We start from the raw sequence: 113,713 nt of genomic DNA, 5'->3' as shown, positions 1-113,713 counted from the left end.
GTGCGCTGCCTGAGCGACGGGACGGGCGAGGCGGACCTCGGTCCGCTGGCCGAGATCGCCGCCGCTGCCGCGCTGCGCGCCGGCCGGAGCACCGAGGTGGCCGTGCCGGTGCGCGGGGGAGCGGTGCAACTGCCCACGCTGGGGCGGCTGCTGGTCGGTGGCAGCGGCACCGCGGTGCTGCGCGGGGGCGCCGCCGCGTTCACCGTGCGGGCGCCCGGCGGCGCCGAGTTCCGGGTGGCGCACGACCAGCCGGCCGGCGAGCGCTGGCTGCCGGTGCGCCGGGTGGAGCTGCCGGCGGGCTGGACGGTGGCGCTGGAGGACCTGGACCCGTACCGGGACAGCCACCAGTGGCCGGCCGAGCAGCGGCTCACCGCGGCGGCGCTCGCCGACTGGACCGGATCACTGCGCGAGGCCTGGGAGTTGACCCAGCGCGACCTGCCGCAGTACGCGGCCGGGATCGCGGCCGGGCTGAACACCATCACCCCGCTGCGCCCGGGCCCGAGCGGCCGGGACGTCAGTGCGGCCGCCCGGCAGGCCTTCGGGGCGGTCGGCATCGCCCGCCCGGCCACCGCGCCGATCCTGGCGCTGCTGCTCGCCCATGAGTTCCAGCACGTCAAGCTGGGCGCGGTGCTGGACTTCCACGACCTGTTCGACCGCGCCGACCAGCGGCTCTTCGACGCGCCCTGGCGGGCGGACAAGCGGCCGCTGGAGGGGCTCTTCCAGGGCACCTACGCCCATCTGGCGGTCACCGAGTTCTGGGCCACCCGGGTGCGGGCCTACGACGGGCTGCGCGGGGAGGCCGCCGACCACGCCCGCGAGCAGCTGGCGTGCTGGCGCGGGCACACCGACCGGGCGATCGACACCCTGCTGGGCTGCGGCGCGCTGACCCCGCTGGGCGAGCGGTTCGGGCGCGGCATGCGGGCCTCGCTGGACCGCTGGGGCTCCGTGCGGGCCGAGGCCGCGCCGCTGCCGGCACCGGCCGCCAAGCCCGCCGAGCTGCCCGCCTGATGTCCCCGGTGATCCGGCTGACCGCCGAGCTGCGCGCGCTCGGCGTCGGCCCCGACACCGGCGTGCTGCTGGTGCACGCCGCGCTGCGCTCGCTGGACGCCCCGGCGCGGGACTCGGCCGCGGTGCTGGCCGCGCTGCGGGCCGCCCTCGGGCCGGCCGGCACCGTGGTCGGCTACACCGCGACCCCGGAGAACTCGCTCACCTCCCGGCTGCACACCCGTGCCACCGCCGCCCTCACCCCCGCCGAGCTGGTCGCCTACCGCGCCGCGATGCCCGCCTTCGACCCGCTGACCACCCCCAGCTCACCGACGGTCGGCCGGCTCTCCGAGGAGTTGCGCCGCACCCCGGGCGCGCTGCGCAGCGGCCACCCGCAGACCTCGTTCGCCGCGCTGGGCCCCCGAGCCGCCGAACTGACGTGCGACCACCAGCTCTCCAGCCACCTGGGCGACCGCTCCCCGGTGGGCGCGCTCTACCGGGCCGAGGCGCGGGTACTGATGCTGGGCGCCCCCCTCACCACCTGCACCGTGCTGCACCTGGCCGAGTACCGGCTGCCGGATCCGCCGCGCAAGCGCTACAGCGCCCGGGTGGCCGGGCGGGGCTGGGTGCACTTCGACGGCGTCGACGTCGACGACCTGCACTTCGCCCGGATGCTGTCCGTGATCTGGCCCGCGCTGGGGGCACGCACCGGCCGGGTCGGCGGCGCCCCCGCGGTGCTGCTGCCGGTCCGCGCGGCGGTGGACGCCGCCACCGGGTGGCTGCGCGCCGAGCCGACACGCCGTGCGGTGCCCCAGGCGAGGGGTGAGATCCGGGCAAACTCCTGACAGTTGACCATGCTCTGACGCATGATCAGTGGCAGTAGGGCAGGCTCGGCGCTATTCCCTCCAGGAAGCCGTCCTTCCTACACTGAAGGTCCCCCTGCGGGGGAGGAGCGGTCGGCGCCCGGGGGAGGCTGAGTGAACGACGCTGAAGGCGTGCGGCAGGCCTCGGCGAAGCCGCACTTCTTCCTCTCCTACGCACACATGCCGACAGTCGGCTCCCGCAATCCCAATCTGCGGGTCAGCCAGTTCTACGAGGACCTCTGTGAGGCGGTGCTGCAGTTGACCCCCCTGCCCACCGCCGACCCGGTCGGGTTCATGGACGAGACCATGCACCAGGGCGACAACTGGGCGGCCAAGATCTCCGAGGCACTGGCCACCTGCCGGGTCTTCGTGCCGCTCTACCACCCGCGGCTGTTCCGCTCCACGCCGTGCGGGCAGGAGTGGTACACCTTCGCCCAGCGGGCCGCCAAAGCCCCGGGCGGACCGGCCCACAACACCGCGGTCGTGCCGGTGCTGTGGGTCGGCATGCGCGAGGGCGCACTGCCCCGGGTGGCGTCCGAGGTGCAGTACAACCACTCCAGCATGCCGCTCGCCTACACCGAGGACGGGCTCTACGCACTGATGGCCCAGCGGCACCACCAGGGGCTCTACGAGCAGGTGGTCTACAAGATCGCCCGCCGGATCGTCGACGTGGCGCTGGAGACCGTGGTCCCGGTGGTCGAGCCGGTCGACTTCACCACCAACCCCTCGGCCTTCCCCAGCCACTCGCCGGCCGACGAACTCACCATCGCCGTCCTGTCGTTCAAGGACAGCGAGGTGCCCGAGCACCGCGACGCCGGCTGGTACGGCGCGCTGCGCACCGACTGGCAGCCGTACGTCCGCGGCGGTGACACCACGCTCGCCGACAAGGCCGCCCAGCTGGCCCGGCAGTGCGACCTCAACCCGACCGTGCACGAATTCGACGCCCGCGTCGACCACTTGATGGAGCTGGAGCAGCCCACCGGCCCCGGCGTGCTGCTGCTGGACCGCTGGGTGCTGCAGGATCCGGCCCGAGCCGCCCTGGTGGCCGAGTTCGCCCGGCGCAACCCGGCCTGGGTGACCGTGGTCGAGCCGTGGAACCGGGACGATCCGCAGTGCGCCGCCGAGACCGCCAACCTGGCCGCGCTCAGCGACCGGGTGCTGCGCCGCCGCACCGGCAGCGCCCGCCCGTCGTTCCGCCCGGTGGCCGGCGACCACCTCGACCCGGAGGGGGTGCCCACCGCCCGGGACTTCGGGCTGGCCTTCCAGCACGCGGCGATCAGGGCGCAGAAGGCGTTCAAGGAGCGCGCGCTGCCCCGGCCGCCCGGTGGCGGCGAGCCCCGGCCCCGGCTGCTCGGCGCGTTCGGCGATCTACCGCCCGCGGGTCCGCGGGGCGGCCGGCCCGGCACAGCACGACCGTTCGACAACGAGGATGACGAGAGCGACCGAGGGGGAGACAACGATGCCTGACACGTCCGACAAGGACCGGACGCGCAACCTGCGACTGGGCAGGCGCGCCTCCGCCCCGGAGCAGGTCCAGCCGCCGGAGGAGGAGCGGCAGGGCCGGATCATCACCTTCTACTCCTACAAGGGCGGCACCGGGCGCACCATGGCGCTGGCCAACACCGCCTGGATCCTGGCGGCCAACGGCCACCGGGTGCTGACCGTGGACTGGGACTTGGAGGCGCCCGGCCTGGCCAAGTTCTTCCACCCGTTCCTGGACGCGGCCGAACTCGCCGAGGCGCCGGGCGTGATGACGCTGATCAACGACTACCGCGAGGAGGCGCTGCGGGAGACCGAACTGCACGCCGACGCGCTCCTGGAGCCCGAGCGCTACCAGGAGGAGCTGCGCGGGATCGGCCACCACCGCGGCTGGCACCTGGACTTCGCCAAGGTGGCCGGGCACACCGTCTCGCTCTCCTGGAGCGGCTTCCCGCCCGGCGGCGGCATCGACTTCCTGGCCGCGGGCCGGCAGGACCGCGACTACTCCGGCACCCTGGGCAGCCTGGACTGGGACCTGTTCTACGAGCGGTTCGACGGCGGGCAGTTCTTCGACGCGCTCCGCGCCGACATGCGCAAGCGGTACGACTACGTGCTGATCGACAGCCGCACCGGCCTGTCCGACACCGCCGAGATCTGCACCGTGCAGATGCCGGACGACCTGGTGGTCTGCTTCACCCTCAGCGACCAGAGCATCGACGGCGCCTCCCGGATCGCCCAGCACATCGCCGACCGCTACCGCGAGCGGCAGATCCGGATCCTGCCGGTGCCGATGCGGATCGACGACTTCGAGAAGGAGAAGGCCGACGCCGGCCGGGCGCTGGCCCGGATCCGCTTCGACGGGCTGCCGTCCGGCCTGTCCGGCGAGGAACTGGTGCACTACTGGGGCTCGGTGGAGATCCCGTACCGGCCGTTCTACGCCTACGAGGAGATCCTCGCCACCTTCGGCGACCAGCCCGGCACCCCGACCAGCATGCTCTCCGCCTGCGAGCGCCTCGCCGACGCGATCACCGGCGGCGAGGTCAGCTCGCTGCCGCCGATGGACGAGGAACTGCGGCTGCGCTACGTGGAGGCGTTCACCCGCCGCCGCCCCACCGTGCCCGCCGACATCTACCTCAGCTACGTGCCCGAGGACCGGATGTGGGCCGACTGGATCGAGTACGTGCTCGGCCTGGCCGGCTTCCGGGTGCTGCCCCGGGACATCAGCGCCGGCGCCGACCCCCGGGTGGAGACCGAGCGCTCGGTGGACGCCGCCTTCCGCACCGTCGCCGTGCTCTCGCCCGCCTACCTGCGCTCCCCGCAGGCCCGGGCGCTGTGGGAGTCGGTGGCCGGCTCCGACCCGTCCGGCACCCGGCGCCAGCTGATCCCGGTCCGGGTCGGCTCCACCCCGCTGGTCGCGCCGTTCAGCACCCGCAATCCGGTCGACCTGGTCAACCTCAAGGAGCCGCAGGCACTGGCCGCGCTGATCAAGGCGCTGGGCAAGGAGGAGGTGCCGACGGTCGACGGCGCCGCCGGCCCGCGGTTCCCCGGCACCCAGCCGGAGATCTGGAACGTGCCGCCGCGCAACACCTACTTCACCGGCCGCGCCGAGGTGCTGGAGCGGCTGCGCAACCAGCTCGGCGGCGGCACCACCGCGGTGCTGCCGGTGCCGCAGACCCTCTACGGCCTCGGTGGCGTCGGCAAGACCCAGGTGGCGCTGGAGTACGCCCACCGGTTCATGGCCGACTACGACCTGGTGTGGTGGATCTCGGCCGAGCAGGAGGAGGAGATCCAGGGCCAACTGGCCGAGCTGGCCCGCCGGATGGGCCGCTCCACCAACGAGCCGGTGGCGCACGCGGCGGAGATCGCGCTGGAGGCGCTGCGCCGCGGCGAGCGGGCCAAGCGCTGGCTGCTGATCTTCGACAACGCCGACGAGCCGACCGAGGTGCGCCAGTTCTTCCCCGGCGGCCCGGGCCACGTGCTGGTCACCTCGCGCAACCAGGCCTGGTCCACCGCGGCCGAGGCGCTCACCATGGACGTCTTCACCCGCCCGGAGAGCATCGACCACCTGACCAGGCGCACCGGCGGCGCGCTCGCCCAGCAGGACGCCAACGCGGTGGCCGAGGCGGTCGGCGACCTGCCGCTGGCCGTCGAGGTCGCCGGCGCCTGGCTGAAGGCGACCGGCACCCCGGTCACCGAGTACATCTCGGCCCTGCGCACCGAGGCCGCCCGGGTGCTGGAGCTGGGCCGCCCGGTCGACTACCCGATGACGGTCGGCGCCACCTGGCGGGTCTCCATCGCCCGGCTGCGCCGGCAGTCCCCGGCCGCCGCCCGGATGCTCCAGCTGTGCGCCTACTTCGCGCCCGAGCCGATCTCGATGAACCTCTTCTACAGCGACCAGATGATCCGGGCGCTGGTGCCGTTCGACCCCGGGCTGAGCGACAAGTTCCTGCTCGGCCGGGTGATCCAGGCGATCGGCCGGTACGCGCTGGCCAAGGTGGACCCCGCGGCCAACAGCATCCAGGTGCACCGGCTGGTCCAGGAGGTGATCCGCTCCGAGATGACGCCGGAGGAGCAGAACGACACCATCCACGAGGTGCACCGGATCCTGATCGGCGCCCGCCCGGTGGTCGGCGACACCGACGACCCGGCCAACTGGCCGTCGTTCGAGGAGATCTGGCCGCATCTGTCGCCGTCCCGGGCGCACGACTGCGACGAGTCGGACACCCGCCAGCTGATGATCGACCGGGTCCGCTACCTGTGGAAGCGCGGCGAGTTCGGCCAGGCCCGCCGCACCGGCCACCTGCTGGACGAGGCCTGGACCGCCAAGCTCGGCGAGGACGACCGGCAGACCCTGCTGCTGCGCTTCCAGCTCGCCAATGTGATGCGCTCCCAGGGCCAGTACGCCGCCGCCATGGAGCTGGACGAGGACACCCTGGAGCGGCAGCGCCGGGTGCTCGGCGAGCACCATCCGTACACCCTGATGACGGCCGGCTCGCTGAGCGCCGACCGCCGGGCGCTGGGCGAGTTCGCCAAGGCGCTGGAGCTGGACAAGGAGATCCTGGAGCGGTTCCGCGAGCAGTTCGGCGAGGACAACCCGCGCACCCTGTCGATCGCCAACAACCTGGCCATCGACCACCGCCTGGTCGGGGACAGCGCCGCCGCCCTGGAGCTGGACCAGGACACCCTGGACCGGCGCGCCCTGGTGCTCGGCCCCAAGCACCCCTACACCCTCTCCAGCAAGTCCAACCTCGCCCGCGACCTGCGCGAACAGGGCGACTACGAGGCCTCGGTGGCGGTCCACCAGGAGGTCGACGAGGCCTACGCCGAAACCCTCGACATCGACGTGCCGGAGATCCTGCGCAACGCCAAGGCGCTGGCCGTGGCGCTGCGCAAGTCCGGCCGGCAGGCGGAGGCCCGCCGGCTCACCAAGGAGACCTACGAGCGCTACCTGGAGCGCTACGGCGAGAACGCCCCCGACACCCTGGCCTGCGCGCTCAACCTGGCCGCCGACTACAGCGCCGGCGGCGACAAGGACGCGGCCCGCGACCTGGCCCGCCAGGTCTATGTCGGCCACCAGCAACTCTTCGGCCAGGAGCACCCGTTCACCCTGGCCTGCGCCAACAACCTGGTGATCTACCTGCGCGGCAGCGGCGGCCTCGGCGAGGCGGCGGAGCTCGGCGAGGCCACCGTGGCGACGCTGTCCCGGGTGCTCGGCCCCCAGCACCCGTTCACCCTGAATGGCATGATCAACCTGGCCAACGCCTACGGCGACCTCGGCCGGCTCAGCGAGGCCGAGGAGTTGGAGCGGACCGCCTACCGGGGCCTGTGCGACCGCTACAGCGCCACCCACCCGGACGCGGTCTCCTGCCAGGCCAACATGGCGGTCACGCTGCGCTCGCAGGGCCGGATAAACCAGGCGTCCGAGCTGCGCTCCCGCGCGGTTGCCGAGTTCATCCGGCAACTCGGCGAGGAGCACCCCAACACCGTGTCGGCGCGCGGCTGGAAGCGGATCAACCGGGACCTGGAGCCGCAGCCGGTCTGATCGTCACCGCGGCGCTCCCGCGGCCCACTTCACGGCCGCGGTGAGCACCCGGAAGGACGCGAAGTGCGCCACCCCCGGTTCCAGGAAGAGCGTGGCGTCGGGGATGTGGGAGGCCAGCCAGCGGGAGTGGTCGACCGGCGAGAACATGTCCTCGGCGCCGTGCCAGAGCCAGGTCTTGGCGGTGATGTCCTCGACCTGGAAGCCCCAGCCGGTGGTGAAGGCCAGCACGTCGTCGATCCAGCCGTCGGCGTTCTGCCGGAAGGCCTCGCGGTAGTTGCGCGCCAGCATCCGGCGGATCCCGGCGTCCGAGACCACCGCCGCGTCATTGCCGGACAGCTCCTGGCGCAGCCCGGCCAAAACGGTCGCCGGGTCGTCCCGGATCCGCCGGGCCCGCTGCGCCATGGTGGCCGCGATCCGCTTGTGGCCGCGCTCGGCGGCCCGGTAGTCGCGGATGTTGGACGCGGTCATCCCGGAGTACCAGTCCAGCCCCTCGGCGTCCCGGGGCGCCAGCGGGACCAGCGCCGCCACCCGGTGCACCCGGCCCGGCAGCAGGGCCCCGCAGGCCAGCGCGTGCGGGGCGCCGCCGGAGCGGCCGACCACCGCGAACGTCGCCAGGCCCAGCTCGTCGGCGATGGTCTGCACATCGGCGGCGGCCGAGGCGACCCGCCGGCCGCGCTGCCGGTCCGAGCCGCCGTAGCCGGGCCGGTCGAAGGAGATCAGGTGCACGCCCAGGTTGTAGAGCACGGTGGAACGCGGGGTCGGCCCGACCCGGCTGCCCGGGGTGCCGTGCAGCAGGAAGACCGGCCGCCCGGCCGGATTGCCGAAACTCTGCACGGCCAGGGTCCGGTCGTCGCCGGTCTTGACCAGTCGTGGCTGCACGAAAGCGCCTCCAGAACGTGACTCTGCCAGTTGGAAAAGCGTGGGACACGGGGTCAGTGCCCCGGGCGGACCTCGCGGCGGGCCTGCCAGGTGGTGTGCTCGCGGGAGACGGCGTCCTCGGCGTCCCTGGCGAGCCGGGCCCAGAGCTCCTCGGCGTCGCCGGCCGTCAGGTCGAGCCGGCTCAGCTGGTCGCGCACCTGCTCCAGCTCGTCGGCGGCCAGCCGGTAGGCGGCGGCCAGCGGCCGGTACTGGCGCAGCTGGGCCCAGGCGGCCACCGACAGCGCCACCGCCGACACCGCGCCCAGCAGGTCCAGCGGCAGCACGCCGAGCGCCCCGGGGACGGCCAGCGCCAGCCCGAGCAGCGGCAGCGCGATGCCCAGCAGCTCGGTGAGCCGGCCGGCCCGGTCGCAGTAGGCGCCCTTGGCCCGGTACCAGTCGTGCTGGGCCCGCACCCGCTCCCGCAGGTAGACCTCGCGCCGCACGGCCAGCGGCTCGTCGCGCAGCGCGCGCATCGCCGCGGTGACCGAGGCGCGCTGCTCCGCGTCGGCGGGCAGCGCCGGGCTGTGCCGGAACCCGTGCAGCAGGCCGCGCAGTTGCAGCCGGTAGAGCCCTTCGGCGTCCGGCAGGGTGGCGGGCGGTGGCTGATACGCGTCGGCCCGCACCGCGAACTTCCAGGCCAGCGTCTTCACCGACTCGGCGGCCGCCCGCCCCTCGTACCAGAGGCCGTGGGGCTGCTGCCGGGTCAGCCGCAGGGCCACCCCGGCCGCGGCCAGGTAGGCGGCCGCGGCCAGCCAGCAGAGCGGGCCGCCGCCCGTGCTGCCGGCCGCGGCTGCCGCGGTGAGCAGCAGCAGCTGCCAGCGGGCCAGCGTGATGGAGCGCCGCTGGCCGAGCAGCGAAGCGGAGTCGGCGACCCGGAACAGCTCCGGGAGCAGCTCGTCCTCGCGGACCGGGTCCGTGGGTCGTCCGCCGGCAGCCATCCCGTGTGCCCCCCGAGTGCGTGTCGGTGTCCGCTGCTCGAAGTATGGGCGGTCGGCCGGTCCGGGGACAGGGCGCGTACGCGCCTTTTACGGGGAGACGAGATGTCCTCGTTCAGAAGGAGTAGTAGATCCGGTCCGCGTGTTCGGCCATCAGCTTGGCGTTCCAGTCCGTTCCGCCGTCCACGTTGCCCGAGCGGAACAACGGGGGCGTGCTGCCTCGCTCGGCCAGCTTGCCCACCGCGCTCACCACCACCGCCTGCATCAGTGCGCTGGTGACGATGGTGGACACCGAGCCGAAGCCGGTCTCCACCTCCGGGTGGTCGAGCTCGGCGTCGCCGACCGCGATCTTGCTGTCCAGCACCACGTCGCAGTGGTCCTTGAGGTAGGTGCCGGACGGGTGCCGCGAGCCGACCCGCCCCGGGTAAGCGAGCGAGGTGACCGCGACCACGTGCATCCCCCGGGTGCGGGCGTGCGCGGCCAGCTCCACCGGCATCACCTGGCGGCCGGAGAGCGAGATGACGAAGAGCAGGTCACCGGCGGTGGCGGGGGTCAGGTCCAGGGTGGCGGTGGCCAGCCCGGAGACCCGCTCCAGCGCGCTGCCCAGCGGCGCCGGCATCACGTTCACCCCGGTCATCCCGGGCACGTTCAGCAGGTTGACCACCGCCAGGCCGCCGGCCCGGTAGACCACGTCCTGGGCGGCCAGCGAGGAGTGCCCGGCCCCGAAGGTGAAGATCCGCCGGCCGTCGGCCACCGCGTCGGCCAGCAGCACCGCGGCCCGGTCGATCGACTCGGCCTCCTCGGTGCGGACCCGCTGCAGGTGGGCCGCCGCGGCGTCGAAGTACTGCCCGACCAGATCGCTCATTCGATCGTCTCCTAGGTCGCCCTGAGCCGGTGGAGAAAGGTACGGCGAGCACGCTGCTGCCTGCGCGCCCCCGCTGTCAACAGGGCCCGACCCGGACGGGAAGGCCGAGCGGGCGGGGCCGGTTATCAGTGCGGTAGGTCAGAATTGGCGGTAGACCTCGAGGGAACGGAGCCTGCGGCGATGTCTGGGCTGATCGATACGACTGAGATGTACCTTCGCACCATCCTTGAGCTGGAGGAGGAGGGCATCGTCCCGATGCGCGCCCGGATCGCCGAGCGGCTGGAGCAGAGCGGTCCCACGGTCAGCCAGACTGTCGGCCGGATGGAGCGGGACGGCCTGCTCCAGGTCGCCGGCGACCGCCACCTGGAGCTGACCGATGACGGGCGTCGGCTCGCGGTGCGGGTGATGCGCAAGCACCGGATCGCCGAGTGCCTGCTGGTCGACGTGATCGGCCTGGAGTGGGAGCAGGTGCACGAGGAGGCCTGCCGCTGGGAGCACGTGATGAGCGAGCAGGTCGAGCGCAAGGTGTTGAAGATGCTCGGCCACCCGACCCAGTCGCCGTACGGCAACCCGATCCCGGGCCTGGACGAGCTGGGCGACATGAGAGCCGAGGGGGAGGGGTTCGACGCCGCGCTGGTCACCCTGGACGCGCTGCGGCCCGGTGACGGCGGCGCCCGCGTGGTGGTGCGGCGGATCGGCGAGCCGATCCAGACCGACGAGGAGCTGATGCGCAGGCTGCGCCGGGCCGGGATCCGCCCGGGCGCCACGGTGCAGGTCGCATCCGCGGTGGGCGGCGTGCTGGTGGGCTCGGGTGCGGACGCCGCCGAGCTCGGCAAGGACATCGCGGCGCACGTCTTCGTGGCGCGGGCGTAGTCGGTCCGCCCGAGGGCGTGCGTTCGGGCCCGGCACGTCCCCGCGTGCCAGGCCCGAACCCCCCGGTCCCTCCCGATCCCTCCCTGGTCCCCCACCGCCGCCGACCGGCTTCCCCGTCCGGTCGTCCCCTCGGCGCTCCCCCAGTCCTTGGGCTTCCCCGATCCTCGCTGCTGCCTAGCTGCCACCTCCGGGTCGATTTGGTGCGAAAGCGTTACGCAACCAATCATGCCCGCCCCAAGGCAGGCCAATCCTGACAACTCGTCACTCGTTCGAGCGGCTTGTCGAACAGTCGGTTCGGGTACACCGGTCCCTTATGGCATCGATGATCTGATGAAGCGTCAGCAGGTCAGGGGCTGGGTCGGGCCGGGTCAGGGGCCGGGCCACGGGGCCGCCCGGCGGCAGGCGTAGGCCAGCGAGCCGACCAGCTCCGCCGCGTCCGGCAGCCAGCGGTTGGCGAAGGACGGCGGCCGGGCCCACTGGGCGAAGCCGTACGGGCCGAGCCGGGACGGCGGCGCCACGATCCAGTCGCCCTCACCGCGCCCGGTCAGGTCCAGCCGGTCCGGCGCCCAGCCGAACCGCCGCAGCAGCTCGGGGAGTTTGGCCAGGGTGCCGGGCGGCGCCAGGAAGAGCATCCGACGGTCACGCCGCCCCGGCTCGGCCGGCGCCGACAGCACCGGACCGAACTGCGTCTCCATCCGCTCCATCCGGGTCAGTGCCAGGCAGCCGGCGGTCATCGACACGTCCAGCACGTCGAACGAGCGGCCGGCCGGCAGCAGGATCGCGGCCTGCGGATCCTCGGTCCACCACAGGCCCACCCGGGTGGGGCCGGCGCTGGCCAGGCGCTGCCAGTCGTGGTGCGCGGGGTGCGCGCCCGGCCGCGAGCAGTGGGCGGCCCGGCAGGAGCAGTGCGGCCCGCCCTCGCTGTCGACCAGGTGGGTGCCCGGCACCACCTCCCAGAACCAGTCCTCCGCATACCTGACCGCCTCGGTCAGCAGCGGGGAGGCCGCCGGCGGGGAGGTCGCCGCGCCGCCGCGGCCGTGCTCCGGGATTCCTGGGTGCTCGTCCACGCGCTACTCAACTGGTGGCGGTGGGGCGGGTTACGGGCCGACTCCTGGCGCGTGCGCCGCGCCCGGGTTTGTCACTCGAAACGGTGATCGCGGCGCCCGGGTAGCGTGCCGGTGCCCGGGTCGGCGCGGTGGCGCGCCCTGGCGCGGAACATGGCGCTCCGCAGGCGTTGGTCCGGTGTTCGTCCGGTGTCGGCCCCCGGTTCGCGGGGCGGGCGCAGCGGGGGCGCACAGGAGCATTTTCCCGGGCGCGTATGGGGAACGGGTCGTCCGCATGGGTATCCCGATGGTGTCGTAGATCGCTAACCTGGCCTCAAGTTCCTTCACTGGCCGGGTAGTCGGCACGCCGTTCGGCACTGCGCGATGCGGTACCGCGAGCGGTCGGCCGGCACCAGAGCAGCAGAGTCGACGCCCCCCGGCGCAGCCGGGGGCGCTGGGGAGGCGAAGCCCATGGCCGCGAGACCACTCGTCGCACGACAGCCCAACGAGCGTCTGCAGCAGCTGATCCAGGAGGCGAGCTGCTCCAATGCGGGTCTGGCCCGCCGGGTCAACCTCTGCGGCGCCGAACACGGGCTCGACCTGCGGTACGACAAGACCTCGGTCGCCCGCTGGCTGCGCGGCCAGCAACCGCGCGGCCAGGCACCGGCGGTGATCGCCGAGGCGCTGGGGCGCAAGCTCGGCCGCGGCGTCACGGTCGAGGAGATCGGCATGGCCGACGGCAAGAACCTGACCTCGGGCGTCGGACTGCAGTTCGCCGCCACGCTGGCCGGGGCCGTGGAGCAGGTCTGCGAGTTGTGGCGCAGCGACGTCAGCCGGCGGGACTTCCTGGGCGGCGCCTCGGTGGCCGCCTCGGCGCTGGTCGAGCCCAGCCGGGACTGGCTGATCACCCCGCCCGACCCGGTGGTGGCGCGCACCGGCGGGCCGCGGGTCGGGCCGTCGGACGTGTCGGCGATCCGGGCGACCACCGAGATGCTGGTCGACCTGGACCACCGGTTCGGCAGCGGCCACGTCCGTCCGGTGGTGGTGCACTACCTGAACAGCGTGGTCTCCGGGCTGCTCACCGGCGGCTACCGGGAGGAGACCGGCCGTCAGCTGTTCGCCGCGGTGGCCAGGTTGACCGAGCTGGCCGGCTACATGGCGGTGGACACCGGGCAGCCCGGGCTCGCCCAGCGGTACTACATCCAGGCGCTGCGGCTGGCTCAGGCCGCCGACGACCGCGGCTACGGCGGCTATGTGCTCGCCGCCTCGATGAGCCACCTGGCGGCCACCCTGGGCAATCCGCGGGAGATCGCCCAACTGGCCAGAGCCGCCCAGGAGGGCGCCCGTTCGGTGGCCACCCCCACCGCGATGGCGATGTTCTACGCCGCCGAGGCCCGCGGCCACGCACTGATGGGCGACGCCCGCTCCTGCGAGTCGGTCGCCGCCAAGGCGGTGGCGGCCATGGAGAAGCGCGACCCCGAGCAGGACCCGGACTGGATCGTGCACTTCGACGAGGCCTACCTGGCCGACGAGTTGGCGCACTGCTACCGCGATCTGGAGCACGGCAAGCAGGCCGAGAAGCAGGCCCGGATCGCCCTCGACCTGCATCCGGTCAGCCGAGTGCGGCGCCGCGCCGTCGACTTGGTGCTGCTGGCCACCGCGCAGTTGCAGCAGCGCGACATCGAACGCGCCTGTGAGACCGGGGTGCAGGCGGTGCGGCTGCTCGGCGGGCTGCGCTCCAACCGGGGAGTGGAGTACCTGGACGACTTCCGCCGCCGCCTGGAGCCCTACCGGGACCACCGGGTGGTGCGGGACTTCCACCAGCGGATGGAGGTGGAGGCGGCGTGACGGACTGTCGGCGGGCCTGTGCCCGAGGTTCTCGGTACCCCGCCCGCGTGGTCACCCGAAGCGGTGAACCGGTAGCGTGGGCCGGAGGTTTTGAGGAACTCCAGCAGCAGTGGTCCGCCGTCAGTGAAAACGCGCGGAAGAACCGAGGAAGGCCCGGGTGCTCTCACCGGACAGACAGCGCGGGCGGTCCGCACCATCGACCGCCCCTTCGCCGCTGACCGCGCCGGTGTGCCCATGGTCGTGCACAGGTGAGGATTCGCGTTGAGCCAGCGCCGCTCGTACCCCAACTCCGGTGACTTCAATCTGGACGACCTGTTCCGTCCGGAGCCGGCCGCGCCCGCCGCACCCCCGGGGGCGCCGGCCATCCCGGGGCAGGCCGGCCCGGAGCAGGGCGGTCCGGAGTACCTGGCGCCCGGGCAGACGTGGAGCGAGCAGCCGACCCAGCTGGGCGGCCAGCCGGTGGCGGAGACCCAGGCCCTGCCGCCCTACCCGACCGGCGACCCGGGAGCCGGCTTCACCGGCGGCCAGCCGATGGGGGGTCAGCAGAGCTTCGGCGGGCAGCAGTCCTTCGGGGGTCAGCAGTCGTTCGGCGGCAACCAGTCGTTCGGTGGGCAGCAGTCCTTCGGGGGCAACCAATCCTTCGGTGGGCAGCAGTCGTTCGGGGGCAACCAGACCTTCGGCGGCAACCAGTCCCTGGGTGGTCAGCAGTCCTTCGCCGGCCAGCCCGGCGGCTACCCGGCGGTGTCGGACCAGACCACCCGGTTGGGCCGGGCCGACGCGCGGTCGGCCGGCGGCGGCGGGATGTCCCGCAAGGCGGTGATCGGCGGTCTGATCGCGGTCTGCGCGGTCGGCGGGATCCTGGTCGCGGTGCTGTCCGGCGGCGGTGGCAACCCCAAGCAGCCGCGCCAGGCGCCGGTGGCCGAGGCCTCGGCGGCCGGGTCCGCGTCGGCGTCAACGGGCAGCAGCGCCGGCGGCAGCCCGTCCGCACTCGGCCCCGACGCGCAAGCCCAGGCCCAGGCGCTCGCCAACCTGCTGGGCCAGGCCAGCGCCAGCCGGCAGGCGGTGGTCGGCGCGGTCGCCTCGATCGGCAAGTGCGACAACCCCGCCGCCGCCCAGCAGGCCCTCACCCAGGCTTCCGGGCAGCGCCAGCAACTGCTGACCTCGCTGACCGCGCTCAAGGTGGACAAGCTGCCGACCGGCCCGCAGCTGGTCCAGCAGCTCACCCAGGCCTGGCAGGCCTCGGCCAGCGCCGACGACGCCTACGCGGCCTGGGCGGGCGATGCGGCGGGCGGCTGCGACCCCGCCAAGGTGAGCGGCGACGCGCACAAGCAGGCCGGCGACCAGGCCAGCGGCACCGCCAGCGGTGCCAAGAAGCAGGCCGCCGCCACCTGGAACGCGATCGCCGGCCAGGCCGGCCTGTCCACCCTCAACGACTACCAGCTCTGAGTGGACGTCAGCCCGGCCTGGTAGTGCGTCAGAACGGGCTGACGGTCAGCTGGTCGGCGGCCTGCCGCCGGTCAGCACCCAGCGGACGTCGATGAAGCCGGGCTGCTGCTCGACCAGCCGGCCGCCGCGCACCTGCTGGAAGGTGACCGAGGTGTTCACCAGCCGCGGCGAGTCGGGGCTGGCCAGCATGTTGGTCAGCCCCCAGTTCAGCGGCGGGGTGGCGCCGCCGGTGTCGATCGGGGTGCCGCCGTCCAGCACGTCGCGCAGCGAGTGGCCGGTCACCGGCCGGCCGTGCCCGATCCGCTGCACGGCCTGCAGGAAGACCTGGTAGGCCACCCAGGTGGTCTGCACCCCGGGGTCGGCGGTGTCGATGGTGGCGTCGGCCGCGGCCCGGGTGCGCACGATGGCCCGCAGCGGATCCCAGACCTGGGAGGCCTCGGGCGGGAACCAGCCGACCGCGTAGGCGTTGCCGAGCGGGCCCGCGTCGCCGCCGGTGGAGTCCACCACCGACTGCTGGAAGCTGCCGATCACCGAGAACAGCCGGGTGTTGCGGTGGGGCTGCCGGCGCAGCGAGTCGAGCAGGTTGAGGGTCGGCAGCGGGCCGAGCGCCGCGGTGACGCAGTTGCCCGGCGCGTCGGAGCCGATCGCGGCCTTCGCGGCCTCGGTGAAGTCCGTCGACTTCTCCTGGGCGCGGATGTCGGTGAGTTTCACTCCGGCCGGGGCGAGCGCGCCGCCCAGGGCGCCCGGCAGGGTGTCGCCGGCCGGGGTGTCCGGGCGGATCAGCGAGACGGTCTGGCAGCCGGCCGTGACCAGCTGCCGCCCGCTGCCGGCGATCAGCGCCGGGGTGCCGCCGGAGACGGGGTAGGAGAGCGGGCTGCTGAACTCCGGGTTGGACAGGCCGTAGCCGCCGATGAACGGGATCCGGGCGTTCTCCAGCAGCGGCATGAAGGCGTCGCCGTACTGGCTGTAGGAGCCGACCACGGCGATCGCGCCGGCGTCCACGGCCTGCTTGGCGCAGGCGGCGGCGCCGTCCGAGGTGTTGTGCTCGTTGCAGGTGAGCACCCGCAGCCGGTGCCCGGCCACCCCGCCCTGGGCGTTGGCCTCGGCGCCGATCGCGGTGGCCAGCTGGGCCATGCCGGGCCGGTCGGTGGAGCCGGTGCCCCAGGGGGCGAAGGTGAGCACGGTGAGCTCGGTCCGGGGGTCCGCGGCGTCGGCCTTGGCGGCGCAGCCGGAGCTGGCGAGCACGGCCGGCAGTAACGCCGCCGCGGCCGCCAGGGCCAGCGGACGCCCGGTGCGGCGGCCGCGGCGCGGTGCCCTCGGTGCAGCGGTCATCTCGGCTGTTCCCCCAAATGCGGACGTGGCAGGGGCCCCTAGCCTTCCGGGGGGTTCACTCCACAAGTGGGCAGCATGTTCAACGGGCGGTTAACCGGCGATGAACTCAAGGATTGGACGCGTGTAGATCCCGTTCGCAAGGGAACGTACGATCGTCTGCCATGGCGGTCAGCACAGAAAACTCCAACGGCTCTTTCCCAAACCCTTCTCGTCCGGGGCGCCGCTCCACCACCATGGGCGGCATGCCGCTCAACGATCTGCCCTGGTGGCGCTGGCGCGCCCGCCTGCGTTCCGCCCTGCACATGCTCGCCGACCCGGCCTTCCAGCAGGAGTACTGGGCCATCGGCCGGGACGGCTACGGGGACGTCACCGATGCCGTCTACCGCCTGGTCGAGGACAGTTGGCTGGACCGCTGGTCGGCCGAGAAGTACGTCGGCGCGGTCCTGCGGGACGCCGACGAGGCGGCCCTGGTGGACGCCGCCGTGCTGGGGGTGCTGCGGATATTCCACGAGGTGGGCGCGGACGCCCCGTCCGCCGCCTACCTGGGCCACCCGGACTGGCCGGCCACGGTGGCCGCCGCCCGGGCCGCCCACGAGCTGCTCAGCACCAACGACGGCGAGGACCCGGACACCGCGCCGCGTTCGCTCGAAGTGCTGAGGATCCTGACACGGATCGGCTGACCCGGGCCCGGCTGTGCCAGGCTGGGCCCTCAGCAGAGACAGCGGACGAACCGACAGCATTCATCCAGGAGCGAGGACCGAGAGCGTGGCGCAGCAGACCGCGGCCGAGCCGACCCAGTACGTACTGACCCTCTCCTGCCCGGACAAGCAGGGGATCGTGCACGCGGTCTCCAGCTACCTCTTCATGACCGGATGCAACATCATCGACAGCCAGCAGTTCGGTGACCGGCGTGGGGGCACCTCCCGGCCGGTGGGGGCACCTCCCGGCCGGGAAGTCGGGGGCGCCGGGGGACCGCTGTTCTTCATGCGGGTGCACTTCTCGGCCGAGCGCCCGGTCACCGTGGAGAGCCTGCGGGCCAGCTTCGCCGCGATCGGCGCCTCCTTCGGGATGGAGTGGGCGATCCACCCGGCCGAGGCGAAGATGCGGGTGGTCCTGATGGTCAGCAAGTTCGGGCACTGCCTCAACGACCTGCTGTTCCGCACCTCGATCGGCGCGCTGCCGGTGGAGATCGCCGCGGTGGTCTCCAACCACACCGACTTCGAGGAGCTGACCGCCTCCTACGGTGTGCCTTTCGTGCACATCCCGGTGACGGCCGAGACCAAGCCGGCGGCGGAGCGCCGGCTGCTGGAGCTGGTCGACGAGCAGGACGTCGACCTGGTGGTACTGGCCCGCTACATGCAGGTGCTCTCGGACGACCTGTGCAAGGCGCTCTCCGGCCGCGTGATCAACATCCACCACTCCTTCCTGCCGAGCTTCAAGGGCGCCAAGCCGTACCACCAGGCGCACGCCCGGGGCGTGAAGCTGATCGGTGCAACCGCCCACTATGTGACGGCCGACCTGGACGAGGGCCCGATCATCGAGCAGGAGGTGGCCCGGGTGCAGCACGACGTGACGCCGGATCAGCTGGTCGCGCTCGGCCGGGACGTCGAGAGCCAGACGCTGGCCCGCGCCGTGAAGTGGCACAGCGAGCACCGGGTGCTCATCAACGGCAGCCGGACCGTGGTCTTCGCCTGACCGCCCAGCTCGCCTAGGGTCGCAGGAGCGGCCCTAGGGCCTCGACAGCAGCGGCACCGCCGCCAGCACCTCGCGGATCGCCGCCCGGTCGCCGTACTCGCCGACCGGCAGGTGCTCCGGATCCCGGTGCGCGGCGGCAAGCGCGCAGAACTCCACGCCGTCCATCACCAGTTCGGCCACCGGTTCGACCGGCGGCTGCTCCGGGGCGGTCGGCCGGCCGTCCAGCGGGATCAGCCACTGCCCGGCCGCCGGGCCCTCGATCACCAGCCGCACCGTCCGCCCGGAGCCGGCGGCTTCGGGTCCCGGGCCCGCATAGGCGGCCTGCCGGCGGCCGACCAGCGCGCCGGGCAGCTGGCGGGCGGCCAGGTCGACCATCTGCCGCAGGTGACCGGGGGCCGGCTGGGCATACGGGTAGGCGACCGCGCGGGCCACGTCCTCGCCGTGGATCCAGGTCTCGAACGCCCGGTCGATGAAGGCGTCGCGCACCGGCAGGGCGGTGAAGCCGTAGTCCACCGGCAGGTCGCCGACCTCCGGCACCGCCTCGCGCAGCAGCGCCTGCGACTGGGCCCGCCAGAACTGCCGCACCTCCTGCGGGGAGTGCTCGGCGTGCTCGGCGGCCAGCCGCTCGCCGCGCTCCAGCAGCCCGCCCCACGGCACCGGCCCGGTCGCCTGGGCCGGCACCCGGGGTCGTGCCGAGCCCACCGGGTCCGGCAGGCCGAGGGCAGCGCCGACCAACCCGTCCAGGGCCGCCAGATGGCACAGCACCTCGGCCGGCCGCAGCCGCAGCGACCCGCCGCGCCAGGGCAGTTCGGCCACCTCCTGCCACTCCGCCCGGCCCAGGTCGCGCAGCAGCGCGTCCAACTTGGCGGTCTCGGCCGCGAACGGCGCCGCCCAGCCGGCCAGCGGGTGGTGGGCCGCCCGCCGGTTCAGGCAGAAGTCCAGCACCTGCTGGCGCAGCCCGTCCGGCTGGTCCAGCGGATCGTCCAGGCTCAGCCGGCCGGCCGCCCGGCGCAGCCGCTCGCCCTCCTCCGCGCACTCGGCGCAGCCGGGCAGGTGCCGCTCCACCTCGGCCGCCTCATCGGGGAGGCAGGCCCGCAGCGCCCAGGCACCGAGCAGACCGCGCAGCGCCTCGTGCTCCTGCTCAGTCATCCCGTACGTCCCCCGTCACGAGCCGAACTCAAGTTCATTGGCGAGCAGTTGCAGGCCGAGGCGGAGCCGCTGACGGGCCGCCTGCTCGCTGATGCCCAACTGCCGGGCGGTCTCCTGGTAGGTCCGGCCGTCGTACCAGGTGGTCTCCAGGGTCTCGCGCAGCGCCGGCGGCAGCGCGGCCACCACGTACTGCGCCTGGGCGGTGGCGGCCCGCTGGTCGATCTCCTCCGGCTCGTGGTCCTCCCGGCGCAACCGCTCCACCGCCCGACGGTGGGTCAACTCGCCGACCCAGGAGCGCAGCGAGCGCTCACCGGGGTCGAACTCCTCCGGGTGCTCCCAGAGATGGCCGAAGACCTCGCGGGTGAGCTGCGCGGCCGCCTGCTCGTCGCCCAGGATCCGACCGGCCAGCCCGTGCACCAGTGGTGACAGCTGGTCGTAGAGCTCGCCGAGCGCGCTCTCCTCGCCGCGGGCCAACCGCGACCGCATCTGCTGGTCCCAGTCCGGAGCGGTCATGCCCTCCACCGTATAGCGGTCACCGGTGTCGGGGTGGGGGATTGTAGGAAGAACACTTCTCTCAGGGGTCGTCTCGCCGCCGCGTGGCCGCCACCGGTGGGCGGGTGTCGGGCGGTAGTTTTCACCACACCGGTGCGAAGGTCGTTGCGATGCTCGGCCGGGCGAACGGGTCAGTATGCGCCGTGTTGTCCCCCGATCGCTGGAATATGCCCGAAGCGGTTGTCCGGCCCGGAGTCCGCGAATCATCCTGGGGCCTGAACGCGGCGACGACATGGGCAGTCCAACCGGTAGCTCGTCATGCAGGTGGTGGAGCGGTGCAGGTGGTTCAGGAACAGCTCGCGGTGGCCGCCGACCCCGCGGAGGTCGGCCGGGCCCGGCGGTGGGTCCGGGTCAGGCTGCTCGACCTCGGGGCCGATCCGACGGCCGGCTACGCCGAGACGCTGGTGCTGCTGGTCTCCGAGCTGGTGACCAACGCGGTGGTGCACGCGGGCAGTCCCGCGGTGCTGCGGCTGGTCTGGCCCAGGGACGAAGGGCCGGTGCGGGTGGAGGTGGCGGACGCCTGCGGCGCGGCGCCGCAGCCCCGGCACGCCTGCCCGGGGGCGACCAGCGGGCGCGGGCTCGAACTGGTCGACCTGCTCGCGGCCCGCTGGGGCTGGTGCCCGCAGGGCGGCGGGAAGCTGGTCTGGTGCGAGGTGGAGCGGACCGGCCCGGCCGACGGCGCGGCACTGCGGACCGGCCCGGCCGACGGCGCGGCGCCGCGCGAAACCGGCGCCCTGACCGCTTGACCGTGCTGTGTTTGACCGTGTACTGACGGCCGATTCTCGATCATTCCACGGCTGAAACAGGTCGCAACCATTCCGAATTTCGGATGAACCATTGACGTGACGTATCGGGCTGATCACTCTTGGGGCAGCTCTCCGTTGCGAGGGGACGTCAAGAGACGGCCGTTGCAGCAGATATGACGGTCAGTCACCACTTGGCGAGTGCGGGGTGCCCGGCAGTGCGGGTCAGGGCCCGTACCGGTGGCAGCTCGGGACGGGAGGCCCGGGCTGCCACTGCGGCTCCTGCCGTCGGCCGGACGGGCCGGTTGGCCCGATCTTTGTGGAAGATGGCAGTCAGGCCGCTCGTGGCGCGACGGCCGGGCGGCAAGACTCGATCAGGTGACCGACACCAGACCCGCATCCGCCACGGCTGAAGAAGCCGCGCCCCGCGACCGCCGCCCGCGCCTGCACTACGCCTGGGTGGTCGCCGCCGTCTCGCTGCTGGTCCTGGTCGGCTCGGCCGGCTTCCGCTCCACCCCCGGCCTGATGATGACCGTCTGGAACAGCGAGTTCGGCTGGTCGCACGGCATCATCGGACTGGCCGTCTCGGTCAACCTGGTGCTCTACGGCCTCACCGCGCCGTTCGCCGCCGCGCTGATGGACCGGTTCGGGGTGCGGCTGGTGACGGTCTGCGCGCTGCTCACCATCGCGGTCGGCTCCGGGCTCACCGTGCTGATGACCCAGGCCTGGCAGCTGATCCTCTGCTGGGGCTTCCTGGTCGGCCTGGGCAGCGGCAGCATGGCGGGGGCGTTCGCCACCACCATCACGGGGCGCTGGTTCCAGGCCCGCCAGGGCTTGGTCACCGGGGTGCTCACGGCGGCCGGCGCGGCGGGCAACCTGGTCTTCCTGCCGGTGCTCTCCTGGCTCGTGCAGGCCGCCGGCTGGCGGGCCGCCGTGATGGTGGTCTCGCTCTGCGCCACCGCGGTGGCGGTCCCCGTGCTGCTGCTGATGAAGGAGCGCCCGGCCGACCTCGGCCTACTGCCGTACGGCGCCGAGCCCGGCGACCCCCTCCCGCCCGCGAGGTCGGGGTCCCCCCGGCCGGAGGCTGGGGGAGGACGGGCGGTCTCCCGCACCCTGCGGGTGCTGCGCGATGCGATGCGCAGCAGGGTTTTCTGGCTGCTGGCCGGCTCCTTCGCGATCTGCGGGGCCACCACCGTCGGCCTGGTCGGCACCCACTTCATCCCCGCCGCCCACGACCACGGCATGCCGGAGACCACGGCCGCCGGACTGCTCGCCATGATCGGCGCCTTCGACGTGGTCGGCACGGTGGCCAGCGGCTGGTTCACCGACCGGGTCGATTCCGGGCGGCTGCTGATGGTCTACTACGGGCTGCGCGGCGTCTCGCTCTTCCTGCTGCCGGAGCTCTTCGCCGGGACGATCAAGCCGCCGTTCCTGGCCTTCGTGATCTTCTACGGCCTGGACTGGGTCGCCACCGTGCCGCCCACGATCGCGCTCTGCCGCCGCCACTTCGGGGCCGACGCGCCGATCGTCTTCGGCTGGGTGCTGGCCTGCCACCAGATCGGCGCCTCGATCGTCGCCACCGCCGCCGGGGTGATGCGCGACAAGTTCGGCGACTACGACCTGGCCTGGTACGGCGCGGGCGGGCTCTGCCTGCTCGCGGTGCTCTGCTGCCTGGCGGTCAACCGGAGCCCGGCGCCCGGGCTGCCGGCGCCGGCAGCGTGACCGGCTGACCGGCGGATCGCCTGACCGGCGGATCGGCTGACCGGCTGGAACGTCGCTGCTGCTCGATAGGCTCGAACCCATGTCGCTGCGCTTCACGCTGGACCCCGAGCTCACCCCCGAACTGCGTGCCGAGATCGTCACCCTGTGGACGGAGGCGAGCAACGCCGGCGGCGCGGTGGGGTTGATCCCGCCGGTCACCGAGGACGACGTCCGGCCGACCGCCGACAAGCAGTTCGCCGGCGTCGGCGCGCCCGGCGACCCGGACGCGGACCGGCTGCTGATCGCCCGGGAGGACGGGGCGCGCGGGCGGCTGGTCGCGGTGCTCTTCTTCGAGAGCATGCGGTTCGACCTGATGGACCACTGGCGGCTGCTGAAGCGCGTGATGGTCGACCCCAAGCAGCAGGGCCGCGGCTACGGCCGGGAACTGCTCGCCGAGGCCGACAAGATCGCCCGCGACTGGGGCCTGGCCGGGCTGCGGCTCACGGCCCGCGGCGGCGTGGGCCTGGAGCGGTTCTACACCTCCTGCGGCTACACCGAGGTCGGCCGGGTGCCCGGGGCGATCCGGGTGGCCCCGGGTGACGACCGCGACGACATCACCTTCTGGCGCGCGCTGGACTGACGGCACCTTCTCGCGCGCTGGACCGACGGCACCTTCTCGCGCGTTCGACCGACGGCACCGTCGCCCGCGCGTTCGAGCGGCGGTGCATTCGCTCGCGCGTTCGACCGGCGACCGGTGGCTCGCCCGCCCGGGAGCCGGGCAGGCCGCTCATGATCGGCCCGGCGGGCATGCTCTACTGGGAGACCTGCCGTACCCGCGAGATCCACGAAGGAAGCCACCCGTGAGCAGCAAGAAGCACGCCACGCTCCGTTACACCTCGCTGCGGGCCAGCATCTTCCTCGCCTGCCTGCTGGTCTTCGCCTTGCTCGGGCACTTCGGCGTGATCCCGGTGGCGGGGGCCACCGGCTCCATCTTCCTGCTGCTGCTGGCCGTGATCGCGTCGGCGCCGATCAGCTACGTCGTGCTGAGCAAGCAGCGGGACGACATGTCCGAGCAGATCGTCTCCGGCGTCAGCAGCATCAAGAACCGCACCAAGCAGCGGATCGCCGACCAGAACGCCGAGGAGGACGCGGCCGACGACGCCGCCCGCGCTGCCGCCGCCGCTGCCGGCCAGCAGTAGGCGCCATGCCCGGCACTCCGGCCCGCCGCCCCACCGGCCGCGACGTCGCGCAGCTGGCCGGCGTCTCCCAGGCCACCGTCTCGCTGGTCTTCTCCGGCGGTGCGGCCGGCCACCGGGTCTCCGACGCCACCCGCCAGCGGGTCCTGGACGCCGCCCGCAGCCTGGGCTACCGGCCGCAGGCGGCCGGGCGCCAACTGCGCCTCGGCCGCAGCGGGATGGCGCTGCTGGCGGTGCCCAATCTGCAGGGACCGTTCTTCGGCCGGGTGCTCACCGGGGTGGAGGAGGAGGCGGCCCGGCACGGGCTGGCCGTGGTGGTCAGCTCCGGCTGGAACGCGGCCACCCTGGCCGAGGCCGCGACCACCAGCCGGTTCGACGGTCTGCTGATCTGCTCGCCGGATGACAGCCAGCTCGGCGAGCTGCCGTCGAGCACCCCGGCGGTCTTCCTGGACGCCGACCCGGCGGCGGCCGGCGGCGCCCCGACCGTCGAACTCGACCTGGCCGCCGGCATGGCCGCAGCCGTGGCCCACCTCACCGCGCTGGGCCACCGCCGGATCGGCCGGCTGCGCTCCTCGCTCAGCGCCCACACCTTCCGGGTCCGCCAGGCCGCCTTCGAACGGGCGGCCGCCGGCCTTGAGGTGCTGGAGCACCAGGTCGAGCTCAACCTGGGGGAGTCCGCCGCCCGGATCGTCGCCACCGAGCTGCTGTCGCGGCCCGACCGGCCGCACGCCGTGCTCTGCGACGACGACGTGGTCGCCTCCGGCCTCTACCAGGCCGCCGCCGACCTGGGGCTGCGGATCCCGGCGGACGTCTCGGTGATCGGCATCGACAACGTCTCCATCGCCGCCCTGCTCACCCCGCCCCTCACCACCGTGGACCTCCCCGGCGAGCAACTCGGCCGCACCGGCATCACCGCCCTGGCCGCCCTGCTGTCGGGCGAGCAGCCGAAGCCCGTCGCCCCGCTGCCCACCACCCTGCTGGTCCGCGCGTCGACGACCGGGGCGTAGTGGCGGGCGTGGCGGGTGCTCCGCATGGTGGCCGGGCGCCTGTCCCGGGATGGTGTCAGCAGTCGCCGATGGCCCTGCTGTCCACCACTCTGCTGGTCCGCGCGTCGACGAGCGGGGCGTAGCGGCGGGTGTGGCGGGTGCTCCGCATGGTGGCCGGGCGCCTGTCCCGGGATGGTGTCAGCAGTCGCCGATGGCCCCGCTGTCCACCACTCTGCTGGTCCGCGCGTCGACGACCGGGGCGTAGGGCCTCAGCTGGCCAGGGCCTCTCCTGTGGATCAGGGCGGCCATGACACCCGCGGCTGACGCCGCGGGGCGCGCGGCTCCCGCTGGCTTCGGCCGGGAGGGGCCCCATCCGTGAGTGCTCCGGCGCCGCGCGCCGGGCGCTGTTTCCATCAGTGCGGCCCTGGCCCCGCGCCGGGAGCTGACCCAGCAGCGCGGCCTGGGGTACGCGCCTGGCACTGACCCAGCAGCGCAGCGGCCCCGGTGGGTCAGATGGCCACCAGCGGCGCCGCCATCCGCGCCGGCGCGGGCGGGTGCAGCCGGCGGCGGGTGGCGAACAGCAGCCCGCCGCCCAGCGTCACCCCGCCGACCGCGCACCAGGCGACGGCGGTCAGGGAGTCGGCCACCAGCCAGCCGGAGACCGCGTAGCCGAGCGCGTTGCCGGTGGCGAACAGGGTGACCAGCCAGGCGAACGCCTCGGTCACCGTGCCGGTCGGGGCTAGTTCGGCGACCAGTACGAAGGCAGCAGCGAGCAGCGGGGCCAGGCCGATGCCGGAGACGAAGGCCAGCGCGACCATCGGCCAGGGGCCGGGCAGCCAGAGCAGCGGCAGGTAGCAGGCGGCCATCCCCAGGGCGAGCGCCCAGGTGCGGGTGGCGGTGGAGCTGCGCCAGCGCATCGCGCCGTAGCCGAGCGCGCCGAGCAGCCCGGCGAAGGCGGCTGCCGCGAGCAGCAGGCCGGCGCCGCCGGGCAGGCTGCCGTGGTGCCGCTCGGCGTAGGCGATGAAGAGCACGTTCTGCGTGCCGACCGTCCAGCCGGCCCCGGCCAGCCCGATCAGCAGCAGCACCAGGCCGGGGGAGCGCAGCGGGCCCAGCAGCCCCGCGCCGTGCTCGCGCGGCGGGGCCTGCCAGCGGCGGGCCGGTGCCGCGGTGGCCACCACCAGGGCGCCCAGCAGGCCGAGTACGGCGGCGGTCCACAGGGCGGCGGCCGGACCGGCGGTGCCGGCGATCGCGGCTACCGCCAACGGCCCGGCCACGTACAGGATCTGCTGCGAGGCGGAGTCGAAGGCGTAGGCGGTGTCGAGCTGTTCCTCGGCGACCACGTCCGGCCAGAGCGCCCGCAGGCAGGGCTCCAGCGGCGGCATCGCCAGCCCGGCTATGGCCGCGCCGCCGATCGCGGCCGGTGCGCTGCCGGGGGCCAGCGCCAGCAGGGCGTAGCCGCAGCCGGCCACCGCGGCGGAGCAGAGCAGTACCCGGGGCTGGCCGGTGCGGTCGACGATCCGTCCGAGCACCGGGCCGCCGATGGCGGCCGCGAGCGCGTAGGCGGCGGTGGCCAGGCCGATCCTGCTGTACGGGGCGCCGGCCTGACGCAGCGCCAGGGCGATCACCAGGCCGGTCATCCCGGCGGGCAGCCGTCCGAGCAGGGTGCCGGCCAGCAGGCGGGTGACGTGCGGGGCACGGAGCAGGGCGAGGTAGCCCACGGGGGGTCTCCCGGGGTCGTGGCGGCGGGGAAGCCTCAGCAAGTTATACGTATAACCAGCATAGGTCAACCGAGCTCGCCCCGGCCCGCCAGGGCCGTTCGTGTCCACTCGTTGTCCACATATCAAACTTCTACTTTGAACAACTCAAACCTTCACTGCTAACGTGTCGGCCATGACCACCCCCGACGCACTCCGGCAGCAAGGCATGAGCGGTCCGCTCATGCCGGGTGCCGGCCCGCGTCCGGGCGAGGTCGCCGTGTTGGCGTGCCGCGCCGGCTCGTGTCGCGTTCCGAGCTGTAGCTAGGCGGCGTACCGCCCGCTCCCGGCCGCCCCGTTGGGCCGGAGCCTCCTCCCTCCGCGTGCGCCGCCCTGCCCCCGACGCCTCCAATCCCCGCCAACCCCCCCGGAGTAGCACCCCCATGTCCACACCCGCGCCCACGGCCCTCGGCCGCCTGCGCCGCACCCCGTTCTGGGTGCAGATCGTCGCCGGCCTGGTGCTCGGCGTCGTGCTCGGCTTCATCGCCCGGCAGAACGACGTCTCCTGGCTCACCACCACCCTGGACACCATCGGCAAGACCTTCATCCAGCTGCTCAAGCTGGCCGTGCCGCCCCTGGTCTTCACCGCGATCGTGGTCTCCGTCGCCAACCTGAGGCACGTCGCCAACGCCGCCCGGCTGGCCGTGCGCACCCTGCTCTGGTTCGGGATCACCTCGCTGATCGCGGTCGGCATCGGCCTGGCCATCGGGCTGCTCACCGACCCCGGCACCGGCACCCACCTGTCCACCAGTGGCCTGAAGGCCCCTCAGGACTCCGGCTCCTGGGTCGACTTCCTGACCGGGATCATCCCGACCAACATCGCCGACGCCTTCCTCAAGGTGAACGTGCTGCAGATCGTCTTCCTCGGCGTGGTGGCCGGCGCCGCCATCCTCAAGGTCGGCGCCAAGGCCGAACCGATCCTGAAGCTCAGCGAGTCGCTCCTCGAACTGGTCCAGACCGCGCTCTGGTGGGTGATCCGGCTGGCTCCGCTCGGCACCCTGGGCCTGATCGGCAAGTCGGTCGCCCTGTACGGCTGGAACCTGCTGCGCCCGATGGCCACCTTCACCGCCGACATCTACGTCGGCTGCGCACTGGTGCTCTTCGTCGTCTACTCGCTGCTGCTGCGCTTCGTCGGCGGCCTCAACCCGGTGCGCTTCTACCAGGGCGCCTGGCCGGCGATCCAGCTGGCCTTCGTCTCCCGCTCCTCGGTCGGCACCCTGCCGGTGACCCGCCGGGTCACCGAGCGCCTGGGCGTGCCCGGTGAGTACGCCAGCTTCGCGGTGCCGTTCGGCGCCACCACCAAGATGGACGGCTGCGCGGCGATCTACCCGGCGATCGCGTCGATCTTCGTCGCCCAGGTCTACGGCATCCACCTGGGCATCGGCGACTACCTGCTGATCGCCTTCGTCTCGGTGATCGGCTCCGCCGCCACGGCCGGCCTCACCGGCGCCATCGTGATGCTGACCCTGACCCTCTCCACCCTGGGCCTCCCGCTGGAGGGCGTCGGCCTGCTGCTGGCCATCGACCCGATCCTCGACATGATGCGCACCGCCACCAACGTGGCCGGCCAGGTCGTCGTCCCGCTGCTGGTCTCGGCCCGCGAGAAGACGCTCGACCTCGCCGCCTACAACACCCCCAAGGAGCTCTACGACGAGGCTCCGGCCGCGACCCCGGTTGCCGCCTGACGCCCGCCGGCACCCGTGCCGAGCCCCCGGTCGCCCCAACGGCGGTCGGGGGCTCGGCCGTTGGAGGTGACGGAGGCAGAGGAGGGTGCTGATTCCCTTGCCGTGGAAGCACGCTGATGGGCCGCCAGAAAAACGGCAGGGGGCCCGGTACGGGCCCCCTTGGTATTGCTATTCGTGCTCGTGGAGCCCTGACGGGCCGCCAGCGGACCCGCGGTTGAGGTCCGGAGCGATCAGGTGATCAGCAAATGATCAGACTGCGGTGACGTTCTCCGCCTGCGGGCCCTTCGGACCCTGGGTCACGTCGAAGGTGACCGCCTGGTTCTCCTCCAGCGAGCGGAAGCCGCTGGCGTTGATCGCGGAGTAGTGGACGAAGACGTCCGGGCCGCCGCCTTCCTGGGCGATGAAGCCGAAGCCCTTCTCAGCGTTGAACCACTTGACGGTTCCCGTGGCCATGCCGTTCTCCTTGCGAGGGACGTGTTGGACACCACACGTGTTGTGACATCCGGTCCGCTGCGCTGATCGCCCCGCCTCCGGACCCGGGTCCGGAGTTTTTCGCACAGTGTTGCAATGCTGAAAAACTACAAAAAGCCCGCGGTTACATGCTCCGCAGGCTTCAAGTACTGCAAGGGGAATCAAACTGCAACTGAGTGAAACCGTAGCACGGAGGCGCGGCCCCGACCAGGGGTGTCCGAAGGTGCGGAAAGGGCGTGTCGGGGTGTGTCGGAAGGGGGTCGTGACGGGTGGCGGAGGGCCCGGGCATACCCTGCGAAGACGGCACCGACAGGCAAGAGGGAGCACGCAGTGGCCGATCTGGTGGAACGCAGCGACGAAGGCCTCACCCCGGCGCGCGAAGGCGTGAGAACGGCCCGCCCGAGGGTCGGTCACATCGAGTTCTTGAACTGTGTCCCCCTTTACTGGGGACTCGGCCGCACCGGCGCCCTGCTCGACCTCGACCTGACCCGGGACACCCCGGAGAAGCTCAGCGACCAGTTGGTCAACGGCCGGCTCGACCTCGGCCCGATCACCTGCGTGGAGTACCTGCGGCACGCCGACGAGCTGGTGGTGCTGCCGGACATCGCGGTGGGCAGCAACGGGCCCGTGATGTCCTGCGTGATCGTCAGCACCGTGCCGCTGGACCAGCTGGACGGCCGCCCGGTGGCGCTCGGCTCCACCAGCCGCACCTCGGTGCGGCTGGCCCGGCTGCTGCTGGAGGAGCGCGAGGGGGTGCGCCCCGAGTACTTCAGCTGCCCGCCGGACCTGGACGCGATGCTGGCCCGGGCCGACGCCGCCGTGCTGATCGGTGACGAGGGCCTGCGGGCCACCCTGGAGGCGGACCGGCACCCCGAGTACACGGTGCACGACCTGGGGCAGATGTGGCAGGAGTGGACCGGCCTGCCGTTCGTCTTCGCGGTCTGGGCGGCCCGCCGGGAGTTCGTGGAGCGGCAGCCGGCCCTGGTGGCGGCCGTGCACCGGGCGTTCCTGGAGTCGCGGGACATCTCGCTGCTGGAGGCCGACCAGGTGGCCGCGCACGCCGCCCGCTGGGAGGGCTTCGACGCCCCGGTGCTGGAGCACTACTTCCGCGAGGCGCTGGACTTCTCGCTCAGTGACCCGCAGCTGGCCGGGATCGCCGAGTTCGCCCGCCGGGTCGGCCATGACAGCGGCTTCGCACCGGATGTGACGGTCCGCCTGCTGGCGGACAGCCGAGCGCTCTGAGGGACCGGCGAGCGGCCCGGATCCGGAGGTGGAGTGCACCGGGGGCGGCCGAACCCGCTGGCGTAGGCTGGTTCGGTCGTTCCACCCCTGGATGTACCCGGAAGAAAGAAGGCCGCCAGGTGACCGAGCTCGCCGCGCCCCACGCCGCGCCCAGCAGCGACCTGCAGGCCGTTCTCGACCGGGCCGCCGCCGGGGGCAGGATCACGCCGGACGAGGCGCTGGAGCTCTACCGCTCGGCGCCGCTGCACGCCCTGGGCGCGGCGGCCGACGCGGTGCGCCGCCGCCGGTACGCGGGCGTCGAGCACATCGCCACGTACATCATCGAACGCAACATCAACTACACCAACGTCTGCGTCACCGCCTGCAAGTTCTGCGCCTTCTACGTGCCGCCGAAGAGCGACAAGGGCTGGTCGCGGGAGCTGGACGAGATCCTGCGCCGCTGTGCGGAGACGGTGGAGCTGGGCGGCACCCAGATCATGTTCCAGGGCGGCCACCACCCGGACTACGGCGTGGAGTACTACGAGCGGGCGTTCTCCGCGATCAAGGCCGAGTTCCCGCAGCTGGTGATCCACTCCCTCGGCGCCTCCGAGGTCGAGCACATGTCGCGGATCTCCGGCGTCTCCGTCGAGGAGGCGATCACCCGGATCCACAAGGCGGGCCTGGACTCCTTCGCCGGGGCCGGCGCCGAACTGCTGCCGGAGCGTCCGCGCAAGGCGATCGCCCCGCTCAAGGAGTCGGGCGAGCGCTGGCTGGAGATCATGGAGGCCGCGCACGGCCTGGGCGTCGAGTCGACCTCCACCATGCTGATGGGCACCGGCGAGACCAACGCCGAGCGGATCGAGCACCTGCGGATGATCCGCGACGTGCAGGACCGCACCGGCGGCTTCCGGGCGTTCATCCCGTACACCTACCAGCCGCAGAACAACCACCTCAAGGGCTCCACCCAGGCCACCGTCTTCGAGTACCTGCGGATGATCGCGATCGCCCGGCTCTTCCTCGACAACGTGGCGCACATCCAGGGCTCCTGGCTGACCACCGGCAAGGAGGCCGGCCAGCTGTCGCTGCACTACGGCGCGGACGACCTGGGCTCCGTGATGCTGGAGGAGAACGTGGTCTCGGCGGCCGGGGCCAAGCACCGCTCCAACTTGACCGAGCTGATCCACCTGATCCGCACGGCCGGCCGCACCCCCGCCCAGCGCTCCACCACCTACGAGCACCTGCGGGTGCTGGACGACCCGGCCAACGACCCGGTGGACCCGCGGGTCGCCTCGCACATCGCCTCCACGGCGATCGAGGGCGGCACCGCGCACCCCGAGTTGAAGATCCTCGCGACCGACTGACGACTGACGACTGGCGACAGGCGACTGACGGATGCTCACTCTGCACCGGGGCGCGGTCGACGCCGTGCTGGTCCAGGACGACCGGATCGCCGCGCTCGGCCCCGCCGCCGAGCTGGCCGCCGCCCACCCCGGCGCCCGGGTGCGGGACTGGCCCGGCGGCCGGATCACCGGCGGGCTGGTCGAGCCCGCCGCCGTGGAGCTGCTGGAGCGCCGCTACCACCCGGATCCGCGCGAGGGGATCGGCACCGCACCGCGCGAGCTGCCGGCCGGCCTGTCCGATCCGGCGCTGGGCGGCAGCGCCCGGCGCGGGCTGCAGGCGCTGCTGGCCCGCGGGGTGACGGCGGTGGTCGGGCCGTTCACGCTGCCCGTGGTGCGGACCGCGGTGGCCCGCTCGGGGCTCGCGGTGCTGGCGGCGGACGCGCCGTTCGACCGTGAACCCAGGGGCACCTCCCAGCCTCCCCCAGCCTTCGGCCGGGGGGACCCCCATGGCTGGGGGATGATCGGCGGGCGGGCGGATTTTGCCGTCTTCGGACCGATCGGTGCGGCGGACGAGCGCTGCCTGGCCACCGTACTGGCCGGTAGGATCGTGTTCCGGGGCCGGAGTTGAGCGTTCCGGGCAGCTGCCGGACGGGTGGTCAGCTTGCGAACTCCGTGCCGTGGGCAGTCGCCTGACGCCGGCTCGCAGTGGCCCAACCGGCTGACAGCGGTTACGATCCCGGTCGGCCCGTCAACCACTCTCCCCGGTCGGTGCGGCCTCCACACGTCCCCGTGGAAAGCCAGGTCAGTTGCGATATCCGTCCGCGTCCGCCGCTCCCAGGATCGGCCGTGGCTGGTACCTCGCCGCGGTGCTCAGCGCGGTGGTGGCCCTCGGCATGTGCCTGCTGGGCTGGCGGCAGAGTGAGCTGGCCGACAAGATCGGCGCGCATCCGGTCCAGGTCCAGGGCACCGTCACCCGCCTTCCGGGCGGCAGCGGCACCTACAGCGGCGTCAGCTACGCCGTGAACGGCCAGCAGCGCACCGCGGAGGACCTCCAGCTCCCGGCCGGCGCCAAGGTCGGCGACCCGGTCTGCCTGGAGCACGCGGCCGGCGACGCGGGTGCGGTGCGGGTCTGCGACCAGACCTATCCGCAGGCGGCCGGGGTGCGGATGGCCCAGATCAGCGTGCCGGTGGCGGTGCTCTTCTGCCTGCTGTGCGTGCTGCGGATCCGCCGCCACCACCGGCGCACCGCGCGCTGGGCGGAGCGCCGCAACCAGGTGTTCGCCACCGTCGCGCTGGCCACCGAGGCGCTGGCCGAGGGCATGCCGGCGATCACCGACGGCAAGCGCTCCCGCCGCCGCCACAAGGCGGCCCGCCGCCCGGCGCGCTGAGCCCGCTGCGGCCCCCCTCGGCGGGCCCGGCGGTGCCAGGGTGAACAATGGGTACGTGACCCGAGCCAACCTGGACAAGCAGCCCCACGAAGTCGCCGCCATGTTCGACGACGTCGCGGCCAAGTACGACCTGACCAACGAGGTGCTCTCGCTGGGCCAGGCCCGGTTCTGGCGGCGCGCCGTGGCGGAGGCGGTCGCGGCCGAGCCGGGGCAGCTGGTGCTCGACCTGGGGGCCGGCACCGGCACCTCCTCGCTGCCCTTCCAGGAGGCGGGTGCCCAGGTGGTGCCGTGCGACTTCTCGATCGGCATGCTGGCCGAGGGCAAGCGCCGCCACCCGGAGCTGGCGCTGACCGCCGGTGACGCCACCCGGCTGCCGTTCGCGGACGGCTCCTTCGACGCGGTGACCATCTCCTTCGCGCTGCGCAACGTGCAGGAGACGGAGGCGGCGCTGCGCGAGATGCTCCGGGTCACCAAGCCCGGCGGCAAGGTGGTGATCTGCGAGTTCTCCACCCCGACCTGGTCGCCGTTCCGCACCGTCTACACCGAGTACCTGATGCGGGCGCTGCCCCCGGTGGCCACCCGGGTGAGCAGCAACCCGGACGCGTACGTGTACCTGGCCGAGTCGATCCGGGCCTGGCCCGACCAGGCCGAGCTGGCCGCCAAGCTGCAGCGGGCCGGGTGGCAGAAGGTGGCCTGGCGCAACCTCACCGGCGGCGTGGTGGCGCTGCACCGGGGTTTCAAGGCCGCCTGAGCCCAGCGGCCTTCAAGGTTGCCCGAGTCCAGCGCCGTCATGGCCGCCTGTGTTCAACCGGGGAGCGGCAGCCCGAGGATCAACCGGTCGTCGCCCGGCCCGAAGTAGCCGTCGTGCTCGCGGATCAGCGAGAAGCCGAGCGAGCGGTAGATGTGCAGCGCGACGTCGTTGTCCCGGTCGACGCTGAGCCGGACTTCGCGCACCCGGTCCGAGGCCAGCAGGCTGATCCCCTCCTCGATCAGCTGACGCCCGTAGCCGAGGTTGCGGTGCTTCGCCACCACACCCAGCCCGAGCACCCAACTCTCCTGGTGGTCCGGAGTGGTGGCGAGCAGCGCGTACCCGGCCAGCTCGCTGCCCTGGTCCAGCACCAGGAAGCGGCTGCCGTGCACCTCGAACAGCTGGCGCAGGACGAAGAACGGGTACGGCTCCTCGGGGAAGATCTCCCGATCGATCCGGTGGAGCCGATCGAGATCGCGCTCGGTGGCGAGGCGGACCAGACCGGGGTGGCGCTGCCGCAGCGATGGGTGCATTCCCGTGCCCTCTCATCGGCTTATCTGCCAACGGACTTGCTAGTACAGTACGATGACACCCCATCAGGTGCCAGGGTCGTGCGGGCATCCCCGGGGACCGCTGTCACTCACGTGGTGTAACACCCGCATCTGCGGGCCCCAGCCGGGAGTTGAGTAGTTCATGGATGCCATGCCCTCGCTCGACGCGAGCACGCTGACGAACCGCCAAGCTCCATGGGACTCGTTCGACGCCGAGGCGTACCTCAAGCACAACTACCGCTCCCTGCGCGCGGACGACCGGCAGATCCTGAGCGCCGTCCGGGATCACTTCGCCGCCCACTTCGCGGGCCGGTCGCTGCCCGGGGCCGGGCTGCGCGGGATCGACGTCGGGGCCGGGACCAACCTCTACCCGGCGCTGGCGATGCTGCCCTGGTGCGGGTCGATCACGCTGTTCGAGCGGGCGGGCGGCAATGTGCGCTGGCTGCGCTCGGCGGTCCAGGACTACGGCGCCAACTGGGACGAGTTCTGGGAGGTGCTGCGCCGGCAGCCCGCCTACCTCACCGTCGTGGAGCCGCGGACCAGGCTGGCCGGCGCCGTCGAGGTGGTCCAGGGCGACCTGTTCACCGACCTGCCCGAGCGCGCCGCCGACATCGGCACCATGTTCTTCGTCGCCGAGTCGCTCTCCGCGGCCTATGTGGAGTACCGCGGCGCGATCGACCACTTCGCCGCGGCACTGCGCCCGGGAGCTCCGTTCGCCGTCGCGTTCATGGAGAACTCACTCGGGTATGAGGTGGGTGACCACACCTTCCCGGCCTGCAAGATCCAACGCTCCGATGTTCTGGCGGGTCTTCAGGAGTACACGGCGGACGACCTGAAAGTCAGTCATATCGACGTTCCGGGAAGCCAACCACTGCGCGACGGGTACACGGGCATGCTGCTCGCCCTCGGGCGGCTGCGCGACTGACCCGGACGACTCCGGAACCGAGGTGGGACGTGCGGATCAAGCCACGTCAGCAGTTGCTGGAGATCTGGGAGGCGCTGTCGGGCCAGCTCGTCCAGGGGCTCCAGGAGGGCGATCCCAACTCCGTCAGCGAGGCTGAGCGGCTGCTCTGCCTGCTCTATCCGGCCACCGAGGTGCCCGCCCTGCGGCTCGACGTGCCGGACGAGACCGCCGAAGACGTGCTGGCCTCGCTGCGCAAGCTCGGGGACAGCGTGGTGATCCCGCGCACCCTGCTGGACGCCGTCGCGTTCTACACCGACCGGCACACCATCGACGGCGCCCCCGTGTTCGGCGCCGGTGAGTACTACCAGTCCGACGAGCCCGGGGCGGCGATCACCGAGGCCCAGCGCACCCTGGGCGTGGTCGACTCCTACTCACTGTCGATCACGCTCTGCCTGGCCACCCTGGGCTTCCTCAAGGTCTTCAGCCGCATCCTCACCCGCGCCGACCTGCGCCGCCAGGCCGACGAACTGCAGGACGCCGTCAGCACCCGGCTCACCGCCGCGATGGCCGCCCTGCTGCGCTGCTTCACCGTCTCGGTCTTCGAGGCCGACTCCGAACGCGGCCGCATCCTCTGCGAGACCCTCAACCGCGGCGGCCTCTCCAACCGCGCGGTGGTGCAGAAGCTGCAGGAGAAGCTGGCCCCGCTGCGGGCCATCGTCCGCGACCAGCTGATCCTCGGCCTGAGCACCACCGACGCGCTGGGGAACGACAACCTGCTCTTCGAGTGCGGCTGGTCCTGGGGCATCGTGGCGGACTCCCCGCCGGTCGAGACCACCGAGGACATCGGGCCGCAGCCGCCCGGCATCGCGCAGAACGCCCCCTACCTCTACTTCACCGTGGTGGCGCTGGACGGCATCGCCGACCTCTTCTCCGAGCGCACCCTCACCCTGGGCCTGCTCAACGAGGGCCAGCAGCGACTGGCCCGCGCCCTGCAACTGCGCTGGGAGCTGACCCAGCGCTACTGGTCCGCGCTGGCCCGCTTCGAGGAGCAGGCCTGGCCGCTGGAGAACATCCCCTGGCGCACCACCGACGGCCAGGAGTCGCTCTACTTCTCGCTGCTGGTCAGCTCCATCCTGGTGCAGGACCTGCTGCGCCGCCGGGCCACCGACGCCGACCTGAACCGCACCGTCGCGGTGCTGGAGGAGCTGGGCGTCCGCTCCAAGACCACCCGCCGCATGGTCCCCGGTGACGCCAGCCTGAACCTGCACCACCCCGGGGTGCCGCTCACCCTGGTGGGCAGCGAGCAGGCCGGCCCGCTGCTGCGCTGGTCGGTCACCGACTTCTCGGCCCAACTGCTCAAGCGCTCCGTGCAGTTGGCCAGGCTGGCGCAGGGCATCGGGCCGCACGACCGGCTGCTCCGGCTGGCCGAGGCGATCATGGACCACCTCTGGCTGCGCCGGATCCCGGCCGGCCGGTACGCCAAGCTCTGGGACGACCTGAGCGCCGTCTCGCCGGATGTGCCGCCGCACCAGGAGAACGTCTCCTGGAGCCTCACCGAGCGCATGGTGGAGGCACTGATCTCCACCGCCAACATGATCGGCGAGACCCCGATCCGCTCGCCGCGGCTCACCGAGGTCGCCACCGACCTGCTCGGCGAGGCCGACCACCTGCTGGACAAGGAGATGATGGCGGCGGCCGGCGGTGGCTTCGCCTCGGTGCAGAACACCCTCAACCAGGCCGAGTCCCGGCTCCACCTGGCTCGCCGGCTGCTCCGGGACAACCCCGGCACCGCATGCGCGCTGGCCATCCAAGTCCTCAGCTCGCTCGACGAGTTGGCCGCCGCCAGGCGCACCGCCGCGTGGGGGAGCTGAGCCGTGCTGATCTTCGCGACCTCCGACAAGGGCGGCACCGGGCGCTCGGTCACCAGTGCCAACATCGCCTACCGGCGGGCCCTGCGCGGCGACGACGTCTGCTACCTCGACTTCGACTTCGGCTCGCCCACCAGCGCCGCCGTCTTCGACGTGCCGACGGCGCTGCGCGGCGTCGAGCAGCCCGGGCTGCACTCCTACCTGCGCGGTGAGACCGCGGAGCCGTTCCGGGTGGACATCTGGACCGAGTCGGAGAGCTCGGCACTGCGCCAGCGCCCCGCCGGGTCGGGGCGGTTGGTGCTGCTGCCGGGCGATCGGGGCGGCGGCTCCTTCGTGCTCACCGCGGACATCGTGCGGCGCTGCGGCGAGCTCTTCCTGCGGCTGGCGGAGGAGTTCGACCTGATCCTGGTCGACCTCAGTGCGGGCCGCTCGTATGCCGCCCAACTCGCCCTGGAGGCAACGGCGTTGCCCGAGCTCGGCCATCTGCTGGCCCGTTGGCTGGTGTTCCACCGCTGGACCCGCCAACACATCATCGCCGCCGCCGGATTGGTCTACGGCGAACGGGGAATCATGGCGACAGCGGCCGGTCGGGGCCACCAGGGCATGCGGGACAAGGTGCGGTTCGTTCGGGCCGCCGTGCCCGATGCCAGGTCGCCGATGTTCTCCGATCTGCGCCCCGCCCAGGCGCAGTGGCTGAGCATCTGCGACGAGGAGCTCGGCCGACTCGCCGCCCAGCACCGGCTCGGCCCCACCCTGACCCTGGGCAAGGTGCCGCTCGACCCGGTGCTGCAGTGGCGGGAACAGCTGATCACCGACGACGACGTGCTGCTCCACCAGGTGGCCAACCTGGAGACCGCGCAGGCCTTCGCCGACCTGGCCGCCGCGCTGACCGACGACCAGCGCTGGGAGTCGCCGTTGTGACCGAAGGCGGGGGAGCGACGATGGACACCACATTCCGGGAGGCCTCCGCCGACCCGCGCACCGCCGCGGTGCCGCTGGCCCACCTCTCGCTGGAGCTCGGCCACCTCTACATGGACGACTTCGCGGCCGGCCCCGCCCGGCTGCGCGAGCACTTCGCACGGGTCCGCCCCTGGGCCGACACGGTGCGGGAGAGCTGCGCCCGCACGGTCGGCCGCCGCCCGCGGATCAGCACCTGCTTCCTGATCGACGACTACTTCACCCGGTTCTCCTCGCCCGCCGAGGTGGTTCCGCAGATCCTCCAGGAGGCCGCCGCCGCCGGGCTGGTGATCGACTACCTGGCCCGCGAGTCCGCCTGCGCCGAGGCCGGCCAGGTGCGCCCCGCCCGGCTGGTCGAGGCCCGCCTGGTGCAGTCCCCACCGCCCGGCAGCACCGGCGCCCGCCCGCCCACCAGCGAGACCGGCTGGCTCAGCAACGGCGAGCGCTCCCCGGTCGACTCGCTCGCCGAGGCGATGAGCACCGCCGCCGGCTGGGGCCCGCCGCACGAGATCGAGGCCAAGCGCCACTCGGTCTTCCTGGACGTCGAGCTCTGGGACGAGCAGCACGGCAAGCGCACCTGGTCCTGCCCGTTCCTGGCCGCCGTCTGGCAGCTGCTGCGGCTCGGCCTGCTGCGCGACGACGGGCAGGAGGTGCTGAGACCCGCCGAGCGCCCCGAGGAGTTCCCGGCCTCCTGGGAGGCGTTGGCGCCGCTGGTGCGGCTCAACCCGGCCGCCGCACCGTTCGCCGCGTACCGGACCTTCTCGGTGCTGGCGGGCCGGTTCCTGCCGATCGAGCACGCCGTGGCGGTGATCCTCGACCAGTGGTCGCCGGAGGAGCCGGTGCTGCGCCAACTCGCCGACCGGGCCAGGCAGGAGGGCATCGCGCTGCCGGACAGCGTCCGGGGGCGGGTCGAGCACCTGTTCAACGGGCCGTCATGAGCAGCGGGTTGATGCTGGGCGAGGTGCGCACCGGCCTGCTCCAGCACTCCGTCGAACTGCCCCGGCCCGCCGCCCTGCAACTGCTCCACCTGCGGCACGGCGAGCGGGTGCGCAGCTCCACCCGCCCCAACCACCAGGTGCACTCCGCCGATCTGCTGACCGGCGTGGACTGCCCGCTGCCCACCGGCTCCCGGCGGGCGGTGCGCGGCGTCGGCACGGCCCAGGCCCGCGCCGTGCTCACCGAGGGCCGGGTGCTGCAGGCCTCGGTGCGGGTGCGGATCGGCGAGCGCGGCGCCGGCCTGCGGCTGCCCTGGGGCCACTACCTGGCCCGCCCCGGCACCGTCGAGCCCATCGGGCCGGTCGGCGACGACGACCTGGTGGCGGGCTTCCTCGACGGAGCCTCGGCCGGCCAACTGGACCTCGGCGGCATCGCCGAACGGCTGCTGACGGACCTTCAGGTCCGCTCCCAGCTGGACCGCCGGGCACCGTTCAGATCCCGCCGCACCCGGCTGCTGTGGAGCGCCCAAGTCGGCACCCCCGCAGCCCACTTCACCATCGAGGACGGCACCCTGCGGACGCTGCGGCTCACCCTGGAGCGGGTGGACCCGGTGTCCGTCGCCGCCTTCTGCGAAGACCTGGCCCTGCACGACTGGCTGCTCACCACCCTGGTGCAGCTGATCGACCGCAGCGGCCTCGGCTCCACCCCGGGCGCCGAACCGGTCCTGCGGCTGCGCCCGGCCGTGAACCACCTGCTGCACCTGTGGATGCCCGGCGCCCGGGTGGACCGGGGGCTGGCCCGGGTTTGGGGGAACCTGGAGACCAGCCCCGGCTTCACCCGCCAGTGGGCGGCGGCCGTTCAGCGCATCCGGGACCACCTGGCACTGCAGGCCGTCGGCCTGTCGGTGCCCTCCCATCAGGGGACTGATCACTAGTCGCATAAGCACGGGGGGACAGCATCATGACCGAGCACCGGGTTCCACCGCTCCTGCGCAAGATCCTGACCACCACCCTCTCCGGTGGCGCCACGCTGACGATCACCCTGGCGACCCGGCAGAACACCGTCACCGCCATCAACCTCTCGATCCTGGTCGGCGGCATCGCCCTGCTGGTCGAGTTCCTGCTGGAGTTCGAGACCCGGCTCACCGAGATCGAGGAGCTGGTCGCCGCCCGCACCGAGGAGATGCGGCGCCTGGTCACCGACGGCTTCGCCCGGGTCAGCCACGCCACCGAGCTCTTCGACCGACTGCAGAAGACCCCGCTCGCCAACGGCGTGATGATCCAACTGGTCGACAACATCACCGAGTTGGGCGACCACCAGCCGGCCATCGTCGGTGCCTTCACGCGCCGCGAGCTGCGCCGGCTCTCCGACCTGCTGAAGGAACTGAAGGCCGGTCAGGCCGCCTACGACGGCGAGGACCAGGACTGGCTGCTCACCCTCACCCACAGCGCCGCCACCGCCATCGACGCCATCAGCACCGCCGTCGACATCGGCTTCTGGAGCACCGAGCTGGGCCGCCGCTACCTGGACGCCCAGCGCGCGGCGGTGCGGCGCGGCGTGCCGGTGCGGCGGATCTTCGTGCTGCAGAGCTCCGACCAGCGCGCGGCGGAGCGGATCCGCCGGGTCGGCCGCACCCACCGGGACCTGGGGCTGAACGTCCGGATGGTCGCCGTGCGGGACCTGCCGGCCTGGGCCCGGCGGCCGATGTCCGACTTCATCGTCTTCGACCACGCCATCAGCTACGAGGTGCAGACCGACCAGAGCGGGTCCGACGATTCCGCCGGACCCGATCTGATGGTGGCCAGCACCCTGCTGGTGCTCAGCGAGGACAAGGTGGCCCGGCGGCGGCAGCGCTTCGAGGACCTGTGGGCGATAGCCGGTCCGCTGGACGGCGAGCAGCCGGTGAAGGAGGACACCCCGCCCGACGGAGGGGACACCCCGTCCGGTGCGGAGCCCACCCCGTAGACTGCCGAGGACCGTCCAGCGCTGCCGAGTAGCGCTGAAAGCAGCGCTGTAGTGCTCAGGAGTGTGCGCAGGTGACCGAGAACGCCGTCGAGAGCAGTGCTGACGTCATCGTGGTCGGCGCCGGCCCGGCCGGATCCGCCACCGCGTACTACCTGGCCCAGAGCGGGCTGGACGTGCTGCTCCTGGAGAAGACGGAGTTCCCGCGCGAGAAGGTCTGCGGCGACGGCCTGACCCCGCGGGCCACCAAGCAGCTGGTGGACATGGGCATCGATGTCTCCACCGAGAACGGCTGGCTGCACAACCGCGGCCTGCGGATCATCGCCGGCGGCGTCAAGCTGGAGCTGGACTGGCCGGAGCTCTCCTCGTTCCCGGACTACGGCCTGGTGCGCAAGCGCGCCGACTTCGACGAGTTGCTGGTCCGTCAGGCCGAGAAGGCCGGCGCCAAGCTGTACGAGCGCTGCAACGTCTCCGGCCCGGTGATCGAGGACCGCACCGGTCGGATCATCGGCGTGACGGCCAAGCTCGGCCCCGAGAAGCGCGAAGTGACCTTCCGGGCGCCGCTGGTGGTCGCCGCCGACGGCAACTCCACCCGGCTCTCCATCGCCATGGGCCTGCACCGGCGCGAGGACCGCCCGATGGGCGTCGCCTACCGCACCTACTTCAAGTCACCCCGCTCCGAGGACGACTACCTGGAGTCCTGGCTGGAGCTGTGGGACGAGCGCGGCGGCGAGCGCAAGCTGCTGCCCGGCTACGGCTGGATCTTCGGCATGGGCGACGGCACCTCCAACGTCGGCCTCGGCATCCTGGACTCCTCCCCGGCCTTCGGCGAGCTGGACTGGCGCGAGGTGCTGAAGCGCTGGGTCGCCAACATGCCCGAGGAGTGGGGCTACACCCCCGAGAACATGACCGACCCGATCCGCGGCGCCGCCCTCCCGATGGCCTTCAACCGCCAGCCGCACTACACCCGCGGCCTGCTGCTGGTCGGCGACGCGGGCGGCATGGTCAACCCGTTCAACGGCGAGGGCATCGCGTACGCCATGGAGTCCGGCCAGATCGCCGCCCGCACCATCATCCAGGCCCAGGCCCGGGTCACCGCGGGCGGCCGGGAGCGGGCGCTGCAGGGCTACCCGGCGGTGCTGAAGGACGTCTACGGCGGTTACTACTCGCTGGGCCGCGCCTTCGTGAAGCTGATCAGCAACCCCAAGGTGATGAAGCTCGCCACCCAGCGCGGCCTCACCCACCCGATGCTGATGCGCTTCACCCTGAAGCTGCTCGCCAACCTCACCGACCCGCAGGGCGGCGACGCGATGGACCGCGTCATCAACGGCCTCTCCCGGGTGGCCCCGAACGCCTGACGCCTGCTGGGGCGTCAGCACACCTTGCTGGACGGTGCCGTCCCCCCGCCCAAGCCGATCGCGTGCTTGGCCTGGGCGAGGGTGGCGGTCCAGTCGCCCATGAAGCGGATGGCGCGGTCGTCGACGTAGCAGGCCGCGCCGAGCTTCTTGTTGGTCACCAGCAGCCGGTCGCGCTCCAGCCAGTAGGCGCGGTCGGGGGAGTCGTCCACGATCGCGGCCAGCCCGGAGTGGCGGGTCAGCCAGGCCGCGACCGCCGGGTGGAAGCGGGGGTGCCGGGCCGTGACGACGAACACCGAGCGGACGGCGGCGAGGGTGTGCAGCGCCTCGATGGCGCCGGGGATCGGGTCGCCGTAGATGCGGCCGTCCTGCCAGCCGTCGTCGTGGGCGACCAGCGTCTGGTCGAAGTCGAGGCCCACCGCGTGCGAAGCGGGGGAGGCGGGGTCGAGCGGGACGACGGTCATGGGCGGATCTCCTTCGGTCGCGGCACCGGGCGGCGCCGGGCGGGCCGCCGAGTGCGGCCTGCTGGAGATGAGCGGGAGGACGCCGGGCGCTTACCGCGCCGCGTCATCCATCACCCGATCCGGTGACAAAAGCCCCGACAGAAGTCCCGGCAAAAGCCCAGCAGAGCGACACCGTCGGGGAACGACAAGACCCGTGCCCCCTTCCGCTTTGCCCCCGAAGCGAGCAACCCTGGAGGGGCGGCCGTTCGGCCGACCGATCACACCAATCCTGGGGGCGCCACCATGGACGACGACTGGTACGTGGACGACCGTTGCACCAACTGCGATGTGGCGCGGCAGCTCGCGCCCGGCCTGATCGGGGAGGTCGACGGACGGTCCGAGATGCTGCGCCGGCCGCGGGACGCCGCCGAGGCGGCCCAGGTGAACGCCGCCGCGTTCGCCTGCCACACCCGCTCGATCCGGCACCCGCACCGCCCGCTCGACCAGGCGGCGGACCCGTTCCCGCTGGCGCTCGACGAGAACGTGCTGCTCTGCGGCCACAACTCGCCGCACACCGCCGCCGCCAACTCCTATCTGCTGCGGCGCCCCGCCGGCACCCTGATGATGGTCGACACGCCCCGCTGGTCCGAGCAACTCGCGGCCCGCTACGAGAAGTCGGGGCCGGTGACCGACGTACTGCTGACCCACCGGGACCATGTCGCGCACGGCCGCCGGTACGCCGACCGGTTCGGCGCCCGGCTGTGGATCCACGAGGGCGACCTGGCCGCCGCGCCCGACGCCGACCGGGTGCTGCGCGGCACCGACCCCACCGAGATCGCCGACGGCGTGATCGCCTACCCGCTGCCCGGGCACACCGAGGGCAGCGTCCTGTTCGTCGCCGACCAGCGGTACTGCTTCAGCGGCGACAGCCTCTACTGGTCGCGCACCAAGGGCGCCCTGTCCGTCGCCGAGCACGTCACCTGGTACTCCATCGAGGCCCTCGCCGCCTCGCTGGCCCGCACCGCGCCGCTGCTGCACTTCGAATGGGTGCTCCCGGGGCACGGCGACCGCCGGCAGCTGGCGCCCGAGGAGATGGCCGAGCAGCTGCGGGCGTTGACCGCCCACGTGGCCCGACTGCGGCCGCGGCCGGTCGACTTCACGGCTCATCAGTGGTGAACGGAGACTGGAGCGCGAGCTTGAACCCGTCGTGGCTGCGGGCGAAGCCCAGCCGCTCGTAGAACCGGTGCGCGTCCTCGCGCCGCTTGTCGCTGGTCAGTTGGACCAGCGCGCAGCCGCGGGCGCGGGCCCGGGCGACCGCCTGCTCCAGCAGCGTTCGGCCGAGCCCGCCCCCGCGCCGGTCCGCGCGGATCCGCACCGCCTCGATCAACGCCCGCTCGGCGCCGCCCTTTCCGAGCCCGGGGATGTAGGTCGCCTGCAGGCAGCCCAGCACCGTGCCGCCGTCGCCATCCTCATTGCCCTCGCCACCCTCGTGGCCTTCGTTGACCAGCACCAGCAGCTCGTTGCGCGGGTCGGTCTCGATCGCCGCGAAGGCCCGTTCGTACTCCGCCCCGACCCGGATCGTCGCCGGATCCACCACCCGCTCCTCGTCGGCGAGCAGGGCCAGTACGGCCGGCAGGTCGGCACGGGTGGCGGGGCGGAGCAGCAGCACGGGAACGGTCATGGCACCCGAACCTACTGGGTGAGCGCGGTGAGGAACTCGCGCACGGCGGCCGCCAGGGCGTCCGGCGCGGTGGTGGGGACCATGTGGTCGGAGTCCAGCTGGACCGCCGTGGTGCCGGGGCGGCGTCCGACCATCTCGCCGACCAGCCCGGCCGGCAGCGCGCCGACGCCGTCGGTGGCGTGGACCAGCAGGGCCGGGCAGCTGCTCGCCGTCCAGTCCGCCCAGTGGTCGCCGTGCACCAGCTCCTCGGACTGGTACATGTCCTGCGGGTGGAAGGGCAGCCGCCAGCTGCCGTCGGCGTTCTGCCGCAGGCGGTCGGCGAAGTACGGCGCGGCCGGGCCGAGGCCGGCCACCAGTTCGTCGCGGGTCGGCGCGTCGTAGGGCAGGCCGAGCAGGAAGCCGAGCGGGTTCTTGCCGTCCAGTCCGAGCGCGGCCGGGCCCTCGACGTCGACGATCGCGGCGACCCGCTCGGGGTGGCGGGCGGCGAACTGGTAGGCGTTGATGCCCCCGAGGGAGTGGCCGAGCAGCACGACGCGGTCCAGGCCCAGGTGGTCGAGCAGGGCCAGCAGGTCGCCGAGGTAGCCGTCGCGGGAGTAGTCGTCGGCGCGCTCGGATGCGCCCTGGCCGCGCTGGTCTGGGGCGATCACCCGCCACTCGGAGCCGACGGCCTGGGCGAGGTGGGTGAAGACCGCGCCCTCCGAGAGGTGGCCGTGCAGGGCGACCAGCGGGCGGCCGGTGCCGCCGAAGTCGAGGTAGGACAGCCGGCGGCCGTCGATGGTCAGCTCGGCGCGGTCGGCGGTGTCGTTCATGGTGAGCTCCCCCTTGGTGCGGTTGGCGAGTTGAACACTAGCCAGCTCTTATCCGCTTGGTCAATCCATTTGGATAAGACCCACTCGATGTAGTCGCCGCAGCCATGTGACGACCCGTCGATCGCCCTGCGTGCGGCCGCCGCGCCGACCGGTCCGCCGGGGCAGCATCCAGGCATGGCTGCGACGAGTCCGTACCTCACCCTCCACAACGGCGTCCGGATGCCCGCTCTGGGCCTGGGCGTCTACCAGAGCTCGCCCGAGGAGACCGTGCGCGCGGTCTCCTCGGCGATCGCGGCCGGCTACCGCCTGGTCGACACCGCCGCCGCCTACGGCAACGAGCGCCAGGTCGGCGAGGGCATCCGCCGCTCCGGGATCGACCGCGACGAGGTGTTCGTGACCACCAAGCTGTGGATCGGCGACTACGGCCAGGACGCCGCGCTGCGCGCCTTCGACCTCAGCCTGCGCAAGCTCGGCCTGGACCACGTGGACCTCTACCTGCTGCACTGGCCGGTCCCCGGCGACTTCGACGCCACGGTCGCCGCCTGGCGCTCCGTCGGCAAACTGCTCGCCGAGGGCCGGGCCCGCGCGATCGGGGTGTGCAACCACAACCCGGCCCACCTGCGCGAACTCATCGACCGCACCGGGCTGGTGCCCGCCGTCAACCAGGTCGAGCTGCACCCGCACTTCAACCAGCGGGAGTTGCGCGCCGCCAACGCCGCCCACGGCATCATCACGCAGTCCTGGTCCCCGCTCGGCGGCGTCAAGGTCTACTGGCCGTCCGACCCCGACCACATCGACAGCCCGCTAGGCACCCCCGCCATCCTCGACCTGGCCGCCCGCCACTCCCGCACCCCCGCCCAGGTGATCCTGCGCTGGCACCTCCAGCACGGCCTCTCCCCGATCCCCAAGTCCGTGCGCGAGAGCCGGATCGCGGAGAACGCCGCCATCTTCGACTTCTCGCTCACGACCGACGAGATGGCCGCGATCGACGCCCTCGACACCGGATCCCGCGCCGGCCTGGACCCGGAGCTGGTCGACACGGCGATGTTTCCGCAGCAGGTGGGTGAGTAAAGCGTCACCCGGCAGTACGGTGGGGCCATGTCGCTGGTGCGGGTCCACAACTTCTCCGTCTCGCTCGACGGCTTCGCCACCGGCGAGGGCCAGAGCCTGGAGGCGCCGTTCGGTCATGCCGGGACGCGGCTCCACGAGTGGTTCTTCGGGACCAGGACGTTCCATGGGATGCAGGGCAAGTCCGGTGGCAGCACCGGGGTTGACGAGGCGATGGCCGCCGCCTGGGGGCCGGGCATCGGCGCGGAGATCATGGGGCGCAACAAGTTCGGCCCCCAGCGGGGGCCTTGGCAGGATCACGAATGGCGGGGCTGGTGGGGCGAGGAGCCGCCGTTCCACACCCCGGTGTTCGTCCTCACCCACCACCCGCGCCCGTCGGTCGAGATGGCCGGCGGCACCACCTTCCACTTCATCGACGCCACCCCGCCGGAGGCGCTGCGCCAGGCCCGCGAGGCCGCCGGTGACCTGGACGTGCGGATCGGCGGCGGGCCGAGCACGGTGCGCGACTTCCTGGCCGCCGACCTGGTCGACCACCTGCACGTGGTCGTCGTCCCGATCGTCCTGGGCCGCGGCGAACGCCTCTGGGACGGGCAGGAGGCGCTGGAGGAGCGGTTCACCAGCGAGTCCGTGACCACCCCGAGCGGCGTCACCCATCTGACGTTCACCCGCCGCTAGTTCACCGCTGCTCGGCGGCGGTGGTAGGCGAGGGTCGCCCGAACCGACGAGCAGTTCGACGTGATCCTCGACCCGGTCGGCGGCGCCGCCCGGCGGGACGGCCTGCGCCGGCTCGCCCCGCACGGGCGCCTGGTGGCCTACGGCGGGCTCGGCGGCGCCCCGGCCGTGCGGGTGGACGCACCGAGCTGCCGATGTCCGGCCGCTCCCTCCTCACCCACAACAGCAACCTGCGCAGCCGCACCCACCCGGCTCGCCTGGCCGACTCCGCCCGCCGGGCGCTGGCCCTGCTCGCGGACGGCCGGATCCGCGTGGACATCACCGCGGAGTACGGGCTCGCGGAGGTGGACACCGCCGTCGAGCGGTTGCGGACCGGCCGGGCGCACGGCAAGAGCGTGCTGCGGGTGCGGAGGTGAGCGCCTGAGCGCTGGCGGTTGCTAGCGGTTGGCGATCTTCACCGCGTGGATGTCGACCGGGAGGGCCGGGAAGCCGTCGCCGGGGCCGTTCTGGTCGTCCTCGCCGGCAGCCGCGATCTTCTGCAGCACGTCGAGGCCGGCGGTGACCTTGCCGAAGGGGGTGTAGGCCGGCGGGAGCTTGGTGTCCTGCCAGACGAAGAAGAACTGGCTGCCGTTGGTGTTGGGGCCGGCGTTGGCCATGGCGACGGTGCCGGCGGGGTAGGTGGCGCCGGCCAGGTTCTCGTCGTTGAAGGAGTAGCCGGGGCCGCCGGAGCCGGTGCCAGTGGGGTCGCCGCACTGCAGCACGTAGATGCCCTTGGTGGTGAGCCGGTGGCAGTGCGAGCCGTTGTAGTACTGGTGCTCGCTGAGGAACCGGAACGAGAAGGTGGTGCACGGCGCGGCGGCGGTCAGGGCCTGGAAGGTCACGTTGCCCTGACTGGTGTGCACCGTGGCGTGGTACGGCTTGGCGGCCTTGACCGGATCGAACACCGGGATGCCCTTGAAGTTGTCCGCCGGCACCGCCTTGGTGAACCCGCAGTCGGCAGCCGCGGCCATCGGCGCGGGGGCCGGCTTGGCGTCCGGGGTGACGGTCGCGGCGGAGGCGGCACTGGTCGCGGCGAGCACCAGGGTGGCGGCAGCCGCCGCGACGGTGAGGCGGGTCCGGGGCATCTGGCAGGCCTTTCGGTGGAGTCGGCTTGGCGGTGTCATGTGCACAACCTCCCTGCCCAGCAGTCGCATTGTTCATTCCTGCCGGTTTCGGCCGCGCCACTGATCATCGGGAGCGGTGGCGCGTCGCCATGCGAAGGGCTTCACAAGCCGCGGGCTGGGAGACCTGACGGACGCGCCCGCCGGGCCGCGTTCGCCGAGGCCGCCTCGTGCGCTTGTGAACCGACGGTCAAGCGGGCGCCCGTCGCCGCGCTCACTCGGGAGGGTGGGTCTCATTAGCATGCGAAGGTTAACCATTGAAATTTGCCATGATCGCCGCATAGTTGATATAGGAACACGGCTCTGACCAGCCAGTTGGCCAAGAAATGTGACCCTTTGCGATCATCTGCGCTCGTTGCGTTCATATCTCGCGACTTGTCGCCATGGCTACCGGTCTGCGAGGTGGTGCAGATCACAAAGATCGTCGCGAACCGCGTGTCGCAGATCACAAGCGAACGGGCATAGGATGCGCTCGATCCAGGGTTTGTGAACTGCCTCACATGGGGTGGATCACGGGAACTGGATCACCGGATCACCCAAGCGTGACCCGGCGGTTCCGATCTGCAGTCAAGGACGACTGGACGGAGGGAGCGACGGCAGATGAATGCCTACGCGCCGATCCTCGTACTCGGTGCCATCGCGGCGGCGTTCGCGGTCGGCTCCGTCGTGATGGCCTCGCTCACCGGCCCGAAGCGCTACAACCGGGCCAAGTTGGAGGCTTACGAATGCGGAATCGAGCCGACCCCGCAGCCCGCGGGCGGTGGCCGGTTCCCGATCAAGTACTACCTGACGGCGATGCTCTTCATCGTCTTCGACATCGAGATCGTCTTCCTCTACCCGTGGGCGGTCAGCTTCGACGCCCTGGGGATCTTCGGGTTGGTCGAGATGCTCCTCTTCATCGCCACCGTCTTCGTCGCCTACGCCTACGTCTGGCGGCGCGGCGGCCTGGAGTGGGACTGACGTCCCGCAGCGGGTCCGACCTGCCAAACCACTGAGAGGGATGGGTAGATGGGAATCGAGGAGAAGCTGCCGAGCGGCTTTCTGCTCACCACGGTGGAGAGTGCCGCGGGGTGGGTGAGGAAGGCCTCGCTCTTCCCGGCCACCTTCGGGCTGGCCTGCTGTGCCATCGAGATGATGACCACCGGCGCCGGCCGCTACGACCTGGCCCGGTTCGGCATGGAGGTCTTCCGCGGTTCGCCCCGGCAGGCCGATCTGATGATCGTCGCCGGGCGGGTGAGTCAGAAGATGGCGCCGGTGCTGCGCCAGGTCTACGACCAGATGGCCAATCCCAAGTGGGTCATCTCGATGGGCGTCTGCGCGTCTTCGGGTGGCATGTTCAACAACTACGCGATCGTCCAGGGCGTCGACCACATCGTCCCCGTGGACATCTACTTGCCGGGGTGCCCGCCGCGCCCGGAGATGCTGATGGACGCGATCATCAAGCTGCACGAGAAGATCCAGCACGAGCCGCTGGGCGTGAACAAGCGCAAGGCGCAGGAGCTCGCCGAGGAGCAGGCGCTGCACGCCGTCCCGACCAGCGAGATGCGGGGGCTGCTGCGATGAGCGACGAGAAGGTCCCCGAAGAGCGCGTCCCCGAAGAGCGGGTCCCCGAGACCCGCAAGGAGATCCCCGTCGAGGTGATCGGCCGGCGCAAGGGCATGTTCGGTGCCCAGGACTCCGGCGACACCTCCGGCTTCGGCGGTCTCAGCGCCGCCATCGTGCTGCCCGCGCCGGCCGAGCGGCCGTACGGCGGGTGGTTCGACGAGGTCGCCGACGAGCTCGAAGGCGCCCTGGAGGAACAGGGGCTGACGGTCGGTCGGGTGATCGAGAAGACCGTGGTGGACCGCGGCGAGCTCACCTTCCAGATCGCCCGCGAGTACCTGCCGCAGACCATGCGGACCCTGCGCGACGATCCGGCGCTGCGCTTCGAGCTCTGCCTCGGGGTGAGCGGGGTGCACTACCCGTCCGACGACGGCCGTGAGTTGCACGCCGTCTACCAGCTGCGCTCGATCACCCACACCCGCCTGATCCGGATCGAGGTCACCGCACCCGACGCCGACCCGCGGATCCCGTCCGTGGTGAGCGTCTACCCGACCAACGACTGGCACGAGCGCGAGGCCTACGACTTCTTCGGCATCGTCTTCGACGGCCACCCGGCGCTCACCCGGATCATGATGCCGGACGACTGGCTGGGCCACCCGCAGCGCAAGGACTACCCGCTCGGCGGCATCCCCGTCGAGTACAAGGGCGCCCAGATCCCGGCGCCCGACCAGCGGAGGTCGTACTCCTGATGCCCAATCAATCTGAAAACCTGGCTGGCTACGAAGCAGGATCGCGCGAGACCACCGAGGGGCGGGTCTTCACCGTCACCGGCGGCGACTGGGGCGAGGTGGTCGACGCCGTCGCCCGGGCGGACGACGAACGCATCATCGTCAACATGGGTCCGCAGCACCCGTCCACCCACGGGGTGCTTCGGCTGATCCTGGAGATTGACGGCGAGACGGTCAAGGAGGCCCGGTGCGGAATCGGCTACCTGCACACCGGGATCGAGAAGAACATGGAGTTCCGCTCCTGGGTGCAGGGCACCACCTTCGTCACCCGGATGGACTACCTGACCCCGATCTTCAACGAGGCCGCCTACTGCCTGGCGGTGGAGAAGCTGCTCGGCATCACCGATGACATCCCCGAACGGGCCACCGTCATCCGGGTGTTGATGATGGAGCTCAACCGGATCTCCTCGCACCTGGTCTGCCTGGCCACCGGCGGTATGGAGATCGGCTCCACCACGCTGATGATCTACGGCTTCCGGGACCGCGAACTCATCCTGGATGTCTTCGAGTTGGTCACCGGCCTGCGGATGAACCACGCCTACGTGCGCCCCGGCGGCCTGGCCCAGGACCTGCCGCCCGGCGCGGTCGACCAGATCCGCGAGGCGGTCAAGACGCTGCGCTCCCGGATGCACGAGTACGACAAACTCGCCACCAACAACCCGGTGTTCAAGGCCCGCCTGGTCGACGTCGGGTTCCTCGACCTGCCCGGCTGCCTGGCCCTCGGCGCCACCGGCCCGATCCTGCGGGCCACCGGCCTGCCGCACGACCTGCGCAAGTCGGATCCGTACTGCGGCTACCAGGACTACGAGTTCGACATCGCGGTGGCCGACACCGCCGACTCCTACGGGCGGTTCCTGATCCGCCTGGAGGAGATGCGGCAGTCGCTGCGGATCGTCGAGCAGTGCCTGGACCGGCTGGCGCCCGGCCCGGTGATGGTGGCCGACAAGAAGATCGCCTGGCCGGCCCAACTCGCGGTCGGGCCGGACGGCATGGGCAACTCGCTGGACCACATCCGGAAGATCATGGGCACCTCGATGGAGGCCCTGATCCACCACTTCAAGCTGGTCACCGAGGGGTTCCGGGTCCCGGTGGGCCAGGCCTACGCGGCCGTCGAGTCGCCCAAGGGCGAACTCGGCGTCCATGTGGTGAGCGACGGCGGCACCCGGCCCTACCGGGTGCACTTCCGCGACCCGTCGTTCACCAACCTGCAGTCGATGGCGGCGATGTGCGAGGGCGGCCAGGTCGCCGACGTGATCGTGGCGGTGGCCGGGATCGACCCGGTGATGGGAGGCGTGGACCGGTGAGCAATGTGGAACTCGGCCTGCCGGCGCTGCCGGCCAAGCCGTATCCGCCCGAGGTGCACCAGCGGCTGGCGGCCGACGCCCAGCAGCTGATCGCCCGCTATCCGCAGCCGCGGTCCGCACTGCTGCCGCTGCTGCACCTGGTCCAGGCCGAGGAGGGCTTCGTCAGCGCCACCGGAATCCGGTTCTGCGCCGAGCAGTTGGAGCTCACCACGGCCGAGGTCACCGCGGTCGCCACCTTCTACACCATGTACCGGCGCCGGCCCGCCGGCGAGTACCACGTGGGGGTGTGCACCAACACGCTGTGCGCGGTGCTCGGCGGCGACGAGATCTTCGCGGAGCTCAAGGAGCACCTGGGGATCGGCAACAACGAGACCACCGAGGACGGTGCGATCTCGCTGGAGCACATCGAGTGCAACGCGGCCTGCGACTACGCACCCGTGGTGATGGTCAACTGGGAGTTCTTCGACAACCAGACCCCGGACAGCGCCAAGCAGCTGGTCGACGACCTGCGGGCCGGCGAGGAGGTGCGGCCCACCCGCGGCGCCCGGCTCTGCGGCTTCAAGGAGACCGCCCGGATGCTGGCCGGCTTCCCCGACGAACGGTCCGGCGCCAACGACGAGTCCGGCGCCGGCGGCGCCCCCAGCCTGGCCGGCCTGCGCCTCGCCAAGGGCGAGCAACTGCCCGGCACTCCCGGCGCCCGAGTGGTCTCGCCGCGCAACGAAGGGACGGAAGCGTGATGACCGCCACCGAGCCGGCCGAGAAGCTGCTCACGCCCGTGCTCTCCGCCTCCTGGGACGACCGCCGGCCGTGGACCCTGGAGACCTACCGCCGCCACGAGGGCTACCAGGGGCTGCGCGCCGCCCTGGCGATGGCGCCCGACGCCGTGATCGCCCTGGTCAAGGAGGCCGGGCTGCGCGGCCGCGGCGGCGCCGGCTTCCCCACCGGGATGAAGTGGCAGTTCATCCCGCAGAACGACGGCAAGCCGCACTACCTGGTGGTCAACGCCGACGAGTCCGAGCCCGGGACCTGCAAGGACATCCCGCTGCTCTTCGCCAACCCGCACGCGCTGATCGAGGGCATGGTGATCGCCTCCTACGCGATCCGCTGCGACCACGCCTTCATCTACCTGCGCGGCGAGGTGGTCCCGGTGCTGCGCCGGCTGCACGCCGCCGTCGCCGAGGCCTACCAGGCCGGCTACCTCGGCAAGAACATCCTGGGCAGCGGCATCGACCTGGACATCACCGTGCACGCCGGGGCCGGCGCCTACATCTGCGGCGAGGAGACCGCGCTGCTCGACTCGCTGGAGGGCCGCCGCGGCCAGCCCCGGCTGCGCCCGCCGTTCCCGGCCATCGCGGGCCTCTACGCCTGCCCGACCGTGGTGAACAACGTCGAGTCGATCGCCTCGGTGCCGTCGATCCTGGCGCGCGGCAAGGAGTGGTTCACCTCGCTGGGCACCGAGAAGTCCCCGGGCTTCACGCTCTACTCGCTCTCCGGGCACGTCACCAACCCCGGCCAGTACGAGGCCCCGCTCGGCGTGACGCTGCGCCAGCTCCTCGACGTCAGCGGCGGGATCCGGGCCGGGCACCGGCTCAAGTTCTGGACCCCGGGCGGCAGTTCGACCCCGATGTTCACCGATCAGCACCTCGATGTGCCGCTCGACTACGAGGGCGTCGGCGCGGCCGGCTCGATGCTCGGCACCAAGGCGCTGCAGATCTTCGACGAGACCACCTGCGTGGTCCGCGCGGTCACCCGGTGGACCGAGTTCTACGCCCACGAGTCCTGCGGCAAGTGCACCCCGTGCCGCGAAGGCACCTACTGGCTGGTCCAGTTGCTGGACCGGATCGAGGCCGGCCAGGGCCAGGCCGGCGACCTGGAGAAGCTGCTGGACATCGCCGACAACATCAACGGCAAGTCCTTCTGCGCCCTCGGTGACGGTGCGGCCAGCCCGATCGTCTCCTCGCTGCAGCACTTCCGCGCCGAGTACGAGCAGCACCTCACCGAGCGCCGCTGCCCGTTCGACCCGGCCGCCGGCACCGTCTGGGCCGACAGCCCCCGCGCCACCGCCCCCAAGCCCGCCACCGAGAGGGAGGTGCACGCGTGACCGTCACGCCCGAGAAGACCGCCGTCGAGCTCGTCACGCTCACCATCGACGGCGTCCAGGTCCAGGTCCCCAAGGGCACCTTGGTGATCCGGGCCGCCGAGCAGATCGGCACCCAGGTGCCGCGGTTCTGCGACCACCCGCTGCTCGAACCGGCCGGCGCCTGCCGCCAGTGCATCGTGGAGATCGAGGGCCAGCGCAAGCCGGTCGCCTCCTGCACCATCCCGGTGGCCGAGGGCATGGTGGTGCACACCCAGGTCACCTCCCCGGTCGCCGAGAAGGCCCAACGCGGCGTCATGGAGCTGCTGCTGATCAACCACCCGCTGGACTGCCCGGTCTGCGACAAGGGCGGCGAATGCCCGCTGCAGAACCAGGCGATGTCCAACGGCCAGGCCGACTCCCGGTTCGACGGGATGAAGCGCACCTTTGAGAAGCCGGTCCCGATCAGCAGCCAGGTGCTGCTGGACCGGGAGCGCTGCGTGCTCTGCGCCCGCTGCACCCGGTTCTCCCAGCAGATCGCCGGCGACCCGTTCATCGAGCTGCTCGAGCGCGGCGCCCTGCAGCAGGTCGGCATCGGCGAGGGCGACGACTTCGAGTCGTACTTCTCCGGCAACACCATCCAGATCTGCCCGGTCGGCGCGCTCACCTCGGCCGCCTACCGGTTCCGCTCCCGCCCCTTCGACCTGGTCTCCTCGCCCAGCGTCTGCGAGCACTGCGCCTCCGGCTGCTCGATGCGCACCGACCACCGGCGCGGCAAGGTGCTGCGGCGGCTGGCCGGCGAGGAGCCCGAGGTCAACGAGGAGTGGAACTGCGACAAGGGCCGGTTCGCCTTCCGCTACGCCCAGCAGCGCGACCGGCTGGCCAGCCCGCTGGTCCGCGACGTGGCCACCGGCGAACTGGTGGCGACCTCCTGGCCGCAGGCGCTGGCCGCCGCCGCCGAGGGGCTGCGCGGCGCCCGGGCCGGTGTGCTCACCGGCGGCCGGGTCACCGTCGAGGACGCCTACGGCTACGCCAAGTTCGCCCGGGTGGTGCTCGGCACCAACGACGTGGACTTCCGGGCCCGCCCGCACAGCGCCGAGGAGGCCGACTTCCTGGCCGCCGCGGTCGCGGGGACCGGGGTGGACCTCGAAGCCGGCACCGGCGTCAGCTACCGGGCGCTGGAGCAGGCCCCGGCGGTGCTGCTGGCGGGCTTCGAGCCCGAGGAGGAGTCGCCGATCGTCTTCCTGCGGCTGCGCAAGGCGGCCCGCGCGGGCAGTCTCAAGGTCTTCGCGATCGCCGACCACCGCTCCCGCGGCCTGGCCAAGCTGGGCGGCGCGCTGCTTCCGGCGGCCCCCGGCACCGAGCCCGAGTGGCTGGGCGCGCTGGCCGAGCAGAGTGGCCTGGAGAACGAGGCCGGGCAGGCCGCCGAACTGCTGCGCCGGCCCGGCGCGGTCATCCTGGTCGGCGAGCGGCTGGCCCAGATCCCCGGCGCCTTCACCGCCGCCCTGCGCCTCGCCCACGCCAGCGGCGCCCAGCTCGCCTGGATCCCGCGCCGGGCCGGGGAGCGCGGTGCGCTGGAGGCCGGCGCACTGCCCGGCCTGCTGCCCGGCGGGCGCCCGGTCACCGTGCCGGCGGCCCGCGCCGAGGTCGCCGCCGTCTGGGGCGTGCCCGAGCTGCCGGCCCGCCTCGGCCGCGACACCGGGCAGATCCTGGCCGCCGCTGTGGCCGGCGACCTGGACGCCCTGGTGGTCGGCGGACTCGACCCCGACGACCTGGCGGACCCGCAGCTGGCCGACGAGGCGCTGGCCCAGGTCGGCTTCGTGGTCTCGCTGGAGTTGCGCCCGTCGGCCGTCACCGAACAGGCGGACGTGGTGCTGCCGGTGGCGGCCGTCGCCGAGAAGGCCGGCACCTTCCTGGACTGGGAGGGCCGGGTGCGGCTCTTCGAACCGGCGCTGAAGCCCGATCAGTTGATGGGCCGCCAACTCAACTCGGACGTCCGGGTGCTGAACATGCTGGCGGATGCCATCGGGCGGCGGCTCGGGCTCCCGGACATCCGGGCGGCCCGCCGCGAGCTGGACGAGCTCACCCCGTGGACCGGCGACCGTCCGGCGGCCCCGGCCGGCCACCCGATGCCGCTGCCCCACCCGGCCACCGGGCAGGCGGTGCTGGCGGGTTGGCGGCTGCTGCTGGACAACGGCAGCCTGCAGCAGGGCGATGAGCACCTGGCCGGCACCCGGCACCGCGCGGCCGCCCGGCTGTCGCCCACCACCGCCGCGGAAATCGGGGCGAGCGGCGGGCGACTGCGGATCACCGGACCGAGCGGCTCGCTGCTGCTGCCGCTGGACATCGATCCCGAGCAGCCGGACCGCACGGTGTGGCTGCCGCTGAACTCCACGGACCCCGGCGCCTACCGCGCGCTCGGCACCACCGTCGGCCACCTGGTGACCATCGCCCCGGCAGGGGAGGGGGAGTAATGCCCACCTGGACAATGACCGCCGCGGGCAACTACGAGACGCTGAGCTACTTCGGCCGCGACCCGTGGTGGCTGGTCCTGCTGAAGGCGGTGTTCTGCTTCGCCTTCCTGCTGGTCACGGTGCTGATCGCGATCGTCTGGGAGCGCAAGGTCGTCGCCTGGATGCAGCTGCGGATCGGCCCCAACCGGCACGGCCCCTGGGGGCTGCTGCAGTCGCTGGCCGACGGTGTGAAGCTGGCGCTCAAGGAAGACCTGGTGGTCTCCAAGGCCGACAAGGCGGTCTACATCCTGGCGCCGATCGTCTGCGCGATCCCGGCCTTCATGGCGTTCGCCGTGATCCCGTTCGGCCCGGCCGACAACGAGATCTCGATCTTCGGCCACCGGACCCCGATGCAGCTCACCGACCTGCCGGTGGCGCTGCTCTACATCCTGGCCACCGCCTCGATCGGGATCTACGGCATCGTGCTGGCCGGCTGGTCCTCCGGCTCGACCTACCCGCTGCTCGGCGGCCTGCGCTCGTCGGCGCAGATGATCTCCTACGAGATCGCCATGGGCCTCTCGTTCGCCGCGGTGTTCATCTACTCCGGCTCGATGTCCACCTCGCAGATCGTCAGTTCGCAGCAGCCGACCTGGTTCGCGGTGCTGCTCCCGGTCTCCTTCATCGTCTACATCATCTCGATGGTCGGGGAGACCAACCGGGCGCCGTTCGACCTGCCGGAGGCCGAGGGCGAGCTGGTCGGCGGCTTCAACACCGAGTACAGCTCACTGAAGTTCGCGATGTTCATGCTCGCCGAGTACGTCAACATGGTCACCGTCTCGGCGGTTGCCTCCACCCTCTTCCTGGGCGGCTGGCGGGCCCCCTGGCCGATCACCGCGTTCTGGACCGGCGCCAACCACGGCTGGTGGCCGATGCTCTGGATCGTGCTGAAGATCCAGCTGCTGCTGTTCTTCTTCATCTGGCTGCGCGGCACGCTGCCGCGGTTCCGCTACGACCAGTTCATGAAGCTCGGCTGGAAGGTGCTGATCCCGGTCTCGCTGGTCTGGCTGGTGATGGTGGCCGCCGTCCGGGCGCTGCGCAACCAGGGCGAGCAGTTCGGCTCGGTGGTGCTCTACGTGGGCGCGCCGGTCTGCGCGGTGCTGCTGCTCTCGCTGGTCTGGGACGTCCTGCGCCGCAAGGAGCAGGTCCAGAAGTTCGAGCCGCCCACCGAATTCGACCCGATGGCGGGCGGCTACCCGGTGCCGCCGCTGCCGGGCCAGCAGTTGCCGCCCGTGCCGCGCCGGCGCAGCCGGGTGCCGCAGGTGCAGCCGCCGGCCGAACCACTGCAGGACGCGCTCAACGGCGCCAACCAGTCCGAAGGGAGCTGATCCGAGATGTCCGAACCCGAGCAGGACAAGCCGTCCTTGCTGGGACCGGCCGCAGGCTTCGGCGTGACCTTCACGGCCATGTTCAAGAAGCGGCTGACCGAGCAGTACCCCGAGCAGAAGAAGCCCACCGCCCCCCGCTTCCACGGCCGCCACCAGCTCAACCGGCACCCGGACGGCCTGGAGAAGTGCATCGGCTGCGAGCTGTGCGCCTGGGCCTGCCCCGCCGACGCGATCTACGTGGAGGGCGCCGACAACACCCAGGAGGAGCGGTACTCCCCGGGTGAGCGGTACGGCGCGGTCTACCAGATCAACTACGCCCGCTGCATCCTCTGCGGCCTGTGCATCGAGGCCTGCCCGACCCGGGCGCTCACCATGACCAACGAGTACGAGCTGGCCGACTCCTCGCGCAAGGACCTGATCTTCACCAAGGAGCAGCTGCTGGCCGGCCTCACCGAGGGCATGGTGGCGCCGCCGCACGCCATGTACCCCGGGACCGACGAGGGTGCCTACTACCGGGGCGAGGTCCACGAGGCCGCGCCCGGCACCACGACCCAGCAGGAGCGGGACCAGGAGACGCACGAGCGCGGGGTGACCTCATGACCTCCACTGGCGAGGCGGTCCAGTTCTGGGTGCTGGCGGTGATCGCCGTCGGCGGGGCACTGGGCATGGTGACCATGCGCAAGGCCGTGCACAGCGCCCTCTGCCTGGCCGCCACCATGCTGGCGCTGGCCGTCTGCTACCTGGCCCAGGGCGCGGTCTTCCTGGGTGTGGTGCAGATCGTCGTCTACACCGGCGCGATCATGATGCTCTTCCTCTTCGTGGTGATGCTGGTCGGCGTCTCCAGCGCCGACAGCCTGAAGGAGACCCTCAAGGGCCAGCGGATCGCCGCCGTGCTCTGCGGGCTCGGCTTCGGGGTGCTGCTGATCGCCGGCATCGCCAACGCCAGGCTCAGCCACTTCACCGGCCTGGCCGAGGCCAATGCCGAGGGCAATGTGCAGGGCCTGGCCCGGCTGATCTTCACCAAGTACGTCTGGGCCTTCGAGGTCACCGGCGCGCTGCTGATCACCGCGGCGATCGGCGCCATGGTGCTGACCCACCGCGAGCACGTGAAGCCGCCGAAGACCCAGCGCGAGCTGGCCGCCGAGCGGGTCAGGGAGAACAAGCAGGTCACCCCGCTGCCGGCGCCCGGCGTCTACGCCCGGCACAACGCGGTGGACATCGCCGGCCTGCTGCCCGACGGCTCGATCGCCGAGGACTCGGTGATGGGCACCCTGCGCGAGCGCGGCCAGATCCGCGACGTCAGCCAGGACATGCTGCGCCGGATGGCCGAGCTGGAGAACAGCAGCGCCGACTGGCTGGGCCGGCCCTCCTCCGAGCGGCCGAGCCCGAGCACGCCGCCGTCGCAGCGGACCGCGCTGGAGACCGTGCCGAACAACGAGTCGACGTCCGAGGAGGCGGAGTGAATCCGGTCAACTACCTGTACCTCGCGGCCCTGTTGTTCACCATCGGGGCCGCGGGGGTGCTGATCCGGCGCAATGCCATCGTGCTGTTCATGTGCGTCGAGCTGATGCTCAACGCGTCCAACCTGGCCCTGGTCACCTTCTCCCGGCTGCACGGCAACCTGGACGGCCAGATCATGGCCTTCTTCACCATGGTGGTGGCCGCGGCCGAGGTCGTGGTGGGCCTGGCCATCATCGTCAGCATCTTCCGTACCAGGCACTCGGCTTCGGTCGACGACAGCAACCTGATGAAGCTGTAGGGGCCCCAGGTGAACTCACTCATCCCGCTGCTGATCGCAGCGCCGTTGGCCGGTGCTGCCCTGCTGCTGCTCGGCGGCCGCCGGCTCGACCGGTCCGGCCATTGGTTCGGCCTGCTGGCCGCCGCCGTCTCCTTCGTCCTCGGGCTGGTCCTCTTCTTCGAGATGCTCGGCCGGCCCGTCGCCCAACGGGCCGTCCAGGTCAAGGTGTTCAGCTGGATCTCGGTGGGCAGCTTCCAGGCCGACGCCGCCTTCCAGCTGGACCAGCTGTCCATCACCTTCGTGCTGCTGATCACCGGGGTCGGCACCCTGATCCACCTCTACTCGGTGGGCTACATGGCCCATGACGAGCGGCGGCGGCGCTTCTTCGGGTACCTCAACCTCTTCCTGGCGGCCATGCTGCTGCTCGTGCTGGCCGACAACTACCTGCTGCTGTACGTCGGTTGGGAGGGCGTCGGGCTCGCCTCGTACCTGCTGATCGGCTTCTGGCAGCACAAGGTGAGCGCGGCCACCGCGGCCAAGAAGGCGTTCATCGTCAACCGGGTCGGCGATGTCGGACTCTCCATCGCGATCATGCTGATGTTCACTCAGTTCGGCAGTTTCTCCTTCAGCCAGGTGTTCGCCGCCGCCCCGCAGGAGAGCCGGGGCGGGCTCACCGCGATCGGCCTGCTGCTCCTGCTGGCGGCCTGCGGCAAGTCGGCCCAGGTGCCGCTGCAGAGCTGGCTCGGGGACGCCATGGAGGGCCCGACCCCGGTCTCCGCGCTGATCCACGCGGCCACCATGGTGACCGCCGGCGTCTACCTGATCACCCGCTCCAGCGCCATCTTCAACCGGGCGCCGGACGCCCGCCTCGCGGTGGTCTGCGTCGGCGCGGTCACGCTGCTCTACGGTGCGATCGTCGGGTGCGCCAAGGACGACATCAAGAAGGCGCTGGCCGGCTCGACCATGTCGCAGATCGGCTACATGGTGCTGGCCGCCGGGCTCGGCCCGATCGGCTACGTCTTCGCCATCATGCACCTGGTCACCCACGGCTTCTTCAAGGCCGGGCTGTTCCTCGGCGCCGGTTCGGTGATGCACGGCATGAACGACGAGGTGAACATGCGTCACTACGGCGGGCTGCGCAAGTACCTGCCGATCACCTTCGTCACCTTCGGCCTGGGCTACCTGGCGATCATCGGCTTCCCAGGGCTGTCCGGCTTCTTCTCCAAGGACAAGATCATCGAGGCGGCCTTCGCCCAGGGCGGCACCGAGGGCTGGATCCTCGGCGTTGCCACCCTGGTCGGCGCCGCGGTCACCGCCTTCTACATGACCCGCGTGATGCTGATGACCTTCTTCGGCAAGCAGCGCTGGCAGCCCGACGAGAACGGCGAGTTGCCGCACCCGCACGAGTCGCCGAAGATCATGACGCTGCCGATGATCGTGCTGGCCGTCGGCTCGGTGCTGGCCGGCGGGCTGTTCAGCATCAACGACGCCTTCGTCAACTGGCTGACCCCGGTGACCGGGCACAGCGACGGAAACTCCCCGCTGTCGTCGATCACGGTCACCCTGATCACCGCCGCCTGCATGCTGGCCGGCGTCGGCGCCTCCTACCTGGTGTACGGGCGCAGCGCGGTGCCGGTCACCCCGCCGGTCGGCTCGGTGCTCACCCGGGCCGCCCGCCGCGACCTGCTGCAGGACGACATCAACCACGCCCTGCTGGTCCGCCCCGGCACGGCACTCACCGCCGCGCTGGTCTACTTCGACGCCAAGGGCCTGGACGGCGCGGTCAACGGGGTGTCCGCCGGCATCGGGGGCCTGTCCAGCCGGGTGCGCCGGGTGCAGAACGGCTACGTCCGCTCCTACGCCCTCTCCATGTTCGGCGGCACGCTGGTGCTGGTCGCCACGACTCTCCTGATGAGGTCGGTATGAAGAAATTGACTGTGCGTCAGGAGGTTCTGGGCATGAGCGAGCGCAAAAGGTGCGTGTTGCGCTCTGCGCCCGCCGAGCGAAGCGAGGTGGCCGCATGAGTGTTCTGCTCACCGCCACCTGCGCCGTCCCGGCCGCCGGGGCGATCGTCACCGCCGCACTGCCGGCCGGGACCAGCGAGGCCCGGCGCCGGACCAGCAGGATGACGGCGCTCGGCTTCTCGGCCGCCACCCTGGTGCTGGCCGCCGTCATCGCCGCCAGGTTCCACCCGGGCGGCCCGCGCTACCAACTCACCGAGTCCTACAGCTGGATCCGGACCTTCGGGATCGACTTCTCGTTCGGCGTGGACGGGATCGGCGCGGCGCTGGTGCTGCTCACCGCCGTGCTGGTCCCGCTGGTGATGCTGGCCTCCTGGCACGACGCCGACCCTGCCCCGTCACCCGACGGGACGTTCGAGAACCGTCGCCGCACCCAGGGCTTCTTCGCGCTGATCCTGGCCGTCGAGGCGATGGTGCTGGTCTCCTTCCTGGCCACCGACATCTTCCTGTTCTACGTCTTCTTCGAAGCCATGCTGATCCCGATGTACTTCCTGATCGGCGGCTTCGGCGACCGGGCCGGCGGGCCCGAGCAGGCCCGGCAGCGCTCCTACGCCGCCGTCAAGTTCCTGCTCTACAACCTGCTCGGCGGCCTGGTGATGCTAGCCGCGGTGATCAGCCTCTACGTCATCGCCCGCAACCAGAACCAGGGCACCTTCGACCTGCAGGCGCTCACCAAGTCGATCGCCGACGGCAAGCTGGTGATCGACTCCGGTGCGGAGAAGGCACTCTTCCTCGGCTTCTTCTTCGCGTTCGCGGTGAAGGCCCCGCTCTGGCCGCTGCACACCTGGCTGCCGAACGCGATGGGCGAGTCCACCGCCGGAACCGCCGTGCTGATCACCGCGGTGGTCGACAAGGTCGGCACCTTCGCGATGCTGCGGTTCTGCCTGGGCCTGTTCCCGAACGCCTCGAAGTTCTTCGCCCCCGCGATCCTGGTGCTGGCGGTGATCGGGATCATCTACGGCGCGCTGCTCGCGGTGGGCCAGAAGGACATCAAGCGGCTGGTCGCCTACGCCTCGATCTCCCACTTCGGCTTCATCATCATGGGCATCTTCGCGATGACCAGCCAGGGCCAGAGCGGCGCCACCCTCTACATGGTCAACCACGGGATCTCCACGGCGCTGCTGATGCTGATCGCGGGCTTCCTGATCTCGCGGCGCGGCTCCCGGCTGATCGCGGACTACGGCGGGGTGCAGAAGGTGGCCCCGGTGCTGGCCGGCACCTTCCTGATCGGCGGCCTGGCCACCCTCTCACTGCCCGGACTCGCCCCGTTCGTCAGCGAGTTCCTGGTGCTGGTCGGCACCTTCACCCGCTACCCGGCGCTCGGCATCATCGCCACCCTGGGCATCGTGCTCGCCGCGCTCTACGTGCTGGTGCTCTACCAGCGCACCATGACCGGCCCGGTCAAGGCGAGCGTCAGCGGCATGCCGGACCTGAAGGCGCGTGAACTCCTGGTCGCCGCACCGCTGATCGCGCTGACCATCGCGCTCGGGGTCTACCCCAAGCCGCTCACCGACCTGGTGAACCCGGCGGTCGCCGACACCCTCACCCAGGTCCACCGGACCGACCCGGCTCCGGCCCACCCGATGGCCGCCACCCCTGGAGGTGTGACCAAGTGAGCCTCATGACTCTGGCCGCAAGCGGCAACACCCCCAGCATCCCGGCGCCGCAGATCGAGTACGGCCAGCTCTCCCCGATGCTGGTCGTCTTCGGCACCGCCGTGGTGGGCATCCTGCTGGAGGCCTTCCTGCCCCGGCGGCTGCGCTACCAGGCACAGGTGGGCGTGGCGCTGCTCGGCCTGGCGGGCGCCTTCGCCGCCGTGCTGGTGCTGGCGATCCAGGGCTACGGCAGCACCAAGAGCGGGCTGCTGGCGATGGGCTCGGTGGCGCTGGACGGGCCCGCCCTGTTCCTGCAGGGCGTGATCATCCTGGCCGCGGTGCTCGCCGTGCTCACCTACGCCGAGCGCGGCCTCGACCCGAAGATCGAGGGCGTGCCGCAGGATCCGTTCACCGCCCAGGCCGCCGCCACCCCCGGCGGCGAGCAGGAGCAACTGGCCACCAAGGCGGGCTTCGCCGCCACCGAGGTCTACCCGCTCACCCTGTTCGCGGTCGGCGGCATGCTGCTCTTCCCGGCCGCCAACGACCTGCTGACCATGTTCGTGGCGCTGGAGGTCTTCTCCCTCCCGCTCTACCTGCTCTGCGCGCTGGCCCGGCGCCGTCGGCTGCTCTCCCAGGAGGCGGCGGTCAAGTACTTCCTGCTGGGCTCCTTCTCCTCGGCGTTCTTCCTGTTCGGCAGCGCCCTGCTGTACGGCTACTCGGGCAGCTTCCGGCTGCCGGAGATCGCCGACGCGATCTCCGGCACCGCCCCGGTCACCCCGGCGCTGGCGATCACCACCCAGAACGACGCGCTACTGCTGATCGGGCTGGCGATGCTGGCGGTCGGCCTGCTGTTCAAGGTCGGCGCGGTGCCGTTCCACGCCTGGACGCCGGACGTCTACCAGGGCGCCCCGACCCCGGTCACCGGCTTCATGGCCGCGGCCACCAAGGTCGCCGCGTTCGGCGCGCTGCTGCGGATCTTCTACGTCGCCTTCCCCGGACTGCGGTGGGACTGGCGCCCGGTGATGTGGGGCGTCGCGATCCTCACCATGGTGGCCGGCGCGGTGCTGGCGGTCACCCAGCAGGACGTGAAGCGGCTGCTCGCCTACTCCTCGATCGCCCACGCCGGGTTCCTGCTGACCGGCGTGATCGCCACCAACCGGCAGGGCGTCGGCGCGGTCCTCTTCTACCTGCTGGCCTACTCCCTGGTCACCCTCGGGGCGTTCGCGGCGGTCACCCTGGTGCGCGACTCCCGGGGCGAGGCGACCCACCTTTCCAGCTGGGCCGGGCTGGGGCGGCGCTCGCCGCTGCTGGCCGCGGTCTTCGCGCTCTTCCTGCTCTCCTTCGCCGGGATCCCGCTGACCGCGGGCTTCACCGGGAAGTTCGCGGTGTTCCAGGCCGCGGCGGCGGGCGGGGCCACCCCGCTGGTGATCGTGGGTGTGCTGAGCTCGGCGGTGGCCGCGTTCTTCTACATCCGGGTGATCGTGCTGATGTTCTTCTCCGACCCGCAGCCGAACGGGCCCGCCGTGGTGATCCCGAGCACCGCGACGGCAACGGTGATCTCGGTCGCGGTGGCCGCCACCCTGGTGCTCGGCCTCGCGCCGCAGTACTTCCTGGATCTGGCGTCCAAGGCGTCGACGTTCGTCCGCTGAACGGGCGTCGGCGGCGCGGCGGGTCGACGGACCGTGTGTTCGTCCGCTGAACGAGCCGTGAACAGCCGGGTCCGGGGCATTCGGCCCCGGGCCCGGCGGCGCGTTCCCCTCCTCACCCGCACGCCCGTACAGTGATCCATTCGTGACCCGATACGCTGCTGGTGATGGCAGCGGCCGCAACAGGGACCGGACCGCATGATCGACCGGCGACAGGAGTGGTCTTCGTGACCGTCGTAGGAGGACTCTTCGGGCTCAGCGTGGAGGACCGCGATCTGACCCGTGACGTCCAGGCCGGGATGGAGGCGGTGGAGGCCGCCCTCGCCGAGGCCGTCAAGAGCGACATCTCGTTCATCACCGTCACCGCGAGCCATCTGATCGAGGCCGGCGGCAAGAGGTTCCGCCCGCTGCTGGTCATGCTCGCCGCCCAGTTCGGCAACCCGAGCGCGCCGGGCGTGGTGCCGGCCGCCGTGGTGGTGGAGCTGACCCACCTCGCCACCCTGTACCACGACGACGTGATGGACGAGGCCCCGGTGCGCCGCGGCGCGCCCAGCGCCAACGCCCGCTGGGACAACTCGGTGGCCATCCTCACCGGCGACTTCCTGTTCTCCCGGGCCTCCCAGGTGCTGGCCGACCTCGGCCCCGAGGCCGTCCGGATCCAGGCCGACGCCTTCGAGCGGCTGGTCACCGGTCAGATCCTGGAGACCGCGGGCCCGCAGGCCGGCAGCGACCCGCTGGGGCACTACCTCGACGTGATCGCCGGCAAGACCGGTGCGCTGATGGCCGTCTCCGGCCGGTTCGGCGCGATGATGGCCGGGGCCGAGCCGTGGATGGTGGAACTGCTCACCGAGTACGGCGAGAAGATGGGCCTGGCCTTCCAGCTCGCCGACGACGTGCTGGACATCGCCAGCGACGGCCACGAGTCCGGCAAGACCCCCGGCACCGACCTGCGCGAGGGCGTGCCGACCTTGCCGGTGCTGCTGCTGGACTCCATGCCGCTGGACCAGAGCGACCCCGAGGACGCCCGGCTGCGCGAGCTGCTCCAGCTCGACCTGACCGACGATCAGCGGCACGCCGAGGCGCTGCGCCTGCTGCGCCGCCACCCGGCGCTGGAGCACGCCCGCCGGGAGACCCTGCGGTACGCCGAGGAGGCCCGCGCGCTGCTCGACCCGCTGCCGGACTGCCCCGCCAAGGCGGCGCTGCAGGGGCTCTGCGACGCGGTGGCGATCCGTACGATGTGACCCACTGCCACCCGCTCGGGGCAGTGCCACTCGCTTGGGGGAACCAGATGCTGCGCGTCGTCATCGCCGAGGACTCGGTCCTGCTCAGGGAGGGCCTGACCCGGCTGCTCACCGACCGCGGCCTGGAGGTGGTGGCCGGAGTCGGCGACGGTGAGGCGCTGCTGACGGCGGTGGCCGGGCTGGCCGCCGGCGACGGCCTGCCGGACGTGGTGGTCGCCGACGTCCGGATGCCGCCCACCCACACCGACGAGGGCGTGCGCGCCTGCGTGGAGCTGCGCAAGCGCTTCCCCGCGCTCGGGGTGCTGGTGCTCTCCCAGCACGTCGAGCAGCAGTACGCCGCCGAGTTGCTGGCCTCCTCCACCCGGGGCGTCGGCTACCTGCTGAAGGACCGGGTGGCCGAGGTCCGCGAGTTCGTGGACGCGGTGCGCCGGGTGGCCGAGGGCGGCACCGCGCTGGACCCGGACGTGGTGCAGCAGCTGTTCAGCCGCAGCCGCCGGGGTGACGTGCTGGCCGGGCTGACCCCGCGCGAGCGCGAGGTGCTCGCGCTGATGGCCGAGGGCCGCAGCAACGCCGCGATCGGCAAGCAGCTGGTGGTCTCCGACGGCGCGGTGGAGAAGCACGTCTCCAACATCTTCGCCAAGCTCGGCCTGAGCCAGAGCTCGGAAGACCACCGCCGGGTGCTCGCGGTGCTCACCTACGTGAACTCCTGATCGATCGAGTTCGTACTGTCCACCGGCGAGGAAATAGCCGCACGCATCTGATTGCTCTACCTACCGCCGAGGAAATCTCGACCCGCATAGGATGCGATCAGTGCACCAGGCGGACGGAGCACACGGCTTGCGCCCGCGGCTGGTGCCCCTGAGGGAGGTCCGCGGCAGTGACCAGCGAGGTCGATCAGGTGGAGGCAACAGGCGGCGACCCAGGTGGTGCCGACGGCGCTGCGGAGCGCACGGCACCGGAGGCGCCGTCCCGGCGGGGCAAGCCGATCCGCCGGGTGGACAGGGTGATCATCCGGTTCGCGGGGGACTCGGGTGACGGGATGCAGCTGACCGGGGACAGGTTCACCTCGGAGACGGCCGCGTTCGGCAACGACCTGTCCACCCTGCCGAACTTCCCGGCCGAGATCCGCGCTCCGCAGGGCACCCTGCCCGGGGTGTCCAGCTTCCAACTGCACTTCGCCGACCACGACATCCTCACCCCGGGTGACGCGCCCAATGTGCTGGTCGCGATGAACCCGGCCGCGCTGAAGGCGAATCTGGCGGATCTGCCGCGCGGCGCCGAGATCATCGTCGACACCGACGAGTTCACCAAGCGCGCGCTGGCCAAGGTCGGCTACCCGGCCGACCCGCTGGCCGACGGCTCGCTCTCCGGCTACCACCTGCACAAGGTCCCGCTGACCACGCTCACGCTGGAGGCGCTGAAGGACAGCGGGCTGCAGCGCAAGGACGCGGGGCGGGCCAAGAACATGTTCGCCCTCGGGCTGCTGTCCTGGATGTACCACCGCCCCACCGAGGGCACCGAGAGGTTCCTGCGCAGCAAGTTCGCCAAGAAGCCGGCCATCGCCGAGGCCAACATCAAGGCGTTCCGGGCGGGTTGGAACTTCGGTGAGACCACCGAGGACTTCGCGGTCTCCTACGAGGTGCAGCCGGCCAAGCTCCCGGCCGGCACCTACCGCAACATCTCCGGCAACCTGGCGCTCTCCTACGGCCTGATCGCGGCCTCGCAGCGCTCCGGGCTGCCGCTGTTCCTCGGCTCGTACCCCATCACCCCGGCCTCCGACATCCTGCACGAGCTCAGCAAGCACAAGAACTTCGGCGTGCGGACCTTCCAGGCGGAGGACGAGATCGCGGGCATCGGCGCCGCACTGGGCGCCGCGTTCGGGGGCTCGCTGGGGGTCACGACGACGTCCGGGCCGGGTGTGGCGCTGAAGTCGGAGACCATCGGGCTGGCGGTCTCGCTCGAACTCCCGCTGCTGGTCGTCGACATCCAGCGCGGCGGCCCGTCCACCGGTCTGCCGACCAAGACCGAGCAGGCCGACCTGCTGCAGGCCATGTTCGGGCGCAACGGCGAGGCCCCGGTGCCGATCGTGGCGCCGGCCACGCCCGCGGAGTGCTTCGGCGCCGCCCTGGAGGCGGCCCGGATCGCGGTCACCTACCGCACGCCGGTGATGCTGCTGTCGGACGGTTACCTGGCCAACGGCTCGGAGCCGTGGCGGATCCCGGCGGTCGACGAACTGCCGCACATCTCGCCCGACTTCGCGAGCGAGCCCAATGCGGAGGGCGGGGCGTTCCACCCGTACAAGCGCGACCCCGAGACGCTGGCCCGGCCGTGGGCGGTGCCCGGCACGGCGGGTCTTGAGCACCGGATCGGTGGGATCGAGAAGCAGGACGGCACCGGCAACATCTCCTACGACCCGGCCAACCACGACCTGATGGTCCGCACCCGGCAGGCGAAGATCGACGGCATCGCCGTGCCGCCGGTGGAGGTTGACGACCCCTCCGGGACGGCTCGGGTCCTGGTGATCGGCTGGGGCTCCACCTACGGCCCCATCACGGCGGCGGTGCGCCGGGTCCGCGCCGACGGCGGCGAGATCGCCCAGGTGCACCTGCGCAACCTCAACCCCTTCCCGGCCAACCTGGGTTCGGTGCTCCGCGGGTACGACAAGGTCATCGTCCCCGAGATGAACCTCGGCCAACTCGCCCTGCTGCTGCGCGCCAAGTACCTGGTGGACGCCCAGTCCTACAACCAGGTGCGCGGACTGCCCTTCAAGGCAGCCCAGTTGGCGGACGTGCTGTGGGCGGCGATCGGCACCCTGGACGGAGAGACCCGATGAGCGACTTCCCTGCCCTCCACCTGGTCCCCAAGGCGGACGCACCGCAGACGGCCAAGGACTTCAAGACCGACCAGGAGGTGCGCTGGTGCCCCGGCTGCGGGGACTACGTGATCCTCAACGCGGTCCAGTCCTTCATGCCGGAGCTGGGGATCCGGCGCGAGAACACGGTGTTCATCTCGGGCATCGGGTGCTCCTCCCGCTTCCCGTACTACATGAACACCTACGGGGTGCACTCGATCCACGGGCGCGCCCCGGCGATCGCCACCGGCCTTGCGACGTCGCGCCGGGACCTCTCGGTGTGGGTGGTCACGGGTGACGGGGACGCGCTCTCCATCGGCGGCAACCACCTGATCCACGCGCTGCGCCGCAACGTCAACCTCAAGATCCTGCTCTTCAACAACCGGATCTACGGCCTGACCAAGGGCCAGTACTCGCCCACCTCAGAGCTGGGCAAGATCACCAAGTCCACCCCGATGGGCTCCCTGGACGCGCCGTTCAACCCGGTCTCGCTGGCCCTGGGCGCCGAAGCCACCTTCGTCGCCCGCACCATCGACTCCGACCGCCCGCACCTCACCTCGGTGCTGCGCGCGGCGGCCCAGCACGAGGGCACCGCCATCGTCGAGATCTACCAGAACTGCAACATCTTCAACGACGGCGCCTTCGACGTCCTCAAGGACGCGAGCAGCGCCGAGCGCACCCTGATCCGCCTCACCCACGGCGAGCCGGTCGTCTTCGGCACCCAGGGCGTCTTCCGCAACCCCACCACCGGCGAACTCGAAGTCCGCGATCTCACCGACACCAACCGCGCCGACGTCGTGATCCACGACGCCCACGCGCCCAGCCCGGTCTCGGCCTTCGCCCTCTCCCGCCTGGCCGACAACGACACCCTGCACCAAACCCCGATCGGCATCTTCCGCAACGTCGACCGCCCGGTCTACGACACCCTGATGGCCGACCAGTTGGAGGCAGCGGTAGCCCAGAAGGGCCCGGGCGACCTGGGCGCCCTGCTGACGGGCAGCGACACCTGGACGGTCGCCTGACGGTTCATCACCGGCCCCTGGGCGCTGCCCAGGGGCCGGCCGCCAGAGCAGTCCGCATCACAGCACTGGTGCCGGACCTGAATGCAGGGCTGCGGCCGACTCAATGAGCCCCAAGTGCAGGATACGCCGGTCAGCTCGGCGGGGTCCTCGTTGCGGAGAGCCTCGTCAAGCAGTTGCCGGACCTGGCGCTCGATATCTGGTGTCAGACCTCGGTGTCCGGTGATCCCTAGCCGCATCCTGTCTCTCCCTAGAGGTAGATGCCATGCATGCGCTCGTCAAAGTCCCTCACCCGCGCGGTAGTCCTGACGCTCGGCATGGATGCCATCCGATCAGCCGGAATACGAAGATGAGTGAGCGAGCGTAGCAGTCCGTTGCCGGTCTGCTACGAAATGTGCTCAGTCCGGCTCAAGGAGTATGTACATGACGGACGTTCAGTCGGGGATCACTGGCGACCAGCGCCACGACGCCCAGACGCTCTGGGACTACCACCACCTGCACCACCCCCTCCGCCCCTGCGATGCCGCGATCGGGCTCGGCGGCCACGACCTAGGGGTGGCCGCCTGTGCCGCCGAGCTGTACCACCGGGGGCTGTTTCCGGTCCTGGTGTTCAGCGGTGGCCGCAGCCGCGTCCACCCCGAGCGGGCCCCGGGCGGCGAGGCGGTGCGCTTTCGCGAGCGCGCCCTGGAGCTCGGGGTGCCGGAGGACGTGATCCTGGTGGAGCCGGATGCCACCAACACCGGTGAGAACATCAGCCTTTCGCGGGCGGTGCTGGCCTCGGCGGGCATCGCGGTCCGGTCGGTGCTGCTGATCACCGTGCCGCCCGTGGAGCGGCGCGCCTTTGCCACCTGCTGCAGGCAATGGCCCGGCGTCGAGGTGGTGTGTGCTTCGGCGCCTGGGGAGTTGGGCGAGTACGTGCGGGCCATCGGCGACGAGAAGGACGTCATCGACATGCTGGTGGGCGAGCTGCAGCGCGTGGTCGAGTACCCGAGGCGCGGGTTCGCCATCGCGCAGCCCGTTCCCGACGACGTCCGTGCCGCCTACGAGCGCCTCCGCAGCGCCGGGTTCGACTCACGGCTCGTCAAGGACTGAGCCCGCGCCCCGGATTGCCCCGGCCCCGTAAGCACTGGCAGCCTGAAGCGGTGATCGATGCTGAGCTCGACGACCCGTTCCTCCAGCACCGCCGGCTGCTGTTCGGCACCGCCTACCGGATGCTCGGCAGTGTGGCCGATGCCGAGGACATCCTGCAGGACGCCTGGCTCAAGTGGGCCGACGTCGACCAGGCCGCCGTGCAGAACCCGCGGGCGTACCTGGTGCGCACGGTCACCAATCTCGCCCTGAACAGGCTCACTTCAGCGCGGGCGCGGCGCGAGGCGTACGTCGGCCCCTGGCTGCCCGAGCCGTTGCTGACGACTCCCGATGTGGCCGAGCACGCCGAGCTGGCCGAGTCCGTCTCGCTCGCGATGCTGGTGGTGCTGGAGACGCTCAGTCCGCTGGAACGCGCGGTGTTCGTGCTGCGGGAGGTGTTCGGGTACTCCAACAGCGAGATCGCCGAGGCGCTGGGCAAGAGCGAGGCGGCGATCCGGCAGACCGCGCACCGGGCGAAGGCGCATGTGGAGGCGCGGCGGCCGCGGTTCGAGACGGACACCGCACAGCGCCGGGAGGTGACCGAGCGGTTCTTGGCGGCGTGCATGACGGGGGAGGCGTCCCGGGTGATGGAGCTGCTGGCGCCCGAGGTGACCTCGTGGTCGGACGGCGGCGGGGTGGTCCGGGCGGCGCGGCGGCCGCTGTACGGGCCGGATCATGTGGCGCGCTGGCTGCTCGGAGTGTGGCGCAAGCCCGAGATGGAGGGCGTGCTCTGGAGCTTCGAGTGGATCAACGGTGAGGAGGGGCTGCTCCTGCGGGGCGCGGACGGGGTGGCGCGGGGCTCGGTCAACCTCGACATCCGCGACGGCGTGGTCTGCGGGCTTCGGGCGCAGCTGAACCCGGAGAAGCTGGCCGGACTGGACCGGTCGGAACCGTTCGACCCGTCCGCGGGTGCGACGGACTGAGCTGCGCGTCTCACCTGATGAGAGTCAGGAGCTAAATAGAGTTACGGAGATGACAGCGGCCTCCTCGGCCAGCTACGGTCGGCTCGATCGTGTGCCGGCTGGAGGAGGTTCCGAGGTATGCCGCAGAACAGTCGGAGCGAGGCCGGCAGAGGACTCTGGTACGGCTTCGCCGCCTACGGCATCTGGGGACTCTTCCCGCTCTACTGGCCGCTGCTGGAACCCAGTTCGGCCACCGAGATCCTGGCCAACCGGATGGTCTGGTCGCTGGTCGCGGCGGTGGCGATGCTGGCGGTGCGCCGGCACTGGGGGTGGCTGCGCCCGCTGCTCAAGCAGCCCCGGCGGCTGGCGCTGAGCGCGCTGGCCGCCGTGGTGATCGCGGTCAACTGGGGCGTCTACATCTGGGCCGTCAACGCCGGGCACGTGGTGGAGACCAGCCTCGGCTACTTCATCAACCCCCTTGTGACGATAGCCTTCGGCGTCCTGCTCCTCGGTGAGAGGCTGCGCCGGACGCAGTGGATCGCGGTCGGGGTCGGCGTGCTGGCGGTGGCGGTGCTCACCCTCGGGTACGGGCGGCTGCCGTGGATCGCGCTCGTCCTGGCACTGAGCTTCGGCAGCTACGGGCTGCTGAAGAAGAAGATGGCGCTCGGCGGGTTGGAGAGCTTCGCGCTGGAGGCGGGCTTCCTCTTCCCGTTCGCGTTCGGCTACCTGGTCTACCTGGTGCTGACCGGCCACTCGACGCTCGGCCACGGCGCCGGCCACAGCGCGCTGCTGATGCTCACCGGGCCGATCACCGCCGTGCCGCTGCTCTGCTTCGGGGCCGCGGCGATCCGGCTGCCGCTCTCCACCATCGGACTGATGCAGTACCTGGCGCCCGTCTTCCAGTTCGTGATCGGCATCGCCTACGACCACGAGACCATGGAGCCCGCTCAGTGGGCGGGCTTCGCGCTGGTCTGGGTGGCCCTGATGCTGCTCTCCGGGGACGCGCTGCGCCGGGCACGTCCGACAGTGGCCGCCCAGCGGGCGGGGGTGGGTGAACGGTCGGTCGGGGAGGGCGTACCCTCCGGACGGTAGCGTTCCGAATGGGGGAGCCATGATGGCGTTCGTCGCTTTGCTGGTGGGGCTGGTCGGACTGGTCACGGCGGTGCTGGCGCGCCGTCAGGTGCGACGACTGGAGGCAGCGGTCGCCGAGCTGCGCGGGCACCCCGCGGCGACCGCCCCGGGGCGCAGGACGCCTGCGGTCAGCATGACCAAGACGGCGCCGCCGCCGAAGGCCACCGAGGCCGCCCCGATCAGCCGCGACGGCATGCTCGCCGTGGTGCACCAGCAACTGGCCGGCCTGGAGCATCAGCGCCGCGCCGCCCAGTCCGTCCTGGTGCCGGCGGACGCCCTCCCGCACACCCCGCAGTCCCCGCACACCCCGCAGTCCCCGCACACCCCGCAGTCCCCGCACACCCCGCACACCCCGCAGTCCCCGCAGTCCCCGCAGTCCCCGCACACCCCGCAGTCCCCGACGGACGACGACGGCCTGCCCCGCCTTGCCGCCGCCCCGGCCGGGCCGGGCCGGTGGACGGTGCCCCCGGGGTGCCGCAGGCCCGCCGGGGCGAGCGGTTCCACTACTCGGGTGTGACCGAGGGCAAGACCGTCGACGAGTTCCCGATCGAGTGGCCGGAGCCGGGTGCGGTGGCGATGGCGATAGCCACCGCCCGCAGTTCGGACGAGCGGCTGTCGATCACTCCGATGACCCGGACCCGCAGCCGGATCCGCACCCACGACAGCATCCTCGACACCTGGGGCTTCGAGGACGGTCCGACCCGCCGGCGCACCGTGCTCGGCACTGACATCACCCACCTGAAGGTCGAGGGGCTGGGCGGACGGGCCGAGTGGTCGGTCCAACTGGTCGGACCGGCCGACCTGGAGGAGCTGGTGGACGAGCGGGAGGGAACGGGCGACGTGGTCCTCGCCGTCCGTCCCGAGGCCCCGGTCGAGGTGGTCGTGCACGCCAACTCCGACGGCTGGGGCCTGCGGTTCGTCTGCGGCTGCTGGGCGGGCGATGAGTGCGCCTGCGAGCGGCCCAAGGGGCTGGAGTGGTTCCCGGATTCGATCTACGAGACCGGCGAGGCGATGGCCACCCTGGTGATCCCCCGTCCCGGCCTGCTGGTCTGCGACCTGCAGCAGCCGACCGACCCGTGGCGGCTGCGGCTGCGCCCGCTCGGCAGCGAGGACTGACAAGCGAGGACTGACAGCGGTACTGGTCAGGCCGTGATGTCCCGCGAGCCGAACCGCGCCCAGGCCGCCGCTCCGAAGACGGCCACGTAGAGCGCCTGCAGCCCGAGGTCGTGCAACACCCCGTCCCAGTAGATCGGTTGCCGCAGCAGGTCGGCGAAGCTCAGCCAGTAGTGGGTGAACAACCACGGCTGGATCGCGGCCAACTGCGGGAAAGTGTCCAGCACTTGGACGATCACGACCAGCCCCACCGTGCTGGCCATCGCGGCGATCCCGCTGCCGGTCAGGGTGGAGATGAACAGCCCGATCGCCACCAGCCCGGAGAGCGAGACGGCCACCACGGCGGCGATCAGCACCATCCGCAGCAGCGACTCGCCGAGCGAGATGGTGTCCCCGGAGAGCAGCGCCACCTTGCCGACCGGGAACAGGATCGAGCCGGTGATCAGCCCGGTCAGCGCCACCGCCAGGGTGGCCGCCACGCAGAAGGCCAGCGCGGCGGTGAACTTGGCGGCCAGCAGCCTGGTCCGCCCGGCCGGTGCCACCAGCAGGTAGCGCAGTGTGCCGGAGGTGGCCTCGCCGGCCACCGCGTCACCGGCCACCACACCCACCGTCATCGGTAGGAAGATCGGCAGCGCGACGGCCAGCGAGGTGAAGGTCAGGAAGACCCCGTTCTGGGTCACCTGGGCCAGGAAGGCCGGGCCGCCGTCGCGGCCGTGCATCCCGCCGGTCTCGATCTTGACGACGACGCCGATCAGCACCGGCACCGCGGCCAGCGCCCCGAGCAGCGCCATGGTGCGCACCCGGCGGAAGGTCAGGTGCAGCTCGCTGCGGAACAGGGCCAGGAACCCGGACACCGTCGCCCGGGCCGCAACGGCGGCCACCCGGGGAGCTGCCTCGGCAGCTCCAGCAGCCTCAACCAGCGACATCGAATCCCTCTCCGGTCAGCGCCACGAAGGCGTCCTCCAGGGTGCCCCGCTCCAGCCCGAAGCCGCGCACCCGCACCCCGGCCGCGACCAGCGCCGCGCACAGCTCGGGCAGCGACTCATCCACGGCGCCGACCGAAGCGACGCCGCTCGGGTCGCCCTCGACCTGCCCGTCCAGCACCTGAACGGCCGTCACCCCGTGCTCCTTCAGCACCTTGGCCGCCTGCTCGGTGTCGGCGGTCCGCACCACCAGCCGCCCCTGGGCCCGGGCGGCCAGCTCGGCCACCGTGCCCTGCACCACCAGCCGGCCCTTGGACATCACGGCGGCATGGGTGCAGACCTGCTCGATCTCGTCCAGCAGGTGGGAGGAGAGGAAGACGGTGGTGCCCTCGGCGGCGACCTCGCGGACCAGCGCCCGGATCTCCCGCATGCCTTGCGGGTCAAGGCCGTTGGTCGGCTCGTCCAGAACCAGCAGCTCCCGCGGCCGCAGCAGCGCCGAGGCCAGGCCGAGCCGCTGCTTCATGCCCAGCGAGTACGCCCGGGCCTTCTTGCCGGCGGCGGCCGACAGGCCCACCCGCTCCAGCGCCTCGGCGGCCCGGGCGGACCGGGTGCGCGGATCGGAGGTGGGGTCGGCGGCGTCGAACCGGACCAGGTTGTCCCGCCCGGTGAGGAACCCGTAGAGCGCCGGGCCCTCGATCAGCGCACCGACCCGGGGCAGCACCCGGCCCGCCGACTGCGGCATCGACTCGCCGAGCACCGTGGCGACCCCCGCGCTCGGCGCGATCAGGCCCATCAGCATCCGGATGGTGGTGGTCTTGCCGGAGCCGTTGGGCCCGAGGAACCCGAAGACGCTGCCGCGCGGCACGCTGAGGTCCAGCCCGTCCACGGCGAGCTGGCTGCCGAACCGCTTGGTCAGCCCCTGGGTGCGGATCACCGGTGCACCGCCGACCGGGGCCGGAGCGTGCTCGCCCCGGCCCCGCACCGCGGTCTCCAGGCTCGGAGACTGTGCCACTACTTCACCCCGGCCGCAGCCTGCAGAACCGGCAGCGTGACGGCACCGGCGTAGACCCGGTTGTCGTCGGTGACCAGCACGTTCAGCACCTTGGTGCTGATCAGCGTGCCGCCGGCCACCGGCTTGCCCAGCGACTTGACCAGCTCGGCCGGGTCGCCGAAGCCCTTGTGGCCCTTGCCCTTGCCCTGGCCCTGCTCATTGCCGCCGGCCGCCTGCGCCGCACCGGTCGGCAACTGGAACGAGACCACGGTAGTCCAGTCCTGGCCGATCACCTTGGTGTCGCCCTTGCCGTTCGAGGCCGGCTTGTTCCGCTCGTCCCGCTGCTGCGCACCGGCCGGCTGCTCGGTCACCTTGGCGCCCTTCGGCGGGGTGAACTGCCAGGTGGAGGCGGCCGGGTGGGCGAACGAGACGTCCGAGAAGCGGCTGTCGAAGACGGTGCCGCCCGAGGCGGCGGTGGCGGTCACGGCCAGCGGGGTGCCGGTGGCCGAGTCGATCGCGATCCTCACCTCGCCGATCGTCGAGCCGGACTGCTTGGGCTTGACGCTCAGCTGGTAGGCGCTGCGCCCGGCCACGCCGGCGGTGCCGGCCACCGTGATGTCGGAGTTCGCCGCGTTGTCGGCGAGGAACCGCTGGGCGGCCTGCTGCGGGGTGCTGGGAACGTCGCCCGGCAGCTGCCCCGGAGCGTCCGGCCGGCCCTGGCGCAGCCCGGTGTAGTGCAGGGCCTGCTGGCTGCCGCTGTCCCAGGCCCAGGCCTGGTCGCCGTTGTGGATCAGGTCGTACTCGGCCAGGTTCTCCACCAGGGCGACCCGCTGCTTGTCCGGGCCGTCGGCCGCGACCCGCAGCGTGTGGCTGCCGCCGAGCAGCGCGGACAGCTGGCTGGTCGGGTCGGCGCCGGAGCCGCCCTGCGTCTTGGCCTGCCCGCTGCCGCCGGCCGCACCGGCCGTGCCGGCCACCCCCGCCGTGCCGCCGCCGTGCTGCGCGACCGACAGCAGCTCGGCGGGGACGCCCAGGTCGGTGTTGACCTGGACGGTGCCGCTGAGCGCCTGGGTCTTGTTGGAGAGCACCTTGGTGACCAGCTGCTCGGCCGTCACCTGCGGCAGCGCCGGCGCGCCGTCGCTGGCCAGCGCCGGCACCACGGCGATGCCGGTGGCGGCGACGGCCGCGACGGCCACCGGCACCATGACCCGCAGCGCGGTGCGCCGGCGGGCCCGGTACGGGACGCCGATCGGCTCGTCCGCGCCGGGCGGTCCCTCGAATCCTGCGTGCTGCGTCATCGGTTCAGCCCCTCCGTAGGTATCCGCCAGTGCCACGTGGCTTGATGACATCCATTAGAGACCGCCGCAGCGTTCGGGGCATCGCCCAGCAGGGCCAAAGAAAAGTACACCCCAGGATTTAGTCAACCCTGAGAATCCCTCAGGGTTGTCGACCTTGGGGTAGTCCTTCTGACGTATGGTCGGCCCATGGATGCGGGAGACCACAAGCAACCGACCGAGACCGCGATGCGCCGGGCGCTGCGTCGGGCCAGAGACGGGGTGGCGCTGGACGCCGCCGAGGCGGCCGTGCTGCTCCAGGCCCGGGACGCCGACCTGGCCGCGCTCTGCGCGGTCGCGGGCCGGATCCGGGATGCCGGGCTGGCCGACGCCGGCCGCCCCGGCGTGATCACCTACTCCAAGAACGTCTTCATCCCGCTCACCCGGCTCTGCCGGGACCGCTGCCACTACTGCACCTTCGCCACCGTCCCGGGCAAGCTGCGGCGGGCCGGCCACGGCCTCTACCTCTCCCCGGACGAGGTGCTGGAGATCGCCCGCCAGGGTGCCGCGCTGGGCTGCAAGGAGGCCCTCTTCACGCTCGGCGACCGCCCCGAGGACCGCTGGCCGGAGGCCCGCGAGTGGCTGGACGCGCACGGCTACGACGACACCATCGCCTACGTCCGCGCGATGGCGATACGAGTGCTGGAGGAGACCGGCCTGCTGCCGCACCTCAACCCGGGCGTGCTGGGCTGGACGGACTTCCAGCGGCTGAAGCCGGTCGCCCCGTCGATGGGGATGATGCTGGAGACCACCTCCGAGCGCCTCTGGTCCGAGCCGGGCAACCCCCACTACGGCTCGCCGGACAAGGAGCCCGCGGTCCGCCTGCGCGCCCTGGAGGACGCCGGGCGCAGTGCCGTCCCGTTCACCACCGGGCTGCTGATCGGCATCGGGGAGACCTTCGAGGAGCGGGCCGAGTCGATCCTGGCGATCCGCTCGGTGGCCCGGCAGTACCACGGGATCCAGGAGGTGATCATCCAGAACTTCCGCGCCAAGCCGGACACCGTGATGCAGGCCCGGCCCGACGCCGAGCTGACCGAGCTGGCCGCCGTGATCGCGGTGACCCGGGTGGTCATGGGCCCGTCCGCCCGGATCCAGGCGCCGCCGAACCTGGTTGCCGGGCAGTACCAGCAGATGATCGACGCCGGCATCGACGACTGGGGCGGGGTCTCGCCGGTGACGCCGGACCACGTCAGTCCGGAGGCGCCGTGGCCCGCGATCGAGGAGCTGGCCGCCCACACCTCGGCCGCCGGTTTCGCGATGCAGGAGCGGCTCACCGTCTACCCGGAGTACGTGCTGCGCGGCGAGCCCTGGCTGGACCCGCGGCTGCGCCCGCACCTCGACGCGCTGGCCGATCCGGCCACCGGCCTGGCCCGCCCCGACGCGCCGGTGGTCGGCCGCCCCTGGCAGGAGCCGGAGGACCTGCCGACCGCCTCCGGCCGCACCGACCTGCACCGCACCATCGACACCGAGGGCCGCAGCCACGACCGCCGGGCCGACTTCGAGGAGGTCTACGGCGACTGGGAGGCGCTGCGCGAGCAGGTCGCCAGGATTCCTGCCGCCAGGCTGGACGGGGACGTCCGGGCCGCCCTCGCGGTGGCCGCCGACGACCCCACGATGCTGACGGACGACCAGGCGCTCGCCCTGTTCCAGGCCGACGGCCCGGCGCTGGACGCGCTCTGCGCCATCGCCGACGCGGTGCGGCGGGACGCGGTCGGCGACGAGGTGACGTACTGCGTCACCCGGAACATCAACTTCACCAATGTCTGCTACACCGGTTGCCGGTTCTGCGCCTTCGCCCAGCGCCGCACCGACGCCGACGCCTACACGCTGTCGCTGGAGCAGGTGGCCGAACGGGCCGCGCAGGCCTGGGAGGTGGGCGCCACCGAGGTCTGCATGCAGGGCGGCATCCACCCCGACCTGCCGGGCACCGCCTACTTCGACATCGCCCGCGCGGTGAAGGAGCGGGTGCCGGGCATCCATGTGCACGCCTTCTCGCCGATGGAGGTGGTCAACGGCTCTGCGCGGACCGGGCTTTCGATCCGCGACTGGCTGAGCCGGGCCAAGGAGCACGGGCTGGACAGTATTCCGGGCACGGCGGCGGAGATCCTGGACGACGAGGTGCGCTGGGTGCTGACCAAGGGCAAGCTGCCCGCCGCCACCTGGGTCGAAGTCGTCACCACCGCACACGAGTTGGGCCTGCGCTCGTCGTCCACCATGATGTACGGGCATGTGGATACGCCCGCGCACTGGCTGGGCCACCTGCGGCTGCTGGCCCGGATCCAGCAGCAGACCGGCGGGTTCACCGAGTTCGTCACGCTGCCGTTCATCCACACCAACGCGCCGGTCTACCTGGCCGGCATCGCCCGCCCCGGGCCGACCCACCGGGACAACCGGGCGGTGGTCGCGATGGCCCGGCTGCTGCTGCACCCGCACATCCGCAACGTCCAGACCAGCTGGGTGAAGCTGGGCGCGGACGGCGCCGCCGAGATGCTCCGCAGCGGCGCCAACGACCTGGGCGGCACCCTGATGGAGGAGACCATCTCCCGGATGGCCGGCTCCGCCTACGGCAGCTACAAGTCGATCCGCGAGCTGGAGGCGATCGCCGCCGCGGCCGGCCGTCCGGCCCGCCAGCGCACCACCGACTACGGCGAGGTGCCGGCCGAGCGCCGGGCCGCCGCGCTCGCCTCGGACGGCCATCTGCCGCAACTGCTGCCGGTGCTGGACTGAGAGCGGGCGAGACGCTGGCGTTGACGTCGGCGTCAAGGTCTACCGTCGAGGAGGAAGAGCGGGGGGCGGGCGCGATGCGGATCGGTGAGCTGGCGGCACGGGCGGGAACGACCACCCGGACGCTGCGGTACTACGAGTCGCGCGGCCTGCTCACCGCGCGCCGCAGCGGCAACGGCTACCGCAGCTACGGCGAGGCGGAGTTGCAGCTGGTCCGGCAGATCCGGCTGCTGCAGGACTTCGGCTTCGAGCTGGAGGACACCCGCCCGTTCGTGGAGTGCCTGCAGGCCGGGCATCCGGAGGGCGACTCCTGCCCGGCCTCGCTGGAGGTGTACCGGCGCAAGCTGGCCGAGCTGGACGCCTGCCTGGCCCGGCTCGGCGAGGTGCGCGAGCAGGTCGCCGGCCAGCTGGCCCGTGCCGAGCTGGCGGCGACCGCCGCGGAGCCGCGCTGCGAACTGACCGACGAGTGGAGGAACAGGGACGATGGCTGACGGACTGACCCAGGTGACCGACGAGACCTTCGCCGACGAGGTGCTGGCCAACGACCTCCCGGTGCTGGTGGACTTCACCGCCGACTGGTGCCCGCCGTGCCGGCAGATCGCCCCGGTGCTGGCCGCGGTGGCATCCGAGGAGGGGCACCGGCTCAAGGTGGTGGCGCTGGACGTGGACCACAACCCGCAGACCCAGGCGGCCTACGGGGTGCTGTCGATGCCGACCCTGATGGTGTTCCGGGGCGGGCAGCCGGTGAAGTCGATGGTGGGTGCCCGCGCCAAGGCCCGCCTGCTGCGTGAGCTGTCCGAGGTGCTCTGACGGCGCGCCGCGCCGAAACTCGTTGCCGCAGCCGGGGGCCGGTCCCTATGCTCGGTGCCCCGACGCGGCGACGGAGACGAGTAGCCGCGGGACCATGCGAGCCGAGAGAGCCGCCGGCAGCTGTGAAGGCGGCCTCGCATCCCGTGGCGAAGACACTCCCGAGGGTCGGCAGGCAGGACCGAATGAGGCCGTCGCCTCCGGGTGGCGGCGAAAGCGCGGTGGCACCGCGAGTCACCCTTCTCGCCCGCGCTTCCAAGGGATCAGCCGAGGTCCGTGGAGGACTACGATGATCCACCCCACCGAGAGCACCACCCGCACCCTGGTCTCCCGACTGCGTTCGCGGATCGGGCAGACCGTCACCGTCTGCGGCTGGGTGCAGACCTCACGCCTGCAGAGCGTGATGCAGTTCGTCCTGGTCCGCGACCACACCGGCACCGTGCAGCTGACCCACCGGCGGGACGGCGGCGCGTTGGAGGCCGTGCTGGACGGCGCGGCCACCGAGTCGGCGGTCCGGGTGACCGGCCGGGTGGTCGACAACCCGGTGGTCAAGCTGGGCGGCCTGGAGATCGTCCCGGAGGCGGTCGAGGTGCTGGCGCCGGCCACCGCCCCGCTGCCGATCGACGAGCAGTCCGGTCCCGAACACCGGCTGGACTGGCGGTTCCTGGACATCCGACGGCGGCCGGCCGCCCGACTGGGATTCACCGTGGCCGCCACCCTGGAGCAGGGCCTGCGCGAGTACGCCCAGGTGCACGGCTGCACCGAGCTGCACACCCCGAAGCTGATGGGCACCGCCTCCGAGTCCGGCGCCGAGGTGTTCCGGGTCGACTACTTCGGCGGCAGCGCCTATCTCGCCCAATCCCCGCAGTTCTACAAGCAGATGGCGATCGCCTCCGGCATCGACCGGGTCTTCGAGGTCGGCCCGGTGTTCCGCGCCGAGCCCTCGTACACCTCCCGGCACGCCACCGAGTTCACCGGCGTCGACGTGGAACTCGGCTGGACCCGCGACGCGGAGGAGGTGCAGGCCTTCGAGGAGGGCATGATCGCGCACGCCCTCGCCCTGGTGGCCGAGCGCCACGGCGCCGAGATCCAGGCCGAGTTCGGGGTCGAGGTGACCGTGCCGAAGACCCCGTTCCCGCGGCTGGCCATGGCCGAGGCACAGGAGTTGCTGCGCGGCGCGGGCTGGGACCCGGAGGGCGGCAAGACCGACCTCGACGCGGAGGGCGAGCGCCTGCTCGGCTCGCTGATGCGGGAGCGGACCGGGCACCAGTTCGTCTTCGTCACCCACTATCCGGCGAGCATCCGGCCGTTCTACCACGCCCGCCCGGCGGGTCGGCCGGACCTGACGCTCAGCTTCGACCTGCTCTGGCAGGGCCTTGAGGTCACCACCGGCGCGCAGCGCGAGCACCGCTACGACGTGCTCGCCGCCCAGGCCGCCGAGAAGGGCATGTCGCTGGAGCCGCTCACCGACTACCTCAACTGCTTTCGCTACGGCTGTCCGCCGCACGGCGGTTTCGGGATGGGCCTGAACCGGATGCTGATGGTGCTGCTCGGGCTCGGTTCGATCCGGGACGCGGTCTTCCTGTTCCGCGGGCCGAACCGGCTGACGCCCTGACGGGCCGTCGGCTGCCGTGGCGCACGGGCCTCTTGTAGCGGGCGGACTTGTTGTAGCGGACACGTCGCGACCGGTCGCCTCGACGAACTACAGTGCGAGGCGCCCGGTCGGCCCCGGGCGCCGTCCCGTCGCCCAGTGAAAGGCCGTCATCCGTGATACCTCTGTGGTCGCGCGCCCAGCAGCAGGACTACCGCAGCCGGGTGCGCGGAGTGCTGCTCGGCGGGGCGCTCGGCGACGCGCTCGGCGCCGGCATCGAGTTCGACTCGATCGAGGCGATCCGCGCCGCCCACGGCCCGGACGGTGTCACCGGGTTCGCACCCGCCTACGGGCGGCGCGGGGCGGTCACCGACGACACCCAGATGGCGCTGTTCACCGTCGACGGCCTCATTCGCGCCCATGTCCGGCAGGCCGTCGGCGGCTGGCATCCGCCCACCGACGTGCAGCACGCCTATCTGCGCTGGGCCGCCACCCAGGCCGACTGGGGGCCGGACGAGCGCCGCACCGACCTCGGCTGGCTGGGCCGCGAGGAGTGGCTCTACGCCCGGCGGGCGCCCGGCCAGGCCTGCCTGTCCGCGCTCACCGGCCCGGACGCCGAGCGGCTCGGCACCCTGGAGCAGCCGAAGAACCCCGACTCCAAGGGCTGCGGCACGGTGATGCGGGCCGCGCCGTTCGGGCTGCTGATCGGCTGGGACCCGGCCCTGGTGTGCCAACTCGCCATCGAGTGCTCGGTGCTGACCCACGGCCACCCCAGCGGCTACCTGTCGGCGGGCGCCCTGGCGGTGATCGTGCACACCGTGCTGCGCGGCGGCACCGTGGAGGAGGGCGTGGAGCTGGCGCTCGCGCTGCTGGCCGAGCGGCCGGGCCACGAGGAGACGGCGGGGGCGCTGCGCGGGGCGCTGGCGGCGGTGCGGGCCGGCGAGCCGTCGCCGGCCCGGGTGGCCGAGCTGGGGGAGGGCTGGGTGGCCGAGGAGGCGCTGGCGATCGGCGTGTACTGCGCGCTGGTGGCCGAGGACGTCCGCTCGGGGCTGCTGCTGTCGGTCAACCACTCGGGGGACAGCGACTCGACCGGGACGGTCTGCGGGAGCCTGCTGGGCGCGCTGCACGGGGAGACCGCGCTGCCGGGGGAGTGGCTGGCCGAACTGGAGGGCCGGGGCACCATCCTGCAACTGGCCGACGATCTGGTGCTGGAGCTCAGCCAGGGGGCCGAGTTGCACGGCCCCGGCGCGGGGCCGGCCTGGCGGGAGCGCTACCCCGTGGGGTGAGTGGCAGCGCAACCGCCAGGCCGGCCCCGGGACTTGCCCGAGGTCTTGCTCAAGGTGCCGGTGTCTGGCTCAAGGTGCCGAGGTCTTGCTCAACGTGCCGACGCCGCAGGGTCAGCAGCCGTCGAACCGCCCGTCGAACCGCCCGCCGGCCGCCGCGCCGGCGAAGGCCCGCCAGGCGGACCGGGAGAAGTGCAACCGTGGGCCCGCCTCGTCCTTGGAGTCCCGGACCGCCACCACGGCCGGTGCCGGTTCGGCGACCTCCACGCAGTTCCCGTTCGGACCGCTGTGGCTGCTCTTGCGCCAACTCGGTTCAGCGCTCTGGGCCTTGAATCGCATTCTCGTATGCCTCCGCATAGGTATTGATCAACGACCGGGATTCCGCGACCCCGAACGCGGCCGCGCGCAGGTGGTCGTAGAGACCGGTATAGCGGCGGACATCCTGGTCCTTCTCCAGGTAGAGGTCGCTCGTCACACCTTCGAAGTAGACGACCGTCGAATCGGCTGACTCGGGGAACTCCAGGAGGGAGAATGTCCCGGTCATGCCGGGGTGGGCGCCGTACTGGAAGGGCACCACCTGGATGTTGACGTTGGCGCGCTCGCTGACCTCCAGCAGTTTGCGCATCTGACCGGCCATCACCGCCGGCCCGCCGACCTCCCGGGCCAGCACCGCCTCGTCTATCACCGACCAGAAGCTGGACAGCTGGTCCTCGCCGGAGAGCCGGTCCTGCCGCTTGAGCCGGACCTCCACCCGCTGCCGCATCGCCTCCATGGTGGTGTCCGGCTGGGTGCCGAGCACCGAGGCCTCCGCGTACTCGCGGGTCTGCAGCAGCCCGGGTACGAAGGACGACTCGTAGGAGCGGATCGAGTACGCCTCCATCTCCAGGCCGATGTAGACGCTGTACGGGATGTCGCCGAAGTCGTTCCACCAGCCGCGCTGCTTGGACTCCTTGGCCATCTCCATCAGGCTGTTGCGCAGCTTGGCGTCGGTGACCTCGTAGACGTCGCACAGGTCGCGGACGTCGCGCGGGCTGATGCTGCGACGGCCGTTCTCCAGGCGGCTGATCTTCGACTGCGAGACGATCAGGCGCTCGGCGACCTGCTCGGCCGTCATGCCCTTCTGCTCGCGCAGTCGGCGCAGCTCAGCGCCCAGCCTCCGTCGGCGGACTGTGGGATTGACGCTGGCGGACACATCGACCTCCGGCAGTACCTCTGGGGTGGATGGCGGTGCGGGGTGGTGCACGGCCGGTGCGGCGGAGCCGGCCGGTGTGTCGCCCGCCCCGCCCTCGGCTTTCAGCAGCATGGCACCCCCGATGGCAATGCCGCCGGGATATGCGCCCAGCAGCCCCGGACTCTGCCGAAATCCGGCGGAGTCGGGTGTCGAAGTGGTAATGGGATGGAACGACGGCGGGGCGGCCGCCCCGCCGCAGTTGCGTGGGCGACCGCCCCGGAGGCCGGTGTCAGCCGCAGGTGTCACGGCCGACCTGATCCATGAGAGAGGCCCTAGCGGGCGCCGACCCTGCCCGCCGCCGCCACCGGGCCGCCACGGGACCCGACGGAGCCGTTGCGCGCCGCCGGTGCCCTGCCCGTGGTGCTGGGGCGGGACTGCTGGGCCGGCAGGCCGTTCTGCACGTCCATCACGGCGTGCGCGACCATCCCGCCGAGGGGGTCGTAGCGGATCAGGTCGCGCAGCCGTGACCGCGAGGACCTGCCCTCGTTACCCGGATAGAGGTGCTTGCCCAGGCCCACCGCGTGCGCCAGTGCGGCCAGCGCTGCCGTCCGGGGGTCCGGTGGCACGCCGGTGCGGATCGCGGTGTCGAGACGCTGCTTGATGGCGGCGTTGGTGCAGTCGTCCGACGCCTGGTACCGCGTCGTCGGCAGCACGCCGCACACCTGCCCCGGCACGGCGGCCACCATGCCGCACCGCTCCAGGTGCGCCAGATAGGTCTGCCGCAGCCCCAGCCGGGGCCCGCCGATCCAGTGCGCGGCACGCACCGGACTGCCGCGGCGGCGCAGCAGCTCCAGCGCGTGGTCCAGGGTCGGATCGCCGGTCGGGCGGGCCAGGATCACGGCGATCCGGTCTCCGTCCGGGACGATCCGTCCGGCCAGGGACAGCTCGACGAGCTGCGCCCCGGCGAGTCCGAGGTCGAGGGTCTGCGGCTGTGCCGTGGTACCCGTGGTCGGGTCCAGAGCGAGCAGCAGGAGTTCCTCGGGAATTGTTCTACGACTCTTGCCCATCCAAGCCTCCCCGCGTGGATGAATGACAGCGTGACGCCTCTCACACGGACTTGTCGAGTACGCCTCCGAATCGTGACCTTGCCCGGGGAACCACCCGTCGATACCTGAATGGCCGTGCCAGGACTGCCCGATGGGGCGGAACCGGCGCCCGGCATGCGGATGTCCTTGCCGATGCCGAGTCAGAAGGGCGCAATAACCGCCGGTGGAACGGGGTGTGGCGGGCAGCGGACGGCTCACGGCTGGCGGAGACTGTAGCGGTGCACCGGACGGCCGAGTCCGCGGCACCGCGCGGCGGCATGTGGACACGGCATGCGAAGCATGTGACCAACGAGGAGGTCGGGAAACGTGGGCGAGGCCCCGGAGAAGGTGAAGGACGGGGAGCGGGAGCAGCCCGCAGGCGGCGCCGAGGCGGTGCCGCCGGAGACGGCCGGGGCGGCCGACGGCGGCTCGACCGTTCATCTGCGCGTCCGTGATGTGGACAGCGCGACCACCTTCCTGCGGGTGCCCGAACCGGAGCCGGAGCCCGAACCGGAGGAGCCGGCCGAGTCGAAGGCGCAGGCGGTTGATCCGCGTCTCGCGATCCGGGACGGAGAGTCGGCCGAGGACGAGACGGGCGACGACGCTGACGCGGCGGACGACGAGGCTGACGCGGCGGACGACGAGGCTGACGCGGCGGACGAAGAGGCGAAGGCGGAGGCCGAGTCGGAGACCGAGTCCGACACGGCGGACGAGTCTGACGAGGAGTCCGAGGAGTCCGAGGAGTCGGTCGCTCCGGCGGCTGAGGAGGAGTCCGAGAAGGAGCCCGTGGACGCGTCGAAGGACGGGTCCACGGAGGAGGAAACGGACGAGCAGGACGAATCGGAGGACGAGCCCGAGGGCAAGTCCGAGGGCGAATCCGCGGCGGAGTCTGACGAGGAGTCCGAGGACGAGGCCGACGACGAGTCGCCGAAGATTGCCGCGCCATCGGGTGATACAACGTCAACTCAGGCCCCGCTGGCCACCCCCGCCACCGCCGGCGCGCCCAAGGGGGTGTTCGGTCCGGCTCCCGATCTTGACGAGGAGCCGCCGGCCGCCAAGCCGGACGCCGAGCGCACCATGATGCTGGCTTCGCCCGCCGCCAAGCCCGCCAAGCCTGGTGTCGAGCCGGACGCCAAGCCCGAGTCCAAGCCGGACGCCGAGCGCACCATGCTGCTGGCCGCGCCCGCCGCCAAGCCTGCTACCGAGCCGGACGCCAAGCCCGAGTCCAAGCCGGACGCCGAGCGCACCATGCTGCTGGCCGCGCCCGCCGCACCGGACACCAAGCGCACCGTCCTGTCCTCCCCGGCCCCGTCTCCGGCCGCCAAGGCCGCCAAGCCCGCCCCCAAGCCGGCCCCGGCGCCCTCCGCTGCCGCGACCCCCGCCGCCCAGTCCCAGCCCGTCCCGCAGCCCGTCTCGGCGGCCCAGCCCCAGCCCCAGCCCGCCCCCGCCGCCCCGCGCGTCCCCCCGGTCCGCCGGGCCCTGCGCGGCGCCGTGCTCTGGGGCCTGGTCGCCGTGCTGGTGATCGGCGCCCTGGTGGCCGCCCAGCTGCTGCGCCCGCTGCCCGCCCCCAAGCTCCAGCTGAGCGCCCCGACCTCCTACACCTTCACCGGTGACCCGGTCGCGCTGCCCTGGCCCACCAAGGGCCAGGCGGCCGCCGAGGTGATCGGCCTGGGCCCGCTCGGCAGCTCGGGGCCTGACCACCACCCGGTGCCGATCGCCAGCGTGACCAAGGTGATGACCGCCTACCTGGTGCTGCAGAAGCACCCGCTGAAGCGCGGCGAGTCCGGTCCGACGATCACCGTGGACAAGGCCGCCGCCCAGGAGGCCAACGACCCGGACCAGTCCAGCGCCAAGGTCGTCGAGGGCCAGCAGCTCAGCGAGTACGAGGCGTTGGAGCTGCTGATGCTGCCCAGCGCCAACAACATCGCCCGGCTGCTCGCCCGCTGGGAGGCCGCCGGCTCCGAGCAGGACTTCGTCAAGCAGATGAACCAGCAGGCCGCCGCCTTCGGCATGGTCGACACCACCTACGCGGACCCCGCCGGCTACAACTTCACCGGCACCAAGAGCACCGCCAAGGACCAGCTGAAGCTCGGCGAGCAGGTGATGGGTAACGAGGTCTTCCGGGAGATCGTCTCCGAGAAGTCGACCATCATCGCGAACAACGTCATAAAGAACACCAATGAGCTGATCGACCCGAAGACCGGGGTGATCGGCGTGAAGACCGGCTCCTCCAACCCGTCCCTCAGCTGCCTGATGTGGGCGGCGACCAAGGAGGTCGGCGGCACCCAGCAGCTGCTCCTCGGGGTGACCCTGGGCCAGCCGACGACCGCCACCGACGACATCATCAAGGCCGCCCAGACCGTCAGTTCGAAGATCATCACGGCGGGCCAGTCCGCCGTCACCGGCAAGACCCTGGTCAAGCAGGGCGAGCAGGTCGGCTCCGTCTCGGACGGCCTGGGCGGCCAGGTGCCGCTGGTGGCGGCCAAGGACCTGGTGGTGCCGGGCTTCACCGGAGTCGCCACCACGGTGGCCTACCAGCCCTCCGGCAGCCTCGGCCACACCGCCGCCGCGGGCACCCAGGTCGGTGTCCTGACCGCCGGCAGCGGCCCGGGCCAGGTGCAGGTCCCGGTCGTCCTGCAGCGCGACCTCGCCCCGCCGTCGATCCTGTCCCGCCTCTCCCGGCTCGGCTAGCGCCCCCGGAACGCAGCGCGGCCCGCACACCTCGGGGTGTGCGGGCCGCGCTGCTGTCGCGCCGGGTCAGCGGCGCTTCTTCTTGCCGGTCAGCTTGGCGAACCGGGACTGCATGCCCCAGATGGTGACCCGCCAGAGCGCCTCGAACACGATGTTCTTGCTCATCTTGGAGGCGCCGTGCTCGCGCTCGACGAAGGTGATCGGCACCTCGGCGACCTTGAAGCCGCTGCTCACCGAGCGGAACGCCAGGTCGACCTGGAAGCAGTAGCCGGCCGAGGCGACCTGGTCCATGCCCAGGCCGAGCAGGGTCTCCTTGCGGAACGCCCGGTAGCCGCCGGTGACGTCCCGGATCGGCACGCCCAGCATCAGGCGGGAGTACGTCGAGCCGCCGCGGGAGAGCAGCAGGCGCGACTTCGGCCAGTTGACCACCCGGCCGCCGGGCACCCAGCGCGAGCCCAGCACCAGGTCGGCGCCGCGCAGGCCACCGAGCAGGCGGTAGAGCTCCTCCGGCTGGTGCGAGCCGTCGGCGTCCATCTCGACCAGCACGTCGTAGCCGTTGTCGATGCCCCAGCGGAAGCCCGCCAGGTAGGCGGCGCCGAGGCCTTCCTTGCCCTTGCGGTGCATCACGTGGACGTTGCCGTCGACCGCCGCCATCTTGTCGGCGACCTCACCGGTGCCGTCCGGGCTGTTGTCGTCGGCGACCAGTACGTGCACCTCGGGAACGGCCGCGCGGACCCGGGAGACGATTCGCTCGACGTTCTCGATCTCGTTGTAGGTGGGGATGATGACCAGCACCTTGCCGAGATCGGCGAAGGAGGTCTCCAGGGGCGCAGTCACGCTAGAGCCTTTCAAGGTTGCTCCCGCGTCCAGCCGTGGACCACGGGGTGTCTTGCCAAGAGCCGATGGTAGCGACCCGAAACGGGCGCTGGTTAGCCAGCCCGAAACCGGCCCCTGGCTGGGCTGCTCACCAGCGGTGACGCGGGTGTGACGCGGGCAACACTCCGTCAAAGTGACGGGGGCAACACCTGACTGTTTGCTGGTTGTGACCCGCGTTACCCGGACAAGATCCTGACGGTCCATCGGCTGTGACGAGTCGGCCGGCAGGGCCCCACCGAAGGAGCGCGGATGTCAACTGGGACCGGAGCCCGGACGCCCGAGGGCGGCACGGTCGAGGGTGGAGTGGACCGGCTCAAGGCCAACTCGGTGGGCCTGGTCGGCGTGGTCTTCATGTCCGTCGCCACCGCCGCGCCGATCACCTCGATGACCGGCAACCTGCCGATCATCGTCGGTTCCGGCAGCGGCGTCGGCGCCCCCGCCGCCTACATCTTCGCCACCGTGGTGCTCACCGTGTTCTCGGTCGGCTACGTGGCGATGGCCCGGCACATCACCGCCGCCGGCGCCTTCTACGGCTTCATCTCGCACGGCCTGGGCCGGGTGGTCGGGATGGCTTCCGGGCTGCTCGCGGTGCTCGCCTACATCGTCTTCGAGGCCTCGATCATCGGCTTCTTCTCCTACTCGCTGCAGGGCCTGGTCGCCTCCCAGCTCGGTCTCCACCTGGCCTGGGGCTGGTACGCGATCCTCGGGCTGCTGGCGATCGGGGGAATGGCCTTCTTCGACATCCACCTGACCGCGAAGGTGCTGGGCGTCGCCCTGGTGCTGGAGATCGCGGTGCTGGCCGCGGTCTCGGCGGCCGTGGCGGTCAGCGGGGGCGGCCCGGACGGCATCCCGCTGGCCGCCGTCAACCCGGTCAACGCCTTCCACGGGGTGAACGGCGGCGGCACCGCGGCGGCCGGGCTCGGCCTGTTCTTCGCCTTCTGGTCCTGGGTCGGCTTCGAGTCCACCGCGATGTACGGCGAGGAGTCCCGCGACCCCAAGCGGGTGGTGCCCCGGGCCACCCTGATCGCGGTGATCGGCGTCGGCGTCTTCTACGTCTTCGTCTCCTGGATGATCATCTCCGCCAACGGGGTCGACAACGCGATCCACATCGCGGCCGGCCTGGTGCCCGGCAAGGACGGCAACAACCTGTTCTTCGATCCGCTGGGTTCACACTTCGGTGCCTGGGCTGTGAACGTCTTCCAGTGGCTGGTGGTCACCAGCTCCTTCGCCTGCGCGATGGCGTTCCACCAGTGCGCCGCCCGCTACCTCTACGCGATCGGCCGGGAGGGCTTCATCCACCGCGCGCTGGGCCGCACCCACCCCCGGCACGGCTCGCCGTTCGTCGCCTCGGCCGTCCAGTCGGTGATCGCGCTCGCCCTGGTCACCGCGTTCCTGGTGACGGGCAAGGACCCGTACGTCCACCTCTACAGCCTGCTGGCGCTGCTCGGCACCATGGCGATCCTGATCGTGCAGACGCTCTGCTCGTTCGCGGTGGTCGGCTACTTCCACGTGCAGGGCAGGCACCCCGAGACCCGGCACTGGCTGCGCACGCTGGTCGCGCCGCTGGTCGGCGGGGTGGCGATGGCCGGCGTGGTGACGCTGCTGGTGCTGAACCTGGGCACCGCGGCCGGTCCGGCCGCGTCCACGCTCCTCTTCAAGCTGATCCCGTACCTGGTGATCGGCACCTTCCTCGGCGGCATCGGGCTGGCGGTCTACATGAAGCGCCGCAGTCCCGAGCGGTACGCCCGGATGGGCCGGATCATCCTCGAGGACTCCGCCGAGCGCGCCACCGACCAGCCGGTGCCCGCCGGCTCCTGACCCCTCTGACGACCCCCGATCCCAGCCGAGAGGACCCTTCATGCCCCGCACCAACCCCCTGCACGCGCTGCGCAAGCTGGCCGGCGAGCACGCCGCCGCCGACCGGCTTCGGCTCCCGGTCGGCGAACTGCGCGAGCTGCGCGCGGACGCCGCCGCCGAGCCGAGCGGCCCGGGCCGCCGGGACCTGCTGCGCGCCGCCGCCCTGGCCGGGGTGGCGGTGGCCGCGGTGGGCAGCGGGCTGGCGGCCGCTCCCCGGGCCCGGGCGGCCGCCCTGCCGCCGGTCCGCAAGGACGCCCGGATCGCCGTGGTCGGCGCTGGCATAGCCGGTCTCAACGCCGCCCTCACACTCCACGACGCCGGTGTGAAGTGCACCGTCTACGAGGCCGACCCGGACCGGATCGGCGGCCGGATGTACTCGCAGACGCGCTACTGGAAGAACGGCCAGACCAGCGAGATCGGCGGCGAGCTGATCGACACCGACCACGTCACGCTGCTCGCCCTCTGCAAGCGCTTCGGCCTGCCGCTGGTCGACTTCCTGCACTCGGGCCCGGCCGACGCCCGCGAGGTGCTCTGGTTCGACGGCCGCTACTACCCGCGCGCCCAGGCCGACCTGGACTTCGCCCCGGTCTGGCGCCGGCTGCAGGCCGACAACTCGGCCGCCGGGAGCGTCTCCTGGGACTCCTCCAGCGCGGCCGGCCGGGCCTTCGACGCGATGACCATCCGCGACTGGATCGAATCCCGGGTGCCCGGCGGGCGCCACTCCCAGCTGGGCCGCTGGCTGGACGTCGGCTACAACGTCGAGTACGGCGCCGACACCGACATCCAGTCCTCGCTGTCGATCATCCAGCAGCTGGGCGGCCAGGACGATCCGGCGCACTTCAACCTGTGGGGCGCCAGCGACGAGCGCTACCACGTGGTCGGCGGCAACGACCAGGTGCCGCACGCCATCGCCGACGCGCTCCCGGCCGGCACCGTGCGCCCGGGCCACGAACTGCTCGCGATCCGCGCCAACGACGACGGCACCCAGACGCTGACCTTCTCGGTCGGCGGCACCCTGAAGACGGTCACCGCCGACCACACCGTGCTCGCCGTCCCGCTAGGCGTGCTGCAGCGCCTGGACTACTCCCGGGCCCGCTTCGACGACCGGATGACCCGCCTGCTGAAGGCGGCCCGGATGGGCTCCTGTACCAAGCTCAACATGCAGTTCCACCAGCGCACCTGGCTCGGCACCGGCCCCTGGCCGGGCGTCGCGGCCGGCGACCTCTTCAGCGACCTGGACTTCCAGCAGACCTGGGACACCACCAAGCCGCAGCCCGGCACCAGCGGCATCCTGCTGCAGTACGGCGGCGGCTCGCTGGCCCACTCGCTCAGCCCGTCCGGCCCGTTCAACACCGCCCAGCAGGACCCGTACGTGGCCGCCACCGCCCGCCGCATGCTGGGCCTGGTGGACCGCGCCTTCCCCGGCACCAGCGCCCAGTGGAACGGCCTGGCCCAGCTCTCCGCCTGGCACCGCAACCCCTACTCCTGGGGCGCCTACTCCTACTACCCGACCGACTACATCCACCGCTTCGCCGGCTACGAGGCGGCCCGCCAGGGCAACGTCCACTTCGCCGGCGAGCACACCTCGGTGGACTTCCAGGGCTTCATGAACGGCGGCGCCGAGACCGGTGAGCGAGTCGCCAAGGAGCTGCTGGCCGCGCTCGCCTGACGGCAGCTCAGCTCTCCTCGTCCTCCTGCCGGTCCCGGGCCAGCGACTCCTTCAGCCCGTCCAGCAGGAGGACGAAGTTGTCCAGATCCCCGTTCTGCAGCACTTCGGTCCCCGTGGTCACGCTCGTGTCACTCATGCCGACGACGCTAGCCGCCACCAATCAACAACGGATAAGCGCAACGCCGGACGGCCCGACTACCCTTCGTGACCGACCTTTCCCTCCGGCCGCGATCCGCTAGGCTGTCGGGTGCGCGAGCCCCAGTAGCTCAGGGGATAGAGCACAGCTCTCCTAAAGCTGGTGTCGCAGGTTCGAATCCTGCCTGGGGCACACCATGCGCAGGCCCCCTCGGGTGATCACCTGAGGGGGCCTCAGCCGTTCTGCCACCTGTTGCCGTTGCGCCCCTTGCGGTTGACTGCGAACGCTTTGGGGCGGCGGCCTTCGCCGGGGAGCGGGCCAGTCGGCGCGCTAGGCTGCGGAGCGCGACGTGGGGGACACGGTCGCGAGGGGAGACGGGGGAGACAGAGCATTGGACATCGCGACCCTGAAGAACGCCGACCTGGTGGCCCTGCAGGGGGCTCAGAGCGCCTATGCGCAACTGGTCACCGCGTTCGGCCACCACGTTGACGACTGGCGCAGCCAGGTGACCGGTGGGCTGGACAAGGCGCCGTGGACTGGCAGCACGGCCGTGCAGGTGCGGGGCGATCTCGCCACCTTCGACAGCAAGTTGCAGGCCGCCCACGACGAACTGAACCTGGTCAGCGCGACCTTGGCCGATGCGGAGAAGTCGTTCGCGATCGCCCAGGCGCAGCTGATCCAGGCGCTGGACGACGCCCAGGCCGCGCACCTCACCGTCAACCCCGACGGCAGCATGACCTGGGACAACGAGAAGTCCTCGCCGACCTACGCGGGAGACGACGCGCAGGCGAAGGCCACCGAGATCGGCAGCCGGATCACCCAGGCGCTCGACGAGGCCGCCCAGGCCGACCAGCTGATCTCCTCGCGGCTGAAGCACTTCAACGACAACGCCACCAGCGGCACCGGCCTGGACAGCGCCACCGCCGGGGCGGACCAGCAGACCGAGAACAACCGGGAGAACATCCCCCAGCAGGGCACCGACCCGAACAAGGTCAAGGCCTGGTGGAACGGGCTGACGCCCGCTGAGCAGCAGGACCTGATCAACAACCACCCGCAGGACATCGGCAACCTCGACGGTATCCCGTCGGCCAGCCGCGACCAGGCCAACCGCATCGGCCTGACCCGGATCCAGAGCGATCTGCAGGCCAAGATCGCCGCGCTCGGCCCGGAGCCGCCGATGTTCGACGGGCTGGTCTCCGGCGGCTTCCCGATCCAGACCGGGGCGTACACGGAGTGGAAGCAGAAGCACGACGCGCTGCAAGGCCAGTTGGACCAGTACAACCACATCCAGGACCGCCTGACCGCGGATGACCAGGCCTATGCCAAGGACCCGTCCAGCCACCCCAGGGACTACCTGCTCGGCATCAGCACCCAGGGCCAGGGCCGCGCGATCCTCTCCTTCGGCAACCCGGACACGGCGAAGAACGTCAGCGCGTACGTTCCCGGAGTGACGACCACGCTCGACTCGCTGCGCCCCATGGATCCGAGTCAGACACCCGGTGAGAACGAGGCGGACAACGCCCTGAGCGTCTGGACGGCGGCGGACAGGAGGCCGGGCGGCCATCCGACCGCGTCGATCGTCTGGCTCAACTACGACCCGCCGTCTTCTCTCACGGGCGGTATGGACACCGGAGCGGCGGACGCCGGCGCACCCACCTACGCCAAGTTCCTCACCGGAATCCGGGACACCCACCAGGGCGCGCCGCCGCACGTGACCTCGATCGGTGACAGCTACGGCTCGTACGTCGCCACCGAGTCGGCGAAGCTGGCGGCCGACCAGCCCGGCACCTACAGCCCGCCCGACGACCTCGTGCTCACCGGAAGCCCAGGCGTGCCGGTGGCAAAGGCGTCGGATCTTCACATGAACGGTCATGTGTGGGTGGGTACATCGCCCTTGGACCCGGTCCATCTGATCACCTCGGGTACGCCTGCTGGGTTGGGCCCCGCCGACCCCGCCGACCCTTCATGGGGAGGGAACAACTTCACCGTTGCCAACGGCACCATCGGGGGCCTGGGTGGAGACAACCACACCGCGTATCTGACGCAGCGGGGCGGCCCCTCACTGCCGAACATCGCCAATATCGTCACCGGGAACTACGGTGACGTGAACCTGGAGCCGCCCCGTGAGTGACGGCCGCGAGAAGAAGCGCCGCAAGTGGAGCTGGGCTCTGGTGGCCGTGCTCGTGCCTGTGGCACTGGTCGGCGGCGGTTGCTGGCTGCTCAACGACCACCCGGTGGTCTCCCGGGCCACCGCGATGGCAGAGCTCGACTCGGCAGTGGACGGCTCTCTCGGCGCGATCGATCCGCCGCTGTCCTCAGCCAGCCTGGGTTCTTACGACGTGGCCCCGCATTACCAGTACGGATTCGACCTCAAGTTGCACAGCACCGGTGACGCGAGTTTCAGTCGCGAGCAGGTCGTGCTCACCGACATCGTGCCGGCCAAGTTCGCGACGTTCAGAGAGCAGGAGGAGAAGTACTGGAGAAGCCACGGATACACCGACATCCACGCGAAGACGAACACGACGATGGGCGGCTATCAGCAGCCCGTACTGTCCGCGACGTCGCCCGCAGGCGCAAAGATCGCGGTGACCCTGGGGCATCCGGACCGCGCCAGTGCTGATGTCACAGCCAGCGTGGACTGGGTGGAGTTCGGTAAAGGGGGGGCCTGGCAGAGCCCGCAGCCGCCCGGGCCGAAGGTCGGCGTCGCGGTTGACTGGCCTGTGGTCGACGACCCGTTCTGGTCACACTGAACGCCCCGCCGTTGCCCGTAGGTGTTCGAATCCTGCCTGAGCGCGGCACACGAGGCCCTCTCAGGTAGCCGCCTGAGGGGGCTTCAGTCATGCCGCCGCCGCAGACTGTGATCATCCGTCATCAGCCGTCGTGGCCAAGGGATCGAACGGCCAGTGCGATATAATCCGGCATGGCGTGATGGAAGTTCAGCGCCTGTGCAGCACCGTCCAGGTCGGGTCCGTAGTGCTTTCGCAGTCGATTCCGCCGCGCGTGCGAGCACTGCCACGCCGGGTGTGCCCGCTCTCGGGAATCCAGAGGGCGAGTTCTTCCCACAGGGCGCTACCGGCCGGCGACGATCCGCACCGCCCGCACGAGCCGCGCCAATTCACCGGTACCGGTGTTCCGGCTCCTTTCTGGAGACGACGTGAAAATCCTCCCCGAGATCTCTCGTACGCTGAGTGAGTACCTCCTCATCCCGGGCCTGACCACAGAAGACTGCACTCCGGACAATGTGGATCTCGGGGCGCCGATGGTGCGTCACCAGGTCGGCGAGGAGCCGAGGATCCGGATCGCCACGCCCATGGTGAGCGCCATCATGCAGGCGGTCTCGTCACCGACGCTGGCGGTGGCACTGGCGCAGGTCGGCGGGCTGTCGTTCATCCACCAGAACCAGCAGATCGAGGACCAGGCCGCCGACGTGCTGGCGGTGAAGCGGCACAAGGCCGGCTTCCGCACGAGCGAGGTCACCGTGGCGCCGCAGACGCCGCTCGGCGAGCTCGCCCGGCAGCTGTCCGAGGCCGAGCAGGGCGTGGCGGTGGTCACCCACAGCGGGGACGTGGACGGCGAGTTCCTCGGGATCATCAGCCTCGACGACTTCCACCTGGAGCGCCACGGGGCGTCCGAGACCGCCGGCAACCGGATGCGGGGCCGGGACGGTCTGGTCACCGCGCCGGCCTCGGTCACCCTGTCCGAGGCGAACGAGCTGATCTGGCGGCACCACCTGGACGTGCTGCCGGTGCTTGAGGACGGCCGGGTCGCCTCCCTGGTCCTCAAGCGGGACTACCAGGCCCACAAGACGTACCACCGGGCGACGGTGGACAGCGAGAAGCGTCTGCGGGTGGGCGCCGGTATCAATTCCCGTGACTACAAGGACCGCATTCCCGCCCTGGTGGAGGCCGGCGCGGACGTGCTGTGCCTGGATTCCTCCGACGGCTATTCCGTCTACCAGGCGAAGACCCTCGAATTCGCCCGGGAGACGTACGGGGACGATGCTTTCGTCGGTGCGGGGAATGTCGTCGACGGGCGGGCTTTCCGCTATCTGGCCGACGCGGGCGCGGCGTTCGTGAAGGTCGGTATCGGCGGCGGCGCCATCTGCACCACCCGGGCGCAGAAGGGCATCGGCCGCGGGCAGGCCTCCGCGCTGCTCGCCGTGGTCGAGGCGCGTGACGCCTACGCCCAGGAGACCGGGGTGTACGTGCCGCTGTGCTGCGACGGCGGCCTGCTCAACGACTCGCACATGGCGATGGCGCTGGCGATGGGGGCGGACTTCATCATGCTCGGCCGCTACTTCGCCCGCCTCGACGAGAGCCCGTCGCGCAAGCTCCAGATCGGCGGCCAGTGGTACAAGGAGTACTGGGGTGAGGGCTCGCAGCGCGCGCAGAACGCGGCCCGCTACGGTCAGCGCGGTCAGATGGTCTTCGAGGAGGGCGTCGACGGCTACGTGCCCTACGCCGGCAGCCTGTACGACAACGTGGAGCGGACCCGGGCGAAGCTGATCTCCACGATGATCAGCTGCGGGTCGACGAACCTGCGGGACTTCCACCGGGACGCGGTGCTGGTTCCGGTGTCGGCGGAGTCGTTCAAGCAGACCGGGGCGGAGATCGAGGTCCGCCGGCCCGCGATCGACGCCGGGCAGTGAGCTGATCGGCCGGGCTGCCGTCCGGCCGGGGGCGGCCCCGTGCCACCGGCGTGACTGCCGGTCGGCGCGGGGCCGTTCGCCTGTGCACCACCTGAGGGCGGCCGACGGCGCGCGTAGGGTGGGAGTGGCCGGTTGTTCCCGGGCGCCGTGGTGGTGCCGTGGAGAGGAGGCCTGCGATGGCTCGCGCGGTCGGTATCGATCTCGGAACCACGAACTCGGTGGTGTCCGTCCTGGAGGGCGGCGAGCCCACCGTCGTCGCGAACGCGGAGGGCACCCGCACCACGCCGTCGGTGGTGGCGTTCGCCAAGGGCGGTGAGGTGCTGGTCGGTGAGATCGCCAAGCGGCAGGCAGTGACGAACGTGGACCGCACCGCCCGCTCGGTCAAGCGGCACATGGGCGAGGCCGACTGGCGGTTCCCGGAGAACGGGGACGTGGACGGCAAGCGGTACACCGCGCAGGAGATCTCCGCACGGGTGCTGCAGAAGCTCAAGCGGGACGCGGAGGCGTACCTCGGCGAGCAGGTCACCGACGCGGTGATCACCGTGCCGGCGTACTTCAACGACTCCCAGCGCACCGCCACCAAGGAGGCCGGCGAGATCGCCGGGCTGAAGGTGCTGCGGATCATCAACGAGCCGACCGCCGCTGCCCTGGCCTACGGGCTGGACAAGGAGAAGGAGCAGACGGTGCTGGTCTTCGACCTCGGCGGCGGCACCTTCGACGTGTCGCTGCTGGAGATCGGCGAGGGCCTGGTGGAGGTCAAGGCCACCAACGGCGACACCCACCTCGGCGGTGACGACTGGGACCAGCGGATCGTCGACCACCTGGTCACCCGGTTCAAGAACGCCTACGGGGTGGACCTCTCCAAGGACAAGATGGCGGTGCAGCGTCTGCGGGAGGCTGCGGAGCGGGCCAAGATCGAGCTGTCCGCGGCGACCGAGACGCAGCTCAACCTGCCCTACATCACGGCCTCCGCCGAGGGCCCGCTGCACCTGGACGAGAAGCTCACCCGGACCCAGTTCCAGCAGCTGACCGCCGACCTGCTGGAGCGCTGCAAGAACCCGTTCCACCAGGCCGTGAAGGACGCCAGGATCGACGTGTCGGACATCGACCACGTGGTCCTGGTCGGCGGCTCGACCCGGATGCCCGCGGTGACCGAGCTGGTCAAGGAGCTGACCGGCGGCAAGGAGCCCAACAAGGGCGTCAACCCGGACGAGGTCGTGGCCATCGGTGCCGCGCTGCAGGCCGGTGTGCTGAAGGGCGAGGTCAAGGACGTCCTGCTGCTCGACGTCACCCCGCTGTCCCTGGGCATCGAGACCAAGGGCGGCATCATGACCAAGCTGATCGAGCGCAACACCACGATCCCGACCAAGCGTTCGGAGATCTTCACCACCGCCGAGGACAACCAGCCCTCGGTGCAGGTGCAGGTGTTCCAGGGGGAGCGCGAGATCGCGGCGTACAACAAGAAGCTCGGCATGTTCGAGCTGACCGGCCTGCCGCCGGCGCCGCGCGGCCTGCCGCAGATCGAGGTCACCTTCGACATCGACGCCAACGGCATCATGCACGTCGGCGCCAAGGACCTCGGCACCGGCAAGGAGCAGAAGATGACCGTCACCGGCGGCTCGGCGCTCCCGAAGCAGGACATCGACCGGATGGTCCGCGATGCCGAGGAGTACGCCGCCGAGGACCGCGCCCGCCGCGAGGCCGCCGAGACCCGCAACCAGGCCGAGCAACTCGTCTACACGACCGAGCACTTCATCCGGGACAACCAGGACAGGATCCCCGCCGAGGTGCGGAACGAGGTGGAAGCTGCGGTCGCCGAGCTGAAGGAGCGGCTCAAGGGCGAGGACGGCGCCGCGATCCGCGCCGCGAGCGAGAAGCTCGCCGAGGTCTCCCAGAAGCTCGGCCAGGCCATGTACGGGCAGGCCCAGCCGGGCGCCGGACCCGCGGACGCCGCCGGCGAGCCGGCGGAGGACGAAGTCGTCGATGCCGAGATCGTCGACGACGACAAGCGCAAGGAGTGACCCCGAGCCGGATGGACTCCTCGCGTGAGGCGCCTAGTTGGTGTACTGGGCGGGCGGCGGCGCGATTTCGGCCTGGCCGGGGACGTAGGGCTTGATCCACTTGTTGTAACTCGTCTGCCAGGAGCCGTTGGTGCGGTAGGCCTCCAGGGCCTGGTTGATCCAGGAGGCGAGGTCGCCTTCGCCGAGGGCGGTGGCGATGCCGTACGGCTCGTCGGTGAGCTGGTCGCCGACCACGGCGGTCTGCGGGTCCTGGGCGGCGAGGCCGTAGGCGATGGCGTCGTCGGTCAGGATCGCGTCCGCCTGGCCGAGTTGGAGCTTCACCAGGCAGTCCAGTTCCGAATCGGCCGTCACCAGCGGCTGGGCCACCCGGTACTGCTGGCTGCCCTGCGGAAGCTTCGAGTCTGCGGTCAGGAGGTCGGAGGCGGTGGAGTTGGTGGCCGTGCACACCCGCTTGCCCTTCATCGCGTCCGGCCCTTGTTCACCGGCGTGCGCCTGCGGGCTCGGTACCAGTACCCGCTGCCCGGCCTCGAAGTAGACGGTGGACATGGCCACTTGAGCGCGGCGGTCGCAGTTGATCGTCATGGTGTGCACCACGAAGTCCACGTGCTGGTCTCCGGTGGCATTGAGACGCGGTATCCGCTGGTCGTCGTCGAGCCCGACCCAGTTGATCTTCGGGTTGCCGGGCAGCGACTGGGCGATCGCGCGTGCGATGTCGACGTCGAACCCTGCGGGTTGCCCGTCCGGGCCCAGGAAGCCCCAGTGGTAGTCGTTCAGGTCCACCCCGACGGTGACCGACCCCTTGGCCTGGATCGCCTTGATGGTGGGCCCGGTGGGATCCTCGTGCGGCTGGAACGGGCTCGCCTTGCAGTGGGGGTCGTTGGGGTTCGCCGCCGTCTGCGCGCCTGCCGCGAGCGCCTGCCCGGGCGCCGCTGCCGAGCCGGCGGTGGCGACGGTCCGCGGGCTCGCCGGTCCGGCGGTCATGAGTGCCGCCAGGACCGTTCCGGTGAGTGCCAGTAATCCGGTGGCCGTGTGCAGCCGCATCGGTTCCCCTCCCGCATGCCGTCCCAACTCCTGCCATCAAGTATGGTGCAGGAGTGGAGATATGACGCAGCATCGGAACAACTCGCAAAGCATCCGTGGGTGCTTGGTGAGCGCCGGCAGTCACGCGACGCGGCTTGCGGGCCGAACGGTTCCAGTCGGTCAGTGCACGAGGTACCAGGCGGGGATCGCCAGGCTGAAGAGCCCCATCAGCATCATCAGGCAGCTGCCGGAGCAGCACCCGCCGCCCTCGCGGTACTGCTCCATGCCCCCGTACGAGATCCCCGGGTGTCGTTTCGAGTAGTGGTCGGCCAGCTGGTCCCTGGCCACGGACTGCGGGAGCCAAGGCGTGTGCCAGCCGCACTCGCCACATTCGTTGCGATACTGCCCAGCCATAGTTGAACTATCGTAGTCAGACCGGGAGTTGACAAGGGGACCGGCACGAACTGACACAACCACGCGAACGGGGAGGCAGGATGGCGGCGGCGCGGTGCGCCCCTTGCGGTGGCCGCCGCGCAGCACCAGGGCCGGCGCGGTGTCGTCGTACGCGCCGCAGACGGTCGCCGCCCAGGGGGAGAGGTGCTGCGGCACGGCGAAGGACGGCACCAGCACCCAGCGGGTGCGGTGCCAGGCCCGGCCGCACCGTCAGCAACGCGGGCAGCCGGTCCGGCAGTTGGCCGGCCAGGATGGCCAACCGGCAGGGCTCGCAACCCGGTCGGCGACCAGAGGTACGCGGCCCTGGCCGGGCCGGTGGCCAGTTCGGCGGGGACGTCCGGTTCGGCGGCCCGCATCACGTCGCCGACCAGCGCCACCCGCTCGGCGGCGAAACCGCGCAGCCGGTCCCGCAGCGTGCGCCACTCCTGGAGCACCGACTCCTGCTGCTCGCGGGTCATCCGCCGACTGCGCGTCGACCCGGCCGCCGGGCCCGGTTCCCGGGTGCCCAGCAGCCGCAGGAACCACAGTGCCGGAACATCCGAACCCCTCCTCGGCCGGTCAGCCCACGGTGACCCGGTTGCGCGGCCGGCCGGCGATGGCGGCGTCGCGGTCGGCGATGTCAGCCAGCATCGTCAGGTCGGCCCGGACCTCGCGCAGCACCGCCGAGTCGAGGTCCGCCACCGCCAGCCCGGCCGTGGTCTCGCCCGCGTCGGCCAGCAGGTGCCCGTCCGGCCCCCAGATGGAGCTGCCGCCGCAGGTGTCGAAGTCGCCGGTGGCGCCGATGTGGTTGGCCAGCAGCACGTAGCAGGTGTTGTCCAGCGCCCGGGCCGGGAACCAGACGGCCCGCTGGGTGCGCCCGCCGCCGGTGCCGAACAGGGCGCCGACCAGGTAGGCGTGGCAGCCGTCCAGCGCGGCGGCGCGGGCGTGCTCCGGGAAGCCGGAGTCGTAGCAGATGCCCAGCCCGAGCCGCCAGCCGTCCAGCTCCAGGGTGCAGCCGGCCTCGCCGGCGGCGAAGATCTTGGGCTCCACACCGAACTGGTGCTGCTTGTCATAGCGGGTGAGCAGCGTGCCCTCCGGGCCGAAGACCAGCGCCGAGATCCGCAGCACGCCGGCCGCGTCCCGGGTGGCGGCGCCCAGCACGGCGGCGGTGCCGGTGCGGCGGCAGGCCTCGGTGATCGGGGCCAGCCGGGGGTCGTCCTCGGTCACCGCGTGGCGCACCGGGTCGGCGGCGATCAGCTCCGGCTCGTAGCCGGTGAGGAACTTCTCGGCGAACACCACCAGGCGGGCGCCGTCAGCGGCGGCCTGCTCGATCAGCGCGGCGGCCTGGGCCACATTGGCCTCGACGTCGCCGGCGACGACCAGGGACTGGGCGGCGGCGATCCGCAGCGGGGAGGTGGGGAGGGCGGCGGACATAACCTGAGCAGCTGTCATGTGTGGTCAGCCTATCGCCAGAGCCGCCACCAGCGACAGCTCCCCGGGCCTTAGCGACAGCGCTCGGCCTCAGCGTCGGCGCCGCCGCCCCGCGCCCGCAACGGCCGGCTCGGGCTCCACCGGGAACGGCAGCCGCAGCTTGCGGGCCAGCGGCGCCACCGTGGCGCCGACCCCGAACGGGCGGGCCAGCAGGAAGAGCGAGGCCAGCACCGCCACCGAGCCGACGCCCAGCCCGATCCCGTTGCCCAGCGTCGACACCACCACGCTGCCGCTGCCGAGTGCTCCGGTGACCGCGTCGGCCAGGAAGTGGCCGACCAGCGCACCCGGCAGGCACGCCAGCACCAGGCCCAGGTGCAGCCCGAAGACCCGCCGCCCGTCCAGGCCGCTGTGCATCTGCCCGCGCACCGCCGCCCGCAGTACCTCGGCGCGGTGCTGCGGGTCCTCGGGGGCGGACGGCAGCGAGCGCAGCTTCTTGGCCAGGGCGAAGCCGGTGACCGTCATGTTGACGATGCAGGCGATGCTCTGGGCGGCGGCCATGCCGACGATGATCCAGCGCGGGCTGAAGATCTCGTACGCCAGGAACGAGAAGAGCACGTTGGTGCCCGATCCGACCGCGGTCAGCCAGAACGGGGTCCGCGCGTCACCCATCGAGTAGAAGCCGCGGGCCAGCGCGTACTGCGCGCAGAAGAACGGGATGCCGATGGCGAAGGCGAGCAGCGCCTCCGAGATCACCGCCATCAGCATGGCGTCCTTGTGGCCGTAGCCGTAGGCGAGGTGGGTGATCTGGCCGGAGAAGGCGATGAAGAGCACCGTGGCCGCGATGATCATGGCGGCCGAGTTGCGCAGCACGCGCGCCAGGTCGGCGCCGATCTTCTGCAGGTTGCCCTCGGTGGCGGCCCGGGACATCTGCGGCAGGATCGCCGTCACCATCGAGATGGTGATCACGCCCTGCGGCACCACGAAGAGCTGGTAGGCGTAGGTGTAGGCGGCGTTACCGATGCTCTTGAGTCCGAGCTTGGTGCCCATGTGGTCGACGCTGGTGGTCAGCGCGGTGATCTCGGTGAACGCCACCTGGGTGACCACCACGAGCAGCAGGGCCCAGGTGGCCGATTTGATCGGTGCGCCGAGCCCGGATCCCCGCCAGTCGAAGCGCGGTGTCCACTTGAACTTGGCGGCCTTCAGCGAGGGCAGCAGACCCAGCGCCTGGACCACCACGCCCAGCGCGGTACCGATGCCCAGCAGCATGGCCTGTCCGCTGGTGACCCTGCCGGTGCCGTCGTTCTGACCGCCGACCGCCATGTAGAGGCCGAAGACCGCGATCGCCACCACATTGTTGAGGATCGGCGTCCACATCATGGCGGCGAACTTGTTGCGAGCGGTGAGCACCTGGCCCAGCAGGGTGAAGAGCCCGTAGAAGAAGATCTCGGTCAGGCAGTAGCGGGCCAGGGTGATGGTCAGGGACCGATCGGTGCCGGTCCAGTCAGGGGCGTAGATGCTGACCAGCCAAGGCGCGATGAGCACCGCGACCACGGTGAGCAAGCCCAGTGCGAGCGTGCACAGGGTGAGCAGGCGATCGGTGTAGGCGATACCGCCGTCCTTGTCCTGCTTGGCGGCCCGGACCAGCTCGGGGACGAAGATCGACTGGAGTGCGCCACCGATCAGCATGGTGAACACGATGTTGGGCAGGGTGTTGGCCACGTTGAAGGCACTGCCGAGGTTCGCGCCGCCGAGCGCGGCGACCAGCACGGCGCTGCGCACGAAGCCGAGCCCGCGCGACGCCAGCGTGCCGACCGCCATGATCAGGCTGTTGCGGTTGTTGGTCGCTTCCTCGGACTGCGCCGGCTCGGCCTCGGGCTCGGCGGCACCCTCCCGCTGCTTGGGCAGCCCGGGGGCGGCCGGCGGTGCCGGGTACGGGTCCTGGGCCGTGATGGTGCGCAGCGTCATGGTCGGCGGGTCGTTGAAGGTGTGCGGCAGTCCGTAGTCAGGGGGCAGCTGGTAGGGCTCGGAGACGTGGAACTCCTGCGCGTGCTGCGGCCCCGGGTACGGCTGGTACTGCGGGTACTGCTGCGGCTGTTGGGGCGCCTGCTGTGCCTGCGGCTGCTGCGGCCACTGCTGCTGGTAGCCGGCGTTCGGGTCCTGGTACGGGTCGCCGTACTGCTCCGGGGTCGCCTGGTACTGCGAGTAGGCCTCCTGCGGCGGCGGGTACCCGTAGCCGGGCTGCTCATAGCCGGGGAGCTGCTGCGGCGGCTGGTCATAGCTCGCCTGCTGCTCGTAACCCGGCTGGTGCTCGTAGCCGTACTGGACGAACTGGTCGTGCTGCTCCGGCTGGCCCTGCGCCGGCATCGCCGGATGCGGCTGTGGAGCCGCCCCGAACGACTCGGGCTCACCGTACGAACCGTACGGCTCGCCTGCCGTGTGCGTGGTCATCGGACTCCGTAGCTCGGTTGCCTGGGCAGGTGCTGCTGCGGGGCGCCGCAGTGCAGGTGCTCGGTTCCCCGAGCCGGGCGTACGTACACCCAGCCGAAACAGTCTGCCCTACCCGGGCACTTCATGGGGAACCGAGTGCCGTGTGGCACGGGTCTCGGGGGCGCGATCCGGACGTTTCTGCAGCTGGGAAGCGGCTGGGCACTTCCGGCGAATTGGGCGGATTTACTTGGGCTTTGGGATACTTTGTCCCGATTTCCACCACCCGAGAATTGATCATGAGCGCCAATTCGAGTGACTGTACCCCGACTGTCGGTGTGCGCAGAGCACTCGTGTGAGCTATCTCACTGATCGTCAGCTGCCCGGCCGGGCCTGGTGATCATCAGACGTCCGGCCGGCTGATCGACAACCGTCCGATCTCAGCTGTCTGATGAGTCCAGGTACTCGGGCTCCGGGAGCTCGGGGAACGGTACGGCGGATGCCAGCACGCTCTGCACCCGCGGCCTGGTACGCCAGTTCACCCGCCGCACGTCCCGCGAGAGCGCCCCCGGTCGCCACAGCTCCACAGCCACCGTGGTGCCGCCCAGCACCGCGGCGGCCAGCAGCCAGCCGCCCAGCACATCGCTGGGCCAGTGCACGCCGAGCGCGATCCTGGTGAACCCGACCAGCACGCTGGCCAGCACCGCCACCGTGGAGCAGGCGATCCGGGCCGGCCGGTCGACCCGGGGCCAGACCAGCGCGACCAGGGTGGCGCCGGTGATCGCGGCGGCCATCGCATGGCCGGACGGGAACGCCGGGTCCGGGGCGAACGCCACCGGATCCGGCCAACTGGGCCGCGGCCGGTCCACGGCCAGCTTCATCGCCCACTGCACGCCCCAACCCACCAGGGCCTGGGCGGCGGTCCAGCCGGCCAGGGTGCGGGCGCCGATCGCCCACAGCCAGGCGGCGGCCATGCCGAGCAGGCCGCGCATGATCACCGGACCGCCGAGCGTGGTGATCGTCTGCATGGAGGCGGTGAACGCCGTGTGGCTGCGGGCGTACCGGTGTAGTCCGTCCGTCCACGCGTGGTCCAGGTGTGCCAGCGGACCCCAGCCGGCCTCGACCAGGCAGAGCAGCAGGCTGAACAGCGTCAGCGCGCCGAACGCGACCACCGCGTAGCGCGGCAGACGGGCGCGCAACGTCGGCTGCGCCTCCTGGGAGCGGCGGTCCCCGCCAGTGGTCAGGTGCATGTCTGTCACCTTCCCAGGCGGGCGAGACGATCCGATGGGCGATGCATCGCGATTCGGCATCTTTTGCGCGGCTACGGCGTTGGAGCCATGGCGGGGACCGGAACGTCCCATGAAAACGGGCCCAACGCAGCGCCCGCGCCCACGCTTTGTGTGCAACTCGTCGCAGAGCGTCCAACTCCGTCGTGAAAGCGCGCAGGATACTGCATCGCCGGAAGAACCCGGGGCGACTTGGGAATTCTGTCCGGATTCTGTTCGTTGGATCGTTACGTGCGAGGCCCCCGGGGTCCCGCATCGCAGTCAGGCGTGTCGTCGTCTCACACACCGCCGCGAGACCAGACCCGGGCATCAACAGCAAGGGAGCAAGCATGGCCACCCGTGCCGTCGTTCGCGACAGGGCCGACCGGACTCGTACGGCCCGCCCGACCAACCTCGAGGCCGACCGCGACCTGGTCGGCATGTACCTCGACGAGATCGCCAGGACGCCCCTCCTCGATGCCGCCGAGGAGGTTGAGCTGTCGCTGCGCATCGAAGCCGGCGTGTACGCCCAGCACCTGCTGGAGCAGGCCGACGACGGCGAGGCCCCGCTGCCTGAGGGCGTCACCCGCGAGGAGTTGGAGGCGATAGCCGCCGACGCTGAGCGGGCCAAGGACGTCTTCATCCGTTCCAACCTGCGCCTGGTGGTCGCGGTCGCCCGGCGCTACCCGCGCAGTGGCCTGCCGTTGCTCGATCTGATCCAGGAGGGCAACGCCGGCTTGGTCCGCGCGGTGGAGAAGTTCGACTACGCCAAGGGCTTCAAGTTCTCCACCTACGCGACCTGGTGGATCCGCCAGGCGATCACCCGCTCGATCGCCGACCAGTCGCGCACCATCCGGCTGCCCGTCCACCTGGTCGAGGAGCTCGGCCGGATCCGCCGGGTGCAGCGCGAGAAGTCCAAGGAGCTGGGCCGCGAAGCCGACCCGGCCGAGATCGCGGCCGAGCTCGACACCACCGAGGAGCGCATCAAGGACGTGCTCGACTGGGCGCGCGACCCGGTCAGCCTCAACATGGCGGTCGACGACGAGGGCGAGACCCAGTTCGGCGACCTCGTCGAGGACACCGGAGCCGTCTCCCCGGAGGACGCGGTGATGGTGATGCTGCGCCGCGAGGAGCTGGACGACTTGATCGGCCGGCTCGACGATCGCACCGCCTCCATCATCCGCTCCCGCTACGGCATGGAGGACGGCCGCGAGCGCACCCTCACCGAGGTCGGCAAGCAGCACGGTCTGACGCGTGAGCGGATCCGCCAGATCGAGAAGCACGCGCTCGCCGAACTGAAGAAGATCGCCGGGCACTCGGGCTTCGAGGCCGCCTGACGGGTGTCAGAACGTGCCGGTGCCCCGACCCCCCTCCAAGTGGGAGCCGGGACACCGTCGTGTGGGTTCAGCTAGCAGTCCGGGTCAGTTGCCGATCGCGCCGCCCCAGACGGCGTTGCCGACCGGGCACCTGAGCCCGAAGTTCCACTCGCCGCCGTAGTACACGCTGGAGATGTAGCGCACGCCGTTCGAGCAGTCGACGTAGGGGCGGTAGCTGTTGCCGTTGCACGTCTCGTAGAACCAGGCCCCGTTGGTGCGGCCGTTCCAGCAGCTGAGGCTCTGCGGCGCGTGGGCCTCACCGGAGACCGCCGGCTCCGCCTCCGCCGCGGTGGCCGACGGGTCGCTCGGCGTGGCCGTGGCGGTCGAGGGCGTGGCGGTCGAGGCGTACGAGCTCGCGCCGACGGGCTGCGCCTGGATGGTCGCCAGCGGCTCGTCCGCCGCGTTCGCGACCGGGCTGAACGCGCCGACGGCCGCGAAGGCGAGGATCGTCGTGGTGCCGATCGCGCCCAGCGTCTTCCTGAATGCCATGTCGTTGCACTTTCCTTTGGGACTTCACTGGTGTTGATGCATCGACAGGGGGCGCCCGCCTGCGGATCCGCCCTGGATCGCCAGGGCGGAAGCCACGTTAGGTCGGCCGTTCCGGGCGGGTGGGCGGACACGCCGGGGGAATGCTACGCATACGCTTGATTGGCTCTGGTCAGCGCGGGATGCGGTGCTTGACGGCCTGGACGAAGGCGGCGAGGCCCTCGGGGGTGAAGGCGAGGGCGGGGCTGCCGGGGTTCTTGGAGTCGCGGAGGGGGACGACGCCGAGCGCGATGTACGCCGGGGCCCACTCGATGCACTCGCCGCCGCTCTGGCTGTGGGTGGACTTGCGCCAGATGGTGTTCATGCTCGAACTCGCGCTCGCTGATTGGAGGGTGGGTGCTCTATCAGTAACCGAACGACGACATGGAGAAACCCTCTGGCCCATGACCTGAGGGTCTCCTGTTCTGCTGGCAGTTCAGATGGTGCCGAAGGTGCCGTTCTTCACGCCCTGGACGAAGGCGGCGAAGCCCTCGGGGGCGAAGGTGAGGGCGGGACCCCCCGGGTTCTTGGAGTCGCGGACCGGGACGACACCCTGCGCGGCGAATGCCGGGGCCCACTCGATGCAGTTGCCGCCGGTCTGGCTGTAGGACGACTTCACCCACCTGGCTTCGGCAAAGTTGATGCTCATTCAAGTCCCTTTCGGACAGTGTGGATTACGTCGAGCGAAGCCACCGTGGAGAGCGACTCCACCACCAGCTGATCGTAGTCTCTCTCCCAGTTGGCACACATGACGCGGCCGCGCTCCAGGTACCCGCGCGCATGGGTCTCGCCGTAACCGACCACCGACCGGTCCGGCAAGGTCAGCAGCACAATGGGGAAGGTAAAGGGAGCCAGCTCCCCCAGGCTCAGGGGTGCGACTTGCACCGTGATGTTGGGTCGATCTGCCAACTCGATCACGTGATCCAACTGGCGCGCCATCACCTTGGGGCCCCCGATGAGGCGGTTGATGCAACCCTCATCGACCACCGCGTGAATGCGTGGCGGATCGGCACGGTTGAGCACGCGCTTCTGTCGGACGGCGAGGAAGGCGACGGCCTCCTCGGCCTGGACTTTGGTGATGCTTCCGCGTCGCACGGCCGCCATCGCCAGCGCCTCGGCGTACTCCGGGGTCTGGAAAAGCCCTGGGATGAGCGAAATCTCGAACGTCCGAAGCCGCCGGCACCGCCCCTCGGCGTCCGTGAACTCCTCGACGCCCTCCAGCAGGCTCGCGCGGTCGATCCGGCGCCACAGGCCGTAGAACGCCTGCCCGGTATCGAAGACTTCGTCGGCCTTCACCGCGAAGTACTTTGTGGGGGAGCGCTGTCCCCTTTCGAGGTACGAGATCAGCGTGTTCGAGTAACCCATGCGCCTGGCCAGTTCGTCCTGGGACCAACCGCGCTGCCGCCGCAGCCTGCGCAGTTCCGTGCCGAAGCGCAGAACCGGAGATGACGTCACGTCAGTTGCCTGTTCGGACATACCTGATACCACCCCTTCACGTGACGAGATTGTCAACGTGGAAACACTGGAGATCGTACGGTGCGGTGACGATCCTGAGTAGTGGCTCGACTACTGAAAGGAGTCGTAAGGACCGCGCGTACTTCCCCTTCGCACCCTCCCCGGGCGCCCTACGCCCCCCAACTCGGGGAGCTTGTCCGGGATCTCACCACCGGACGCGTCGGGACCTATATGGGCCCCGGCTACGAGAAGCATCCCACCGTCTACCTCCGGCCCCCGCGAGGCGGCTACCAGTGGGAGGTCCCTGCCTCCAAGATCGAACCCGTCGGCAACGTGCGGTGACGCTCCGCGGCAACCCGAGGTTGTCGTTCGCCTGCTGCACCAGACAAGCCGCGACCCGTTCCCGCTGCGGTTCCCCCAGCCCCGCGTACTCCCTGCTCAGCTCGAACCTGATCCAGTAGTCCGCCTCCTCAAACAGCTCCCCGGCCCGCTCCACCGCGCCCTGATCACCGTCCCGCGCCCGGTCGATCGCCTCCTCAAGAGCGGCTCGCAGCGCATTCCTGCCCACCGCCGTCATGTTCAAATGACCTTCCTGGCCTGCCTGTTCATCGGACCGCACGGACAGTAGCCGACGCATCGGACAACAACACCGCTGCCATCGGCCCAGGTTGAAGTCGAACCGCAGAGTTCGAGGGCTGCTACAGCCTCACTCACCACGCCAGATGGTGTCGAACCCCGTGATCTCCATCGAACTCCGCCTTGTCGTCAGAGGATCCTCGACTTGTCCCCATCGATCAGGAGGACTTGCCCATCACGCAGGGTGCGATGCAGGGTGCCGTTCGCCCGGTAGTGCTCGGCGACTCGCCCGCAGAGCTCCGTCTCGTGGTGCCCGGGGGAATCAACGTGCGGGACGAAGGCGTGGTCGAGAATGCCCAGCCCGCCCCAGACCGGCTCCTCACCCCAGGTCTCGGTGACGTTCTGCGGGACGTCGCAGAGCTCCAGGCCGCGCAGGCTCGGCGCCAGCACGCAGGAGCCGGCGCTGTATCCCGCGTAGACGATCGAGTCCTCGCGAAGCCGCGCCGTCAGTGCGGCGTCAGCCCCGCTGCGGGCCATCGCGTACCGCAGCACGAACGCATTGCCGCCACGGACCCAGACGGCCGGAAACGCGGCGAGCGCGGAGTCGACCTCGCCCCCGGGTCGGTCGAAGAACTCCCGGAGATCAAACTCCCGGGGCCGGAAGCCGAGCCCGGCCAAGGCGCTCATCTCAAGCTCGACATCGGCTCGGCGGACCTCGGCCGGCGCGGAGTCCATGGCATTCGCGATCACGGCGATCTCCCCGGGCTCCGCCCCGAGCAGCCCGAGCAGCCTGTCCGGGTGGTCGCCGATGCGGAACGACGAGAGATAGAGGCGCATTGACGGACCCTAGCGCGGCCCCTGGAGTCCTGGCCTCGAATTGTCGGGCGGCACCACGGGGTCCTACGTTGACGACGATGAGTCCCGGTAGCGAGGCAGCGGTCGGCGAACGACTGCACCAACGCGGCTGGCGCAAGGCGTTCACCGTGACGGAGATGGTGGACAAGTGGGCCTGGCTGGTCGGCGAGGTCGATGACGACGGCCTGGCCCTTGACCGGTTCCACAAGATCCCCCACCCCGACCTGTGGTGGTGGCGACGACACCCACGCACCCTGACCGGAGACCTCGGCCGCTCGCTCCGCTCCGCCGGCGCCACCGGTGCCTGACCTTTCCGACATCCACCACCCGATCTCGCCCCACAATCGAGGGGCTACCGGACAGCGTCTTGGGGCCGCAGAGACAGGGAACTGCCGCTCGGGGCGATCGTGATGGCGGTCATTGGCATTCTCCCTGGATGATGCGCCGGAAGTCCTCCACAACACTTCGCGAGAACTCGTCCTCTGCCGGCCTCTCCGGGGTCACGATCGACACGAGGAAGAACTCCGACAGCCTCAACTCGGCCCCAAGGGCGGCAGATTCCATGGCGCCGTCATACTCCTCGGCATCGATGGACTGCAGCTGAGCGCCGATCCACGACTGGTAGTACTTGTAGAAGAGGCAGAATGGCCCTTCGCCGTTGGCGTCCAGGGCATACCCGTTCTGCTCCCAGAAGTCCTCCATCTCGGCCCCGCTTGAAAACGCCAGGCACTCCGCGTCCTCCGCTTCAGGGTCGACCGATGGGCGCCAGTCCGAACCGAATGCCTCGGCAACCGGTACCCCGTTGAAGTACAGCGACGGCCACCTCTCACACTGCAGCCGAATGAATCGGGCGACTCGCTCCTTGAACGAGACGTCAACGATGAACGCTGTACCGAACCCCGTGATCTCCATCAGATCCCTCCAGAAGGCTTGGGCGACAAGGTGGGGGCGCTACGGGAGCAGAGGGAGCACGTCTGCCCACTCCTTCAAGCGCTCGTCGAACTCGTTGCCGCCGGCGCTACGCATGGCCAGCAGGGCTGGGAATGCCAGGCTCTTCGCGTACCGCAGGCGGCGGATGAGGGAGATGTCGAGGCTGTGCCAGCGAGGGGCGAGTTCCCGTGCTTCGCCGGCCGCCATGGGCACCTCGTCGAGAAACAGGCGGGCGATCCTCGCCGGGGCGAGGAGGTCGACGTTCGGATCGGCTGGAACCTGCTGCAGCAGCGCGGCCGAGAGGTTCAGCCGTCGAATCACCGTCTCCCGATGGTCGATCGCGCCAGAGGCAACCGCTGACTCAAGGGCATGGTCGAGCGCCGCCGAGCACCGTCGCCAGGAATCCCCGGCAAGCTCGGCGCACCCACGGGCCAGGAGCATGGTCAGCAGCTGGACCACACCCAGCCATTCCCCCGAGGCCAGATCAGCTGGCGCCGGAGTGCGTGACGCCAACATCTGCGAGAGCCCGAGCAGGTCGAGTTCCGCGAACCGTCCGAGACCTGGCCTGTCGTCTGCCGCATCCACCACATCCGTCACCCCGTCCCCTGTTCCCCGCCCTGGCGCCGCACGCCTCGCCGGCCTCGCACGGTAGCTCAGAACACCAACGCCGGAGGCGGGCTTCCGCACCTCATCCGGCCCACTCCTCCCCGGTGGCGGCCTTCTCCAGGGCGGCGGCCCAGCGGCTCCCCGGGGAGGACTGGCCCAGATGAGGGACGCGCCGGGTCGCGACTACCCGCTCGGCTCGCAGTACCAGCCGGATGAGCGCGCACCGCAGATGACGCCTGCCCAGCTGACCGCCGTCCGTGACGCGGCCGTGTCCGTCGCCGGCCGGCGCGGGGTGCACCGGTTCGACGACGTCCTCATCTACAACGAGTCGCGCCGGCGCGACATGTACCGCCTGCTGGCCCGCGGCCTGACGCACAAGGCCCTCGGCCGCCTCAAGCCGAAGGCGGCGGCCGGCCGGTGAGGTGGCGCGCGATCCGGGCGGCCACCCCGGAGAAGCGGGACCAGGCTGCCAACCGGAAGCGCCTGGGACGCGTATTTAGTCGCGATCAAGAGGTCGGCGTCGTGGCTGACAGGCCGGCCGCCCTTGCTGCCCAGGCCAGCCAACGTGCCGTGGCGGCAGCGGACGCCCTGTCCGGGAGGACGGCGATGGGCGTCCTAGCGCGGGCTCTGGTCAGGGCAGCGGACTGTCCTGCTCGGCATGACCCCAGGGGTGCGGGATCCGCAGGGCGGCGCGTAAGCGGACCTTGCCGGACTCCACTCAGGACCCAGGCGGACGCCCTCGCGCGACCTCGCCAGCCGGCTCATGCCCCAGCACCATCGGCGACTGCACCGGCGGGGTTTGCTTCTGCCCGGGGTAGAGGCGTAGTGTCCTCTGGTCGCTCGACTGGGAGCACCGGACACGCATCTGCGCGGACGGTCCCGGGGTGACCAATCCCTTGGAACACCACTTCTGATCTGCAGCGGATCGCGTTCTGTCGCGTGTTCGCGTGAATCGTCGTGCATGTTTTTCTGGATTGCGGCCGGATTCGCTTTTCGGGGCGGAGCTGAGCTAAAGTTCAACACGTCGGACGGGCCGTCAGGTCCGATACGGCGAAGGCCTCCTGAGGCCGAAGCGGTGCGGAAGACCTGGTAAGGTTGGAAACACCGAGAGCGAGTCGGAAAAAGCCGGAAGGCGGATCTGATAAGCTCGGAGAGAAGTAAGAACGAAGCGCCCGAAGGGGCCACGGAAGTGGCTGCGAAGGAAGCGTCCGTTCCTTGAGAACTCAACAGCGTGCCAAAAGTCAACGCCAGATATGTTGACATCCCCGGCCTTGATCCTGATGGATCGGGGTTGGAGATTCCTTTTGAAGTAAACACTAGCGAGGACGCAGTGCACGGGGCCGCCCTATTCCGGTGGTTGCTGTGCCGCTCTGCGCGAGTGCTCGCTCGATTACGAGCAGACATTCACGGAGAGTTTGATCCTGGCTCAGGACGAACGCTGGCGGCGTGCTTAACAC

General features: G+C 71.4%; 103 protein-coding genes and 1 tRNA gene (1 of these 104 cut by a window edge). 70 read left to right on the top strand and 34 right to left on the bottom strand.

Annotated elements, in window-relative coordinates:
* The 4 genes from P3T35_RS16390 to fxsT all read left to right on the top strand — a co-directional run.
* On the top strand, positions 1–1,008 hold the end of the coding sequence (locus tag P3T35_RS16390; protein ID WP_218976703.1) for an FxsB family cyclophane-forming radical SAM/SPASM peptide maturase. 1,353 nt of this gene lie to the left of the window's left edge; 1,008 of the gene's 2,361 nt are visible here — the last part of the coding sequence; its start codon lies off the left edge, out of view; its stop codon occupies positions 1,006–1,008.
* On the top strand, positions 1,008–1,829 hold the full coding sequence (locus tag P3T35_RS16385) for an AAC(3) family N-acetyltransferase (RefSeq protein ID WP_101381797.1): 822 nt from the start codon (positions 1,008–1,010) through the stop codon (positions 1,827–1,829). Before P3T35_RS16390 ends, P3T35_RS16385 begins: the two co-directional genes overlap by 1 nt.
* A gap of 132 nt (positions 1,830–1,961) precedes the next feature.
* Complete coding sequence (locus P3T35_RS16380; protein ID WP_101381798.1) at positions 1,962–3,314, top strand: TIR-like protein FxsC; 1,353 nt, start codon at positions 1,962–1,964, stop codon at positions 3,312–3,314.
* A 139-nt stretch (positions 3,315–3,453) separates the two neighbouring features.
* Positions 3,454–7,368: an FxSxx-COOH system tetratricopeptide repeat protein gene (fxsT, locus tag P3T35_RS16375; RefSeq protein ID WP_348533417.1), complete on the top strand. Its 3,915-nt coding sequence runs from the start codon at positions 3,454–3,456 to the stop codon at positions 7,366–7,368.
* Between the two features lie 3 nt (positions 7,369–7,371).
* On the opposite strand, the gene P3T35_RS16370 is transcribed toward fxsT, so the two are convergent.
* From P3T35_RS16370 to P3T35_RS16360, 3 genes are all read right to left on the bottom strand, one after another.
* Complete coding sequence (locus P3T35_RS16370; protein WP_101381800.1) at positions 7,372–8,247, bottom strand: alpha/beta hydrolase; 876 nt, start codon at positions 8,245–8,247, stop codon at positions 7,372–7,374.
* A 53-nt stretch (positions 8,248–8,300) separates the two neighbouring features.
* Positions 8,301–9,224, bottom strand: coding sequence for a DUF4231 domain-containing protein (locus tag P3T35_RS16365; RefSeq protein WP_101381801.1), 924 nt, complete (start codon positions 9,222–9,224; stop codon positions 8,301–8,303).
* A 112-nt stretch (positions 9,225–9,336) separates the two neighbouring features.
* Positions 9,337–10,086, bottom strand: a complete 750-nt coding sequence (locus P3T35_RS16360) for an SIS domain-containing protein (protein WP_101381802.1) — start codon at positions 10,084–10,086, stop codon at positions 9,337–9,339.
* Between the two features lie 180 nt (positions 10,087–10,266).
* On the opposite strand from P3T35_RS16360, the gene P3T35_RS16355 reads away from it, so the two are divergent.
* The gene (locus P3T35_RS16355) at positions 10,267–10,959 is read left to right on the top strand and encodes a metal-dependent transcriptional regulator (RefSeq protein WP_101381803.1); all 693 of its coding nucleotides are present in this window, start codon (positions 10,267–10,269) and stop codon (positions 10,957–10,959) included.
* 368 nt (positions 10,960–11,327) lie between these two features.
* On the opposite strand, the gene P3T35_RS16350 is transcribed toward P3T35_RS16355, so the two are convergent.
* Entirely contained in the window at positions 11,328–12,026 is a 699-nt protein-coding gene (locus P3T35_RS16350; RefSeq protein WP_280706439.1) for a bifunctional DNA primase/polymerase, read from the bottom strand.
* A 447-nt stretch (positions 12,027–12,473) separates the two neighbouring features.
* Here P3T35_RS16350 and P3T35_RS16345 point away from each other — a divergent pair, with 447 nt between their 5' ends.
* Positions 12,474–13,850 carry a transcriptional regulator gene (locus P3T35_RS16345; protein WP_101381804.1) on the top strand — a complete coding sequence of 459 codons (1,377 nt, stop codon included), beginning with the start codon at positions 12,474–12,476 and terminating at the stop codon, positions 13,848–13,850.
* Between the two features lie 261 nt (positions 13,851–14,111).
* Positions 14,112–15,296 (top strand): hypothetical protein, encoded by a 1,185-nt coding sequence (locus P3T35_RS16340; RefSeq protein ID WP_180356551.1) that lies wholly within the window; start codon positions 14,112–14,114, stop codon positions 15,294–15,296.
* A 45-nt stretch (positions 15,297–15,341) separates the two neighbouring features.
* On the opposite strand, the gene P3T35_RS16335 is transcribed toward P3T35_RS16340, so the two are convergent.
* Positions 15,342–16,628: an ABC transporter substrate-binding protein gene (locus P3T35_RS16335; RefSeq protein ID WP_101381805.1), complete on the bottom strand. Its 1,287-nt coding sequence runs from the start codon at positions 16,626–16,628 to the stop codon at positions 15,342–15,344.
* A 161-nt stretch (positions 16,629–16,789) separates the two neighbouring features.
* Between P3T35_RS16335 and P3T35_RS16330 the strand changes: the two genes are divergently transcribed.
* Both P3T35_RS16330 and purU read left to right on the top strand, forming a co-directional pair.
* A complete protein-coding gene (locus tag P3T35_RS16330; RefSeq protein ID WP_101381806.1) occupies positions 16,790–17,308 on the top strand; it encodes a hypothetical protein in 519 nt (172 codons plus the stop codon).
* Between the two features lie 85 nt (positions 17,309–17,393).
* A complete protein-coding gene (gene purU / locus P3T35_RS16325; protein WP_101381807.1) occupies positions 17,394–18,323 on the top strand; it encodes a formyltetrahydrofolate deformylase in 930 nt (309 codons plus the stop codon).
* 33 nt (positions 18,324–18,356) lie between these two features.
* On the opposite strand, the gene P3T35_RS16320 is transcribed toward purU, so the two are convergent.
* Both P3T35_RS16320 and P3T35_RS16315 read right to left on the bottom strand, forming a co-directional pair.
* Entirely contained in the window at positions 18,357–19,472 is a 1,116-nt protein-coding gene (locus P3T35_RS16320; RefSeq protein WP_101381808.1) for a maleylpyruvate isomerase N-terminal domain-containing protein, read from the bottom strand.
* A 15-nt stretch (positions 19,473–19,487) separates the two neighbouring features.
* A complete protein-coding gene (locus P3T35_RS16315; RefSeq protein WP_101381809.1) occupies positions 19,488–19,985 on the bottom strand; it encodes a sigma-70 family RNA polymerase sigma factor in 498 nt (165 codons plus the stop codon).
* A gap of 314 nt (positions 19,986–20,299) precedes the next feature.
* On the opposite strand from P3T35_RS16315, the gene P3T35_RS16310 reads away from it, so the two are divergent.
* The 5 genes from P3T35_RS16310 to P3T35_RS16290 all read left to right on the top strand — a co-directional run bounded on the left by P3T35_RS16310 (position 20,300) and on the right by P3T35_RS16290 (position 24,671).
* Positions 20,300–20,770: an ATP-binding protein gene (locus P3T35_RS16310; RefSeq protein ID WP_101381810.1), complete on the top strand. Its 471-nt coding sequence runs from the start codon at positions 20,300–20,302 to the stop codon at positions 20,768–20,770.
* Positions 20,771–21,145: 375 nt separating this feature from the next.
* A complete protein-coding gene (locus tag P3T35_RS16305; protein WP_101381811.1) occupies positions 21,146–22,489 on the top strand; it encodes an MFS transporter in 1,344 nt (447 codons plus the stop codon).
* Positions 22,490–22,568: 79 nt separating this feature from the next.
* Positions 22,569–23,108 carry a GNAT family N-acetyltransferase gene (locus P3T35_RS16300; RefSeq protein ID WP_101381812.1) on the top strand — a complete coding sequence of 180 codons (540 nt, stop codon included), beginning with the start codon at positions 22,569–22,571 and terminating at the stop codon, positions 23,106–23,108.
* A gap of 220 nt (positions 23,109–23,328) precedes the next feature.
* A complete protein-coding gene (locus P3T35_RS16295; RefSeq protein ID WP_101381813.1) occupies positions 23,329–23,667 on the top strand; it encodes a DUF4229 domain-containing protein in 339 nt (112 codons plus the stop codon).
* 5 nt (positions 23,668–23,672) lie between these two features.
* Entirely contained in the window at positions 23,673–24,671 is a 999-nt protein-coding gene (locus tag P3T35_RS16290) for a LacI family DNA-binding transcriptional regulator (protein ID WP_101381814.1), read from the top strand.
* A 488-nt stretch (positions 24,672–25,159) separates the two neighbouring features.
* Here P3T35_RS16290 and P3T35_RS16285 read toward each other — a convergent pair whose 3' ends face one another.
* The gene (locus tag P3T35_RS16285; RefSeq protein WP_101381815.1) at positions 25,160–26,368 is read right to left on the bottom strand and encodes an MFS transporter; all 1,209 of its coding nucleotides are present in this window, start codon (positions 26,366–26,368) and stop codon (positions 25,160–25,162) included.
* A 419-nt stretch (positions 26,369–26,787) separates the two neighbouring features.
* Between P3T35_RS16285 and P3T35_RS16280 the strand changes: the two genes are divergently transcribed.
* A complete protein-coding gene (locus P3T35_RS16280; protein WP_101381816.1) occupies positions 26,788–28,089 on the top strand; it encodes a dicarboxylate/amino acid:cation symporter in 1,302 nt (433 codons plus the stop codon).
* A gap of 249 nt (positions 28,090–28,338) precedes the next feature.
* Here the strand turns inward: P3T35_RS16280 and P3T35_RS16275 are convergent, their stop codons facing one another.
* On the bottom strand, positions 28,339–28,542 hold the full coding sequence (locus P3T35_RS16275; protein WP_101381817.1) for a cold-shock protein: 204 nt from the start codon (positions 28,540–28,542) through the stop codon (positions 28,339–28,341).
* Positions 28,543–28,944: 402 nt separating this feature from the next.
* Between P3T35_RS16275 and P3T35_RS16270 the strand changes: the two genes are divergently transcribed.
* The 5 genes from P3T35_RS16270 to P3T35_RS16250 all read left to right on the top strand — a co-directional run bounded on the left by P3T35_RS16270 (position 28,945) and on the right by P3T35_RS16250 (position 33,260).
* A complete protein-coding gene (locus P3T35_RS16270) occupies positions 28,945–29,802 on the top strand; it encodes a menaquinone biosynthesis protein (RefSeq protein WP_101385205.1) in 858 nt (285 codons plus the stop codon).
* A 119-nt stretch (positions 29,803–29,921) separates the two neighbouring features.
* Entirely contained in the window at positions 29,922–31,142 is a 1,221-nt protein-coding gene (gene mqnC / locus P3T35_RS16265; protein WP_101381818.1) for a cyclic dehypoxanthinyl futalosine synthase, read from the top strand.
* Between the two features lie 31 nt (positions 31,143–31,173).
* Complete coding sequence (locus P3T35_RS16260) at positions 31,174–31,749, top strand: hypothetical protein (protein ID WP_101381819.1); 576 nt, start codon at positions 31,174–31,176, stop codon at positions 31,747–31,749.
* Between the two features lie 178 nt (positions 31,750–31,927).
* Entirely contained in the window at positions 31,928–32,509 is a 582-nt protein-coding gene (locus tag P3T35_RS16255) for a hypothetical protein (RefSeq protein WP_143676872.1), read from the top strand.
* A 55-nt stretch (positions 32,510–32,564) separates the two neighbouring features.
* Positions 32,565–33,260, top strand: a complete 696-nt coding sequence (locus tag P3T35_RS16250) for a demethylmenaquinone methyltransferase (RefSeq protein WP_101381821.1) — start codon at positions 32,565–32,567, stop codon at positions 33,258–33,260.
* Between the two features lie 53 nt (positions 33,261–33,313).
* Here P3T35_RS16250 and P3T35_RS16245 read toward each other — a convergent pair whose 3' ends face one another.
* Complete coding sequence (locus P3T35_RS16245; RefSeq protein ID WP_101381822.1) at positions 33,314–33,790, bottom strand: GNAT family N-acetyltransferase; 477 nt, start codon at positions 33,788–33,790, stop codon at positions 33,314–33,316.
* A gap of 160 nt (positions 33,791–33,950) precedes the next feature.
* Here P3T35_RS16245 and P3T35_RS16240 point away from each other — a divergent pair, with 160 nt between their 5' ends.
* The 7 genes from P3T35_RS16240 (at position 33,951) to P3T35_RS16210 (ending at position 41,793) form a co-directional block, all read left to right on the top strand.
* A complete protein-coding gene (locus tag P3T35_RS16240) occupies positions 33,951–34,733 on the top strand; it encodes an SCO2525 family SAM-dependent methyltransferase (RefSeq protein ID WP_280706429.1) in 783 nt (260 codons plus the stop codon).
* Positions 34,734–34,762: 29 nt separating this feature from the next.
* A complete protein-coding gene (locus P3T35_RS16235; protein WP_101381823.1) occupies positions 34,763–36,583 on the top strand; it encodes an SCO2524 family protein in 1,821 nt (606 codons plus the stop codon).
* Positions 36,584–36,586: 3 nt separating this feature from the next.
* Positions 36,587–37,501 (top strand): SCO2523 family variant P-loop protein, encoded by a 915-nt coding sequence (locus P3T35_RS16230; protein ID WP_101381824.1) that lies wholly within the window; start codon positions 36,587–36,589, stop codon positions 37,499–37,501.
* 20 nt (positions 37,502–37,521) lie between these two features.
* The gene (locus P3T35_RS16225) at positions 37,522–38,475 is read left to right on the top strand and encodes an SCO2522 family protein (protein ID WP_101381825.1); all 954 of its coding nucleotides are present in this window, start codon (positions 37,522–37,524) and stop codon (positions 38,473–38,475) included.
* Positions 38,472–39,407 carry an SCO2521 family protein gene (locus P3T35_RS16220; RefSeq protein ID WP_101381826.1) on the top strand — a complete coding sequence of 312 codons (936 nt, stop codon included), beginning with the start codon at positions 38,472–38,474 and terminating at the stop codon, positions 39,405–39,407. Before P3T35_RS16225 ends, P3T35_RS16220 begins: the two co-directional genes overlap by 4 nt.
* Before the next feature lie 26 nt (positions 39,408–39,433).
* Positions 39,434–40,438: a hypothetical protein gene (locus P3T35_RS16215; protein ID WP_101381827.1), complete on the top strand. Its 1,005-nt coding sequence runs from the start codon at positions 39,434–39,436 to the stop codon at positions 40,436–40,438.
* Positions 40,439–40,509: 71 nt separating this feature from the next.
* Positions 40,510–41,793, top strand: a complete 1,284-nt coding sequence (locus tag P3T35_RS16210) for a geranylgeranyl reductase family protein (RefSeq protein ID WP_101381828.1) — start codon at positions 40,510–40,512, stop codon at positions 41,791–41,793.
* Between the two features lie 14 nt (positions 41,794–41,807).
* Here P3T35_RS16210 and P3T35_RS16205 read toward each other — a convergent pair whose 3' ends face one another.
* The gene (locus P3T35_RS16205; protein WP_101381829.1) at positions 41,808–42,254 is read right to left on the bottom strand and encodes a hypothetical protein; all 447 of its coding nucleotides are present in this window, start codon (positions 42,252–42,254) and stop codon (positions 41,808–41,810) included.
* Between the two features lie 282 nt (positions 42,255–42,536).
* Here P3T35_RS16205 and P3T35_RS16200 point away from each other — a divergent pair, with 282 nt between their 5' ends.
* Positions 42,537–43,409: an MBL fold metallo-hydrolase gene (locus P3T35_RS16200; RefSeq protein ID WP_101381830.1), complete on the top strand. Its 873-nt coding sequence runs from the start codon at positions 42,537–42,539 to the stop codon at positions 43,407–43,409.
* Here P3T35_RS16200 and P3T35_RS16195 read toward each other — a convergent pair.
* Positions 43,390–43,914, bottom strand: coding sequence for a GNAT family N-acetyltransferase (locus P3T35_RS16195; RefSeq protein ID WP_180356552.1), 525 nt, complete (start codon positions 43,912–43,914; stop codon positions 43,390–43,392). The genes P3T35_RS16200 and P3T35_RS16195 overlap by 20 nt on opposite strands.
* A gap of 11 nt (positions 43,915–43,925) precedes the next feature.
* A complete protein-coding gene (locus P3T35_RS16190) occupies positions 43,926–44,723 on the bottom strand; it encodes an alpha/beta hydrolase (RefSeq protein ID WP_101381831.1) in 798 nt (265 codons plus the stop codon).
* Positions 44,724–44,897: 174 nt separating this feature from the next.
* Between P3T35_RS16190 and P3T35_RS16185 the strand changes: the two genes are divergently transcribed.
* The 3 genes from P3T35_RS16185 (at position 44,898) to P3T35_RS16175 (ending at position 46,879) form a co-directional block, all read left to right on the top strand.
* Positions 44,898–45,794: an aldo/keto reductase gene (locus P3T35_RS16185; RefSeq protein ID WP_101381832.1), complete on the top strand. Its 897-nt coding sequence runs from the start codon at positions 44,898–44,900 to the stop codon at positions 45,792–45,794.
* A 27-nt stretch (positions 45,795–45,821) separates the two neighbouring features.
* Positions 45,822–46,466: a dihydrofolate reductase family protein gene (locus tag P3T35_RS16180; RefSeq protein WP_101381833.1), complete on the top strand. Its 645-nt coding sequence runs from the start codon at positions 45,822–45,824 to the stop codon at positions 46,464–46,466.
* A gap of 191 nt (positions 46,467–46,657) precedes the next feature.
* Positions 46,658–46,879, top strand: a complete 222-nt coding sequence (locus P3T35_RS16175; protein ID WP_280706421.1) for a zinc-binding dehydrogenase — start codon at positions 46,658–46,660, stop codon at positions 46,877–46,879.
* 21 nt (positions 46,880–46,900) lie between these two features.
* Here the strand turns inward: P3T35_RS16175 and P3T35_RS16170 are convergent, their stop codons facing one another.
* Positions 46,901–47,587, bottom strand: coding sequence for a peptidylprolyl isomerase (locus tag P3T35_RS16170; RefSeq protein WP_101381834.1), 687 nt, complete (start codon positions 47,585–47,587; stop codon positions 46,901–46,903).
* 636 nt (positions 47,588–48,223) lie between these two features.
* Between P3T35_RS16170 and P3T35_RS16165 the strand changes: the two genes are divergently transcribed.
* From P3T35_RS16165 to P3T35_RS16055, 23 genes are all read left to right on the top strand, one after another.
* Complete coding sequence (locus tag P3T35_RS16165; RefSeq protein ID WP_101381835.1) at positions 48,224–48,583, top strand: NADH-quinone oxidoreductase subunit A; 360 nt, start codon at positions 48,224–48,226, stop codon at positions 48,581–48,583.
* Positions 48,584–48,631: 48 nt separating this feature from the next.
* Complete coding sequence (locus P3T35_RS16160) at positions 48,632–49,186, top strand: NADH-quinone oxidoreductase subunit B (RefSeq protein ID WP_101381836.1); 555 nt, start codon at positions 48,632–48,634, stop codon at positions 49,184–49,186.
* The gene (locus tag P3T35_RS16155; protein WP_101381837.1) at positions 49,183–49,914 is read left to right on the top strand and encodes an NADH-quinone oxidoreductase subunit C; all 732 of its coding nucleotides are present in this window, start codon (positions 49,183–49,185) and stop codon (positions 49,912–49,914) included. The genes P3T35_RS16160 and P3T35_RS16155 overlap by 4 nt, the downstream gene beginning before the upstream one ends.
* Positions 49,914–51,257, top strand: a complete 1,344-nt coding sequence (locus P3T35_RS16150; RefSeq protein WP_101381838.1) for an NADH-quinone oxidoreductase subunit D — start codon at positions 49,914–49,916, stop codon at positions 51,255–51,257. The genes P3T35_RS16155 and P3T35_RS16150 overlap by 1 nt, the downstream gene beginning before the upstream one ends.
* A gap of 17 nt (positions 51,258–51,274) precedes the next feature.
* Positions 51,275–51,994 carry an NADH-quinone oxidoreductase subunit NuoE gene (gene nuoE / locus P3T35_RS16145; RefSeq protein ID WP_101385208.1) on the top strand — a complete coding sequence of 240 codons (720 nt, stop codon included), beginning with the start codon at positions 51,275–51,277 and terminating at the stop codon, positions 51,992–51,994.
* The gene (gene nuoF, locus P3T35_RS16140) at positions 51,994–53,358 is read left to right on the top strand and encodes an NADH-quinone oxidoreductase subunit NuoF (protein ID WP_101381839.1); all 1,365 of its coding nucleotides are present in this window, start codon (positions 51,994–51,996) and stop codon (positions 53,356–53,358) included. The genes nuoE and nuoF overlap by 1 nt, the downstream gene beginning before the upstream one ends.
* On the top strand, positions 53,355–55,808 hold the full coding sequence (locus P3T35_RS16135; protein WP_101381840.1) for an NADH-quinone oxidoreductase subunit G: 2,454 nt from the start codon (positions 53,355–53,357) through the stop codon (positions 55,806–55,808). Before nuoF ends, P3T35_RS16135 begins: the two co-directional genes overlap by 4 nt.
* Positions 55,808–57,172 (top strand): NADH-quinone oxidoreductase subunit NuoH, encoded by a 1,365-nt coding sequence (gene nuoH / locus P3T35_RS16130; protein WP_101381841.1) that lies wholly within the window; start codon positions 55,808–55,810, stop codon positions 57,170–57,172. Before P3T35_RS16135 ends, nuoH begins: the two co-directional genes overlap by 1 nt.
* A 6-nt stretch (positions 57,173–57,178) precedes the next feature.
* Positions 57,179–57,772 (top strand): NADH-quinone oxidoreductase subunit NuoI, encoded by a 594-nt coding sequence (gene nuoI, locus P3T35_RS16125; RefSeq protein WP_101381842.1) that lies wholly within the window; start codon positions 57,179–57,181, stop codon positions 57,770–57,772.
* Complete coding sequence (locus P3T35_RS16120) at positions 57,769–58,635, top strand: NADH-quinone oxidoreductase subunit J (protein WP_101381843.1); 867 nt, start codon at positions 57,769–57,771, stop codon at positions 58,633–58,635. The genes nuoI and P3T35_RS16120 overlap by 4 nt, the downstream gene beginning before the upstream one ends.
* The gene (nuoK, locus tag P3T35_RS16115; protein ID WP_101381844.1) at positions 58,632–58,931 is read left to right on the top strand and encodes an NADH-quinone oxidoreductase subunit NuoK; all 300 of its coding nucleotides are present in this window, start codon (positions 58,632–58,634) and stop codon (positions 58,929–58,931) included. The genes P3T35_RS16120 and nuoK overlap by 4 nt, the downstream gene beginning before the upstream one ends.
* Before the next feature lie 9 nt (positions 58,932–58,940).
* Positions 58,941–60,836 (top strand): NADH-quinone oxidoreductase subunit L, encoded by a 1,896-nt coding sequence (gene nuoL / locus P3T35_RS16110; RefSeq protein ID WP_101381845.1) that lies wholly within the window; start codon positions 58,941–58,943, stop codon positions 60,834–60,836.
* Between the two features lie 94 nt (positions 60,837–60,930).
* Positions 60,931–62,547, top strand: coding sequence for an NADH-quinone oxidoreductase subunit M (locus P3T35_RS16105; protein ID WP_101381846.1), 1,617 nt, complete (start codon positions 60,931–60,933; stop codon positions 62,545–62,547).
* Between the two features lie 5 nt (positions 62,548–62,552).
* Complete coding sequence (nuoN, locus tag P3T35_RS16100) at positions 62,553–64,175, top strand: NADH-quinone oxidoreductase subunit NuoN (protein ID WP_101385209.1); 1,623 nt, start codon at positions 62,553–62,555, stop codon at positions 64,173–64,175.
* Between the two features lie 224 nt (positions 64,176–64,399).
* Positions 64,400–65,413, top strand: coding sequence for a polyprenyl synthetase family protein (locus P3T35_RS16095; RefSeq protein WP_101385210.1), 1,014 nt, complete (start codon positions 64,400–64,402; stop codon positions 65,411–65,413).
* Between the two features lie 47 nt (positions 65,414–65,460).
* On the top strand, positions 65,461–66,123 hold the full coding sequence (locus tag P3T35_RS16090) for a response regulator transcription factor (protein ID WP_280706409.1): 663 nt from the start codon (positions 65,461–65,463) through the stop codon (positions 66,121–66,123).
* A 275-nt stretch (positions 66,124–66,398) separates the two neighbouring features.
* Positions 66,399–68,246, top strand: a complete 1,848-nt coding sequence (locus P3T35_RS16085) for a 2-oxoacid:acceptor oxidoreductase subunit alpha (protein ID WP_280706550.1) — start codon at positions 66,399–66,401, stop codon at positions 68,244–68,246.
* Entirely contained in the window at positions 68,243–69,286 is a 1,044-nt protein-coding gene (locus P3T35_RS16080) for a 2-oxoacid:ferredoxin oxidoreductase subunit beta (protein WP_101381847.1), read from the top strand. The genes P3T35_RS16085 and P3T35_RS16080 overlap by 4 nt, the downstream gene beginning before the upstream one ends.
* Before the next feature lie 420 nt (positions 69,287–69,706).
* A complete protein-coding gene (locus P3T35_RS16075) occupies positions 69,707–70,375 on the top strand; it encodes a YdcF family protein (protein ID WP_101385213.1) in 669 nt (222 codons plus the stop codon).
* Positions 70,376–70,425: 50 nt separating this feature from the next.
* Positions 70,426–71,334 (top strand): RNA polymerase sigma-70 factor, encoded by a 909-nt coding sequence (locus tag P3T35_RS16070; RefSeq protein ID WP_101381848.1) that lies wholly within the window; start codon positions 70,426–70,428, stop codon positions 71,332–71,334.
* 117 nt (positions 71,335–71,451) lie between these two features.
* A complete protein-coding gene (rarD, locus tag P3T35_RS16065) occupies positions 71,452–72,405 on the top strand; it encodes an EamA family transporter RarD (RefSeq protein ID WP_101381849.1) in 954 nt (317 codons plus the stop codon).
* A 22-nt stretch (positions 72,406–72,427) separates the two neighbouring features.
* Positions 72,428–72,961, top strand: coding sequence for a hypothetical protein (locus P3T35_RS16060; protein WP_143676873.1), 534 nt, complete (start codon positions 72,428–72,430; stop codon positions 72,959–72,961).
* Positions 72,916–73,560, top strand: a complete 645-nt coding sequence (locus P3T35_RS16055) for a hypothetical protein (protein WP_101381851.1) — start codon at positions 72,916–72,918, stop codon at positions 73,558–73,560. The genes P3T35_RS16060 and P3T35_RS16055 overlap by 46 nt, the downstream gene beginning before the upstream one ends.
* Before the next feature lie 26 nt (positions 73,561–73,586).
* Here the strand turns inward: P3T35_RS16055 and P3T35_RS16050 are convergent, their stop codons facing one another.
* From P3T35_RS16050 to P3T35_RS16040, 3 genes are read right to left on the bottom strand one after another with little or no spacing between them, the layout of a single operon-like run.
* Entirely contained in the window at positions 73,587–74,483 is an 897-nt protein-coding gene (locus P3T35_RS16050; RefSeq protein ID WP_101381852.1) for an ABC transporter permease subunit, read from the bottom strand.
* Positions 74,470–75,462 carry an ABC transporter ATP-binding protein gene (locus P3T35_RS16045; protein WP_280706548.1) on the bottom strand — a complete coding sequence of 331 codons (993 nt, stop codon included), beginning with the start codon at positions 75,460–75,462 and terminating at the stop codon, positions 74,470–74,472. Before P3T35_RS16045 ends, P3T35_RS16050 begins: the two co-directional genes overlap by 14 nt.
* 29 nt (positions 75,463–75,491) lie before the next feature.
* Positions 75,492–76,766: a DUF2092 domain-containing protein gene (locus P3T35_RS16040; RefSeq protein WP_280706403.1), complete on the bottom strand. Its 1,275-nt coding sequence runs from the start codon at positions 76,764–76,766 to the stop codon at positions 75,492–75,494.
* Between the two features lie 186 nt (positions 76,767–76,952).
* Between P3T35_RS16040 and P3T35_RS16035 the strand changes: the two genes are divergently transcribed.
* The 5 genes from P3T35_RS16035 (at position 76,953) to P3T35_RS16015 (ending at position 83,210) form a co-directional block, all read left to right on the top strand.
* Positions 76,953–79,529, top strand: coding sequence for a bifunctional FO biosynthesis protein CofGH (locus tag P3T35_RS16035; protein WP_101381854.1), 2,577 nt, complete (start codon positions 76,953–76,955; stop codon positions 79,527–79,529).
* Between the two features lie 74 nt (positions 79,530–79,603).
* Positions 79,604–80,017, top strand: a complete 414-nt coding sequence (locus P3T35_RS16030) for a MerR family transcriptional regulator (protein WP_101381855.1) — start codon at positions 79,604–79,606, stop codon at positions 80,015–80,017.
* Positions 80,010–80,336, top strand: a complete 327-nt coding sequence (trxA, locus tag P3T35_RS16025; RefSeq protein ID WP_280706400.1) for a thioredoxin — start codon at positions 80,010–80,012, stop codon at positions 80,334–80,336. Before P3T35_RS16030 ends, trxA begins: the two co-directional genes overlap by 8 nt.
* Before the next feature lie 286 nt (positions 80,337–80,622).
* Entirely contained in the window at positions 80,623–81,948 is a 1,326-nt protein-coding gene (gene aspS, locus P3T35_RS16020) for an aspartate--tRNA(Asn) ligase (protein ID WP_101381856.1), read from the top strand.
* Between the two features lie 152 nt (positions 81,949–82,100).
* Positions 82,101–83,210 carry an ADP-ribosylglycohydrolase family protein gene (locus P3T35_RS16015; RefSeq protein ID WP_101381857.1) on the top strand — a complete coding sequence of 370 codons (1,110 nt, stop codon included), beginning with the start codon at positions 82,101–82,103 and terminating at the stop codon, positions 83,208–83,210.
* Positions 83,211–83,321: 111 nt separating this feature from the next.
* Here P3T35_RS16015 and P3T35_RS16010 read toward each other — a convergent pair whose 3' ends face one another.
* The 3 genes from P3T35_RS16010 to P3T35_RS16000 form a co-directional block, all read right to left on the bottom strand.
* Positions 83,322–83,546, bottom strand: a complete 225-nt coding sequence (locus P3T35_RS16010; protein WP_101381858.1) for a DUF397 domain-containing protein — start codon at positions 83,544–83,546, stop codon at positions 83,322–83,324.
* Positions 83,521–84,399 (bottom strand): helix-turn-helix transcriptional regulator, encoded by an 879-nt coding sequence (locus tag P3T35_RS16005; RefSeq protein ID WP_101385216.1) that lies wholly within the window; start codon positions 84,397–84,399, stop codon positions 83,521–83,523. The genes P3T35_RS16010 and P3T35_RS16005 overlap by 26 nt, the downstream gene beginning before the upstream one ends.
* Before the next feature lie 311 nt (positions 84,400–84,710).
* Entirely contained in the window at positions 84,711–85,445 is a 735-nt protein-coding gene (locus tag P3T35_RS16000) for a GPP34 family phosphoprotein (RefSeq protein ID WP_101381859.1), read from the bottom strand.
* A gap of 345 nt (positions 85,446–85,790) precedes the next feature.
* Here P3T35_RS16000 and P3T35_RS15995 point away from each other — a divergent pair, with 345 nt between their 5' ends.
* The gene (locus P3T35_RS15995; protein ID WP_101381860.1) at positions 85,791–88,154 is read left to right on the top strand and encodes a D-alanyl-D-alanine carboxypeptidase; all 2,364 of its coding nucleotides are present in this window, start codon (positions 85,791–85,793) and stop codon (positions 88,152–88,154) included.
* 66 nt (positions 88,155–88,220) lie between these two features.
* Here the strand turns inward: P3T35_RS15995 and P3T35_RS15990 are convergent, their stop codons facing one another.
* A complete protein-coding gene (locus tag P3T35_RS15990; protein WP_280706395.1) occupies positions 88,221–88,991 on the bottom strand; it encodes a polyprenol monophosphomannose synthase in 771 nt (256 codons plus the stop codon).
* Between the two features lie 288 nt (positions 88,992–89,279).
* Here P3T35_RS15990 and P3T35_RS15985 point away from each other — a divergent pair, with 288 nt between their 5' ends.
* Positions 89,280–90,848, top strand: coding sequence for an APC family permease (locus P3T35_RS15985; RefSeq protein WP_101381861.1), 1,569 nt, complete (start codon positions 89,280–89,282; stop codon positions 90,846–90,848).
* 40 nt (positions 90,849–90,888) lie between these two features.
* Positions 90,889–92,556, top strand: coding sequence for an NAD(P)/FAD-dependent oxidoreductase (locus tag P3T35_RS15980; protein ID WP_101381862.1), 1,668 nt, complete (start codon positions 90,889–90,891; stop codon positions 92,554–92,556).
* 7 nt (positions 92,557–92,563) lie between these two features.
* Here the strand turns inward: P3T35_RS15980 and P3T35_RS15975 are convergent, their stop codons facing one another.
* Positions 92,564–92,692 (bottom strand): hypothetical protein, encoded by a 129-nt coding sequence (locus tag P3T35_RS15975; protein ID WP_267286699.1) that lies wholly within the window; start codon positions 92,690–92,692, stop codon positions 92,564–92,566.
* Positions 92,693–92,811: 119 nt separating this feature from the next.
* On the opposite strand from P3T35_RS15975, the gene P3T35_RS15970 reads away from it, so the two are divergent.
* The 5 genes from P3T35_RS15970 (at position 92,812) to dnaK (ending at position 99,361) form a co-directional block, all read left to right on the top strand.
* Positions 92,812–92,884 (top strand) — tRNA-Arg (locus P3T35_RS15970).
* Between the two features lie 199 nt (positions 92,885–93,083).
* On the top strand, positions 93,084–94,823 hold the full coding sequence (locus P3T35_RS15965) for an alpha/beta hydrolase (RefSeq protein WP_101381863.1): 1,740 nt from the start codon (positions 93,084–93,086) through the stop codon (positions 94,821–94,823).
* Entirely contained in the window at positions 94,816–95,442 is a 627-nt protein-coding gene (locus P3T35_RS15960) for a hypothetical protein (RefSeq protein WP_101381864.1), read from the top strand. The genes P3T35_RS15965 and P3T35_RS15960 overlap by 8 nt, the downstream gene beginning before the upstream one ends.
* A gap of 377 nt (positions 95,443–95,819) precedes the next feature.
* On the top strand, positions 95,820–97,340 hold the full coding sequence (locus tag P3T35_RS15955; protein WP_348533415.1) for an IMP dehydrogenase: 1,521 nt from the start codon (positions 95,820–95,822) through the stop codon (positions 97,338–97,340).
* 176 nt (positions 97,341–97,516) lie between these two features.
* Positions 97,517–99,361, top strand: coding sequence for a molecular chaperone DnaK (dnaK, locus tag P3T35_RS15950; RefSeq protein ID WP_101381866.1), 1,845 nt, complete (start codon positions 97,517–97,519; stop codon positions 99,359–99,361).
* A gap of 33 nt (positions 99,362–99,394) precedes the next feature.
* Here dnaK and P3T35_RS15945 read toward each other — a convergent pair whose 3' ends face one another.
* From P3T35_RS15945 to P3T35_RS15925, 5 genes are all read right to left on the bottom strand, one after another.
* Positions 99,395–100,402, bottom strand: a complete 1,008-nt coding sequence (locus P3T35_RS15945; protein ID WP_101381867.1) for a transporter substrate-binding domain-containing protein — start codon at positions 100,400–100,402, stop codon at positions 99,395–99,397.
* 159 nt (positions 100,403–100,561) lie between these two features.
* On the bottom strand, positions 100,562–100,729 hold the full coding sequence (locus tag P3T35_RS15940; protein ID WP_280706390.1) for a hypothetical protein: 168 nt from the start codon (positions 100,727–100,729) through the stop codon (positions 100,562–100,564).
* A 663-nt stretch (positions 100,730–101,392) separates the two neighbouring features.
* The gene (locus P3T35_RS15935; protein WP_280706387.1) at positions 101,393–102,265 is read right to left on the bottom strand and encodes a carbon-nitrogen hydrolase family protein; all 873 of its coding nucleotides are present in this window, start codon (positions 102,263–102,265) and stop codon (positions 101,393–101,395) included.
* Positions 102,266–102,334: 69 nt separating this feature from the next.
* Positions 102,335–104,692 carry a murein biosynthesis integral membrane protein MurJ gene (gene murJ, locus P3T35_RS15930; RefSeq protein WP_101381870.1) on the bottom strand — a complete coding sequence of 786 codons (2,358 nt, stop codon included), beginning with the start codon at positions 104,690–104,692 and terminating at the stop codon, positions 102,335–102,337.
* Positions 104,693–105,108: 416 nt separating this feature from the next.
* Positions 105,109–105,918 carry a phosphatase PAP2 family protein gene (locus tag P3T35_RS15925; RefSeq protein WP_180356553.1) on the bottom strand — a complete coding sequence of 270 codons (810 nt, stop codon included), beginning with the start codon at positions 105,916–105,918 and terminating at the stop codon, positions 105,109–105,111.
* A 365-nt stretch (positions 105,919–106,283) separates the two neighbouring features.
* On the opposite strand from P3T35_RS15925, the gene P3T35_RS15920 reads away from it, so the two are divergent.
* A complete protein-coding gene (locus P3T35_RS15920; protein WP_101381872.1) occupies positions 106,284–107,270 on the top strand; it encodes a sigma-70 family RNA polymerase sigma factor in 987 nt (328 codons plus the stop codon).
* 84 nt (positions 107,271–107,354) lie between these two features.
* Here P3T35_RS15920 and P3T35_RS15915 read toward each other — a convergent pair whose 3' ends face one another.
* From P3T35_RS15915 to P3T35_RS15895, 5 genes are all read right to left on the bottom strand, one after another.
* On the bottom strand, positions 107,355–107,798 hold the full coding sequence (locus P3T35_RS15915) for a hypothetical protein (protein WP_101381873.1): 444 nt from the start codon (positions 107,796–107,798) through the stop codon (positions 107,355–107,357).
* A gap of 169 nt (positions 107,799–107,967) precedes the next feature.
* Positions 107,968–108,159, bottom strand: coding sequence for a DUF397 domain-containing protein (locus tag P3T35_RS15910; RefSeq protein ID WP_101381874.1), 192 nt, complete (start codon positions 108,157–108,159; stop codon positions 107,968–107,970).
* A 111-nt stretch (positions 108,160–108,270) separates the two neighbouring features.
* Entirely contained in the window at positions 108,271–108,483 is a 213-nt protein-coding gene (locus P3T35_RS15905) for a DUF397 domain-containing protein (protein ID WP_101381875.1), read from the bottom strand.
* Positions 108,480–109,310 (bottom strand): helix-turn-helix transcriptional regulator, encoded by an 831-nt coding sequence (locus P3T35_RS15900; protein ID WP_101381876.1) that lies wholly within the window; start codon positions 109,308–109,310, stop codon positions 108,480–108,482. Before P3T35_RS15900 ends, P3T35_RS15905 begins: the two co-directional genes overlap by 4 nt.
* A 744-nt stretch (positions 109,311–110,054) precedes the next feature.
* Positions 110,055–110,702 carry a Type 1 glutamine amidotransferase-like domain-containing protein gene (locus P3T35_RS15895; protein WP_101381877.1) on the bottom strand — a complete coding sequence of 216 codons (648 nt, stop codon included), beginning with the start codon at positions 110,700–110,702 and terminating at the stop codon, positions 110,055–110,057.
* A gap of 77 nt (positions 110,703–110,779) precedes the next feature.
* Here P3T35_RS15895 and P3T35_RS15890 point away from each other — a divergent pair, with 77 nt between their 5' ends.
* Entirely contained in the window at positions 110,780–111,028 is a 249-nt protein-coding gene (locus tag P3T35_RS15890; protein ID WP_101381878.1) for a hypothetical protein, read from the top strand.
* A gap of 109 nt (positions 111,029–111,137) precedes the next feature.
* Here P3T35_RS15890 and P3T35_RS15885 read toward each other — a convergent pair whose 3' ends face one another.
* Complete coding sequence (locus P3T35_RS15885; RefSeq protein WP_101381879.1) at positions 111,138–111,632, bottom strand: hypothetical protein; 495 nt, start codon at positions 111,630–111,632, stop codon at positions 111,138–111,140.
* A gap of 39 nt (positions 111,633–111,671) precedes the next feature.
* Positions 111,672–112,247, bottom strand: a complete 576-nt coding sequence (locus tag P3T35_RS15880) for a hypothetical protein (protein WP_101381880.1) — start codon at positions 112,245–112,247, stop codon at positions 111,672–111,674.
* A 169-nt stretch (positions 112,248–112,416) separates the two neighbouring features.
* Between P3T35_RS15880 and P3T35_RS15875 the strand changes: the two genes are divergently transcribed.
* Positions 112,417–112,677, top strand: coding sequence for a hypothetical protein (locus P3T35_RS15875; RefSeq protein WP_101381881.1), 261 nt, complete (start codon positions 112,417–112,419; stop codon positions 112,675–112,677).
* Positions 112,678–113,713 lie beyond the last annotated feature (1,036 nt).

The organism is Kitasatospora sp. GP30, assembly GCF_029892145.1.
GTDB classification, from domain to species: Bacteria; Actinomycetota; Actinomycetes; order Streptomycetales; family Streptomycetaceae; genus Kitasatospora; species Kitasatospora acidiphila.
Note: the sequence above shows the minus strand (reverse complement) of the source record. Positions and strands in the feature narration are given on the sequence as shown.

Coding starts and splice junctions, on each gene's coding strand:
- P3T35_RS16030 (WP_101381855.1), top strand. CDS start 79,604: ATGCGGATCGGTGAGCTGGCGGCACGGGCGGGAACGACCACCCGGACG.
- P3T35_RS16175 (WP_280706421.1), top strand. CDS start 46,658: ATGTCCGGCCGCTCCCTCCTCACCCACAACAGCAACCTGCGCAGCCGC.
- P3T35_RS15890 (WP_101381878.1), top strand. CDS start 110,780: ATGAGTCCCGGTAGCGAGGCAGCGGTCGGCGAACGACTGCACCAACGC.
- P3T35_RS16050 (WP_101381852.1), bottom strand. CDS start 74,483: ATGTCGCTGGTTGAGGCTGCTGGAGCTGCCGAGGCAGCTCCCCGGGTG.
- P3T35_RS16120 (WP_101381843.1), top strand. CDS start 57,769: ATGACCTCCACTGGCGAGGCGGTCCAGTTCTGGGTGCTGGCGGTGATC.
- P3T35_RS16075 (WP_101385213.1), top strand. CDS start 69,707: ATGACGGACGTTCAGTCGGGGATCACTGGCGACCAGCGCCACGACGCC.
- P3T35_RS16365 (WP_101381801.1), bottom strand. CDS start 9,224: ATGGCTGCCGGCGGACGACCCACGGACCCGGTCCGCGAGGACGAGCTG.
- dnaK (WP_101381866.1), top strand. CDS start 97,517: ATGGCTCGCGCGGTCGGTATCGATCTCGGAACCACGAACTCGGTGGTG.
- P3T35_RS16040 (WP_280706403.1), bottom strand. CDS start 76,766: ATGACGCAGCACGCAGGATTCGAGGGACCGCCCGGCGCGGACGAGCCG.
- nuoF (WP_101381839.1), top strand. CDS start 51,994: ATGACCGCCACCGAGCCGGCCGAGAAGCTGCTCACGCCCGTGCTCTCC.
- P3T35_RS16225 (WP_101381825.1), top strand. CDS start 37,522: ATGGACACCACATTCCGGGAGGCCTCCGCCGACCCGCGCACCGCCGCG.
- P3T35_RS16080 (WP_101381847.1), top strand. CDS start 68,243: ATGAGCGACTTCCCTGCCCTCCACCTGGTCCCCAAGGCGGACGCACCG.
- P3T35_RS16215 (WP_101381827.1), top strand. CDS start 39,434: ATGACCGAGCACCGGGTTCCACCGCTCCTGCGCAAGATCCTGACCACC.
- aspS (WP_101381856.1), top strand. CDS start 80,623: ATGATCCACCCCACCGAGAGCACCACCCGCACCCTGGTCTCCCGACTG.
- P3T35_RS16155 (WP_101381837.1), top strand. CDS start 49,183: ATGAGCGACGAGAAGGTCCCCGAAGAGCGCGTCCCCGAAGAGCGGGTC.
- nuoN (WP_101385209.1), top strand. CDS start 62,553: ATGACTCTGGCCGCAAGCGGCAACACCCCCAGCATCCCGGCGCCGCAG.
- P3T35_RS16290 (WP_101381814.1), top strand. CDS start 23,673: ATGCCCGGCACTCCGGCCCGCCGCCCCACCGGCCGCGACGTCGCGCAG.
- P3T35_RS16035 (WP_101381854.1), top strand. CDS start 76,953: ATGGATGCGGGAGACCACAAGCAACCGACCGAGACCGCGATGCGCCGG.
- P3T35_RS16320 (WP_101381808.1), bottom strand. CDS start 19,472: ATGACTGAGCAGGAGCACGAGGCGCTGCGCGGTCTGCTCGGTGCCTGG.
- nuoI (WP_101381842.1), top strand. CDS start 57,179: ATGTCCGAACCCGAGCAGGACAAGCCGTCCTTGCTGGGACCGGCCGCA.
- P3T35_RS16205 (WP_101381829.1), bottom strand. CDS start 42,254: ATGACCGTCGTCCCGCTCGACCCCGCCTCCCCCGCTTCGCACGCGGTG.
- P3T35_RS16280 (WP_101381816.1), top strand. CDS start 26,788: ATGTCCACACCCGCGCCCACGGCCCTCGGCCGCCTGCGCCGCACCCCG.
- P3T35_RS16335 (WP_101381805.1), bottom strand. CDS start 16,628: ATGACCGCTGCACCGAGGGCACCGCGCCGCGGCCGCCGCACCGGGCGT.
- P3T35_RS16355 (WP_101381803.1), top strand. CDS start 10,267: ATGTCTGGGCTGATCGATACGACTGAGATGTACCTTCGCACCATCCTT.
- P3T35_RS15935 (WP_280706387.1), bottom strand. CDS start 102,265: ATGACAGCTGCTCAGGTTATGTCCGCCGCCCTCCCCACCTCCCCGCTG.
- nuoH (WP_101381841.1), top strand. CDS start 55,808: ATGCCCACCTGGACAATGACCGCCGCGGGCAACTACGAGACGCTGAGC.
- P3T35_RS16090 (WP_280706409.1), top strand. CDS start 65,461: ATGCTGCGCGTCGTCATCGCCGAGGACTCGGTCCTGCTCAGGGAGGGC.
- P3T35_RS16160 (WP_101381836.1), top strand. CDS start 48,632: ATGGGAATCGAGGAGAAGCTGCCGAGCGGCTTTCTGCTCACCACGGTG.
- P3T35_RS16010 (WP_101381858.1), bottom strand. CDS start 83,546: ATGCGATTCAAGGCCCAGAGCGCTGAACCGAGTTGGCGCAAGAGCAGC.
- P3T35_RS15905 (WP_101381875.1), bottom strand. CDS start 108,483: ATGAGCATCAACTTTGCCGAAGCCAGGTGGGTGAAGTCGTCCTACAGC.
- P3T35_RS16180 (WP_101381833.1), top strand. CDS start 45,822: ATGTCGCTGGTGCGGGTCCACAACTTCTCCGTCTCGCTCGACGGCTTC.
- P3T35_RS15895 (WP_101381877.1), bottom strand. CDS start 110,702: ATGCGCCTCTATCTCTCGTCGTTCCGCATCGGCGACCACCCGGACAGG.
- P3T35_RS16300 (WP_101381812.1), top strand. CDS start 22,569: ATGTCGCTGCGCTTCACGCTGGACCCCGAGCTCACCCCCGAACTGCGT.
- trxA (WP_280706400.1), top strand. CDS start 80,010: ATGGCTGACGGACTGACCCAGGTGACCGACGAGACCTTCGCCGACGAG.
- murJ (WP_101381870.1), bottom strand. CDS start 104,692: ATGACCACGCACACGGCAGGCGAGCCGTACGGTTCGTACGGTGAGCCC.
- P3T35_RS16195 (WP_180356552.1), bottom strand. CDS start 43,914: ATGACCGTTCCCGTGCTGCTGCTCCGCCCCGCCACCCGTGCCGACCTG.
- P3T35_RS15975 (WP_267286699.1), bottom strand. CDS start 92,692: ATGAGTGACACGAGCGTGACCACGGGGACCGAAGTGCTGCAGAACGGG.
- P3T35_RS16275 (WP_101381817.1), bottom strand. CDS start 28,542: ATGGCCACGGGAACCGTCAAGTGGTTCAACGCTGAGAAGGGCTTCGGC.
- P3T35_RS16060 (WP_143676873.1), top strand. CDS start 72,428: ATGGCGTTCGTCGCTTTGCTGGTGGGGCTGGTCGGACTGGTCACGGCG.
- P3T35_RS16165 (WP_101381835.1), top strand. CDS start 48,224: ATGAATGCCTACGCGCCGATCCTCGTACTCGGTGCCATCGCGGCGGCG.
- P3T35_RS15885 (WP_101381879.1), bottom strand. CDS start 111,632: ATGGAGATCACGGGGTTCGGTACAGCGTTCATCGTTGACGTCTCGTTC.
- P3T35_RS16330 (WP_101381806.1), top strand. CDS start 16,790: ATGGCGGTCAGCACAGAAAACTCCAACGGCTCTTTCCCAAACCCTTCT.
- P3T35_RS16200 (WP_101381830.1), top strand. CDS start 42,537: ATGGACGACGACTGGTACGTGGACGACCGTTGCACCAACTGCGATGTG.
- P3T35_RS15980 (WP_101381862.1), top strand. CDS start 90,889: ATGCCCCGCACCAACCCCCTGCACGCGCTGCGCAAGCTGGCCGGCGAG.
- P3T35_RS16345 (WP_101381804.1), top strand. CDS start 12,474: ATGGCCGCGAGACCACTCGTCGCACGACAGCCCAACGAGCGTCTGCAG.
- P3T35_RS15915 (WP_101381873.1), bottom strand. CDS start 107,798: ATGGCATTCAGGAAGACGCTGGGCGCGATCGGCACCACGACGATCCTC.
- P3T35_RS15910 (WP_101381874.1), bottom strand. CDS start 108,159: ATGAACACCATCTGGCGCAAGTCCACCCACAGCCAGAGCGGCGGCGAG.
- P3T35_RS15945 (WP_101381867.1), bottom strand. CDS start 100,402: ATGCGGCTGCACACGGCCACCGGATTACTGGCACTCACCGGAACGGTC.
- P3T35_RS16245 (WP_101381822.1), bottom strand. CDS start 33,790: ATGCACCCATCGCTGCGGCAGCGCCACCCCGGTCTGGTCCGCCTCGCC.
- P3T35_RS16260 (WP_101381819.1), top strand. CDS start 31,174: ATGCTCACTCTGCACCGGGGCGCGGTCGACGCCGTGCTGGTCCAGGAC.
- P3T35_RS15875 (WP_101381881.1), top strand. CDS start 112,417: ATGAGGGACGCGCCGGGTCGCGACTACCCGCTCGGCTCGCAGTACCAG.
- P3T35_RS15985 (WP_101381861.1), top strand. CDS start 89,280: ATGTCAACTGGGACCGGAGCCCGGACGCCCGAGGGCGGCACGGTCGAG.
- P3T35_RS16150 (WP_101381838.1), top strand. CDS start 49,914: ATGCCCAATCAATCTGAAAACCTGGCTGGCTACGAAGCAGGATCGCGC.
- P3T35_RS15925 (WP_180356553.1), bottom strand. CDS start 105,918: ATGCACCTGACCACTGGCGGGGACCGCCGCTCCCAGGAGGCGCAGCCG.
- P3T35_RS16105 (WP_101381846.1), top strand. CDS start 60,931: ATGAGTGTTCTGCTCACCGCCACCTGCGCCGTCCCGGCCGCCGGGGCG.
- P3T35_RS15900 (WP_101381876.1), bottom strand. CDS start 109,310: ATGTCCGAACAGGCAACTGACGTGACGTCATCTCCGGTTCTGCGCTTC.
- P3T35_RS16315 (WP_101381809.1), bottom strand. CDS start 19,985: ATGACCGCTCCGGACTGGGACCAGCAGATGCGGTCGCGGTTGGCCCGC.
- P3T35_RS16385 (WP_101381797.1), top strand. CDS start 1,008: ATGTCCCCGGTGATCCGGCTGACCGCCGAGCTGCGCGCGCTCGGCGTC.
- P3T35_RS16185 (WP_101381832.1), top strand. CDS start 44,898: ATGGCTGCGACGAGTCCGTACCTCACCCTCCACAACGGCGTCCGGATG.
- fxsT (WP_348533417.1), top strand. CDS start 3,454: ATGGCGCTGGCCAACACCGCCTGGATCCTGGCGGCCAACGGCCACCGG.
- P3T35_RS16240 (WP_280706429.1), top strand. CDS start 33,951: ATGGATGCCATGCCCTCGCTCGACGCGAGCACGCTGACGAACCGCCAA.
- P3T35_RS16190 (WP_101381831.1), bottom strand. CDS start 44,723: ATGAACGACACCGCCGACCGCGCCGAGCTGACCATCGACGGCCGCCGG.
- P3T35_RS16170 (WP_101381834.1), bottom strand. CDS start 47,587: ATGCCCCGGACCCGCCTCACCGTCGCGGCGGCTGCCGCCACCCTGGTG.
- P3T35_RS16000 (WP_101381859.1), bottom strand. CDS start 85,445: ATGGGCAAGAGTCGTAGAACAATTCCCGAGGAACTCCTGCTGCTCGCT.
- P3T35_RS16220 (WP_101381826.1), top strand. CDS start 38,472: ATGAGCAGCGGGTTGATGCTGGGCGAGGTGCGCACCGGCCTGCTCCAG.
- P3T35_RS16360 (WP_101381802.1), bottom strand. CDS start 10,086: ATGAGCGATCTGGTCGGGCAGTACTTCGACGCCGCGGCGGCCCACCTG.
- rarD (WP_101381849.1), top strand. CDS start 71,452: ATGCCGCAGAACAGTCGGAGCGAGGCCGGCAGAGGACTCTGGTACGGC.
- P3T35_RS15920 (WP_101381872.1), top strand. CDS start 106,284: ATGGCCACCCGTGCCGTCGTTCGCGACAGGGCCGACCGGACTCGTACG.